This window comes from Type-F symbiont of Plautia stali (assembly GCF_059731105.1).
The window spans coordinates 2513827-2629169 of sequence record NZ_AP035909.1 but is presented as its reverse complement, the minus strand read 5'-3'; the positions used below and the strand labels follow the sequence as shown (position 1 = coordinate 2629169).

The window sequence follows — 115343 nt, the reverse complement described above, 5'->3', positions numbered from 1 at the left end:
CACTGATGTCCCGGTAATAAACACGATGGATGGTTTCGCCGCAGCCCGCACAACGGGCCGAAATATAGGTGGAAAGGTAATGTCGGCCATTAGGGGCGATGGCACCCTGACGTTCGATCTGAACATCCTGCCATCGATGGCGGTGAGGAATAAGCGCTGACAATCGCATCATACATCCTGAGTAGTATGAAGTTCCGCTTCAGGAGTCGATAACTCCATGAAATAAAGTGTTTTTTTACAACGGTGTTTCGCGCAGGTTAATTATTATGAAATGGTCAGAGTCCGAGCGATGGCCAGGGCTCATGAGGCCTGACAGCAGAAGTACCTCTTAAGAGGTATCCCTGAGGCCCGCAGCATTAAGCCTTTTTTTGCACCATGGGACGTTGATCGGGATCATGCGGAAGGTTCCGTTCCGGTCATTTCGCTGGCGGCTGTTGCCTGCTTTCAGAGAACGGCTTGCCTATGCTGCAAACCGTAATTCGACTCGGGGTTCCCTTCTTGTGAAGGCTAAGAAATACCCGTATTACCTGCTCTGGATAATGCCAGCGTAGGCATCTGTGTTCAGCCTGCTTATTATGAGATTGACTCTTTTATTGTCCGTACGTAATGCACTTACGGTACATAAAGGGTTTGTTCATGAGGTAAAATCACTTCTGCACACCTTAAAAAAGGCGCAGTAACGATTCATTCAGCGGTATATAAATCAGCCGTTGTGATTGCAATACATGCAGGGTCATAAGGATTGAGACATGGACACGGTTGAGGAAGTGAATGGAACATACTTTTATGCGGGGCGTTCAAACCTTACCGCCACCGAACTCTTTTTTATGGTGTTTGTTTTCAATACTGCTGATCAGTTCGGTATCAAGGATATCGCTGCTGTCTATGCGCTCTATGCTGGTATGAATGACCAGACTACACGGACTAAACCAGGAACGGCAATCCCTGGCACCTCCAGACTATCGAAAGGTGTACGGCGGGTATTTGGAAACAGAATGTTCCCGTTTGGTTTGGAGATGCCTACGTGGATTGGCGGTTATACTCCATGGACTGTAAAGCGAAGGATGGTGAGGAAGATTGGAACGTGGGTAGGGCGAACAATTCCTCTATTAGGTGAGGTGATTCTTGTAGCTGATATGTCGCAGATCATCTACTACTCGATCACTGAATACAACACCATTGCCCGAGGTGATGATAAGTTATGGTAGACGATATCGAGAAACGCGTGATCGAGATGTTCACTATCCGTAGTGGTACTTACCTGTTCAGAAAAAAGAAATACGATACTTACACGCCAGAATCGAATATTCATTTTGATGTGCAGCTTGATCTGGATGATGTTGAAGAGTTGGTAGAAGAGTATTCGAAAGAGTTTAACGTTGATATGTCGGATTTCCATCTCGAAGCCTACTACCCCGAGGTGAATTTCTCATGGAACCCGTTTAAAAAGCCTGAGCCTGTTGATGTACCAGACTTCACCATTAATATGTTTATCCAGTCAGCTAAAGCTGGAAGATGGTTGTACGAATAGGGGGATAAACCGCCTCCCTTTTCTTCACTTCAGCGCAGGTATAAGCAGAACACAAAAATGAATTCCGGTGGGCGTGGGGTATATCACAAAGGAGCTTAACGGCTCTTTTTTCTTTTCGGTGGTGGGGTAACGCTGGGGTACCGTGCGAAGAAGTGGTAACCGGAAGGGCGCGCTTGCGTCTGCGAGTAACTTCCCCTAATCTTGCAAAAAGTATAGAGATTCACTCTTCATGACTCGGGGTGCCCTTCTTTGTGAAGGCTGAGAAATACCCGTATTACCTGATCTGGATAATGCCAGCGTAGGGAAGTCTGATGCCTGACCGCATTCGCCTTCTTGTCCGCCGGTTGGGAGCTACGATGATACAGCCATCTCAACACCTTTCTGCCGCGCAGTTCGCGCCCCTCCTGCATACCTTTCGCCGTCAGTCACCGCTGGTGCACTGCATGACGAATGACGTGGTGCAGAACTTTACCGCCAACGTCCTGCTGGCACTCAATGCGTCACCCGCGATGGTGATCGATGCTGACGAAGCGGCACAGTTCAGCGGCTTTGCGGATGCCCTGCTGATTAACGTCGGGACGCTGACGCGTGAGCGTCAGCGGGCGATGCAGGCAGCGGTTAGCGCGGCGCGGGAGGCGGGCACGCCCTGGACGCTCGATCCGGTCGCTGTCGGTGCCCTGACGCTGCGCAGCGACTTCTGCCAGCAATTATTAAGTCAGCAACCGGCGGTGATACGCGGCAATGCGTCAGAGATTCTGGCGCTGGCGCAGCAGGCCAGTGGCGGACGCGGCGTGGATACGCTGCACCCGGCAGATGCGGCGCTCGACGCGGCGCGGCAGTTGGCGAAAGAGTGGAACACGCGGGTCATCGTTACCGGTGAAGTGGACTACGCAACCGATGGTCAGCGCACTTTTGCCATTCGTGGCGGCTCTCCCATGCTGACGCGGGTTGTGGGAACCGGCTGTGCGCTTTCGGCGGTCGTGGCCGGGTTCAGCGCACTGCCCGGCGATGGCCTGCTGAATATTGCTGCGGCCTGTCAGGTGATGGCGACAGCCGGTGAAAAGGCAGCGGGGCAGGCGAATGGGCCCGGCAGCTTTGCCACGGCGTTTCTGGATGCACTCTGGACCCTGGAGGGCGATCATGAAACGCATTAATGCCCTGACCATTGCCGGCACCGATCCCAGTGGTGGCGCAGGGATCCAGGCCGATCTGAAAACGTTCTCGGCGCTGGGCGCTTACGGCACCAGCGTCATCACTGCGCTGGTGGCACAAAATACGCAGGGCGTGCAGGCTGTTTATCGCATCGAACCGGACTTTGTCGCCGCCCAGCTCGATTCTGTGCTGAATGACGTGCGTATCGACAGCGCGAAAATCGGCATGCTGTCAGAAACGGCTATCGTGGAGCAGGTGGCGGCGCGGCTGAAGCAGGCGGCGATCCCTTTTGTGGTGCTGGATACCGTGATGGTGGCGAAAAGTGGTGATGCGCTGCTCTCACCGGACGCCGTCGCCAGCGTTCGTGAGCGGTTGCTGCCGCAGGTTTCGCTGATCACTCCGAACCTGCCAGAGGCGGCGGCCCTGCTGGGTTGCGCCATTGCCACCGATGAGACGGAGATGCGCGAACAGGGGCGGGCGTTGCTGGCGCTGGGCTGTCAGGCCGTGCTGATGAAAGGAGGGCATCTTACGGCAGCGGAGAGTCCCGACTGGCTGATTACACCATCGGCAGAGCAGCGGTTCAGTACACCGCGCGTGAAGACCCGTCATACGCATGGCACCGGCTGCACGCTGTCGGCGGCACTGGCCGCATTGCGTCCGCGTCATGACGGATGGGCGACGACGATTGAGGAAGCGAAAAACTGGCTGCAGCAGGCGCTGATGCAGGCGGATTCGCTGGAGGTCGGGAAGGGCATCGGGCCGGTTCACCATTTTCATCAATGGTGGTAAGAGAGACTGCCCGTCTCGCCCGGATAATCAGGCGAGGCGGGAACCCTCGGGAGGGATTCAGGGGGCTTCAAACCAGGCGCTGTTGCGCTCAGCAATCGGGGTTATGGAGAAGATCATCTCCTGCAGGTGATGACGCATGGCCGCTTCGGCGGCATCGGCATCGTGCTGTTTCAGCGCGGCATAAATCTCTTCATGCTGCTCAATGACCTTTTCCGGCGGTGAGACTTCACTCAGCGTCAGGAAGCGCACCCGATCCATCGTCGCTTTGATATTCTCGACCGTTTCCCAGGCCAGCTTGCAGTCAATGCTTTCCGCGATCAGACGATGAAACTCATCGTCAAGCGTGAGGAACGCCTGGCTGTCATGCCGCTCCGCCGCCATCCGCTGCAGTTGCAGATTGTGCTCCAGCGTCATCAGCGCCGAGTCACCAATCTCCAGCGCGGCACGACGAACCACCGACACTTCCACCGCCTCACGGATAAAGCGGCCATCCGCGACCCGCTTAGCGGAGATTTTACGCACGAACGTGCCGCGCTGCGGCAATACCTGTACCAGTCCGGCTTCCGCCAGCTTGATAAACGCTTCGCGCACCGGCTGACGTGAAACGCTGAAGCGTGCGGAGACCTCTTTTTCAGAGAGCAGCGAACCTGGCTGAATCGCGCAGGTGACAATATCTTTGCGCAGATAACGGTAAATCTGCTGATTGACCGGTTCGCTGGTGGTAATGGTATAGGCGCTCGACATGCAGCAATATCCCTATTACGGCTGGCATACGCCAGTGCGTTGGCAAAGTGTCAGTCTAATCAGCACGCTGCGTCTGCGCCAGCGCTTTATTGTCCCGCCTTCAGCCGCGATTCAGGCACTGATGCACTGTGGCACGCGCGCCCTGGCTGGTCAGTTGCTGATACCAGGCCGTCAGTCGGGCGACCACGTCGTCGTTCTGCAGCAAATCATCGCCAAACACTTCGCGGAGGGCGAGCAGCGCCCTCACGCGCGCTTCACCCTCTTCGCTGGCGGCAACGCACTCCGCCAGTTTTTTCTGCATCGGGTCACGGATCTCAATCGGCTGGCCCTGTTCATCAACGCCGCCCACATAGCGCATCCAGCCCGCGACGCCAAGCAGCAGCAGGTCGCAGCGGCTGCCACGCTGCAGGTGCCAGCGCAGACTGTCGAGCAGGCGCTGCGGCAGTTTTTGTGTGCCGTCAGTGGCGATCTGCCCTGTGCGATGCTTAATCGCACGGTTTTCATAGCGGGCGATCAGCGAATCGGCATAGGCATTCAGATCCACGCCCTGGGTGCGCAGCGTCGGGGCCTGTTCATCAATCATCAGTGAACGGGCGGCGGCGCGGAAATGGGGATCGGCCACACAGTCGCTGATGTACTCATACCCCGCCAGAAAGCCGAGGTAGGCCAGGAAAGAGTGACTGCCATTCAGCATGCGCAGTTTCATCTCTTCATAGGGCAGTACATCACTGACCAGTTCCGCACCCGCTTTCTCCCACGCCGGGCGACCATTAACGAAGTTATCTTCAATCACCCACTGAAAGAAGGGTTCTGCTTCAATCGCGACCGGATCTTCACATCCCAGACGCTTGTGCAGCGCGGCCAGTGCGGTGTCGGTCATGGCCGGAACGATGCGGTCCACCATGGTGGAGGGGAAGGTGATGTGTTGCTGAATGTACTCTGCCAGCGCAGGATCCTGACGCTCCGCCAGCTGGGTCACTACATTGCGGGTCACATGCCCATTCTCCGGCATGTTGTCGCAGGACATCACGGTGATGGGCGGTAATCCCAGCTCGCGGCGACGGCGGATCGCCGCCAGAATGACACCGGGCACCGTGCGGGGGGCTTGCGGATTCTGCAGGTCATGGACGATATCAGGATGATCGCTGTTTAAATTGCCGCTGGCGGGCAGATGGCAGTAACCCTTTTCGGTCACGGTCATGGAGACGATGGCGATATCCGGCTGGCTCATGGCGTTGATCACGGCTTCGATACCGTCTTTGTCGCCTTTCAGGGCGCTGGTGATGACGCCGATCACCCGGGTCTGCTGAGACCCATCCGCCAGCTCTGTGAGGGTGTAGAGCAGGTCCTGCTGGCGCAGCGCCGTAATCAGTCCGGTGCTGTTCATGAGATTGACCTCACAGTAGCCCCAGTCGCTGCCCTGTTCTTCGGCCAGCCTGTCGCTGCACATCGCCTGATGTGCGCGGTGAAAGGCACCAAAACCGATGTGTACCATGCGGGTCTTCAGTTTGCTGCGGTCGTAGGAGGGGCGTTTAACCTCAGCAGGCAGGCGATCAATCTGTAACATAATCCGTCCTTTTGAAAAGCGGGGCGCTCAGCGCCCCAGTCAGCGTTCTGTTAGCGGAACAACACTCAGACCGAAACCGGTTTGTCCTGGGTTTTCGGACTGCGAATCACAAACAAGACCAGGAAGGCGCCCAGCGCGGCGACACAACCGGCCAGCACGAAGGCGCTGTCGAATTTGCCGGTGTGCTGAACAATAAAGCCGGTGACAATCGGCCCGATGATGCCGGAGAGGCTGCCTGTCAGATGGATGAAGCCGCTGATGCTGCCGATGCGACTCTTATGTACCACATCCTGAATGATGGCCCAGTAGATCGCGCCGGTGATGTAGAGAAAGAAAATCGATACCGACATCATAATCACGGCAGGCACGACCTCTTTTATCGTACCCGCCAGCGCCACGCAAATTGCCGCGGCCAGCAGTGAGACCACCAGCACAATTTTGCGTGACAACAACAGCTTGCCGGTGATGTTAAAGATTTTATCGGAGATCCAGCCGCCCAGCGCCAGACCGACGAAACCGACGATCCACGGGATCATGGTGGTGATACTCATCGATTTAATATCCAGGCCGTGTGCCTGCACCAGATAGGCCGGGAACCAGCTCAGGAAGAAGAACAGGATGTAGTTGTAGCAGAAGAAGGCAAACGCCGTGACCAGGATAATCGGCTGGCGCAGGTAGTAACCAAACGGATGAGCCGTTTCTGACAGGTCAACCTCATCGTTCGGACTGGTCGCCTTGAGGCGTTCGATCAGCAGCCGCTCTTCTTCAGTGACGCGCTTGCTCTTCGCCGGATTGTCCGCCGCGAAGAAGAGCCAGAATGTCATCCAGACCAGCCCGATGCAGCAGACAATCACAAACGCCGGACGCCAGCCGTAAGCCAGGGCCAGATAGCCAATAATCGGACCGGCGACGGCACCGCCCAGCGGCGACCCGGCACTCAGTAAGCCCATGGCTGTCGCAGCCTGTTTTTTCGGGAACCAGCCGTTAATCGCTTTGTTAGCCGAGGAGCAGATGGGGCCTTCTGCCATGCCGAACAGCACGCGCAGGATCAGCAGCGACCAGAAGCCGGTGGCCAGCGCGGTCATACCACAGAAGATGGACCACGCGGCCACCGCTACGGCCAGCACAATCTTAGGGCCAAAGCGGTCGGTGGCGAGGCCGCCGACAAAGTTGAACAGGGCGTAGCCAAAGAAAAAGCTGCCGAAAATCATGCCGAACTGCTCTGCATTGATCGCCAGATCTTTTTCAACCAGCGGAACCGTCAGGGAGAGCGCGACACGATCGAGGTAATTGATCATGTAAACCAGAAACAGCAGTAAAACGAGGGTCCAGCGCAGATTCTTGAACATAAAAACTCCGTGATCTGTTTTCTCTTTTTAAGTGTGCCAGCGCGAACGCTGGCTCAGGACACCTGGTGTTCAGCAACGCATTACCCCATCTGCAGGATCACTTTGCAGCAGGTGCGCGGATCTTTTTCGAACAGGGTCATCGCGCGCTCAATCTCCTGCAGGGGGAAAGTGTGTGTGACCAGTTTTTCCGGCTGGATTAACCCTTTTTCTATCCAGTCGATCACCTGCGGAAAGCGGTTGCTGTTCAGACGTGAGGTAAACAGCGACAGCTCTTTACTGGTCAGGCTCTGCTGGGTCAGGCTGCAGGGTTCACCGGAGAAGCCGAGCAGGCCGATACGCGCCGCCGGTGAGGCGAGTGCGACGGCTTCCGCCAGAATGGCGGGATGGCAGGCCGCATCAATAATCAGCGTGGGCTGCACGCCCTCCAGCTGCGCTGCCAGCGGGATCGCGCTGTTGTCGAACAGCTGGTCGGCACCACTCTGTTCAGCCAGCGCCAGACGTTCCGGCAGCCGATCCACCACCATTACCTTTTTCACCTTATAGACGCCTTTCAGCACCTGAATCGCGGTCAGTCCCATCGGGCCAGCACCATAGATCAGCGCCACGTCGTCCGGCTGCGGCCTGAGAAAGGCCGTGATATTGGCCGCGATGGTAAACGGCTCGACCAGACTAGCGAGCTGGTCGGGAATGGTGTCCGGCAGGCGCCAGGCATTTTTAGCCGGCGTCAGCGCATACTCACTGAAGCCGCCGTCACGATGCACGCCCGTCACCTGCAGCGTGGTGCAGACGTTGGGGCGGCCCACCGAGCAGGGATAGCAGCTGCCGCAGCTCACCACCGGATCGACGGCAACGCGTTCCCCCAGACGGGCAGTATCAACACCGTCACCGACCGCATCGATCACGCCGAAAAATTCATGACCAATCACCCGTGGATATTTCGCAAAGGGATTATGGCCATGCCAGATATGCACATCTGAGCCGCAGATGCTGGCATAGGCCACCTTCACCCGGACTTCCCCTGGCGCAGGCTGCGGCAGGGGACGTTCAGCGACGACCAGCCTGCCCGGTTCTTCAATTACAACGCTTTTCATAACGGTCTCCTTACCAGTTCCAGAGGGTGCCATCTTCAAGACGGGCGACCGGCAGATAGGCGGGTTCATAGGGATATTTCGCCGCCAGTTTTTCGTTGAAGTCGATGCCGAGGCCCGGCTTGTCGCCAGGATGCATATAGCCCTGGTCAAAAGTCCAGCTGGCGTCAAACAGCTCCATCATCTGCTCAGAGAAGCCCATATACTCCTGCACGCCGAAATTGGGCACCCAGAGGTCGAAGTGCAGCGCCGCGGCCATGCAGATCGGGGAGAGGTCAGAGGGGCCGTGTGAGCCGGTGCGCACCTGATAGAGCGACGCAAAATCAGCGATGCGTCGCATGCCGGTAATGCCGCCCGCGTGGGTAATGGTCGTGCGGATATAGTCGATCAGCTGCTCTTCAATCAGCTGCTTACAATCCCAGATGCTGTTGAACACTTCGCCCACCGCAATCGGTGTGACGGTGTGCTGGCGAATCAGGCGGAAGCATTCCTGATTCTCAGCCGGCGTCGGATCTTCCATCCAGAACAGACGATAATCTTCCACGCTTTTGCCAAAGCGCGCCGCTTCAATCGGCGTCAGACGATGATGCATGTCATGCAGCAGATGCTCATCGAAACCGAACTTATCGCGGATCGCGGCGAACAGTTTCGGGGTGAAATCGAGGTATTTTTCCGTTGACCAGAGCTGCTCTTCCGGCCAGTTACCTTTGGTCGCCGGTTCATAGGCCAGTCCTTTCCTTTTCGCCATGCCGTAGGTGGTCTTCATGCCCGGCACGCCGCACTGGGCGCGAATCGCCTTAAAGCCCAGCGCTTTGTGCTTCGCGTAATCATCCATCACTTCATCGATGGAGTGACCGGTGGTGTGGCAATAGACCATCACGCCCGTGCGGGAGGCGCCGCCCAGCAGCTGATAAACCGGCATGTTGGCCGCTTTGCCTTTGATATCCCACAGCGCCATATCGACCGCCGAGATCGCAGACATGGTGACCGGGCCACGACGCCAGTAGGCCCCTTTGTAGAAGTATTGCCAGATGTCTTCGATCTGATGCGCATCGCGGCCGATCAGCTGAGGGCAGACATGATCTTTCAGGTAGGAGGCGACCGGCAGTTCCCGGCCATTGAGGGTCGCATCACCAATGCCGGTCAGACCCTGATCGGTGGTGATTTTGACGGTGACAAAGTTTCTGCCTGCGCAGGTTACAAATACTTCTGCTTTTACAATCTTCATCCTGTTTGCCTTGAGTCAGCCTTCGATGATGAAAACGTACGCGCATTAATACTACCATACAAGTTAAAAGGGCAGAGTTGTGAAGCCAGTCACATGCTGTTTTTATCGCCAGAAAAAGCGTGTGAAAACAGGGGCGTATGTTAATAAAGGTAACATCAGGAGGGGAGGGAGAAACAAAAAGGGGGCGCTGCCCCCTCAGCATCAGGAGAGTAAGGCACACTGCGGAGGCAGACGGCAGCTCAGCGCGCCTGCCATTACCTCAATCACAAATTCGCGTCCGGAGAGCGGTTCACCATCCAGGTTAAAGGTCATCTCATGAGGCGACCGGATCGTCAGTGATTCCAGCTGCGTGGTGACGATGCCGGGATTGTCATCATCGCCGGTCAGGGAATGGAACAGGGTCGGCAGCAGCTCCTGCGCGGTGACGATGCTGACATCAAGCCGCCCGTCGTCAATCAGGGCAGAGGGACACAGTCGCTGTCCGCCGCCTGCCTGACGCCCGTTTCCGATGCCGATCACCAGCGCATCACCCTGCCAGGCAAAATCGGGACCGCTGATCTCACAGGTGTCGGGTTTCAGCGTGTCCATGCGCATCAGGCCGTGAATAAAGTAGGAGACACCCCCCAGCGCCGATTTCAGCTTTTCCGGGGTTTCTGTGGTGATCCGGGTGCCGAAGCCGCCAGTCGCCATGTTAATGAAGTAGTGACTCTGGTTGACCCGGGCCAGATCGATGGCACTCGCTTTGCCCTGAATCGCCAGCCGCAGTGCCGGCTCCATCTCTTCCGGGATACCGACGCTGGTGGCAAAGTCGTTGGCGGTGCCCAGCGGCAGAATGCCCAGCACCGGGCGATGTTCCGCTTCCGAAGCCGCCAGCGCCGTCGCAACTTCGTTGATGGTGCCATCGCCGCCACCGGCAACCACGGTAGCAGCCCGCAGCGTAATCGCCTCTTTGACATAGCGATCGCCGTCGCCTTTCTCAAAGGTGACGCGCACCGCAATCTCAAAGCCTTCTTCCCGCAGGGTCGTGATAGCATCGCGCAGATCGTCATTACCGGCGCCTTTCCCATTCAGGATGAGCAGCGTAAGCGGTTTATTGTCCATTGTGCGTTCCTTGATGATCTACAGAGTAGGAGGGGGAAGGTATAACACAGCTTCCAGCACCAGATTATTGGCGAAAGCATGAAAAAAGAAAACCCGCACGGGGGAGCCGGGCGGGTAAATGAGGTGGTTCCTGGTAAATCTGCCGTTTGTTGTTACTCGTTAGCAGCAGGCGGGACTATAAAGCAGCCCGGCGCAGGGGTCTGTGATCCTGTTCTGATTTCATCAATTTGTTTCCGTTGGTAAACGATTATGAGGCGCCCGGGTATCTTCGCCGTGATCGAAGTTACGCAGCAGCAGCGCAAAGCGCAGATCCACCGCCTCAGGCACCCGCAGCCAGACGCGATGACCGTCACCCGGTGCCACGTCGGCGGGTTCGCCACGGCTGTCCTGCAGCGCATCGAGCTGGCACTGCAGGTTGCCGTCGGGCGTCATGATCTCCACGCTGTCGTGCAGCATGAACTTATTTTTTACCGCCACTTCGGCCCATTCGCCCCGGCGTTCGCCGGTAAACTCGCCCACAAACTGCTGACGATCGGAGACGGAAAAGCCCTGCTCATAGTTCTGGTAGCTGTCGTGAGTGTGACGACGCAGAAAGCCTTCGGTATAGCCGCGATGTGCCAGACCCTCCAGGGTGAGCAGCAGTGACGCATCAAAGGGTTTTCCCGCGGCGGCATCGTCAATCGCGCGGCGATACACCTGGGCGGTGCGCGCGCAGTAGTAGTAGGACTTGGTGCGCCCCTCAATCTTCAGCGAATGGACGCCCATCTCGCTGAGCCGCTCCACATGTGCCACCGCACGCAGATCCCGCGAGTTCATGATATAGGTGCCGTGCTCATCTTCGAACGCGCTCATCACTTCGCCGGGTTTCATCTTCTCTTCCAGCAGGAACACCTTGTCGGTCGGCTGACCGATGCCCAGCGCTGGCGTCACCTCCTGCACCGTCACCGGCTGGTGGATGCCGACAATGTTGCCCACCTCATCCTGCTGGCCTTCTGCCACTTTGTATTCCCAGCGGCAGGCGTTGGTGCAGGTGCCCTGGTTCGGATCGCGTTTGTTCATATAGCCGGAGAGCAGGCAGCGGCCGGAATAGGCCATACAGAGCGCACCATGAACAAAGACTTCCAGCTCCATCTCCGGCACCTGCTGACGGATTTCGGCGATCTCCTCCAGCGACAGCTCGCGCGACAGAATTACCCGGCTCAGCCCCATCTGCTGCCAGAACTTCACCGTGGCCCAGTTGACCGCATTGGCCTGCACCGAGAGGTGGATCGGCATCGCCGGAAAGGCCTCACGCACCAGCATAATCAGACCCGGATCGGACATAATCAGCGCATCAGGCTGCATCGCCACCACCGGCGTTAAGTCACGAATAAAGGTTTTCAGCTTGGCGTTGTGCGGCGCGATGTTGACCACCACGTAGAATTTTTTGCCCAGCGCGTGCGCTTCGTTGATGCCCAGCGCGAGATTTTCGTGGGTAAATTCATTATTACGCACCCGCAGGCTGTAGCGCGGCTGACCGGCATAGACGGCATCGGCACCATAGGCGAAGGCGTAACGCATGTTTTTCAGCGTCCCGGCGGGGGAGAGCAGTTCAGGTTTCATGGGATTCTCACTGATGTCAGGTCAGTATGCCGCCAGAGGCGGCAGCGGCAGGGCTGTGAAGCCCTGCAAAAGGTGCGGAATTGTAGGCAGTGAGAAAAGGGAAGTAAATTGATCGGGATCAAACTAGATCAAATGACAGGCATCCGCTTCCCAGCGATAGCCCATGCCGTAAACGGCACGGATAAAGGGTTGCTCGCTGTCGAGATTCTCCAGCTTGCGCCGCAGATTCTTGATATGGCTGTCGATGGTGCGATCGGTTACCACGCGGTAATCATCATAGAGATGGTTGAGCAGTTGCTCGCGCGAAAAGACCTTGCCCGGTTCCAGCGACAGGGTTTTCAGCAGACGAAACTCGGCCGGGGTTAAATCGAGCGGCTTATCACGCCAGCTGGCCGAAAAGCGGCTCTCATCGACTCTGAGCAGCGAACTGCTCTGCGGCTCTTCCGCCGAACGTTTTACCCGGCGCAGAATGGTCTTAACCCGCGCGACAACTTCCCGCGGGCTGAAGGGTTTACAGATATAGTCATCGGCACCCAGCTCCAGCCCCAGCAGCCGATCGATCTCCTCGGTGCGGGCGGTGACCATAATAATCGGCAGTTCCGAATGACGGCGGATTTCCCGGCACAGCGTTAAACCGTCGGTGCCCGGCAGCATCAGGTCCAGCAGCATCAGATCGGGTGGGGTCTGGCGCACATAATCCAGCACGCCGTTGCCGTCGGCGATGTGATGGGTGCGGTAATTAGAGGCGTGCAGATAGTCGATCATCAGCTGCGCCAGTTTGGGCTCATCTTCGACCACCAGAATCAGCGGGTCGTGGTTTTCCAGGCTCATAAGCGTCTACGCAAGGGGAACATAGCGCAAGTGTAGCGCGATTTTCAGTCCACCTAAATCAGAGTGCGACGCAGAGATATCGCCGCCGTGCGCGTCTGCAATGTTCTTACAGATGGCGAGGCCGAGTCCCGATCCGCCGCTGGCCCGATTACGGGAGCCTTCGGTGCGGAAGAAGCGTTCAAAAATCTGCGCCTGATGTTCCCGATCCACGCCCGGCGCGCTGTCATCAAACTCTACCCGCCAGTGCGGAGCCTGATACTTCAGCGTCACCTCAACCCGGCCACCACTGTCGGTGTAGCGCAGGCTGTTCTCCAGCAGGTTAGTGAAGAGCTGCATCAGGCGATCGGGATCGCCGAAGAAGGGAGCATCATCGGGCAGGTTCAGCTTTAACGTCAGGCCATGTGCGCGGTAGCGTTCGGCAAAGCTGCCCGCCGTGACTTCCAGCAGCTGCACCAGGTCGGTCGCCTGTTTGCGGTAGGCCAGGGCACCCTCATCCGACAGCGACAGCTGATGCAGGTCATCCACCAGCTTGGTCAGCACCACCACTTCACTCTGCAGCGAAGCGATCGCTTCCGGCGTCAGTTTGCGCACGCCATCCTGCATCGCTTCCAGTTCACCGCGCAGAATAGCCAGCGGCGTGCGTAACTCATGGGAGATATCCGCCATAAAGGCGCGGCGCATGCTTTCGTTTTTCTCCAGCGAGCTGGCAAGAAGGTTAAAGTCACCGGCCAGCTGGCCCAGTTCGTCCCGGCTGCTGACTTCGACGCGGGTGGCAAAGTTGCCCGCAGCCAGATGATGGGTGCCGTCGACCAGCCGTTTGACCGGGGCCAGCAGCCCGCGCGCCATCAGCCAGGTGGCCAGCGCCGCCAGCAGCGTCGAGAGGCCAACGATAATCCAGCTGGTGCGGCGCTGCTGCTGATCGAAGTTAATGTCGGTGCTGCGCGTCAGCCGCTCCGGCGGGGAGCCGATAACCCAGCCGACCACCTTACCGTTGCTGGTGGTGATGTTGCGTCGCGTGCCCTCGGGCGGCACCGGCGTGGGCGGCCCGACCAGCACCCTGTACTGCTGGTCGAGGATCCAGAACTGGGTGCGCCAGCCATGCGGCGGCAGCTGACTGTTGCCCGGATTCTGCTCCAGCGAACGCAGCATGGTGAACACCAGGCGGTCGTTGTGGCGCAGGAAATCCCAGTTGCCGTGCTGCTCATACTGATCGGCCAGCGCATCGCCGAGCAGGCTCAGGCGCTGCTGATTGCCGCGCTTGATATAGTCGACAAAGCCATGCTCAAAGCTGAGGCGGACTCCCCAGTGCATGGTAATCAGTACCAGCATGCAGGTGGCGAAAATCGCCATAAACAGTTTGGCCCCGATACCCAGGCGCAGGTTAACTCTCATTGTTTTCTCCGGCGTCGCAAATCGACGTTGCTACTCACCTGCGGCGGAACGCGCCAGAAGATCAGCGCGGGCAGGATAATAATCAGTGACATGCACAGGTAGGTGTAAATAAACATCTGATGTTCTGCTGCGCTGTTGGCTGCGCCCTCCTGAGCAAAGGCGCCCAGCAGCAGCCCGGCGACGGTGACGCCAATACTCATCGACAGCTGCATAATCATCGACAGCAGGCTGTTTCCGCTCGACGCCAGCGTGTCCGGTAGTTCTTTCAGCGTCAGCGTGTTCATCGAGGAGAAGCGAATGGCATTGACCATGCCCTGAAGAAACAGCACCAGCGGCAGCAGCCAGACCCAGCCCAGGATCGCCACCAGCGGAAACAGCAGCACCACCAGCGCCAGCGCCACGGTCGACATCACCAGCACGTTGCGGTAGCCATAGCGATTAACGATGCGCACCACAATACGCTTCATCCCCATGTTGCCCAGCACCATCGGGATCATCATCAGACCGGCGTGGAACGGGCTGTAGCCCATGCCGAGCTGCAGGAAGATGGGCGTCATAAAGGGCAGCATGCCGCTGCCGATACGGCCGGTAAAACTGCCCAGCAGGCCGATAGCGTAGAGGCGGTTATCAAACAGCTTCAGGCTGAACAGCGCGTTATCATTGCCGCGCGCGTGCATCAGGTAGAACAGCAGCGAGAACAGGCCCGCGAGGATCATCGCACCCAGCAGCAGGGCGGAGCCGCCGCTGCTGCGCTGACCGTCCAGCGCCAGCGTCAGGGTCGCCATACCGGCGGCCAGCAGAAAAAAACCGGCAAAATCGAAGCGGCGGGTCTGCATGCTGTAGTTGGGCATCAGCATCAGGGTGGCAATCGCGCCGGCGATGCCGACCGGGATATTAATCAGGAAGATCCAGTGCCAGCTGGCGTATTCGACCAGCACCCCGCCCAGCGCCGGGCCCAGCAGCGGGCCAATCTGGCCGGGCAGGGTGACAAAGGTCATGGCGGACATATACTGCTCACGTGGAACGATTTTCATCACCGTCAGTCGCCCCACCGGCACCATCATGGCACCACCAATCCCCTGAACCACCCGCGCCAGCACCAGCTGATCCAGCGTGCCGGAGAGGGCACACAGCAGCGATCCCAGACTGAACAGCAGGATCGCGCTGAAGAAGATGTTGCGCACGCCAAAGCGATCCGCCAGCCAGCCGCTGACCGGCAGCATCACCGCCACGGTGAGGACGTAATAGACGATCACCGCATGCATGTGCAGCGGGCTGACGCCCAGATCGTGCGCCATCGCCGGAATAGCCGTATTCACGATGGTGGTGTCCAGCGTCTGCATAAAAAAGCCGATGGCGACAATCCACAACTGCCAGCGGACGTTAGTGCTTTGCGTACTCATCCCTTCCCCCGATTCAGCCGATCTGCCCGGTGGCCTGCTGCAGCCTCAGGCGTTACGTCTGCGGTGCGGCTGACCGCGACCGCTTTCTGCGCCGCAGCTTATCCATCATCAGGTAGATCACCGGCGTGGTGTAGAGCGTCAGTAACTGACTCATCACCAGACCCCCTGCAATGGTAATCCCCAGCGGCTGACGCAGTTCCGCCCCGTCGCCACTGGATAACACCAGCGGCAGCGCGCCAAACAGCGCCGCCAGTGTGGTCATCATGATCGGCCGGAAGCGCAGCAGACACGCCTGGAAAATGGCATCCCGTGCGCTGAGCTGGCCGTTGCGCTCAGCTTCCAGCGCAAAATCGACCATCATGATGGCGTTCTTTTTCACGATACCGATCAGCAGCAGGATACCAATCAGGGCAATCAGGCTGAAGGGGGTATCAAACAGTTCCAGCGCCAGCAGCGCGCCCACGCCCGCCGAAGGCAGTGTGGAAAGGATCGTCAGCGGATGCACATAGCTCTCATAGAGGATCCCCAGCACGATATAGACCGCGGCAATCGCCGCCAGCATCAGCCACAGCTGGCTGCTTTGCGACTGCTGAAACACCTGCGCCGTGCCGGCAAAGCTGCCGCGTACGCTGGAAGGCACGCCCAGCGCGGTCATGGTGCGCTCAATCGCGTCAGAGGCCTGTGACAGCGAAACCCCTTCCGGCAGATTGAACGAGATGGTCGAGGCAGCCGACAGCCCTTCATGGTTCACCGACAGTGGGGCATTGGCGGGCTGCCAGTGGGCGAACCACGACAGCGGAATCGCTTTGCCTTCGCTGTTTATCACAAACATCTGTGACAGGGCACTGATATCCTGGGTATAGCGCGGATCCACCTCCATCACCACTTTGTACTGGTTAAGCGGCTGGTAGATGGTGGAGATCTGCCGCTGACCAAAGGCGTTATTTAACAGCGCATTGGCTCCGGAGACATCGATGCCCAGACGGGCCATGCTTTCTCGATCGTAGGTCAGCGCCATCTCGCTGCCTTTATCCTGCTGATCGGAGTTCACATCCGCCAGCTGCGGCAGGGCAGAGAACGCCTGACGGATTTTCGGCTCCCAGGTGCGCAGCGCATTGAGATCGTCCGACAGCAGCGAATACTGGTATCCGGCGTTCGACTCCCGGCCGCCGACGCGCAGATCCTGCACCGCATTCAGATAGAGGCTGGCACCCGGCTCTTTCGCCAGCTTGTCGCGCAGCCGGGCGATAACCGCCTGCGCGTTCTCTTTGCGCTCAGAGAGCGGTTTCAGGGAGATAAACATGGAGCCGCTGTTGGTGCGCATGCCACCGGTAAAGCCCACCACGCTGTCTACCGCCGGGTCGGCTCCGACGATCTCCATGAAATCCTGCAGCTTACTGCGCATCGCCTGAAACGAGATGCTCTGGTCCGCGGAGATAAACCCGGCGAGTCGCCCGGTATCCTGTTCCGGCATAAAGGTTTTCGGGATAGAGACAAACAGCCAGCCGGTCAGGGCAATCGTGGCGAAAAAGAGCAGCAGCACCCAGCGCGCATGATTCAGCACCACGCTTAACGATCGGCCATAGCCCTGCTGAATCGCCATCAGCAGCCGACCTGCACCGCGCCGGCGCGGCTGGCTGCGTGGCGCGTGAGGCTTCAGCAGATACGCGCACATCATCGGCGTCAGGGTGATCGAAATAACCAGCGAGATGGCGATCGCCACCGACAGGGTAATGGCAAATTCCGAGAAGAAACGGCCAATCAGCCCGCCGATCATCAGCAGCGGCAGGAAAACCGCAATCAGCGACAGGCTCATCGACAGCACGGTAAAGCCCACTTCGCGCACGCCCTTCAGCGCGGCGGCCAGCGGTTTCATACCCGCCTCCACATGGCGGGCAATGTTCTCCAGCACTACGATCGCATCGTCCACCACAAAGCCGGTGGCTATGGTCAGCGCCATCAGCGACAGGTTGTTGAGGCTGAAGCCGCACAGGTACATGGCCGCGAAGGTGCCAATCAGCGAGACCGGCACGGCGATGGCGGGGATCAGCGTGGCGCGCCCGGAGCGCAGGAACACGAACACCACCAGAATCACCAGCCCGACGGCGATTAACAGCGACTGCTCCACTTCATGCAGCGAGGCGCGGATGGTAGGGGAGCGATCCTGGGCAATCTGCAGGTCGATGGCGGCCGGGATCACCTCATGCAGCAGCGGCATCTCGGCACGGATGCGGTCAACCGTCTCAATGACGTTCGCGTCAGGGGTTTTGCGGATCAGCAGCAGCACGGCCGGTTTACCGCGTGACATCCCGGCGTTGCGTACGTCCTGAACCGAATCTTCCACGGTCGCCACATCAGACAGCTTCACCGCCGCGCCGTTTTTATAATGCACGATCAGCGGCTGATACTCGCGGGCGGTCTGCAGCGCGTCATTGGTGCGCAACTGCCAGCGCTGCTGTGAATCATCCACTGCGCCCTGCGGGCGGCGCTGGTTGGCGTCGGAAATGGCGGTGCGCACCGCATCCAGCGAGACACCCTGATTAAACAGCGCCTGCGGATTCAGCGCCACGCGCACGGCGGGCAGCGAACTGCCCCCCACGGTAACGTCGCCGACCCCCTGAATCTGTGACAGCTTCTGCGCCAGCTGCGTCGAGGCATAATCGTAGAGCTGGCCCGGATTGTAGGTATCCGAGGTCAGCGTCATGATCATAATTGGCGCATCAGAGGGGTTCACTTTGCGGTAGGTCGGACGTGAGGGCATGCCGGTCGGCAGCAGGCTTTGCGCCGCGTTGAGCGCAGCCTGCACGTCGCGCGCGGCACCGTTGATGTCGCGGTCGAAATCGAACACCAGAATGATGCGGGTACTGCCCAGCGAGCTCATGGAGGTCATTTCACTGACGCCCGCGATACGTCCCAGCGATCGCTCCAGCGGCGTGGCGACCGACGACGCCATGATCTCGGGTGAGGCCCCCGGCAGCGAGCCGGAGATGACGATCACCGGAAAATCGACCTGCGGCAGTGGGGCAACCGGCAGCAGCCGGAACCCCAGAATTCCGGCCAGCGCAATGGCCAGCGTCAGCAGGGTGGTGGCGACGGGCCGGTGAATAAACAGGGCAAAGAACTTCACTCTGCGGCCTCCGTGCGGCCGAAGCGGCGGCGGGTGGCGTGCGCCAGGCGATCAAACAGCAGGTAGATCACCGGCGTGGTGAACAGCGTCAGCACCTGACTCAGAATCAGGCCGCCGACCATCGCAATCCCCAGCGGATGACGCAGTTCCGCGCCGACGCCGGTGCTGAGCATCAGCGGCAGCGCACCCAGCAGGGCCGCCAGCGTGGTCATCAGAATCGGACGGAAGCGCAGCAGTGAGGCCTGATAGATGGCGTCATAGGGTTTCATCCCCTGTTCACGTTCGGCCGCCAGCGCAAAGTCGATCATCATGATGGCATTCTTTTTCACAATACCGATCAGCAGGATGATGCCGATGATCGCCACAATATCCAGCTCGTTACCGCTGAGCATCAGTGCCAGCAGCGCGCCGACACCGGCCGTGGGCAAGGTGGAGAGGATGGTGATGGGGTGGATGAAGCTCTCATAGAGCACGCCCAGCACGATATACATCGCGACAATCGCCGCCACAATCAGCCAGACGGTGCTGCTCAGCGCCGCTTCGAACGCCAGGGTGCTGCCCTGGAACTGGGTCATCATCTCCGCCGGCATCCCCAGCTCTGCTTCAGCCTGCGACACCGCTTTCACCGCATCTTCCAGCGAGTAGCCGTCAGCGACATTAAAAGAGAAGGTCGCTGAAGGAAACTGGTCGAGATGGCTGATACTGAGGGGCGCATGGCGCTGTTCGATGCGGGCAATGGCGCTCAGCGGCACGCTGCCGCCGTCGGTGCTGTTCAGGCGAATCGCGTCCAGGCTCTGCAGGCCCGGCGTGGCGTGATTGTCCTGCTCGAGCACCACGCGATACTGATTGGCCTGGGTGTAGATGGTAGAGATCAGCCGCTGGCCGAAGGCGTTATAGAGCGCATTATCGACATCCGCCATGCTGATGCCGAGGCGGCTGGCGCTGTCGCGATCGACATTGACGTAGGCTTCCAGCCCCTGATCCTGCCAGTCGCTGCTGACATCGCGCAGCTGCGGCAGGGTTCTGAGCCGGTTCAGCAGGGCGGGCACCCAGGTGCTGAGCGACGACAGGGAACCCGACTGCAGCGTGAACTGATAGGGGGTGCGGCTCGCCTGCGTATCGATAGTGAGATCCTGCACCGCCTGCAGCCACAGCTGGACGCCCGGCAGCTGACTGACCTGCTGTTGCAGGCGCTGCTCGATTTCAGGAATGCGGTCGTCACGCTCATCCAGCGGTTTCAGGTTGATCTGCAGCCGCGCGCTGTTCAGCGAGGCGTTGGTGCCATCCACGCCGACAAAGGAGGTCAGGCTCTGCACCGCCGGATCTTTCATGATGACCGAGGCGACGTCGCGGGTGCGCTGCGCCATGCTGGCGTAGGAAACGGACTGGGGAGCCTGCAGCGTGCCCTGAATAATGCTGTTGTCCTGCTGCGGGAAGAAGCCTTTGGGGATGATCATCCAGAGCACCAGTGTCAGAACCAGCGTTCCCAGCGCCACCGACAGCGTCAGCCAGGGATGATTCAGCACCCGGCTCAGGCCGCGACCGTAAACGGCCACGATGCGGTCAAACATCGCTTCACTGGCCCGGGAGAAACGGTTCTGTTTGCGCAGCGACTCTGCGCTCAGCATTCTGGCGCACATCATCGGCGTCAGCGTCAGCGAGACCACGGCAGAAATCAGAATCGCCACTGCCAGCGTCACGGCAAATTCGCGGAACAGGCGGCCAATCACATCCCCCATAAACAGCAGCGGGATAAGCACCGCAATCAGCGAGAAGGTGAGGGAGATGATGGTGAAACCGATCTCGCCAGCCCCTTTCAGCGCAGCGGTGAGCGGCTTTTCTCCTTTCTCGATATAGCGTGAGATGTTCTCAATCACCACGATGGCATCGTCGACCACAAAGCCGGTGGCGATGGTCAGCGCCATCAGCGTGAGGTTGTTGATCGAAAAGCCGAGGAAATACATCGCGGCAAAGGTGCCGATCAGCGACAGCGGCACGGCGACTGCCGGAATCAGGGTGGCCGGCACATTGCGCAGAAAGAGGTAGATAATCATCACCACCAGCGCCATCGCCAGCATCAGCTCATGCTGTGTGTCACTGACCGACGCGCGGATATTGGTGGTGCGGTCGGTGAGCAGTTTTACCTCCACCGATTTTGGCAGCGTCGCCGTCAGCGCAGGCAGCATGGCGCGAATGCTGTCGGCGGTGGCGATGATATTGGCTCCGGGCTGACGCTGGACGTTGAGCACAATCGCCGCATCGCGGTTGGCCCACGCACCCAGCCAGCTGTTTTCCGCGCCCTGTTCGATGGTCGCCACGTCGCCAAGCCGCACCGGTGCGCCATTTTTGTAGCTGATAATCAGCTGGCGGTAATCCTCAGCAGATTTCATCTGGTCATTGGCTGACAGGGTGACTGAGCGGGTCGGGCCATCCAGGCTCCCTTTGGCGGAGTTGACGTTGGCATTGCTGATCGCGGTACGCACGCTTTCGCTGGTCAGACCCAGCGCCGCCAGCGCCTGGGCATTCATTTTTACCCGCACGGCCGGACGCTGACCGCCCGACAGGGTGACGAGGCCGACGCCGCTGACCTGAGAAATCTTCTGCGCAACCCGCGTTTCCACCATGTCCTGAACCTGCGTCAGCGGCATGCTGCTGGTGGTGACCGCCAGCGTCATGATCGGCGGATCGGCCGGGTTCACTTTGCTGTAGACCGGTGGATTGGGCAGATCGTTGGGCAGCAGGTTGGTGGCGGAGTTAATGGCGGCCTGCACCTCCTGCTCCGCCACATCCAGCGGCAGGGACAGCTGGAACTGCAGGGTCACAACCGAGGCGCCCCCCGCGCTTTGCGACGCCATCTGTTTCAGGCCGGACATCTGGCCAAACTGGCGCTCCAGCGGGGCGGTAATGGAAGAGGTGACCACATCCGGGCTGGCGCCCGGATAGAGCGTGACCACCTGGATGGTCGGATAGTCTACTTCTGGCAGGGCCGACACCGGCAGGAAGCGATAACCCAGCACCCCGGCCAGTAAAATCGCAATCATCAACAGCGTGGTGGCAACCGGACGCAGAATAAACTGCCGTGACGGCCCGCCACTGTGATCGGGAGGCATGACCTGCATTACTCACGCTCTCCTTTTGACGGCAGGGTGGCCCGGCTGCTGCCCGGTGCACTGCTCTGGGCGGTCACGACCTCGACTTTCGCACCTTCAGTCAGGCGATCCAGACCGTCGGTGACGACACGCTCACCCGCTTCCAGACCGGCGCTGACCACCACCTTCTGACTGTCCTGCAGCCCGGCCATCACGCTTTTCTTACTGACCTTGTTGTCGCTGTTGACCACCCAGACAAAGTGGCCTTCGTTGCCCATCTGCAGTGCGGCAGGCGGGATCACAATCGCATCCTGCAGGGTGTTGACCTTGAGGCGTACATTGACGAACTGATTGGGAAAGAGCGTGTCATCCTGATTGTCAAAACGCGCTTTGATTTTGATGGTGCCGGTGGTGACATCAATCTGGTTGTCCAGGCTCAGCAGCTTACCGCTGGCAATCAGATTCTGGTTACTGCGATCCCAGGCTTCCACCAGCAGTGGCTCACCGCTTTTCTGCGCTTTCAGAATCGGCGTGATGCTGTTTTCTGCCAGGGTAAAGACCACATCGATCGGCTGCGTCTGGGTGATGATCACAATGCCGTTGGTGTCGCCGCTGGTCACGTAGTTGCCGACATCCACCTGTTTCAGACCAACCCGGCCGGCAATGGGGGCGGTAATCCGACTGTAGGTGAGGTTAAGCTGCGCACTGGCGACACTGCCCTCATCGGCTTTCAGGGTGCCGAGCGTTTCGCTGACCAGTGAGCGCTGGGTATCCAGATCCTGTTGCGAAACCAGCGACGTTTTCGCCAGCTTTTCATAGCGTGCCAGGTCCCGGCGGGCGTTAGCCAGCGTCGCCTGATCTTTCGCCAGCTGGCCCTGCGCCTGGGTGAGGGCTACCTGATAAGGTCGCGGATCGACTTCCGCCAGCAACTCGCCCGCTTTGACCTGCTGACCTTCGGTAAAATGAATCGCCAGCAGATCGCCATTCACCCGGCTGCGCACCGTGGCGGTATTGGCGGCGGTGACGGTGCCGAGACCGCTCAGATATTGCGGTACGCTCTGGCGGGTCGCTGTAGCGGCCTGAACCGGTGCCAGCGAACGGCGTGCGCCGTCATCGCCACCCTTACCGCGTGGGGCTGGCGAGCCACTCTGGCTGCTCTGCGGCTCAGCGGGGCGCTGCCAGACGTAATAGCCGCCAGCGGCCACGGCGATCAGGGCCAGCACGATCAGGGTTTTTTTCATAACAGGATGTCGGGTGCTCATGATTGTTGATGCTCTCCAGCAGTGACGTAGTCCCAGGCGCAGGCATCAAAGGGGGAGCCTGCAAACGACAGAGTGTAGTCGCCTCTGACAGGCAGAAATTGAAGGAATTAAGGATATCTGTCAGGACGGCGTAATTATGCCTGTTCTTTCATTAATCGCAGCACAATCGTCATTAAGCCATGAAAATCCCTTTGCTATGCTGAGATAAAGACCCTTTATCAGGCAAATAAGGAGCAGAGGATGAGTCAGAATCAAACCCGGCAGTTAGGTGACAGTGGTATCGCGGTGCCGTTGCTGACGTTTGGCGGCAATGTATTTGGCTGGACGGTGGATCAGCCGACCTCCTTTTCGCTGCTGGATGCGCTGGTAGAGAAAGGACTCTGGTTTATCGACACCGCCGACGTCTACTCCCGCTGGGCACCGGGCAACAAAGGGGGAGAATCGGAAACCATTATTGGTGAGTGGCTGAAAAAAAGCGGTAAACGTGACCAGATCGTACTGGCGACCAAGGTCGGCATGGAGCTGTCACCCGAGAAAACCGGGCTGAAGCCGCAATATATTCGCCAGGCGGTCGAAGATTCACTGCGGCGGTTACAGACTGACTATATCGATCTCTATCAGGCGCATCGCGACGACCAGGATACGCCGCTGGCCGACACCCTGAGTGCCTTCGACAGCCTGATCCGGGAAGGGAAAGTGCGCGCCATCGGGGCCTCTAACTACAGTGCGGCGCGGCTTGAGGAGGCATTGCAGGTGAGTGAGAGCCAGGGGCTGGCGCGTTATGAGACCTTACAACCTGAATATAACCTCTACGATCGTCAGCCCTATGAATCGGAGCTTGAGCCGGTGGTCATGGCGCACGGTCTGGGCGTCATCAACTACTACTCGCTGGCCAGCGGTTTTCTCAGTGGCAAATACCGTGATGCGGCTGATGCCGGAAAAAGCGCACGGGGGCAGGGCGTGGTAGAGAAATACCTCAATCCGCGCGGATTGCGGATTCTCGACGCGCTGGATGCCATCAGCGAGGCGCATCAGGTGACGCCGACGCAGGTCGCACTCGCCTGGCAGATCGCCCGTCCCGGGATTACCGCGCCGATCGTCAGCGCCACCTCGCTTCAGCAGATCGACGACCTGGTGGGGGCGACACAGCTGACCCTGACCCCAGAGCAGATTGCACAGCTGGACGAGGCCAGCCGCTGATTCAGGGGGCGCTAGCGCCCCTTTATCGATTACGCCTGTCAAAAAATGCGCATTCTGCCCGCAGAATAACCATTCAGCGATCCCGATCACAAATGCGTTAATAAACTGATGTTTCAGGAAATTATGCGCACGTATTTACAAAAACTGAAGCTTATCCAGCACTATCCTCTGCGCGTCACTTCCTGTCACTCACATAAGAAAACGCACCATGAAAAACAGACAAGCAGAGCACGCTTTTCCGCTGCGCCGTGTGGCAACCGGCACCCTGATCCTGGCCATCCTCTCCGCGCCCGCTATGGCGGCTGACGCTCTGAGCCCGGATTCCGAATGGATGTTTGGTGACTGGGACGGTTACCGAACGCAGCTGCAGGACGAAGGGATTAAGTTTGACGTTAACTACACCATGGAAAGTGCCGCCAATCTGGGTGGCGGCGCAGATACCAACACCACCATGCGCTACAGCGATCAGTGGACGTTTGGCACCAACTTCGATCTGGAAAAACTGCTGAACTGGCAGGATGCAGAGTTTCAGATGACCGTCACTAACCGCGACGGACAGAATCTCTCTGAGCAGGTGGCGGATAAACGCACCGGTATGCTCTCATCGGTTCAGGAGGTGTACGGTCGCGGTCAGACCTGGCGGCTGACGCAGTTCTGGTTGCGCAAAGGGCTGTTCAACGATGTGGTTGATCTGAAAGCCGGGCGGGTCACCGTGGGCGAGGACTTCGATAACTTCGATGGCAACCTGTTCCAGAACCTGGCGCTGGGCAGCGGCCAGGCGGGTAACTGGCGTGGCGACCGCTGGTTCAACTGGCCGGTCTCGCAGTGGGGCGGTCGGGTAAAAATCAATATGACGCCTGAGCTGTTCTTCCAGGTAGGTTTCTACAACCAGAACCGCGCCAACTACGATCGCGGCGATGGCTTCCGGCTGGATACCAGCAACTCTGAAGGCAATCTGGTGCCGGTCGAACTGGGCTGGAAACCGACGTTCGGGCCGGAGAAATTACCGGGTAACTACCGCATCGGCTACTACTACTCGTCAGTAGATGGCGATGTTTATGGCAGCTGGCGCAACGGCGGCTATCAGGACCAGGCTCACGCCTATGGCGGCTATCTGCTGTTACAACAGCAGCTGACCGCGCAGGATGGCGATGTGAATCGTGGTCTGGGCGTGCGGGTACAGGCTGTGATGAACGATCACAAGACCTCGAAAACCGATAACTACCAGTCTGTCGCCTTTACCTGGACCGGTCCGTTTGATGCCCGTCCGCAGGATGAGATTGGCGTCGGCGCATCACGCATTCATGTGAACAGCGACTATACCCGCTCACTGCGTCAGCAGAATCAGGCTAATGGTGAGAGCCGCTTTGACAGCCCGACCTATCTGCCGATTCAGGAAGGGTCAGAGTATAACTATGAGGTTTACTACAACGCCAAAGTGACGAACTGGATGTCACTGCGGCCTAACCTGCAGTATGTGGTAGCACCGGGTGCGGTGAGTGAAGTCAAAGATGCCTTTATCGGCGGTATCAGCGCCAATATTGCCTTCTGATCCTCAATAAAACCTGAACAGACGACTCTCAGACGTAAAGCGATGGGAGCCTGCTCTCAGTTATCCGCAAACAAAAACGGCACCCTAAGGTGCCGTTTTTAGTATTACAGTGCCAGCCTAGCGGAACAACACCTCTGCCCAGCGAGCCAGACCGGCCGTGACCGAGGCGAAATCATCGCCACCGGCAATCGGCGTGTCGGGCAGCGTTTGCTGCAGCGCCGCGCGCAGCAGAGGCGAACGCGCACTGCCGCCGGTCAGGTAAATGACATCAGGCTTAATCTGGCTGGTGGCTAAGGCGAGCTGCACCTGCTCCAGAATTTTCTCCAGCGGCTGACTGATCGCCTCCTGCAGCTGACCCACGCTCACGTCTGTCTGCAGCGCGGCGGCCACGAAGTCGAGTGAGGCGGTATGCACCGGGGCGTCTGACAGCGCAATCTTGCTCTCTTCCGCCGCGCGCACCAGGCGGTAACTCAGCTTCTGCTGCCACACTTTCAGCAGACGCGCCACGATGTCACCCTGTTCCGCGTCACGCACTAAATCCCGCAGCCATTTCCCGCAGGCGGCGCTGTAAAAGTCGCTCTGCGCCGGCACATCGTTGATGGCAATCGCGTTCCACCACGGCAGCGCGGGCAGGGCGGTGCCCTTCTGAGTGTTGCCACCCAGACCCAGCAGCGGCATCAGCGTCTTAAAGGCCAGCATGATATCGAGATCGTTACCCCCGACGCGACAGCCACTGTGGCCCAGCAGGCTTTCACGACGGTCGGCTCTGTTGCGCCATTGCGGGCCCATCAGCAACATCGAGCAGTCGGTGGTGCCGCCGCCGATATCCACCACCAGCACCCGCGTCTCCTGCTGCAGGGTCGCTTCGAAATCGAGTCCGGCGGCGACGGGTTCAAACTGAAACTCAACGTCACGGAATCCGGCGCGGTGGGCGGCACGCAGCAGGATACCCTCTGCCTGCTGGTTCGACTCATTGCTGCCCAGCCCCTGGAAGTTGACAGGGCGACCGATCACCGCCTGATCGAGGGTCTGCCCGAGCTGGCTTTCACCCTGCTGGCGGATGTGCAGCATCATGGCGCAGACCAGATCTTCAAACAGGGCGATCTGCTGTGGCTTCAGGCCACTGGCACCCAGAAAGGATTTGGGGGATTTAACGAACCAGACATCTTCGGGATCGACCATGTAGTGCTGCAGGGCGGTCAGACCAAACTGCACGCTGCCGGGCTGAACCTCGATATCCTCTTCGCGGTTGTAACGCAGCGCGCGCTGTAGCAGCGCGGTGGTTTCACTGTCAGGGGTGGCCACCTGATGATGGCGATAGAGCCATTCGCTGACCGACTCGCGGGTCGGTGCACAGATCATTGACGGCAGCAGACGCTGACCCTTTTCCAGCGTTAACAGACGCGGCGAGCCATTTTCGCTCACTGCAATGGAGCAGTTAGCCGTGCCGTAATCGAATCCTATGAACATTTTCGCCCCCATGCCGGAAAAAAGGGGGCGACTTTAGCGCAGCTTCAGCAGGGCGGCAAGCGGCAAGCGCGGGAATCAGCGGATAGCAAAGAGGCGATCTTCCGCCAGGGAACGGAGCGGCTGACGCTCGGTTACCGCGCTGCCCCAGACGCCATCGACGTCAAGATCAGCCAGCGTGCTAAGCACCGCCGGAACGGAAACCGGACCCGCCAGCACCGAAATATGGCGCTGCGTTGCCTGGCCCTGAATGATGGTCAGCAGCATCTCATCCATCAGGCTGGTGTGGGCGTTAGCGACCAGTTCCGGTGCCAGCACCAGGTAATCGACCACTTCGTCACTCAGCAGATTAAAGGCGTCCAGATTGCGGCCAAAGTGGTGCAGCGCGATGCGACAGCCACACTCACGCAGCTGCAGCAGCGCAGTATAGAACCGATCGCTCTTACTCAGTACGCTGGCGGCCGGGAAAGCAAAACCACAGCGGCTGCTGGCGAGACCTGCGGCGACAAAGCGCTGACAGAGTTGCTGCACAAAAGCGGCGTCACCGAGCAGCTCTTCACTCAGCGGCAGGATGACCGGGATCCCTTTTTTGTTGAGCGTCCCGACGTCCTGGCGGAAAAAGGCCTCGATGATATTGCTATCGAGCCGGCGACGCAGCGTTTCATCCGGCAGGTTATGACGCAGCAGGGTTTCATCCACCAGTATCCCCTCCGCAGTCAACAGCTGGACCTCCAGCAGCCAGATAAAGGCTGACTGAGGCGTTTTGGGCGGGGCGACAGCCCAGGCGGGCAGCTCAATTTGCAGCGCATCAATCATCGCAGCATCCACTCCCTGAGGGTTGCCCGGCAGCGGCAGGCGATGCTGCTCAAAGACGACCAGCCGTCCGCGCCCGCTGCGTTTGGCGTTGTAGCAGGCGATGTCTGCCTGCGACAGCACATCACCGCTGACGCAGTTGTCGGCGGAAATCTGTGTGACGCCCGCGCTCGCCCCCACCTGATAGCGGCGTTCCTGCCACTGGAAACGATAGTCGTTTACGGCGGCCACAATCCGCTGCACCACGTCACGCGCCTGGTCGACCTGACAGTCGGCCATCAGCAGGGCAAACTCATCGCCGCCCAGTCGGGCCAGGAAATCACTGCTGCGCAGATGGTGCTGCATCAGCTCTGAAAGTTCCCGCAGTAACGCATCGCCCGCAGCATGGCCAGCGCTGTCATTGACCGCTTTGAACTTATCCAGGTCGATGAACACCAGCACGTGCTGATGATGATGTTCAGCCGCGTCAAACAGCAGTCGCTTAAGCTGCAGCTCAAAACTGGCCCGGTTAGGCAGACGCGTCAGGGTGTCATGCAGCGCGCTGTAGCTCAGGCGCTTCATCAGTTTTCGCGACTCGCTCACATCCTGAATAACCATCACCGCGCCCTGTTCAAGACCCGCTTCGGAGCGCAGTGGCGTAATGCTGTAGTGAATATCGATATGGCCGCCATCCGGGGTGTGCAGCACCAGATCTTCATCCAGATCGGGGGTGATTTTTTCCGGCGGTAACTGGCACAGCAGCAGATTCTCCACCTCAGGGCCGGTCTGTCCCTGGGTGATGTGCAGCAGCTCGCTCAGCGGCTTGCCGGCGGCCTGCTCCTGAGACCAGCCGCTCATCTTCTCCGCCACCGGATTCATAAAGGCCACGCGCATCGCTTCATCGGTACTGATCACCGCCTCGCCGATCGAGTCCAGGGTGATCGCCATGCGCTCTTTCTCCTGAAACAGCGCTTCATTGAGATTACGCAGCGGCGTAATGTCCTGACAGATGCCGAGCATACGCTCGATACGGCCCTCTTTACTCAGCTGCCGGTTCGCCTGCGTGCGGATCCAGCGCTGACCCTGCGCGTCCACGATGCGGTACTCCATATGGAACGCGCTGCGCAGCTCTATCGCCTGCTGCACCGTCAATGCGGCATATTCGCGGTCGGCGGTATGCAGCAGATGGAGCCAGAGGTCATAGCTGGGCGACTCATGCGGAGCCAGACCAAACAGGGCGTACATGCGCTTGTCCCACAGCATCTCGCCGGTCAGCAGGTTCCACTCCCAGACGCCGATGCCGCCCGCCTCATTCGCCAGCGTGATGCGCTCCATCAGGCGTCGGTTTACCTGCTCGCTCTTTTTCAGCTCGGAGATGTCGATGATCTGCGCAATAAAATAGAGCGGTGCCGTGTCGCCGTCACGCACCAGCGACACTGTCAGCCGCGCCCAGACGATCTCGCCATCCTTGCGGAAATAGCGTTTTTCAAAGGTGTAGGTATCAATCTCACCTTCCAGTAGCTGGTTTACCTGCTGCAGGTCGAGGGCCAGATCGTCGGGATGGGTAATCTGCTGGAACGTCAGCAGCTTCAGCTCCTCCGCCGGGTAGCCCAGGATTTGGCAAAGCGACCGGTTCACCTGCAGCCAGTTACCCTGCGGCGCGACCAGCGCCATACCGATCGCGGAGTACTCCATCGCATGACGGAAACGGGTTTCACTGTCGGTGATATGCAGCTTTTCGCGCCGGAACGCATCCATCACCAGCGACATAATATGGCTGGGGATCAGGACCAGCAGGAAGGGTAACCAGCTGGAGACCGGGCCCAGCGCGGTGTTGTTATTCACCACGCTGACCAGGTTACAGGCCAGCAATAATGCGATAAAGCTGGCATTGAGGAAGAACAGCACAAACGCCTGCAGCTTAGGCAGGCGAACGGCGCACCAGAAGAGGATCACCACGATAAAGGTAAAGGGCCACGGCATAAAACGCAGTGCCAGGTAGCTGGCGCCTAAAGTGATAAGCAGCGTCAGCACACACTCCGCCGGACGCAGATCGCTGAAGTGCGCGCGCCGCAGCGGCCACGGCATCAGCAGTAACATCGGGCCTAACACCAGCATGCCGATGATTTCAGAGATCACCCAGGTATAGAAGAAGGGAAACGACGCGTGCCCGCTGACCCTGAGCATCCACAGCGCCAGCAGCCCGCCGAGCAGCGGGGTCACAATGCCCACCGACAGCACCAGCCGTGCCCAGTCGTGCAGCGAATTCAGCGGCGCGCGCCGATCGAGCAGGGCGCGCAGCAGCATCCCGCCCACGCCTGCCTGCACCAGGTTGAGCAGGGCGAATTTAATGTTAGAGAGGGCAGGGCCGATGACGATGGCATTAGCGGCTGCGGTGCCAAGCACGCAGGCCGTCAGCAGCAGCGGCAGCTGACGTAACGGGCAGCGAAACACCACAATGGTCATGAAGGTGGTCGGGAACCAGAGCGGTGAAATTTTCACGCTCACCACGATCAGTTCAAGACAGAACAGCGTCAGGACAAATACCGCACAGCCCAGGAGCAGGGCCGAGAGCCAGCGGCCAGGTGTGCTATTTTGCGGGGCAAAGATCTCAATCGTCATGCAGACTTCCGGCAGGGTGCAGGGCTCCGCAATGGCGAATCAGGCACCGGTCATTCTCTGACTGCATGCTAGCACATTCGGCAAAGAAAAAAGGGAGGAAATCGAGTTTGCCCGTTATTCAGCGAATTGACGGGCAGGGAAATATCGATGGGCAGCCTGTTGATTACTGGCGAAAAAGATCGGCCCGGGTGTAGGGTTTTTCCAGACCCGCCAGGCTGGCGGAGAAGCGCTCCAGAAACTGCTGGGTAGTGGCAACGCGACCGTGACTCATCAGGACAAACGGCACGAGCAGCGCGGCCCCGATTTGCGGCCAGCTGAAGCCCTTTAGCGCGGTACGGCGCTGGGAGATCAGAAACGCGGTGCTCAGCGTGAAGCCCAGCAGCAGACCGGTCGCCACCTCACTTTTCGAGTGTGCGTGGATAACGAGACGGGAGAAACCGACCATCAGCGGGATCAGATAGCCAACGCCAATCGCCGCGACGCGCAGCAGCGCAGGCCAGCGCCCGGAGATCAGCCACAGCATCACTGGCCACAGGGTGGCAGACATGGCGCTGTGACCGCTGAAGCCGGTAAAGTTGAAGCGGGCGCTGCCGATGCCAAAGCCCAGAAACAGAATTTTAGAGAGACTGACGGTCAGACCGGCCAGGCCAAATGCCACAATCCAGTAAAACACCGTAAGACGGTTATCACTCTTCCACGGCAGAATCAGCGCAATAATCACCGCTGTCGGAATCAACAGCATGCTGTCGCCAAAATAGGTCAAAGTCTTCCAGTGCATACAACTCCTGATGCATCATTCGGTCGTCACGTTCGCGACACGGGTTATCTGAACGGCCCGCTGCGCAGGCCATTTTTTTCTGAGTAGGGGGTGACACTAGTTTATCGGTGAAATGAGTGGCGTCCAAAGGAGAAAGTCTGAAAAGTCGCAGACGCCATTTCTCTGGCATCAAAAGGCCGAAATCCCTATACTTAGCGCGAACACACCCTCTCCATTTCGGCCCGTCAGCTGCCCGCGTAATGTGTGACCAGTGGCAGGCTCCAGTTATCAGGTCTTAAAAAAGTATGACTGACAAGTCCCATCAGTGCGTGATTGTAGGCATTGCCGGCGCTTCCGCATCCGGTAAAAGTTTAATTGCCAGCACGCTCTACCGTGAAATCCGTGATCAGGTTGGTGGCGAGCATATCGGGGTTATCCCGGAAGATGCGTATTACAAAGATCAAAGTCACCTCACCATGGAAGAGAGGGTTAAAACCAATTATGACCATCCGAGCGCGATGGATCATGATTTACTGCTGCAGCATCTGCAGGCCGTCAAAGCCGGGCAGGATATTGAGCTGCCGGTGTATAGCTATGTCGAGCACACCCGCACCCAGGAAACGCAGATCCTGAAGGCGAAGAAGGTGATTATCCTTGAGGGGATCCTGCTGCTGACCGACGCGCGCCTGCGCCAGGAGCTCAACTTCTCCATCTTCGTGGACACGCCGCTCGACATCTGTCTGATGCGCCGTATGAAGCGTGACGTCAATGAGCGTGGCCGCTCAATGGATTCGGTGATGAGCCAGTATCAGAAGACCGTGCGTCCGATGTTCCTGCAGTTTATCGAACCGTCTAAGCAGTACGCGGATATCATCGTGCCGCGCGGCGGCAAGAACCGTATTGCCATCGATATCCTCAAGGCGAAAATCAACCAGTTTTTTGAATAGTTCACGTCCCTGAGGACGTGAGGCAGACCGGCGGCAGGCACGCCTGCCGGTTTGCTACACTCATGTCATGGAGTTACCGCAATGAGATTATGCGATCGCGATATCGAAGCCTGGCTGGACAGTGGCAAGCTGGCGATTGAGCCGCGTCCGCCGGTCGAGCGCATCAACGGCGCCACGGTCGATGTGCGCCTGGGCAATCAGTTCCGTACCTTCAGCGGTCATACCGCAGCCTTTATCGATCTGAGTGGCCCGAAACAGGAAGTGAGCGCGGCACTGGATCGCGTGATGAGCGATGAGATCGTGCTGGCAGATGGCGAAGCCTTTTTCCTGCATCCGGGTGAGCTGGCCCTGGCGGTAACGCTGGAGTCGGTGACGCTGCCGGACAATCTGGTGGGCTGGCTGGATGGTCGCTCTTCGCTGGCCCGGCTCGGACTGATGGTGCATGTCACGGCGCACCGCATCGATCCCGGCTGGCAGGGCCGGATCGTGCTGGAGTTCTACAATTCCGGTAAACTGCCGCTGGCGCTGCGTCCCGGTATGCTTATCGGCGCGCTGAGTTTCGAGCCGCTTTCTGGCCCGGCTGCGCGCCCTTATAACCGTCGTGAAGATGCCAAATATCGGGGTCAGCAGGGCGCTGACGCCAGTCGTATCGACAAAGACTGATCTGAGGGTTTGATGAAAAGAGTGATAACCACGCTGGCCATCCTGTTAGTGGTGGTCGTAACGGGAATGAGCGCGCTGGTGCTGCTGGTCAATCCCAACGACTTCCGTGCCTATATGGTGCAGCAGGTCGAACAACGCAGTGGTTATCAGCTTCAGGTCAGCAGCGATCTGCGCTGGCACGTCTGGCCGCAGCTCAGCATTCTCTCCGGCCGGATGAGTCTGACCGCGCCGGGTGCCAGCCAGCCGCTGGTCTCGGCCGACAATATGCGGCTGGATGTGGATCTCTGGCCGCTGTTATCCCATCAGCTGAGCGTCAGCCAGGTGTTGCTGAAAAATGCGGTGGTGCGCGTCACGCCAGACAGCGCTGCCCGGCTGAGCAAAAATGCTCCCCAGGGACCCCGTGATGCCGATCCGGTTGCTCCCTCCGGCGGCTGGTCGTTTGACATCGCTAAACTGCAGGTGGCAGACAGCCTGCTGATCTGGCAGCAGCCAGGCGGCGACGAATACAATTTCCGCGACCTCAACATGAACATGGAGCAGGACGCGAACAAGCAGGCGACGCTGGCGCTGAGCACAACGCTGATGCGCAACCAGCGCAACGCCACCGTCACCCTCAAAGGTCAGCTGGATGCCGCCCAGTATCCTCATCGTCTTACCGGCCAGCTCCAGCAGTTTGATTACACCCTTTCCGGTGCCGATATCCCGCCTCAGGGCATTAAAGGTTCGCTGACCCTGCAGGGCGAATGGAATGGCGACCGCCAGCAGTTTGCCTTCAGCAACCTGCAACTCACGGCTAATGACACCACGCTGACCGGTCAGGGTGAGGGCCATATTGCGCCGCCGCAGCGGCTGGCGCTGGATCTGAAAGCGACCACGCTGAACCTCGATAATCTGCTGAACGGTGCCCCCGTTGCCGAGACGCCCGGCGTGCAGCGCGCGACCGTCGCACGGTCGCCGGTGATTGCTGCGCCGCGTGAAACCCGCAATGCCGATTCCCCGCTGAACGAGATGGATCTGGCCCTGAAATTACAGGCGGACAGTGCGGTCTGGCGCGGACTGTCGCTCACCGGCCTCACCGTCGATGCCAGCAACCAGCAGGGGCTGATGACCCTGAACACCCTGCGCGGCAAACTGGGCAATGGCAGCTTCTCGATCCCCGGCAGCATTGATATCCGTCAGCCGGAGACGCAGGTGGCCCTGAAGCCCCAGCTCCGGCTGATTGCCATTCAGCCGCTGCTGAAGGCATTTGCGCTGCCGGAGAGTCTGCAGGGCAATCTGAGTCTTGATGGCGAACTGGCCGGCGACACGCTGAATGTCGAGGCGGCCAAACGTCGCTGGCAGGGCAGGGCGACGATCAGCGCCAGTAACCTGAAGCTGGCTCAGATTAACCTTCAGCAGATGGTGCAGCGCGCCGTGGCGCGGGTGAGCGACAAAGTCAGCAATACAGAGAAGGCCGATGAAGGCATTGAGTCGATCAGTGCGCAGGTCGCCCTGAATAAAGGTGTGCTCAGCTTCAGCGACATCGAAGGCAATGGTCAGGATCTCGGCTTACAGGGCGCAGGCAGGGTGGATCTGGCGCAGCGTCAGCTGGACGTCACGCTGGGTCTGAAAATCAGCGGCTGGCAGGGCGACGACGCGCTGGTGAAGACGCTGTCTGCTCAGCCGATTCCGCTGCGTATGTATGGCGACTGGGACAGTCTGCAATATTCACTGCCGGTGGATGCCGTGCTGCGTGACCGGTTGCAGAGTGAAGCGAAATCCCGCCTCAATCAGTGGATCGATCGTCAGAAAGATGACGAGAACAAACAGAACCTGAAGAAAATCCTGCGCCCGTAACGGGCGCAGTGCCTTACACCTCATCATCAGCGGCGGGCTGGAAGAGGATCTCCACCTTCTGAACCCGGTGGTTTTCAACCTGTAGGGTTTTCAGCAGATAGTCGCCCAGCTGCAGCGCATCGCCGGCCTGCGGAATGTGCTGCAGCTTGTCCATCAGTAATCCTGCCAGCGTATGATAGTCGCGCTGCTCATCCAGCGGCAGCTTCACATAGAGCGCCAGATCTTCCAGTGGCATGTGGCCGTTAGCCACCCAGTGGCCTTCAGCCAGAATCTGAATATCGTAACGGGCGTCGATTTCACCGGCTTCGTTCGGCAGATTGCCGGCGATGGTTTCCATCACATCACTCAGGGTGACAACGCCCTCCACCGAACCAAACTCATCCACCACAAAGGCGAAGTGCGTGTGCGCCTGGCGAAACTGCTCCAGCGCCTGCAGCAGCGTCAGGCGTTCAGGAAACACCAGCGGCTGGCGGATCAGGGCGCGCAGGTCGAGCGACACGTTGTGCAGTGACTGATGCAGCAGATCGATGACGTGAACCACACCCAGCGGTTCGCTGGAGTGGTCGGTAATCAGGATTCGCGTGTGCTGGTTGCGGTCGAGGCGTGACATGATCTCTGCCGGGTCGTCACTGAGATCGATATGTTCGACGTCATGGCGCGAGGTCATGATGCTGTTGACGTGGCGCTGACCCAGACCCAGCACCCGGGCAATCATCACCCGTTCCTGCCGGTTAAACAGCATGCTGTCATCGCTGTCTGCAATCAGTGACGAGGTCTTTGCGTCCAGCTCCGCCGGTTCCGCCGCGCCACGCAGCAGTCGCAGCACCGCCTCCGCCGTTCGCTGACGCAGCGGGCGGCCCGCCGAGAGGACCCGCCTGCGGTTGAAGTGAGCCAGCTGGTTCAGCGCCTCAATAATTACCGAGAAGCCAATGGCGGCGTAGAGATACCCTTTCGGGATCACAAAGCCAAAGCCCTCCGCCACCAGACTGAAGCCAATCATCAGTAAAAAGCTTAAGCAGAGGATGACAATCGTCGGATGGCTGTTCACAAAGCGGGTTAAGGGCTTACTGGCCAGCAGCATCAGCAGAATGGCAATGGTGACCGCAATCATCATGACCGGCAGGTCGTTGACCATCCCGACGGCCGTAATCACGGCATCCAGTGAAAAGATGGCGTCCAGCACCACAATCTGCGCCACCACCGGCCAGAATTTAGCGCCGCCTTTTTGTTGACCGCTCTCTTCATCATGGCCTTCCAGCCGCGCATTCAACTCTGTTGTGGCCTTAAATAGCAGGAAAATCCCGCCTGACAGCAGCAGCAAATCGCGCGCACTGAAGGGATGGCCCGCCAGCGTAACCCAGGGTTCCTTCAGCGTAACCAGCCAGGAGAGCGAAGCCAGCAGCAGCAACCGGCACAGCAGCGCCAGCAGCAGCCCGATCACGCGTGCCCGGTCACGAAGGGGCCCGGGAAGCTTTTCAACCAGAATGGCGATGAAGATCAGATTGTCGATACCTAAAACCAGTTCCAGAACGATTAGCGTTACTAATCCTGCCCAGAGCGAGGGATCCGCCATTACGTCCAGCATCTCGTGTTCACCTGAATATTTTAAATTGCGTTTTCTCTGATGATAGTGGAGTGCGAAGCCCGGTACAAATGGCAGGGCAGGGGCGTTACAGCCGGATAGCCCGGATTTATCGTGCAAAAGATGAGCATAACGGTGTGACGGTTTGATTAACTCTGCAGAGGGGAGGGTAGATAATTCTTACTCATTCTGCACCGTGAAAACGATATTCACCTGCGGGGCTTATGCGATTTATCGCAGCGGGAGTATGGCATTAATCCGAATTATTACGAAAGGATTGCACTGCCTGTCTGGCTTCAATACTAATCGCTGGTAGTCTTTTTCCTAAAATAGTCCAGGGATAGCGGGACCTGCTTGTAAACAAGCCAGTAATAACTAGTATAGCAACAAGTTAGCAAACTCTTCCCCAGAGTCGTAATTTGCGTACCAATTCGACATTAATCGCAATGTCCGGATTGCGTAATTTGAGCGCGAACGTCTGTATGATGCGTTCCGGTAACGCTGACGCATTATGGGGAGCAATATGAATGATGACAGCGATATTGGCAGCGACAGCCAAGGGCGGTAGCGTGCCTGAATCGTGTTTTTCGTTGATAAAATGAGCAGCGCTGGCGGTGATTAAAGTCAGAGTAATCTGTTGGTATTCATCACAATATTATTGGATTTATGGTTAAGATCATGGGCGTAAACGCCGCAGGAGCTCCCCTTAGAAACGGCTCAGTCTGAAGAGGCTTCATCGTTCAGCGATTAAACAGGCGATAGCCGTTGCGGGTTAAAGGAAATAAAATAAAGAGTTAAATATGCGCGATACACAATTTACGTTTAAAAGTCTTATTACCAAATTAACGCTGGCCTGTTCAGATTTAATTTGTTTCAACGCAGCTTTATTTATAGCGATGATGCTAATTAATGTTCAGTCAGATTCGCCGCTGGCAGATATTTCTGAAAAAGAAATGAATCTACAAATTGCCACGCACATTTGTCTGTCAATTATTTGCATCGGCTGGTTCTGGGTAAGACTTCGTCACTACACATACCGCAAACCTTTCTGGTTCGAATTAAAAGAAGTTTTTCGTACCATTCTTATATTTTCTGTTATTGACCTGTCGATTACCGCGCTGTCGCAGTGGCAGATGTCGCGTTTCGTCTGGCTGCTGACCTGGGTACTGGCGCTGATTTTCATTCCAACCTGTCGCGCCCTGGCAAAACGTCTGCTTAATAAAAATGGCTTGTGGAAAAAACAGACCATTATTATTGGCAGCAGCAAAAATGCCCACGAAGCCTGGCAGGCGCTGCAAAGCGAAGAGGTGATGGGCTTTGACGTGGTGGCCTTCTATGACGTTGATGGAACCTGCCCGCAGGAGATCATGAATGGCGTGCCGGTGCTACGTGACGAGCAGGAACTCTGGCATCTGGCCAGCAGTGAAACCCAGTTCATCGTGGCGGTGGAGTTTGAGCAGAGTCAGTACCGCGATATGTGGCTGAAGTCGCTGGCGATGCACAACTGCCGTTCCGTCTCCGTTATCCCGACCCTGCGCGGTGTGCCGCTCTACGGGACCGACATGGCCTACATCTTCAGCCATGAAGTGATGATTCTGCGTGTTCAGAACAACCTGGCGAAACGCACGTCGCGCTTCCTTAAGCGGACATTCGATATTGTCGGTGCGCTGTCGATTATTCTGATGCTGATGCCTGCGCTGCTGGTGCTCGGCTTCCTGGTTGGCCGTGATGGTGGACCGCCGATTTATGGTCACGAACGTGTAGGAATGAATGGCCGTAAATTTAAATGCCTGAAGTTCCGCTCGATGGTGATTAATTCCAAAGAAGTGCTGGAAGAGGTCCTTCGTACTGACCCGATTGCACGTGCGGAATGGGATAAAGATTTCAAACTTAAAAATGATCCACGTATTACTAAAGTGGGCCACTTCATTCGTAAAACCAGTCTGGATGAGTTACCTCAACTCTGGAATGTGGTGCGCGGTGATATGAGCCTGGTCGGTCCTCGTCCGGTCATTGAAGATGAACTCTGCCGTTATGCTGGTGATGTTGATTATTACCTGATGGCTAAGCCAGGCATGACGGGATTGTGGCAGGTCAGCGGTCGTAATGATGTTGACTATGAAACCCGCGTCTATTTCGACTCGTGGTACGTAAAAAACTGGTCACTGTGGAATGACATCGCCATTCTGTTCAAAACAGTGGGTGTCGTCCTGAAACGTGACGGTGCGTATTAAGTGTGAGTCGAAAGGAGTGCGTTAACGCGCACTCAGAGGTGTTGTGCCGTTGTCAGGCGTGTCGTTGTTGGCGCCATCGTCAGGGATATCGTCGTGCATTATTAGTCTACTATGATGCACGGCACGCAGATTCGCCCTGACAGATGGCGACAACGTATAACAAGTGGAGCAAGGATAATGAACGACAGGTTCAGAGCTTAAGTCAGGCAGGATTTACTTTTTTTGTTGGACGCTTACACAGCGGCGGTTTCGCCTCTATCAATAAATAACTGATAGCGAAGATCTAAATGATTACAATCAAAATGAAATTGATACCCTTGCTGGTATCCGCCACATTCCTCAGCGGGTGTACGATCGAACCAGGTCAGCGCCTTTCTACGTCGGGAAAAGATGTCATTGAGCAGCAGGATAGCAACTTTGACATCGACAAATACGTCAACGTCTTTCCGTTAACCCCTTCACTGGTTGAGAAGATGCGTCCTAAGCCACTGGTGGCCCAGGCTAACCCGACTCTGCAGAACGAAATTCAGAACTACGAATACCGTATCGGTGTGGGCGATGTCCTGACCATCACGGTCTGGGATCACCCGGAGCTGACCACCCCAGCCGGTCAGTATCGTAGCGCCAGCGACACCGGCAACTGGGTACACTCAGACGGCACCATCTTCTATCCTTACATCGGTCGTGTGCGTGTCGCGGGCCGTACCGTCGGCGACGTTCGTAACGAAGTCGCCCGCCGCCTGGCACAGTACATCGAAAGTCCTCAGGTTGATGTCAGCATCGCCTCGTTCAAATCACAGAAAGCCTACGTGACCGGTTCTGTCACCACTTCAGGCCAGCAGCCGATTACCAACGTGCCGCTGACGATTCTGGATGCGATTAACGCCGCGGGCGGCCTGGCTGCCGATGCAGACTGGCGTAACGTCGTGCTGACGCACAACGGTCGTGAGCAGCGTGTCTCTCTGCAGGCGCTGATGCAGAATGGCGACCTGAGCCAGAACCATCTCCTCTATCCGGGCGATATCCTCTACGTTCCGCGTAATGACGATCTGAAAATCTTCGTCATGGGCGAAGTGAAGCAGCAGGCGACCCTGAAAATGGACCGCAGCGGCATGACGCTGGCGGAAGCGCTGGGTAATGCGGCCGGGATGGATCAGACCACCTCTGACGCCACCGGTGTCTTCGTTATCCGTCCACTGCACGGTACCGATCGCAGCAAGATTGCCAACATCTATCAGTTGAACACTAAAGATGCGGCATCCATGGTGATGGGCACCGATTTCCAGCTTCAGCCTTACGACATCGTTTATGTCACCTCTACACCGCTGACGCGCTGGAACCGTGTGATCTCGCAATTACTGCCAACCATTGCGGGTATCAACGATGTGAGCGAGAGCGCGCTGCGTATCCGCAACTGGTCGAACTAAGGTCTGACCATGATTACGTCCGTGTTAGTCGTTTGCGTCGGCAATATCTGCCGCTCTCCCACCGGAGAGCGCCTGTTTAAACGCGCGCTGCCCGATTTGGATGTTCGCTCTGCTGGCCTGGGGGCGCTGGTAGGCCACCCGGCCGACCAGACAGCCTCTGACGTCGCCGCTGCGCAGGGTCTGTCGCTGGACGGTCACCAGGCGCAGCAGCTGACGGCCGAGATGTGCCGTCAGGCCGATCTGATTCTGGTGATGGAAAAGCGACAGATTGAACAGGTGAATCGCATCGACCCCGCTGCGCGTGGCAAAACCATGCTGCTTGGGCACTGGCTCAATCAGAAAGAAATTGCGGATCCGTATCGAAAAAGCCGTGAGGCCTTTGAAGAGATTTACGGGTTACTGGAAAACGCTACCCAGAAGTGGGTCAACGTATTAAGCCGATAGTTGGGATTATCCATGAATATAAAAAATAAGGTCAGAACCGCGCCGGGAGAGGAGTCGAATGGATGGGATCTGGCGCATCTTGTGGGACAGCTAATTGATCATCGCTGGATCATTGTTGCCGTTACCGCTTTTTTCATGCTGGCGGGAACACTCTACACACTGTTTGCGACACCGATTTACAGCGCAGATGCGCTGGTTCAGGTTGAGCAGAAGAACGCCAGCACCGTTCTGAACGAAATTGACAGCATTCTGCCACCGACCCCGGCGTCTGATACGGAAATCGAGATCCTCGAATCCCGTATGGTCATCGGCAAAACGGTTGACGATCTGGGTCTGGATACCGTGGTTGAGCAGAACTACTTCCCGGTTATCGGTAAGGGTCTGTCGCGCCTGATGGGGAATAAACCTGCCAGCATCGCGATTTCCCGCCTGGAAATCCCACGCACCATCGACAAGCGTAACGTGGAACTGGAAGTGACCGGCCCGCAGAGCTACACCGTTTCTAAAGATGGTGATGAGCTGTTCAAGGGTAAAGTCGGTCAGCTGGAGTCGCACGGCGACGTCACCATGCTGGTCAGCGAGATCCACGCTGACGAAGGCACCAGCTTCACCGTTACCAAGCTGAACGACCTGCAGGCGATCCGTTCGGTTCTCTCCAACCTGACCGTGGCTGACAAAGGTAAAGATACCGGCGTGCTGGGTCTGGAGTACCTGGGTGAAGATCCGGAGCAGATCAGCAAAGTCCTGAATCAGATCGTGAACAACTATCTGCTGCAGAACGTTGAGCGCAAGTCTGAGCAGGCCGAGAAAAGTCTGGAGTTCCTGCGCACTCAGCTGCCTGCCGTTCGCAGCAAGCTGGATGATGCGGAAAACAAACTGAACGCCTTCCGTCGTCAGAACGAATCGGTTGACCTGTCACTGGAAGCGAAATCTGCCCTGGACTCCTCTGTCAGCGTGCAGAGCCAGCTGAACGAACTGACCTTCCGTGAAGCGGAAGTCTCTCAGCTGTTCACCAAAGATCACCCGACCTACCGTGCGCTGCTGGAAAAACGTAAAACGCTGGAGAATGAGCAGGCTCAGCTGAACAAGAAAATCTCTGGCATGCCTCAGACTCAGCAGGAAATCCTGCGTCTGACCCGTGACGTTCAGTCTGGTCAGGAGATCTACATGCAGCTGCTGAACCGTCAGCAGGAGCTGGGCATCAGTAAAGCGAGCACCGTGGGTGATGTCCGCATCATCGACAGCGCGCAGACAGCAAACGCGCCGGTCGCACCGAAGAAGATGCTGATCATCGCCGCAAGCCTGATTCTGGGTCTGTTCGTGTCGGTCGGTCTGGTTCTGCTGAAAGCGCTGCTGCATCACGGCATCGAGAACCCGGATCAGCTGGAAGAGCTGGGCATGAATGTCTATGCCAGCGTGCCTCTGTCAGACTGGCAGCGTAAGAAGGATACCGAAGCCCTGGCGCGTCGCGGCAGCAAGGTGAAAACCGATCCGCACGAAACGCTGCTGGCGCTGGGTAACCCGACTGACCTCTCTATCGAAGCGATTCGTAGTCTGCGTACCAGCCTGCACTTCGCCATGATGGAAGCGAAAAACAACATCCTGATGATCACCGGCGCCAGCCCGGGTATTGGTAAAACCTTTATCTGTGCCAACCTGGCGACCCTGGTCGCGAAAGCGGGTCAGCGTGTCCTGTTCATCGATGGCGACATGCGTCGTGGCTACACCCACGAGCTGCTGGGCGCGGATAACAAATCAGGCCTGTCCAACGTCCTGTCCGGTAAAACGGAGTTCAGCCCGGCGCTGATTCAGCAGGGTGTATACGGTTTCGACTTCCTGCCTCGTGGTCAGGTGCCGCCGAACCCGTCTGAGCTGCTGATGCATCGTCGCATGGGTGAGCTGCTGGACTGGGCGAGCAAGAACTACGACCTGGTATTAATCGATACGCCACCTATCCTGGCCGTTACCGATGCGTCAATTATCGGTAAGCTGGCAGGCACCTCGCTGATGGTGGCGCGTTTCGAAGCCAACACCACGAAAGAAGTGGACGTCAGCTTCAAACGCTTTGCCCAGAACGGTATTGAGATTAAAGGTGTGATCCTCAACGCCGTGGTGCGTAAAGCGGCCAACGCGTATGGCTATGGTTATGACTACTACGCCTACGACTACGGCAAGACCAACAAAAGCTGATCATTGAGTAAGCAACAGGGGGCGGTCTGACCGCCCCTTTTTATCGTCCCTTTGAATGACGACACGCATCAATTGACACAGGTTATTCTGTCCGGACCCGGAAAAGCGATAAAACGATAAATCGCATGGCGAGCGTCACTCAACAGAATTCATCTCCAGCAGGGCATCGCCCGCACGTCATTTATGATCGTGCTCTCTGGCTCGCGGAAAAGCCGGCCGGGAAGGCGAAGCAGGATGGTTGCTGGCATGAGAACTTGTGGAATTAAGGAATCACACCATGGCTCCCTATTGGTATGTATCAGGCTTTTTACTGCTGCTTGCGCTGTTTGAAATCGCGCTAAAAAAAGACGAACGCACAAATCATATTCTGACCTGGCTGCTCTGTGTGGCCGCCATACTGTTGATTGTTTTCGGGGGGATTCGCGGTCTCGGCACCGGCATGGATGATTTCCAGTACCGCAGTTTCTTTGAAGACTTTGTCAGACGTATCGAGATTAACGGCTTCTTTAAAACCGTTGCATTTTTCCGTTATGAACCGCTGATTTTTGCGATCGCCTGGCTGACCAGCCTGTTTTCGCACAACGCCAGCATCTTTCTGTTTGTCTTCTGTGCCATTGCCGTTTTCATTAACACTTACTTTTTCCGGAAGATGTCACCCTATCCGGTGCTGGCGCTGATGCTCTATTCGGCGCACATCTTTATCAACAAAGACATCAACCAGATTCGCTTTGGCCTGAGCTCGGCGCTGTTCCTTGGCGTTCTGTGGTCGATCTATCTCAAGCGCTACTGGTGGGCGTTTGCCTTCTTCGTGCTGTCATTCACCAGTCACAACACGGGGATCATGGTCGTGACGCTGGTGCCGTTCCTGTTTATTCGTGACTGGCGCTGGTGGCCGGTGATCATCATCGTGGCCAGCCTGCCGCTCTCCGTCGTGGGCGGTTCCAGCTTTATTGCCCTGATTGCCGGACATCTGGGATCGCTGGGTGAGAGGGCGTCGGGCTATAACAATGACCCCTCTTATGCGATGGGTGGCAGTATCCTGGCGGTGTCGAACCTGAAAAACATCATGCTGGTGTTTGTGTTTTTCTATTTCATGCTGACCGATGAGCTGAAGCGCGAAAATTACGCCCAGTATCGTCTTAACTATCTGCTGATTTTAAGTTTTGCCATCGGCGGCGCGATCAGGATCTTCCTGTACAACTTCCCATCCGGTTCGCGTCTGTCTAACTATCTGCAGCAGGTTGAACCGATCATCCTGACCTCGCTGATTTATCAGGCCAGACGGTCATGGAAACCCGCGCTGTTTGGCATGCTGGTGTTCTTCCTGCTCTATTACCTCTACTACAACACCATTTCAACCAAGCAGGCGGTGACCGGCTATGAAGTGGCGCGGGAGTTTTGGTTGATTCACTGATTACCGGGCGGCTGGACTCTCCAGAGAGGCAGCCGCCTGTCAGATCCCCGGTTTTTCTTCGACGGTTGTCGACTGAACTGTTTATTTTTGAATTATTTTGATGAGGTGCTGGCCATGAAGGACATTCGTTTCTCTATCGTAATTCCGGCTTATAACGCGTCAGAATCGATTGTCACGACGCTGGATTGCGTTAAAGCTCAAACGTATCGCAATTTTGAGGTCATCATCGTTGATGATAAGTCGGCGGATGCCGCAGCGCTGGCGGACGTTGTTCGCAGCGAACGCTATCAGGAGCTGGATATCAATCTGGTGCTCTCTGAGGTGAAACTTAACGGCGCCGGTGCGCGCAACAAAGGCATTGAGCTGGCCACCGGCGACTATGTCAGCTTCCTGGACGCCGATGATGAGTGGGCCGCTGACAAACTGCAGCAGGTGAGCGAGAAAATCGCGCAGCTGGAGGGGCAGGGCAGACAGAAATTTGTCATCTTCAGTCAGGTCAATATCTATCAGGATGGATCGTTCCTGAAAGTGATGCCGATGCAGCCACCAGGCAAAAACGAAACCGTCGCCGAGTATCTGTTCGGCTGCTACGGCTTTATCCAGACCAGCACCATCGTGCTGAAGCGGGAAGACGCGGCAAAAATTCAGTTCGATACCCGCTATATCCGCCATCAGGATTATGATTTCTGCATTCGTGCCGACCGCATGGGCTATGACTTCGTGATGATTGCCGCGCCGCTGGCGAACTATCATCTGGTCACCAAATTTGGATCGAAGCACAAAGGCGAATCGGTGAAATATTCGATGTTCTGGCTTGATACCATGAAGCCGCATCTGACCCCGCGTGATATCCACACTTACAAAGCCTTTAAGCTGCCGCTGCGCTACAAGATGGATGGCAAGTCGCTGATGGCAAGCCTGAGCTTTGCCCGCTACTTCTTCCTCACTAACAAAGATAACCGTGCCTATTTCATGAACCGGGTCAAAGACAAAGTCAGAGCACGTTTCGGTGGTGAGAAAGCGATCTCCTGACGCGCGGCGCGTCCCGCTCTGCTCCTGATATCAGGAGCCACTCTCTTTTCATTTAATTCAGGGTTGAAGATGAAGACTTCTGTTGGAACCGTTGGCATTGTGATGCCTATGTATAATGCCCGTCAGACGGTATTACGCGCCGTGCAATCGGTGATCAACCAGCACTATACCGACTGGCACCTCTATCTGGTCAACGATAAATCCACTGACGACTCGCTGGCGTTTGTGCGTGAGCACTGCCAGGACCCGCGCATCACCATTCTGGACAACGCGGTCAACATGGGCGCAGCAGAGACCCGCAACGTCGGGCTGCGTGCGGCCACGGAAGAGATCATTGCCTTCCTCGACAGCGATGATGAATGGCATGCGGATAAGCTGACTCAGCAGGTGGCCGCCATTGAGGCCGGTGATGATTTTGTCATTACCGAGTATCACTACAAAACCCGCAAGGCTGAGCACGACATCACCTACGGCAAACCTTATCTGCAGCAGGAAAACTTCGTGAAAAAGCAGTATCGCGTCTGCTTCTCTTCCGTCTGCTTCCGCCGCCCGCCTCAGGGACTCTTCTTCCAGCGCAAAGGGCACGAAGATTTCCTGTTTCTCTATGAGTTGTTCACCCGCTACAAGCAGGCACGCGTAATTCAGACGATTCTGGTCAACTATTACGAGTTAGGGGATTCCCTTTCACGTAATAAGAATAAAGCGGCCCAGTGGCACCTCGAATTATTAAGAATTATCTATAAAAACAATCCTTTAAAAATCTATTACTATTACGCCTGGTATATGGTGAATGGTGTGCTGTTTACCCTTAAGCATCGTTAAGCCCGTCGGCAGGATTGTCTTTAAAATTTGAGGTGGATAGCGTTTCATGAAAAAAATTGTCCTGGTGATCAAAGATGCTTACTCCTATGCGGGCACCGAGAACATCTGTAACTTTATGTCAGAATGTCTTGGCGAAACGCATGACGTCACCATCTACTCGCTGGAAGGCAGCGGAAAAACCTTCTACCCGTTTGAGCATGTCAAAGAGATTGTCAGCTTTGAAGGGCAGAGCAACCCCATCAAAAGCGCGGTTGCCCGAATCCATGAAGAGGGTTTCGACACCGTCTTCCTGATCAGCATGGGCCGCCTGAGCGTGATGTTCGCCTTCTGGAATCTGCTGCTGATGAAGAAGAAGCGTGGCAAAGCCTACGCCTGCGAACACATCGCCATTAACTCCTTCAGCAAACCGATTAAGTTCCTCAAGTTCCTGCTGCTGCGCTACTACGACCGCGTGATTGTTCTGACCGACAAAGATCATCAGGTGTTCAGCCGCTGGCGCATTCCCAGCATGCAAATCCCCAATCCGGTGGTTTACAAAGGCTATCAGCGCCAGACCCGCTCCCGTCAGGCGCTGGCCGTCGGACGTCTGGATAACCAGAAGGGGTTTGACCTGATGCTGGATATCTGGCGCGACTTTGCCAGAAAACACCCGGACTGGACGCTGGTGATTGCCGGTGACGGTGAACTGCGTCAGCAGCTGCACGATCAGGCGGCAGTGCTGGGGATCACGGACAGCGTGAAGTTTGTCGGCAAGGTCAGCAACATCAATGACTACTATCGCGACAGCGACATGGCGCTGATGACCTCCCGCTATGAAGGATTACCGCTGGTGCTGCTGGAAGCGAAATCCTGGTCACTGCCGGTCGTCGCCTACGACTGCCCGACCGGGCCTCAGGAGATCATCAACCACGGCGAAGATGGTTTCCTGGTGCCCATGAATGACAAAGCCACGTTTCTGGCGCGAATGGAGCAGCTGGCGACAGATGATGCGCTGCTCTATGCCATGAGCGAAAAAACGAAACAGACCGCGCTGAAATTCGACGGTAATCAGATCAAAAAAAGCTGGCTGTCATTGGTTTAACCGGAGCTGGAAACGCTCACTTGCGACGTGCCTCAGGGACACCGCCATGGCCAATGGCCTTATTGACTACGGGAATTGATGCATGAAAAGAAGAGAAGTGTTACAGACCGCCGCCTCCGCTCTGGTGGGGGCTCTCTCCGTGAGCACCTTTTCCAGCTACGCTGCTAAAAGTAACGGCATTGCCCTGAAACCGGTTGATGCCACCGCCGTGCCGAAAGGAGATGTGCCGATCCTGACGCCGGAAAATGTCTACGCGATGCCACCGCAGTTCTGGCAGAGCTTTGAGGGTAAGCTCTGGATTGGTAAAGCCGGTGTGGATGCCAGCAAGCCTGGCAACCAGATTCCGGTCTTCCTGCGTGACGCCAGCGGTAAGGTCTCCGAGATTGCTCAGCCTATCGCGCTGAACAAGGGCAACTTTGCGCAGTTTATTCAGGATAATGCTGCGCTGATTGCCGATCCTTCGCATTCGATGACGGTAGAAGATAATAACGGGCAGACCCTGTTTAACATCGCTGATGTCAGTCGCCCGGGCGCCGCTGATTTCAGTCAGCGCCTGTCACAGCCAGCGGGTTATCAGCTGATTGGCGAGATCCCGTCCGTGGCGGAGTTACGCAAGACCCGTCCGCTGTTTGAAGGGGCTAAGATCAAACTCAAAAGCTGGCACGAGGGACGGGAAGTGGGCGGCGGCGAGTTCGTCGGCAGCTTCCAGCCCGCGCAGAATGATGGCGGCGTCAACTTTGCCGGTGACGGCTTTCACTGGCGTCGTGTGGTAGACGATTTCAACCGCCTGACGCTGTTTGATTTCGGTGCCATCGCCGATGGGAAAACTGATACGGCACCCGCCATTATGGCGATGTTCCAGTGGTCGCAGCAGGCGAACCAGCAGATCTGCGTTCAGTTCCCGGCCGGGACCTTTATGGTCTCCGCCTGCAACCTGGGCGACAAGTATCTCAACTTCTTCCGCATGTCCGGTGCGATGGTCAACTTTGGTTACTTCCCGGCGACTACCCTCGTTTCCGATGGTAAGTCAGAGTTCGTCTTCCAGATGAATGCCCGCCGGGTTGAGCTTTCCAACCTGATCTTCAACGGCAACAGCGATAAGAGTCCGAACCAGCAGGGCTTTTTCCATAACATCTGTCCGGGCGGACAATATTTCCGGGGTGCCTGCCTGCGCTTTAACGCCGTCGGCGGTACCGCGATCAGCCTGCAGGATACCCTCGATTGTAAAATCGACCAGTGGTACGCCTCCCGCTGCAGCGGCGACGTCATCAAATCGGGCTGGTCAGGACAGAAGCAGGGCAAATGGGACCACAGCACCGCTATCGAGCTGTCGAACTTCAACGCGCAATACTGCCGTGGGGGCAAAGTCCTCAACCTGCCGCGCTGCGGTCAGTCGATTATCCACAACGGCTGGATTGAGCACTGTGACAACCCGGGCGATCTCTCCAACGGTCAGTGGATCGTTGATGCGCTGAGCCTGGAGGATTGTAAGAACCCGCTGATTGCCCATAACACCCGTCTGAATATGCGCCAGACCAGCCTGCAGTCGGGCAGCTGGATCGATAACTCGATGCAGGGCGATCGTCTGCTCAGCATCTGGGAGATGGGGTCGACACGCGTTGAATCTTACGGCGTCGCGCTGGATGGCAGCCTGAAATACAACTACATCACCTCGCGCTGGCGTCTGGAGAACAACACCAATCAGGAGACCTGGTTTGATCTCGGCAGCCTCTACTCACCCACGGTGGGCGACTCCTGGGAGATCGAAATCTTTGGTCAGGCGCAGTTCAGCAACGGCAGCGGCGACAAGCCCCTGATGAACCTGATCAGCGACAAAACCACCGGTGGCCGCGCCGTGATCCACGTGCAGCGCAAGAAAGATCTCTCTGAAGCGAGCTGGTCAGCCGAAGGCAGCAGCCCGGTCCTCGATGTGCGCTATGTCGCTGAACATGACACCGACGTTCGCCTCTTCGTCAAACTGGCGGGCTGGACGCCGTCGGCCGCCGTGCTGGTGAAAACCACCGGCAAGGATCGCTTTGTTACCGGTCGCTGCGCGCGCGTTAACGCGCGGATGGAGCCAGGCAATCCGCCGGCGGGCGATAAGACCAAACGCGCGCCGCAGCGCTTCAGTCTGCACAACGGCAAAGCGGGTGTCGGGGCCAACGAGCAGGGCGACCTGCTGATGGCATCGCGTCCGCTCTCTGCCGACCAGGTCGATACCAGCAAGCCGGAAGGCTTTGTTTCCGTGGTCATCAACGGGAAACAGGTTGCCCTGCCTTACTTTGCCATTAAGTCATAACCCTTGCATGACGGCCGCCACAACGGAGGCGGCCGGTTTTAACAGGAGCGGTACCTTTGGGTGCGTTATCCCGTAAGCATTATTTTGAACAGAGCTCATTTTGCCCATGACGGATCCGGGCGGCTTACAGAATTAAAAAAATTTATTCGGAGTTGTTATGAAAATTTTATTGGTGGGTAACCATACGTGTGGGAATCGTGGGGATGGCGCGATTCTTCGTGGACTGATTGATTCAATGAAGTCTGCACGCAGTGATTTAGACATTGATGTGATTAGCCGTTATCCAACCAGCTCCGGTTATCTGCTCCAGCAGGATATTCAGCAGGATGCGCTGTTTCTGCATAACAGCAAGTCAGGCAAAGGTCTGGTCGGTTCGTTTAAGCGTAAAGTCGCGAACCGTCTGATGCCCGACATCATGATGGCGCACCTGGGCAAGGGCGGCGTCTTTAAGTCGTTTGCCGTGCCACCCCACCTCAAAGCCTTTACCGAAAGCCTGGCGAAATATGACGCCATTATTCAGGTTGGCGGGTCATTCTTCGTCGATCTCTATGGCGTCACCCAGTTTGACCACGCGCTTTGTGCGCTGATGGCGAAAAAGCCTATTTACCTGATTGGTCACTCGGTGGGTCCGTTCCAGAACCCGCGCGTCAATGCGCTGGCGAACTTTGTTTTTGATCGCGTTAACAGCCTGGTTCTGCGTGAGTCGGTCAGCCTCGATCTGATGAAACGTGATGGCGTGACCAGCTCGAAAGTCGCAGCCGGCGTCGACACCGCTTTCCTGGTGCGCGCGCGTGAAGTGGAAAATCCGAGCCATAACCTGCTTCACTGGCAGGGGATTATCAGCAGCCGTAAAACCATCGCCATCACCGTGCGCGAACTGGCGCCGTTTGATAAACGTCTGGGCGTCACACAGAAAGAGTATGAAGCAGCCTTTGGTCGGGTGATCAATGCGATGATCGCAGAAGGTTACCAGGTCGTGGCGTTCTCCACCTGTACCGGCATCGACAGCTATGCCAAAGATGACCGCATGGTGGCACTGACCCTGCGCGATCACGTGGAGCAGCCTGAGCATTACCATGTCATCATGGATGAGTTTAATGACCTGGAGCTGGGCATCCTGCTGAGCCACTGCCATCTGACCATCGGTACCCGCCTGCACTCGGCGATTATCTCCATGAACTTTGGCACCCCGGCCGTGGCGATCAACTATGAGCACAAATCGATGGGTGTGATGAACCAGCTGGGTCTGCCGCAGATGGCAACCGATGTGAAAAGCCTGATGGATGGCTCGCTGATCGACAAGGTGAAGAGTGTGCTTGCCGACTACGACAACATTAAGCTGAAGGTCAATACGGCCGTTGCGAATGAAAGGGAAATTGGCAACCGGATCACTGAAGAGATTCTCAAAGTATTAGGGTAATGTGATGAAACTGACTTTTTTCACCATGCGTTTCCCGGTTGCCTCTGAGACATTCGTTCTGAATCAGGTAACCCATTTTATTGATGCCGGTTACGAGGTGGAGATTATTTCAGTCTTTCCCGGCGATTTAGTGAACCGGCACGCCGCGTTTGATGAATATGGTCTGGCGGCGAAGACGCATTATCTGCTGCCGGAAGAGAAGATCTCAATTGTCGATAAGCTCAACCAGCGCATCAGGCTGGTGCTGCCGAACGTGACCAAACCGTCGCTGCTGCGTTCGCTGAACATGCGTCGTTATGGCGCGCAGTCCAGCAAGCTGCTGCTGCCGTCGATCGTGGCCAATGCGAAGCAGACGTTCACCGCGGATGTTTTCCTGGTGCATTTCGGCTATGCCGGTGCGCTGGCGAACAAGCTGCGTGAGCTGGGCGTACTGAAGGGCAAGCAGGCGACCGTGTTCCACGGTGCCGATATTTCCCGTCGTCACATTCTGGAAGAGCACAAGCTCGACTACGTCAACCTGTTCCGTCAGAGCGAACTGATGCTGCCAATCAGCCACCTGTGGGAAAACAAGTTGATTGAGATGGGCTGCCCGCCGGAAAAAATTCATGTGACACGCATGGGGATTGAGCCAGAGAAGTTTAACTTCCAGCCGCGTCAGGCATTTCACAAGCCGCTGCGTATCGTCTCGGTGGCGCGTCTGACCGAGAAGAAAGGACTGGATGTGGCGGTGAAAGCCAGCGCCATCCTGAAGCAGCGGGGCGGTCAGTTCCAGTACACCATCATCGGCAATGGCGATCAGGATGAGATGATGCGTGATTTCATCGCCCGCGAGGGAATGGAAGATTGCGTCAGTATGCCGGGCTTCAAACCGCAGGAGGAGATTCGTCGTGCGCTGAGCGAAGCGGACATCTTCCTGCTGCCCTCCAAAACTGCCGCCGATGGCGACATGGAAGGGATTCCGGTTGCGCTGATGGAGGCGATGGCGGTCGGCCTGCCGGTGGTCTCTACCTTCCACAGCGGTATTCCCGAACTGATTGAGAACAATGTCTCCGGCTGGCTGGTGGAAGAGGACGATCCCGAGGCGCTGGCAGAGACGCTGCTTAAGCTCTCTGAGGGCGAAGTGGATGTGGCCCCGGTGGTCGCTGCTGCGCGGCATAAAGTTGAGACGGAGTTCAATCAGCATATCGCCTATGGCGAACTGGCACAGATTCTGGAGCGACTGGTGTGAGTGGATTTAAGTCACAGGCGATTTGGCTGTTTGGCAGCACCTGCTTTTCTGCGGTGCTGCAGGTTGCACAGCTGAGCTTTCTCGCCCGCAAACTGGAAACCCACGAGCTGGGACTGCTGGCCATCATCAACGCCATTCTGGCGGTGGCGGGTGTCCTGCAGGATATGGGGATGAGCAGTTATCTGGTGCATCGCCAGAACATCACCCGCCGTGAGCAGAGCACCATCTACTGGGTTAACGTATCACTCAGTCTCTGCACCGGCCTGATCATGCTGCTGATCGCTTTCCCGGTGGCCTGGTTCTATCACCTGCCGGAGCTGACGGGGCTGATCATGCTGACCAGTCTCAACTTCCTCGTGCTGGGACATCTGTCGCAGTATCAGGCGCACTACATCAAGACCAAGCGGATGGTGTCGCTGGCGAAGATTGAGATGGGCACCAAGCTGTTTGCCTTCCTCTGTGTGGTGGCAATGCTGGAGTTCACTTCACTGACCGTAGCGGCAGCGATTCTCGGCCTGTTCATCAATGCCTTTACCCGTATCCTCTGCATGATTGCACTGGGTGAGAAGTCATGGCGCCCGACCTGGGAGTTCGACAAAGCGACCTTCTTCGGGGCGATTCGCTACGGCAGCTACCAGCTTGGCTCCCAGACCATTAACCAGTTGCGCACCCAGGCGGATGCGCTGGTGGTCGGTAAGGTGATGGGCGCTGAGATGCTGGGTGTCTACTCGCTGGCAAAAGAGCTGGTGCTGCAACCGCTGAAGCTGGTGACGCCGGTCATCAACCGTCTGGCGCTGCCGCGCTTTGCTGAGAAACAGCACGATGCCGAGCAGCTGAAAAAGCTGTTCCTCAAGGGCACGCTGGGGATCATGCTGTTCAGCAGTGCCATGTATCTGGTCATTGGCATCTTCTCGCCGGTGATCGTCCGTATACTTTATGGCGCATCTCACGAGCAGGTTTATCATCTGATCCCGCTGATGCTGCTGTTCGGTATGCTGCGGCCGATGGGGGGACTGACCGGTGCCATTTCGCAGGCTAACGGACGCACCAACGTCGAGTTCTACTGGAACATCGTGGCGAGTATCGTGGTGCTGGGCGTGCTGGCGACCACCTTTATCTGGCCTAATGTGCTCTATGTGGCGCTGACACTCTCCATCTCGCAGATCCTGATCTCGGCGCTGGCCCACCCGTTCTTTATCAAACCGGTGATTGGCATTCGCTTTATGCCCTATGCCCGCCAGTGGGTGGCGGTGTCGGTGGTCTTTGTCGGCCTGATGGTGCTGGTGAACCACTTCAATCTGTTCATCATGCCGGAGTGGTTTGAAGGCTGGCTGTAATCATCACACAGCGATATCAACGGGTGACCTAAGGGTCGCCCGTTTTCATTTATGGCTGGTCTCAGCCATGCAACGAACAGTGCTGCAGATCACAGTAGCAATCTGCGATTACTGATTGTCTTTACTCAGTTTATGGTATCGCGTGCAATGGGCAAAATGCCGAATTTCTAAGTTATGACAGAGAGTTACTGTCCGCTTTTCAGATAAAGATTATACTTGCTCTTCCGGCCGATCCTGCATAATCGACCCACATCTTCATTTTATTAAACGGAATAAATATGACCAAGCTTAAAGCAGTAATCCCGGTTGCGGGCCTCGGTATGCATATGCTCCCTGCGACTAAAGCCATTCCGAAAGAGATGCTGCCTGTCGTCGACAAACCGATGATCCAGTACATCGTTGACGAATGTGTTGCCGCAGGTATTAAAGAGATCGTGCTGGTCACGCATGCATCGAAAAATGCGGTCGAGAACCACTTCGATACCACTTATGAACTGGAAGCGCTGCTGGAAGCGCGTGTGAAGCGTCAGCTGTTGAGCGAAGTGCAGTCTATCTGTCCGCCAGGCGTAACTATCATGAACGTGCGTCAGGCACAGCCGCTGGGTCTGGGCCACTCGATTCTCTGCGCCCGTCCGATGATCGGTGATAATCCGTTTGTCGTGGTGCTGCCGGATGTGCTGCTGGATGATTCCACTGCTGACCACCTGCGTTATAATCTCGCGGCGATGGTTGCCCGTTTTGAAGAGACCGGCCACAGTCAGGTTCTGGCACAGCATATGCCTGCCTCCGACCTCTCTGAGTACTCTGTGATCACCACCGAAGAGCCGATCAACAACCCAGGTGATATCAGCCGTATCACCAACTTTGTTGAGAAGCCAGAGCATCCGGCTGAGCTGAACTCTGACCTGGCTGCGGTAGGACGCTATGTGCTTTCTGCTGACATCTGGGCTGAACTGGAGCGCACTGAACCTGGCGCCTGGGGCCGTATCCAGCTGACCGATGCGATCGCCAGCCTGAGCAAAAACAAACCTGTTGATGTTTCACTGCTGACCGGTCACAGCTTTGACTGCGGTCGCAAACTGGGTTACATGCAGGCGTTCGTCTCTTACGGACTGCGTAACAACGCCCAGGGCCGCGATTTCCGCGAAGCGATTCAGAACATCCTGGCAAAACAACAGTAATTATTTTGCCGCGCACTGCGCGGCAGCTTACAAGGAGTGCACATGGCTATTTTGGTAACGGGCGGGGCAGGCTATATCGGTTCCCATACCGTACTGGCGCTGCTGCAGCGCGGTGATGATGTAGTGGTGCTGGATAACCTCTGCAATGCCTCACGCGAAGCGATCAACCGCGTTGAAAAGCTGGCGGGGAAGAAAGCGACCTTCGTCGAAGGCGACATCCGTGACCGCGCCTGCCTGCGCGACCTGTTTGCCTCAAACAGCATTTCCGCCGTCATCCACTTCGCCGCGCTGAAAGCGGTCGGAGAGTCGACGCGTATGCCTCTGGAGTATTACGAGAACAACGTCGCGGGTACGGTAGTGCTGCTGGAAGAGATGCGTAACGCGGGCGTGTGGAACTTCATCTTCAGTTCGTCGGCCACCGTTTATGGCGCGGATGCACCGGTTCCCTATGTGGAAACGACCCCGATTGGCGGCACTACCAGTCCTTACGGCACTTCTAAGCTGATGATCGAGTTCGTCATGCGCGACTTTGCTAAGGCAGAGCCGAAGTTTAAGGCGATTGCGCTGCGCTACTTCAACCCGGTTGGCGCGCATGAGTCAGGCGAAATCGGCGAAGACCCGACCGGCATCCCGAATAACCTGCTGCCATACATCGCACAGGTCGCGATTGGTCGTCTGGAGAAGCTGGGTGTGTTTGGCGGTGACTACGATACGCCTGACGGCACCTGCCTGCGTGACTACATCCATGTGGTCGACCTGGCTGAAGGACACCTGAAGGCGCTGGACCATCTGAGCAAAGTTGAGGGCTACACCGCCTTTAACCTCGGCGGCGGCAAAGGCTTCTCGGTACTGGAGATGATCAAGGCGTTTGAGCAAGCCTCCGGCAAAGCGATTCCGTTTGAAATCAAACCGCGTCGTGACGGCGACCTGCCTGCCTTCTGGGCAGATGCGTCCCTGGCGAACCGTGAGCTCGACTGGCGCGTAACACGCGGCATCGATGAAATGATGCGCGATACGTGGAACTGGCAGAGTAAGAACCCGGATGGGTTTCGGTAGTTGAAAAAAGGCGAACTGAGGTTCGCCTTTTTTAATGTTTACATTGAAATATCTTATCAACCCTTTCTCACTATTCTGATTGCCTCGTCCTGGCACATCAGTAACCATCCCCTGCGTCAGTTAAGCGCTCATAAGTTGAACTAACACCTGTTAAACAAACGCATTTTATTCGTAATACCTATACCTGAGTGATAGAATTTGCGATTGTTGAATGATAAACCCACTTAAACAGTTTCATTAATAAAGTGATATCAATCAATGAAATGCTGATAGTGAAGCGAGTGCTCAGTATCAGCATAATCATTCGTCTGAAGACAATCAGCATTGTGGGAGCTGTAACCCAGGGGCGGTAGCGTGCTCTGGACGCATATGATTGTCTGCATTTTATACAGGCACCCATGCCTCAGATAGCTTGTCAGGAATAAACACGTTATGAAGATACTTATCACTGGTGGTGCAGGTTTTATCGGTTCGGCAGTTGTCCGTCATGTTATTAACAATACGAATGATGAAGTTATAAACGTTGATAAACTGACTTATGCAGGCAACCTGGAGTCATTGAAAGACGTCAGCGACAGCTCCCGCTACACGTTCAGACAGGTTGATATCTGTGATGGACAGGCTGTCACTGACGTACTGAATGAATTTCAGCCAGATGCGATCATGCACCTGGCTGCGGAAAGCCATGTTGACCGTTCAATTACCGGACCGGCAGAGTTTGTTCAGACGAACGTGGTAGGCACCTATGCTCTGTTAGAGGCGGCACGTCATTACTGGAGTGTATTACCTGAAGCACGTAAAAGTGCCTTCCGTTTTCACCATATCTCTACGGATGAAGTTTATGGCGATCTGCCGCATCCGGATGAAATGGATGGTGAGCTGCCATTGTTTACCGAAGAGACACCTTATGCGCCGAGCAGCCCTTACTCCTCGACTAAAGCTGCCAGCGATCATCTGGTTCGCGCATGGGGCCGCACCTACAAGTTGCCGGTGATTGTCACTAACTGCTCAAACAACTATGGTCCTTATCACTTTCCGGAAAAACTGATCCCACTGATCATCAGCAATGCGCTTGAAGGCAAACCACTGCCAATCTACGGTAAAGGCGATCAGATCCGTGACTGGCTCTATGTTGAAGACCACGCGCGCGCACTCTATACCGTGGTGAAAAATGCAAAAACCGGGACTACTTACAACATCGGTGGCCATAACGAAAAGAAAAACATTGATGTAGTGCTGAAGGTCTGCGAATTGCTGGATCAACTGCGTCCAAAAGCGACCCCGTACAGTGATCAAATCACCTACGTTCAGGATCGTCCGGGACACGATCGTCGTTACGCAATCGATGCTGCTAAGATTGAAAAAGATCTGGGCTGGAAACCGGAAGAGACCTTTGAAACAGGTCTGAAGAAAACTGTCGAATGGTACCTGAACAATTCACAATGGGTTGAGCATGTGAAGAGTGGTGCCTATCAGAACTGGATCGAACAAAACTACGAGAAACGTAGCTAATGGATATTCTGCTTTTTGGTAAGAACGGTCAGGTTGGCTGGGAGTTACAGCGTGCACTGGCACCGCTGGGTAATCTGATTGTCGTAGATCGTCACTCTACTGACTTCTGTGGCGATTTTGAAAATCCTGAGGGGATTGCAGAGACAGTTCGCAGAATCAGGCCAGCCGTTATCGTCAATGCTACTGCCTATACGGCAGTGGATAAGGCTGAGTCTGAAGAGGACAAAGCCCGTCTGGTCAATGCGACCTCAATTGATGCGCTGGCCAGAGCGGCCGAAGAAACTGGCGCGTGGTTGATTCATTACTCAACCGACTATGTGTTTGATGGATCAGGTGAGAAACCCTGGCGTGAAGACGATGCAACAGCTCCGCTGAATGTCTATGGTCAGACCAAGCTGGAAGGGGAGCAGGCCATCGTCAGTAACATGACGAAATACCTCATCTTCCGCACCAGCTGGGTGTATGCCGCAAAAGGAAATAACTTCGCCAAAACTATGCTTAAGCTGGCAAAAGATCGCGATGCATTGTCTGTGATTAACGATCAGTATGGCGCGCCAACAGGGGCAGAACTTATTGCTGATAGTACTGCTCACGCCATCAGAGTGGCGCTGGGTAACAGTGGCGTTGCTGGCATTTACCATCTTATTGCAGCAGGTGAGACCACCTGGCATGCCTATGCCACTAAAGTGATTGAGTTTGCGAAAGCACAGGGTGTTGAGCTTCAGGTTCAGACAATTAATGCGGTGCCCACCAGTGCATTCCCGACACCGGCTAAACGCCCGGCTAACTCAAGACTTAGCACAGAGAAGTTCCAGCAGGGCTTTGGTCTGACACTGCCCGACTGGACTGTGGGCGTCGAACGTATGTTGCTTGAAACTCTTATTTAATAGCAGCAGGCCGCATAAGCGGCCTGTCCAATTAAGGTGATATTGTGAAAAAGAATAAAGGTATTATTCTCGCTGGTGGCTCAGGAACACGCCTCTACCCGGTAACGATGGCAGTCAGCAAGCAATTGCTTCCGGTCTATGATAAGCCGATGATTTACTACCCACTCAGCACGCTGATGCTGGCAGGGATCAACGACATTCTGATTATCAGTACGCCGCAGGATACGCCACGCTTTGAAAGTCTGTTAGGTGATGGTTCCCAATGGGGCATTTCGATTCAGTATAAAGTACAGCCAAGCCCGGATGGACTAGCTCAGGCATTCATCATTGGTGAAGAGTTCATTGGTGACGACTCAGTCGCGCTCATTCTTGGCGACAATATTTTCTATGGTCACGACCTCTACAAGCAACTTGAAGCCGCATCTACTAAAGAAGATGGAGCTACTGTTTTTGCGTATCATGTTACCGATCCTGAGCGCTACGGTGTCGTGGAATTTGATAGCGAAGGTAAAGCGATTTCTCTGGTAGAAAAACCTGAACATCCACGTAGCAACTACGCGGTCACCGGTCTTTATTTTTATGATAACAGCGTAGTGGAAATGGCAAAAAACCTTGCGCCATCCCCGCGTGGTGAACTTGAGATCACCGACATCAACCGTATCTATATGGAACAAGGCAAGCTTTCTGTCTCGATTATGGGACGTGGTCATGCATGGCTGGATACCGGAACGCATCAGAGCCTGATGGAAGCCAATAACTTCATTCAGACTATTGAATCACGACAGGGCTTAAAAGTTGCCTGCCCGGAAGAAATCGCATTCAGAATGGGTTTTATCGATAAAGCGCAATTGCAGGAGCTGGCCAAGCCCTATCTAAAAAATGAATATGGCAAATATCTGATGGCTTTGGTTGAAGGACGTTTATAATGAATATCATTGATACTAAAATTGCTGACGTGAAAATCATTGAGCCGAGAGTTTTTGGTGACGAACGTGGTTTTTTTATGGAGACGTGGAATCAGCAAAAATTTGAAGAGTTAGTTTGTCCCCGACAGTTTGTTCAGGATAATCACTCTAAATCTCTCAAAGGAATATTGCGCGGCCTGCATTATCAGACAGAAAACACGCAAGGTAAATTGGTAAGAGTGGTTGAAGGGGAGGTATATGATGTTGCAGTAGATATGCGTCAATCATCACCAACCTTTGGACAGTGGGTAGGTGTTATACTTTCTGCTGAAAATAAAAGACAATTATGGGTGCCTGAAGGATTCGCACATGGTTTTTATGTGACATCGGATAGCGCTGAATTTGTATACAAATGCACAGACTACTATACGCCATCTGCAGAACATTCACTTTTATGGAATGACCCATCTTTAGGGATTGAATGGCCAATTTTTGAAAACTCTGAGCCATTACTTTCTGCAAAAGACAAAGATGGATTACCTTTTGATAAAGCTGTGTATTTCGATTGATTAACAGGTGCGCAAATAATAGTAAAGTTCTAATGCTATAGCGTTGAGCATGAATCTATGAATTTAAGCACTTATTAGGTCTTGCAGATATTGCTCATGTCAAATTTTTGCATTTGAATACACATTATTTTGAAGAGAAAACAAATGGATCCTCATTCAAGTAAACCTAGTTCGCTTATAACAATAATAAAAAGTTGCTTTATGAACCGTAATCTTATTTACCAGATGACAAAGAGAGAGGTTACTGGTAGATACCGTGGTTCCGTTATGGGTATTCTCTGGACATTTATTAACCCGATATTAATGCTTTCAGTATACACATTCGTATTTTCGGTAGTATTCAAAGCGCGCTGGGGTACTGGAACATTAAGTTAATCTAAAAGTGATTTTGCGGTAATTTTGTTTGCTGGTCTTCTGGTACATACATTGTTCGCAGAGGCATTAAGCAGGGCGCCATCGTTAATAATAGGCAATGCAAACTATGTAAAGAAAGTGGTTTTTCCTTTAGAAATATTATCAATCAGTAATTTACTAAGTGTTCTGTTTCATACCTTTATTAGCATAATTGTATTGTTGGTTGCTTTTGCTATATTTAATGGATATCTGCATTGGACAGTTATTCTTATGCCGCTGGTTCTTTTTCCATTAGTTATTTTTACGTTAGGGTTATCCTGGTTTTTATCATCGCTAGGCGTTTGCCTGAGGGATGTTGGCCAGACAATTTCAATTATAGTTACTATATTAATGTTTTTATCACCAATATTTTACCCTATCAGCGCGCTACCAAAAGAATTTCAATCTTTAATAATGTTAAATCCGTTAACATTTATCATCGAGCAATCTCGTGATGTTTTAATTTGGGGCAAAATGCCCGACTTTTACGGTTTAGCAATTTATTCTGTCATTTCGATAGTAATAATGTGGTTATGCTTTGTCTGGTTCCAAAAAACGCGAAAAGGCTTTGCTGATGTCCTCTAAAGATAATGCAATTGAAATTCATGGCGTGGGCAAGTGTTATCAGGTTTATGAAAACCCGGTGCACCGTTTAAAACAATTTATTGTTCCTCGTATTGATAGAGCATTCGGCAGGGTAGGACGAACCTACCACGAAGATTTTTGGGCTCTCAAAGATATTTCTTTTGAGTTACCTAAAGGTCAGACGATGGGTATAGTCGGTCGAAATGGATCTGGTAAGTCAACATTGCTTCAGATTATCGCAGGAACTCTCACTCCTTCAACTGGCCATGTGAATGTGAAAGGACGAGTGGCTGCGCTACTGGAATTAGGTGCAGGATTTAACAGTGACTTTACTGGTAGAGAAAATATCTATTTAAATGCTTCTCTTCTGGGATTAACAAAAGAAGAAACCGACAGCAAACTGGATGACATCTTAGGATTTGCTGACATAGGTCGCTTTATCGATTCTCCTGTACGTTCTTATTCAAGTGGGATGTTGGTCAGATTAGCTTTTTCAGTGCAAGCTCAAATCGATCCTGAAATTTTGATTGTTGATGAGGCATTAGCTGTTGGAGATGCAAAGTTTCAAGCCAAGTGTTTCAGCCGCCTCAAACGTTTGAAAGAAAATGGAACCTCGATACTCTTCGTCTCACACGCCACAGAACAGATTGTTACGCATTGTGACCTTGCCGTTCTGCTTGACGGCGGTGAATTAAAAGCCTCCGGCAAACCAAAAATAGTTGTTAATCAGTATCTCGATGTACTCTTTGGCAAAAAAGGCAAAGATAATCAAAGAGAGGCGGTCGCAAAACAGATAAAAGATGCAGCTGTTGGTGAAAAGGAACGATTAGACAGAATCGAACATCCTTCTAAAGAAATGAATGACTTGAAAAACTCATTACTGGATGGCGTTTTTGAAAGTAGGATGAATTATAACCCTAACGAGTTCAGATGGGGTGATAAGGCGGCAGAAATTGTCGATTTTTATTTGGAGCAAAGTAATACCGCTTATCCATCTTCTTTTGAACATAATGAAAATATAAAATTAATGATTAAAGTGGTCTTCAATGAACTTGTTGTGAGGCCAATTTTTGGTTTTGCAATAAAAACTAAAGAAGGCGTTACTATTTATAATACCAATAGTGAATGGCAGGAGATAACGCCTTTAACGGAAGGCAAGGTCGGTGATGCCGCTACTATTAAGATTGATTTCCCGAATATATTATACGAAGGTGACTACTTCCTGTCTCTGGGGGTTGCTAGCAGTGATACCAACGGGGAAGTCATACCACATGATCGCCGTTATGACTCCATTCACATTTCTGTAGCACCAGTAAAAACTTTTACGGGGTTTGCAGACCTAAGCGCTAAAATCGAGATTGACCATGAATAGCTTATTGCAAATACTTTCAAATTCAGATTTTGTTCAAAATGAAGATAAAGTCTGGCATGCAAAAGAGATTGGTGAATTTGCTTATAACGATGGTGATGAAGCTGAGCTCTACCTTCTTAATGTCATCAAAAATGCGGAAGATAAAAGCTGCCGTTCAACTGAACTGGCAAGTAAGATGATCGATTGGCCTTCAACCTATCATCTTACTTCACGCAGAGCCAATCTACTGCGGCCATTTGAAGCCAAATTTAAAAATAAACGCGTTCTTGAGATTGGCTGCGGTTGTGGCGCCATTACGCGTTTTTTAGGTGAAGCTGGCGCTGAAGTAGTTTCTGTTGAAGGTAGTTTTCGCAGGGCGTCGATTGCAAGAGCAAGATGTGAAGATTTGAACAACGTAGAAGTTATCTGTTCATCAAGCGATAAGCTTCCTGACCTGGGGAAATTTGATTACGTTCTGCTGATCGGCGTCCTGGAATACGCAAGGATGTTTCTAGGTGAAAATGGTCAGGCCATTTTACTTGATAGCTGCCGCTCAAAATTAGATGATGATGGAAAATTATTTGTTGCCATTGAAAACAAAGTGGGTATCAAATATTTTGCCGGTGCTTTCGAAGACCATGTTGGGCAGCAGATGTATGGCATTAACAACAGTTATGAACGTAATGGCGTTGTGACTTTTGGACGTGAAGAGTTAAAATCCCTGGTCAGTGATGCTGGTTTCAACCATGTCGAAGAATACCTTCCACTGCCTGATTATAAATTACCAACCGATGTTGTAACTCCTCTGGGCTGGAAGAAGTATTCTAAACAGTTAAGCCAGATAGCTGTTGAAAGTGCACATAAAGATATTCAGGGAATCGCTGAACCTGTATTCTCTATTGAGCAGGCTTTAAAGTCTGTATGGAGAAATGAACTTAGTGCTGATTTATCAAATTCATTTTTATTTGTCGCTTCACCAAATCAATTTAGCTATGAAGACAATACCCTACTGCATCATTATTCAGACGGTCGTTTACCAGAATATAATAAAAATCTAATTATAATTGAAAACGGCTCTAACGGCCTGGAAGTGCTTACGTCGAGCGCGAATAAAAATTTCGTCAAGCCTGATGAAAATCATAATTTTTTCCATGAAAGTGTCGAAAGAACACCTTTCTTCCCAGGTGAAAGCTTATGGCTGAATTTAATTGATATATTAAATAAGCCTGGCTGGAAAAAAACTGATATCCAGGCCTGGCTTGATGCCTGGATCAGGGTTATTGTTCGCGAAGAAAATATTGAAACCAGCATTGATAAAGATACTTTGTTGCCTGGAAAGTACAACGATGCAATGCCATTCAATATCCTGGTTGATGGCAAGAATAATGTAAAGTTTATCGATCTTGAATGGATAGCTCAGGAGAGCATTTCATTAGGCTATATAGTATTCAGGGGTGTTCTGCATTCATTATTACGAGTAACATCTGTATCAAACTCGATCGATGGAGAGAACCTGAATTTGCAGCAGTTACTTGAAGATATTCTTTTATCTTCAACGTTAAACATTGAGCATGGAGATGTAGAATCATACTGGGAACGCGAGTTTGTTTTTATGGAACAAACGCAAATTGGTGATGTAGCTAATATCAGAAATGCCTTTTCTAAGGCGGTACTTAAAACCAGAGTTTCTTTGATTGATTACGCTGTAAGAAACTCAGCGCTTCAATCAAAAATCACAGAATACGAGACTATAGTGAAAGATTCAATTAACAAGGAACGTGTTGAACTGTCAGAGGTTTACGACAAAAAAATCGCCTCTTTAACTGACATTCACGACGAAAATGTAGCCTCTTTAAAGGCTATCGTGCAGGCTTTTGAACAACAAAATGCAGAGTTGTCAGAAACTAACGAACTTCTCCATAAAAGTATCCTTGAGCAAAAAGAGATGCTCGAAAGATTGGAGCAAGAGAATAGCAAACTACACCAGGATGTTAATAACAACATAAATTCTGCGTCCTCAGATAAAAGCAGATTGTTGCAGCTGGAAAAACAAAATCATAATAATATTCTTAAAATTAATGAGCTGAATGCTGAAGTTAATAGGCTGATTTCTACTAACTCCTGGAAGATTACTAAGCCCCTTAGATTTTCCATGAGATTATTACGCGGACAACATCAAATCGCATTACAACCTTTAAAAAGCAACTTGCGTAATAAGCTGAAAGGACTTTATTATCAAGCACCTGTTCAGTATCGTCGACAGTTATTAGAGATTGCGTTCAAAGTCAGACCAACATGGTTTGTAAATCATCCTGAGTATCAAAAGAGAAACGGCAGTTTCTCTAATATTGATTCTAATACTCAACAGTTGTTAGTTGATATTAACTCATTACCTGCGACGCTCTCTGCCAAGCCACAAAATGTGGCGTTGCATTGCCATATATTTTATCATGATTTAATTTCTGAATTTTCTCATCATATATCGCAGGTTCCCTTTGAACTGGATGTTTTTGTTTCAGTCACTACCCAGGAAGGTCTGACAATCTGTAAAAGTGAACTAGAAAAACTTTCTAATATCAGGAAACTTGTTGTCGAGATCGTGCCTAACAGAGGTCGGGATATTGGACCTATGTTTGCTCACTTCGGTAGTCGGCTAAAAGTTTACGATTATGTGGGGCACATTCAGAGTAAAAAATCGCTCTATAATGCGGGTGCAACGTTAGGATGGCGTGAATACTTGTTTAATGCACTTCTCGGTTCCAGAGAAAATGTTGAACGTATATTCCACCAGTTTGAAACTAATCCAGCGTTAGGTATTGTCTATCCTCAGGCGTTTGTGCAAGTACCTTATGCGGCATTTACATGGCTTGCTAACAAAGCAGATGGTCATCGCCTATGTAACATGATGGGCATCGAAATGCCTGAAGCATATTTTAACTTTCCCGCAGGTTCAATGTTTTGGGCGCGCATGAGTGCTATGCGACCGCTTTTTGATTTAAATCTTAAGTGGGAAGATTTCCCTGAAGAGCTAGCTCAGAATGACGGTACTGTTGCGCATGCTATCGAGCGCCTTCTTGGTATAGTTCCAACCGCACTAAATTATGATTCTTTAATTATTAAAGATAAACAGTCACCATCATGGTCAACATTTAGATTTGATCAGCAGTATTTTGGTCGTACATTTGATATGTATCAATATCTCTTTAACGATCATGATACTCATCTGGTTGCATTTGATATTTTTGACACCATTTTAACACGACCACTATTAAATCCTGATCATACTAAAAAAATTGTTGTTCAATATCTGGAAGAGCACGAAAAAGAAGCATTTATAAAGCATCGCGCCAATGCTGAAGCTCAGGCAAGGAACAATGCTGGCAAAGACGTAGATATATATAACATATACAAAGTTTTTGGGACATTAACGGGATATTCAGAAGAGAGATGTAAACAGATTGCTGATTTAGAATCTAAAGTAGAATACTCTTCTGTTTATCTCAGGCCTGATGCTAAAGAGCTCATGTTACGTGCTAAAAATGCAGGTAAGAAAGTCGTATTAGTAAGCGATATGTTCTTAAGCAAAAGTACGATTGTCGATATGCTTAATAAGTTCGATATAAGTTGTTGGGATGAGCTCTATTTGTCTTCAGATATAGGTTACAGAAAAGATACAGGTAAACTTTACGAATACGTTTTCGATAATGAAGGCATCAAAGGTGAAAATCTGGTTATGATTGGCGACAATGAGAGATCTGATCTCCAGTTGCCTGCTGATTTCTTTAAAACCAGATGTCTTCATTTATTAAGAGCCAATGATATTGCGAAATCTTTGACTGATTATAAGCCTCTTATCGGAGATCTATCGATTTCTAATGATTTGAATAATGAAATCACGCTAGGTTTGATTATCCAGAAAAATCTCAATAAGGTTGCTTCGATTGAGCCAGATGATTTGAGGCTTTACAGTGAAAGACCATATCAACTCGGTTATAACTTAGTCGGACCTTTATTGGTTTCATTCTGTGACTGGCTTTATAATAAGTCTAATGATACCAAAACTCAGCATTTATTCTTCCTTGCAAGGGAAGGTAAAATAATTAAAGAAGTATTCGACAAGTGGAATGCCACATATGAAAAACCAATTCCAGGTTCATCGTACCTGCAACTTTCACGCCGCTCAGTAAACGTTCCTAAAATTAAGAACTTCGAACATGTTAAAGAGATTGCAGCAATTGATTTTTATCCGAATGAATTAGCGACATTCCTTTTTGAGCGATATGGTCTCGAGCTAAATAACGAAAAGTGGCAAGAGATCTTTGATAAAGGATTATGGAATAATTCAAGAAAAGTTGAAGTCAGGAATAAAGATATTTCAAACATTGAACCTGTTCTTCAGTACTTGCTACCCGAAATTATGGAGTGCGCGAGTAATGAGAATAAAGCAATGAGCCATTATCTTGAAAGTACTGGGATCACTCACAAACAAGATGTGGCAATTGTCGACGTCGGCTATTCAGGAACGATTCAGAAATCTTTGATACAACTGTTAGATAAGCCAGTTAACGGTTTCTATATGGCGACATCTAATCTGATTCGTAATGATTTAAATCCTCAGGCTCTTGCTGAGGGGTGCTTTGTTAGCAACTCTTTGGAAAATTTTGCAGATTCCAGAATTTTCAGTAAAAGCTTTGCTCTTGAGCAGTTATTAAGTGCCAATGATGCTCAAATTGCCAAATATGTTCTTTCTGAAAATGGTGAGCTTGAAAAAGTATTTAAACCTTTACGCGACGAAGAGTTAGCTACTCAACCAATTCGTAATGAGCTGCAGAGAGGTATTATGGACTTTGTTGCAGCTGCAATTGAAATCAAGTCTGACTTTTACCCTCTGTTTACTCCATCGCTTTATGTGGCGGACAAATTATATACTGGGTTCGTAGATTCCGGAAAAGACAAGCAAAATAGCGTATTGCAACAATTGGTTCTTGATGATGATTATTGCGGTCGTGGTTTGGTGAGTTAAAAGCACGTTAATATCTGATATGGATGCCTTAGGGCATCCATATCATGTTGGTGAAATAAATGAATACTTCAAGAGTTGCTATTATAATGGGTTCATATAATGGCGAGGATTTTATTAAGCAGCAGCTGAATTCAATACAAGAACAAAGTTTTGAAGATTGGTTCCTATGGATTTCAGATGATAATTCCACTGATTTAACTATTGATTATGTAACTGATTTCCTCAATAAAAATAAAGGTGCAGGAAAGCTTTTAACCGGCCCTGGAAAAGGATTTAATGAAAATTTTAAATCTTTAATCATGAATGAAGCGATACATTCTGAGTATTACGCTTTCTCAGATCAAGACGATATTTGGGCAAAATCAAAGCTTGCGAGAGCTGTTGAATGGCTTGATACTGTCCCCTATGAGATCCCAGCTTTTTTTTGTAGTCGAACAGAGCTTATTGATCAGAATAATAAATTTATTGGTTTCTCACCGGATTTTAAAAAAAAGCCCGACTTCAAAAATGCGCTAATTCAAAATATTGCCAGTGGTAATACAATGGTGTTTAACCATGCTGCCCGTGAATTACTTAAACTTTCACTTAGCGGTCCGGTTGTAATTCATGACTGGAGCCTGTATTTAGTTGTTACTGCATGCGGTGGGCAAGTGTTCTACGATAGTTCCCCGTCTGTTTTTTATCGCCAGCACACAGCAAATGTTATTGGCAATAGCATGGGATTAAAGCAACGTTTCAGAAACTACAAACTTGCGTCTCAGGGCAGAAGGCAAATCTGGAATGATACAAACATTTCTATGCTTGAAAGGATCCATCCGCATCTGACATTTGAAGCAAAAAAGACACTTCATCTATTTCGTGCAATTCGACAAAGGTCTTTATTCAAAAGAGTATTAAGCTTAAAAGAATCAGGTGTTTATCATCAACAACTGATAGGGACACTGACTACTTTTGTTCACACATTAATGAATCGTATGTAAAATTGGTGTTTTAGTGAAAATAATTGCCTCGTTAGTTCTCTACAAGCATACTTACTCTGATATAGAGAAAACCCTAAGTTCACTCATTTCAGAAAAGAGTGTCGATAAAATATGTATAGTCGACAACGGATCTCATTGTGAATGGTTAAATAAGTTTGCTCACCCTAAAGTCAATATTATAAAGTTGCCCGTGAACAGAGGATTTGGCAGTGGCCATAATGCCACTTTTAAACATTTCTGGAAAAGTTCTGATTTTTTCTTGATCTGCAATCCTGATATTTCTTTTACTCCAGGTCAGGTAGATAATCTTTACGAATTTAGTATTCAGCAAAAAAGTGGTCTTGCAATCCCTAAAGTTATTTATCCCGATGGAAGTTTACAGCATGGATGTAAACTCCTTCCTGAACCACATCAACTATTTCTTCGTCGTTTTTGGCCCGCATTGGCTGAACGTATAAATATTAAATATGAACTTCGTGAAGCTGATTACGAAAAAGTTTTCTTTGCACCCTCGCTCTCTGGATGCTTCATTCTCGTCAGTCAATTTGCACTAGAGAGCGTCAGGAATTTTGACGAGAGATTCTTTCTGTATTTAGAAGATGTCGATTTTAGCCGGAGAGTTTGTGCTTCTGGCTATCCTGTCCTTTACTGTCCGTACTCAACAGTGGTTCATGAATCTCAGCGTCGCTCTTATAAAGATGTTAAATTTCTTTTTTATCATATTTCTTCGGCAGTGCGATACTTCAATAAGTGGGGCTGGTTTAAGGATGAAGAGAGAGATAAATTAAATAGTCGTTGTCTTTCATCTCTTAATGGAAATAAATAATTTCCGGCTTGTAACAGACTGATACTTTCTCTTTTGAAAGGTCGGTTTACAGCTTTGGTTTTTTTATATACGGACCAGGCTACTTTGCTTGTTATTTAGTGCTTCTGGCGTTTGATGTTAAAATGTCAATGCACATATTGTGCGAATGAACTCTATTAATTAATGTTATATAACGTTTCAGATTAATCAAATCTACCGAATTTTATCTATCTGAGTTATATTGAAGTGTTATTTTCGCTAGGCCTATACGGCACAGTTAGTGACTTTCAGACAGGAGTATGTAATGTCCAAGCAACAGATCGGCGTTGTAGGTATGGCAGTGATGGGCCGCAACCTGGCTCTTAACATTGAGAGCCGCGGTTACACTGTTTCAATCTTCAACCGTTCACGCGAAAAGACTGATGAAGTCATCGCTGAGAACCCGGGCAAGAAACTTGCTCCTTTTTACACCGTTGAAGAGTTTGTCGAATCGCTGGAAAAACCTCGTCGTATCCTGCTGATGGTTCAGGCGGGTGAAGCGACCGATAAGACTATCGCCTCTCTGACTCCACACCTGGATAAAGGCGACATTCTGATTGATGGTGGTAACACCTTCTACAAAGACACTATCCGTCGTAACAAAGAGCTGTCTGACCAGGGCTTCAACTTCATCGGTACCGGTGTTTCCGGTGGGGAAGAGGGCGCACTGAAAGGCCCATCTATTATGCCTGGTGGCCAGAAAGAAGCGTATGAGCTGGTTGCGCCAATCCTGGATAAGATCGCAGCACGTGCCGAAGATGGTGAAGCCTGTGTGGCTTACATCGGTCCTAATGGCGCGGGTCACTATGTGAAGATGGTTCACAACGGCATCGAATATGGCGACATGCAGCTGATTGCTGAAGCTTACGCACTGCTGAAAGGTGCGCTGGGTCTTAGCAATGAAGAGCTGGCTGAAACCTTCACCGACTGGAACAACGGCGAGCTGAGCAGCTACCTGATCGACATCACCAAAGATATCTTTACCAAGAAAGATGAAGACGGTAAATATCTGGTTGATGTGATTCTGGATGAAGCAGCGAACAAAGGCACCGGTAAGTGGACCAGCCAGAGCTCGCTGGATCTGGGCGAACCTCTGTCCCTGATCACCGAATCTGTCTTCGCGCGTTATCTTTCTTCGCTGAAAACCCAGCGTGTCGCGGCGTCTAAAGTCCTGAGCGGTCCACAGGCGCAGGCCTTCACCGGCGACAAAGCTGAGTTTATCGAGAAAGTTCGTCGTGCTCTTTACCTGGGTAAAATCGTCTCTTATGCGCAGGGCTTCTCACAGCTGCGTGCGGCATCAGAAGAGAACAACTGGGATCTGCACTACGGCGAAATCGCGAAGATTTTCCGTGCCGGCTGCATCATCCGTGCCCAGTTCCTGCAGAAGATCACTGATGCTTATGAAGCAGATGCGGGTATTGCTAACCTGCTGCTGGCGCCTTACTTCAAAGATATCGCGGATCAGTATCAGCAGGCGCTGCGTGATGTCGTTTCTTACGCCATCCAGAACGGTATCCCGACGCCGACCTTCTCGGCAGCGATTGCTTACTACGACAGCTATCGTTCAGAAGTCCTGCCTGCTAACCTGATTCAGGCGCAGCGTGACTACTTCGGTGCCCATACTTACAAGCGCATTGATAAAGACGGTGTGTTCCACACCGAGTGGTTAGATTAATCACTAAAAAGGGCTTCCTTCGGGAAGCCCTTTTTTTATCCCACCAGCAAATCCCCGCTGCGAATCTCTTTCTCTCCCGCCAGCCTCACCACCAGCATACCTGCCGTGGCAAACCTCACCCAGTGCCGTGCATACAGAATACCGCCATGCTCCGCCACCAGCGGGGTGATGTGGTCCGTCAGTGGATCGACAATCTCAGCCACCACTTCTCCCGGACGAATCTCTGCGCCCAGCGGTTTACGATGCAGAATCAATCCTGACACCGGCGAGTGAATATATTCACAGCCAGCCAGAGGTGTCGGCGGGTTTTTCAGGGCTGGGGAGGAGGCCGCGGAACCCTCACTATGGCGTTCTTTGATCACGCCTGCTTCTCCCGGCGCTTCAGCCGCATCGGGTACGGTTAAACCGATGGGGCCGTCATTGATGGCCACCACATCATCTCCGCCTGCGCTCGCCGGGACCAGCTCATCACCGCCAATAACGGGTGCGGCCACTTCCACCGAAATCGAAGGTTCGCTGTAGCCGATATAGCCCCCCTCCTGCAACGCTGAAATAATGGCATCCGCATCCTTTTCCGCCTGCTCAGGCGAGACATCACGAACGCCTCTCAACTCCAGCGTCGCCGGCAGCAGCCCGCGTGGCATCGGATACGCTTTGCCAAACCGCTCCGCCAGCGTCAGCCAGGGTTCGCAGCAGGCTTCATCAAAGGGTTCGCCGCCGGAGATTTGCGCCAGCAACTGCACTTCACTGCCCAGCCAGCGTGCCAGCGGCTCAATATCCGGCCACGCATGCGGGGTGGTGTAGAGATGCGGTACGGCTTCCCAGTCGCAGTGCAGGTCAATCATCAGATCGGCCTGGCTGGCCATTCGCATCAGCGTGTAGCGCTGTGCATCCAGTTCGGTCTTAGGGACGGTATCGCGGTAATGGCGATCGATCGCCTCGCGGATCAGGCTTCTGTTCTGCGATTCACTCTGGGTCAGGCTCTCAGCCAGCCCGGCCGCCAGGGTGGTGCCCAGTGAGGGGAAACGGCGATTAAAATCCTGACCGGAGAGGGTATGAAAACGTCCGAGGTGAGTACCGTGCCAGTGCTGGCCCAGTGCCAGAGGATTGGCAACCGGCACCAGCGTAAAGGCGGCTTTGAGTTGCCCGGCGGATTCCAGCGCCTGCAGCCGCTGCTTCAGGAACCACGCTACCGCCATCCCCGGCAGTTCATCGCCGTGTAATGCCGCCTGGATATAGACCTGACGCTCATGCTCCTGAGCAAAGTGAAAGCTGATGATTTCACGCTGGGTGCCTAAAGAGGCGCTTAACAGTGGATGATGTTGTTGATGCATACCGTGTTAATGTCCTTTAATCGGCAAAGGACGACAGCGCGCCGTCCCGAAAAGGTTAGAGTATAGTGCCGGATCGCGGTGAGGACGAAAATGGGGCCCGCGACACTACTGCTGAATAGAGATATCCGTGGCGAAGTAGCGCTTCTGAATCTCATCAAAGGTGCCGTTCTTTTTGATGTCGGCAAAGGCGTTATCCAGCGCGGTTTTCAGCTCACTGTCGCCTTTACGCAGGCCAATCGCCGTGCCGGGGCCGATGATCGGATCCTGAATAATCGGGCCGGCCAGCTCAAACTCTTTGCCCTGTGGCTGTTTCAGGAACCCGATAGCCGCCTGTGCCGCATCGGTAAAGACCGCGTCCAGCCTGCCTGAAACCAGATCGCTTTCTACCTGTGCCTGATCGCCATAAGGGACGACGGTCACACCATGAGGCTGCCATTTCGCCAGGGCATAGCGCTCCTGAACCGTTCCCTGTTCCACGCCAACCGTTTTTCCTTTCAGAGATTCGACGGTGGGCAGGATGCCTGCGCCTTTACGGGCAATCAGTTGCGTATGGGTGTCGTAGAGCGGGACGGTGAAGTCAATCTGCTTCAGGCGCTCTTCCGTAATGCCCATATCTGACAGGATGGCATCAAACTTACGTGCTTTCAGCGCGGGGATCATGCCGTCAAACTGGCTTTCGACCCAGACGCATTTCGCCTGCATCTGTTTGCAGAGTGCGTTGCCCAGATCAATGTCAAAGCCGACCAGCTTGCCCTGGGGCGTTTTCGATTCAAATGGCGGATAGGTCGGGTCGACCGCGAAACGCACCTGTTCAATTTTTGCCTGCGCGCCAAATGCACAGCCTGCCAGAAGGGTGAGAGCCAGCGTCTGACGCAGGCGTTGAGTGAAAATGTTCATGATTTTGCTCTTATTCTGTCGTGATGAGTGATTATGCAGAGTATCGCCGGGCTGCCGGGATGGCAATTATTGCGTTATCTCTATCACGTCAGCCTTGCACAGCGCCCGGTAGTCTTCGGTGTTCAGGATCACTGAGCGCTCCAGCAGACCGGCGTTAAATGCGATCTCCGGATAACGTTCAAACAGCGCGGGGTCCACAATCAGTCGGAGGTCGGGATGAAAGCTGAACGGCGGTATCGCCCCGAATACGCAGCCGGTCAGTTGGTCGGTTTCTGCCGGACTGGCCAGTGACGCGCGTCGTCCGCCCACCGCGTCGGCAACCTTATTCAGATCGGCCTGCCGATCGGCGGGTAACACGGCCAGCACATGCTGTTTAACGCCGTTGCCTTTGACATGACAGACCAGCGCTTTCGCGCCCTGACCGATTTCGGTGCCGCGTATTGCCGCGACGGCTTCACATTTACCGGTCGCCTCATGCTCCATCAGGCGATAGCGCGCCTGATGCTGGTCGAGAAGGGCGATTAACTTTTCATGGGTGGTCATGGTCTTCTCCTGTGGCCAGGTTCAGCATCAGTGTCTTTAGCATATGCGATTGACGCGGCACGATGCCGGTTTTCAGACCCAGCGGCTTAAGCGCCCGGTTGAGGGTAGCCAGCGTGGTATTCTCCCTGTCCTGCTCAATATCTGACAGTGTCCGGCGACTGATCCCTGCCAGCGCGGCGTAACGTTCCTGAGAGAATCCCAGCACGTTTTTGCGAAGCTTCATCAGAAGCTCACCCTGTGACAGTTTCTCTTCAAGAAATTCCTGAACAAGGTTCAGCAACATCGCTTCGCGTTCAAAAGGTGACAGCGTTTTTTTCATAGTTGCCAGCCTTCAATACGCTGATCCAGATAATCAAATCCCATTGCGGGCAGAGTCAGTATCGATTCCGGCACGCCTCGCTGCATCAGGCGCTCTTTCAATCCGGTAAGCTGGCGAGCCAGCGCGGCCAGTTCGGCCAGTAATCTGTCAGATGGGACCAGATCATCTAAAGCCTCAGCAATCTGCTGCCATTGATAATAACCTCCCTCTTCAAAAGGTGACCCCCATTGCGTCGTTCGTACCACGCCTTCAGGATCGGCTTTCATCGGGGCAAAATCATAGATGGGTGCCAGCCACATACCGGTACTTTTTTTCAGAATCGCGCTGTTACGACCATGATTATCAGAATTGCCAAACGCAATATTCAGCATGTCGCGTTTTACCCACTCAATGATGAATGCCTCCTGCGCGGCCCTTTCAGGATTAAGTCGTTTAATCAGCGTGCGGATCACCTCGAAATGATTGAGGTAGCTGCCTGGCGGCTTTTGCAGTATCGAATAAACAGACTCCAGGCCATACATCACTTTTTCGCCTTCAATGTAACTCACATCAAAGCGAGGTAACCATAAAGAGGGATAGCGGCTACCTTCGCGCAACTTCATGTGCTCACAAGGAATCGTATCAAAACCCATTGCCGCAAGTTCATGATAGTAGTGGTATTCGGCGCGAAGTATGTCGCAGTCGATTGCGCTGCGGCTACCGCGCGGATACTTCACCAGATAATGGGCATCCTGATTGTGTACGTCATCCTGCCAGGTATCTATCCACACCTCATCCTGCGGCGTACAGCGTAATAAAAGTTTGGGTGCTTCGCCGCCGGCCCCGGTCGCTCCGCCGCTGGCCGCCCCCATTTGCTGTGCGTACGCCAGAAAATCAGCGTCACGCTCGATAACCCAATCAGACGGGAAGCGTCGATCGCGTAACTGACTCTGAGCGGGCAATGCCGGGACTGACTCTTTAATACGCAGGTTTCCCACTGGCGCAATCGTGCCTGACTTCAACAGCCAGTAATCCTGTTCAGCCGCAGATTTTCCCTGCAATCCCAGTTGCTGAACCCAGTAACGTCGGCTGGCACCGGCAGGCATGATGTCATCAAGGAAGGTAAACCACGGACGTGCGGCATAACTGCCAATGAGCATAACCGGATAATTCAGACTGCAGCTGGCGTAATCATTACGATCAAGATACTCAACAGCGAAGTCAAAGTCGTACGCAAGTAAGGCGGCGCTTTCACGGCCCCGAAGAGGATGCTGAATATTGAGTTGGGCGGCATCATACCAGCGGCCCTTTATAAATAGCTGGAGTGTAAGCATGGCAACACCTGTTGAGCAATATTATGCTCAACAATAGCGTTTAATTTAATTTTTGAGAAGAATCCTGCTCAGAATCCGCATAAAAACGGTATTCTGAGCAGTATGTTGCACATTTACTGATGGCGGTCGCGCAGGTTATTGATCACCGTGCTGAAGTCGAGATCCTGATCCTGCAACAGCACCATCAGATGATAGACCAGGTCTGAGGCTTCATTGGTGAGCTCATGCCGGTCGTTGACGGTTGCCGCCAGCGCGGTTTCCACCCCTTCTTCACCCACTTTCTGCGCGATACGCTTGGTGCCGCTGGCGTAGAGACGGGCGGTGTAAGAGCTCTCCGGATCGGCTGTTTTGCGCGAAGCGAGCAGCTGCTCCAGCTGGTAAAGGAAGGTCCACTCCGGTGCCGCGGGGGAGAAGCAGCTGCTGGTGCCCAGATGGCAGGTCGGGCCAATCGGATTGGCCAGGATCAGCAGCGTGTCGTTGTCGCAGTCTGGCGTAATGCTGACCACCTGCAGAAAGTTGCCGGAGGTTTCACCTTTGGTCCACAAACGGTTTTTGGTACGGGAGAAAAAGGTGACGTTGCCTTCAGCCAGCGTTTTTTCCAGTGCCGCCGGATTCATGTAGCCATGCATCAGGACTTCGCCTGAGACATTGTGCTGGACGATGACCGGCATCATGCCTTCTGTTTTGTCCCAGTCGAGCTGAGCCTGTTGTTGTTCGGTTAGCACGCGCGAATCTCCACTCCGTTGTCGATCAGGAAGCTCTTCAGCTCACCGATATTAATAATCTGCTTATGGAATACCGAGGCGGCCAGCGCCCCATCAACATTGGCTTCGGTAAAGGCTTCCAGGAAGTGCTGCATCGTACCTGCGCCGCCAGAGGCGATCAGCGGCACCTTGCAGACATCACGCATTTTCTTCAGCTGCACCAGGTCATAGCCATTACGCACGCCATCCTGATTCATCATGTTCAGCACGATTTCACCCGCGCCCAGCTTCTGCACTTCCTGCACCCACTCCAGCGTTTCCCACTGGGTCACGCGGGTGCGCGCTTCGTCACCGGTGTACTGATTAACCTGATATTTGCCGCTGCTCTCATCGAACCAGGTGTCGATGCCGACCACAATACACTGCACGCCGAAACGATCCGCGAGGCGGGTAATCAGCGTCGGGTCAGCCAGCGCCGGTGAGTTGATCGAAATCTTATCCGCACCAAATTCCAGGATACGCGCCGCGTCTTCGGGGGTTTTGATACCGCCCGCTACGCAGAACGGAATATCAATGACTTCCGCTACCCGCGACACCCAGCTCTTGTCTACGACCCGGCCATCGGAGGAGGCGGTGATGTCGTAGAACACCAGTTCGTCGGCCCCTTCGGCGGCGTAGCGCTGGGCCAGCGGCACGATGTCACCGATGATCTCGTGATTACGAAACTGTACGCCTTTGACCACCTGGCCGTCACGCACATCAAGGCAGGGAATTATCCGTTTTGCCAGCATGAGATCGCCTCCGAAACAGTGAATTTATCTTCCAGCAGCGCACGACCGACAATGACGCCCTGAACACCGCTGCCGCGCAGGGCGGCGATATCATTAAGTTCGCCAATGCCGCCAGAGGACTGGAAGGCGACGGACGGGAAGCGTGCGGTCACTTCCTGATAGAGGGCGACGTTGGAGCCACTGAGGGTGCCGTCACGGGAGATATCCGTGCAGAGCACGTGCTTCAGGCCCACCTGCTGAAAATCGGTAATCACCTCTTCCAGCGTCACGCCGGCCGCTTCCTGCCAGCCGCTGATGGCCACTTCTTTACGGTTACTGGCGTCGATACGCACATCCAGCGCCAGCACGATCGCCTCAGCGCCAAACTCGGCAAACCACCGTTTGACCTCTTCCGGCTGTTTGATGGCGGTGGAACCCACCACCACACGACTGGCACCGGCTTCCAGCAGGGCGTGCACATCGTCTCGGCTGCGGATGCCTCCACCGACCTGCACCGTCACATCCACCCCTTCCAGCAGGGTTTTCAGCAGGGGGATCTGACGCTTCGCCGGATCTTTCGCGCCGGTCAAATCCACCAGATGCAGAACGGTTGCGCCCTGACGAACGTAATCCTGCAGACGCGGCAGCGGGTCACTGCCGTAATCGCGCTGCTGCCCATAATCGCCCTGATGCAGACGAACGACTTTGCCGTCGATTAAATCTAACGCGGGGATAATCATTACATCTCCAGGAAATTTTTCAGCAACTGTGCGCCCGCTTTGCCCGAACGCTCCGGGTGGAACTGGACGCCGAAGAAGTTATCCTTCTGCACCGCTGCGGTGAAGGCTTCGCCGTAGTGACACTGTGCGATGGTGCAGGCATTGACCGGCATGGCGTAGCTGTGAACAAAGTAGAAATAGCTGCCATCGTCGATGCCACGGAACAGGTGATTGCCCGCCTGCGCGGTAATCTGGTTCCAGCCCATGTGCGGCAGCGGCAGACCCTGCGTGTCCATTAACGAAACCGGTTCATCAATAATGCCCAGTGTCGGCACGCCGCCGTTTTCATCGCTGCCGCGTCCCAGCAGCTGCATCCCCAGACAGATCCCCAGCACCGGCTGGGTACAGGCTTTCACCAGATCGATCAGGTCACGCTCTTCCAGCTGCGTCATCGCCGCTTGCGCGGTGCCGACGCCCGGCAGAAACAGTTTGTCAGCGCGCAGGACCACATCAGGATCGCGGCTGACTTCCGGGCGGTAGCCCAGACGTTCAATCGCCCATTTCACTGAGGAGAGGTTGGCGCACCCGGTATCCATGATCACCACGTTCATCACAGCACTCCTTTCGAGCTCGGCAGGGTATTACCCTCTACGCGAATCGCCTGGCGCAGCGTACGACCAAAGGCTTTGAACAGGCTCTCGACACGGTGATGGTCGTTCTTGCCTTTGGTTTTGAGATGCAGGGTGCTCATCATGGCGTAAGAGAGCGAGCTGAAGAAGTGCTCGACCATCTCGGTGCTGAGGTCACCCACACGCTGGTAGTTGAACTCGGCTTTGAACTCGATGTGCGGACGGCCGGAGATATCGAGTGCACAGCGCGCCAGGCATTCGTCCATCGGCAACACGAAGCCAAAACGGCCAATACCGCGTTTGTCGCCCAGTGCTTTCAGCAGCGCTTCCCCCAGGGCCAGACCGGTATCTTCCACCGTGTGGTGATCGTCAATGTAGAGATCGCCTTTCACTTCAATGTGCATGCGAAAACCGCCGTGCACCGCAATCTGATCCAGCATGTGGTCGAAGAAGCCCACACCGGTATTGATCTTACTGCCGCCTTCGCGGTCCAGCCACAGTTCAACCCGAACCTGCGTCTCTTTGGTGTTGCGCTGCACCAGCGCATGGCGATCGCGCTGGGTCAGACGCTGCTGGATGGTCTGCCAGCTCTGGCCATCAGCGCCATAGCGGATAGCCTGAATGCCCATATTCTCCGCCAGCTGAACGTCGGTCAGGCGATCGCCGATGACGTAGCTGTTGGCGGTATCGAGCGCGCCCTCCGCCAGCCAGGCTTCCACCATTCTGGTTTTCGGCTTGCGGCAGTCGCAGTGATCGTCCGGCATATGCGGGCAGATCAGCACATCATCAAACGCGATACCCTGTGAGGTCAGTACCTGCATCATCAGATTGTGCGGTCCATCGAAGTCCGCCTGCGGGAAACTGGCGGTGCCGAGACCATCCTGATTGGTGATCATCACCAGCCGATAACCGGCGGCCTGCAGCGCCAGCAGCGCCGGGATAACGTCTGGCTCAAACGCCAGCTTATCCAGTCGGTCAACCTGATAATCTTCAGGCGGCTCAGAGATGAGGGTGCCATCGCGGTCAATAAAAAGGGTCTTCTGGCTCATGCTTGCTCCACAGAAAAGGCTTGCAGCGCGGCGATCACTCGTTCGCACTCTTCACGCGTGCCGATGGAGATGCGCAGGCATCCCGACAGGCCTGGGTTTTTGTTTTGATCACGCAGGATAATGCCCTGATCCCATAAGGTTTTGAAGACTTTAGGCGAATCGGTAAAGCGCGCCAGCACATAGTTGGTTTCACTGGGGAAAACCTGCTCCACGCAGCTCAGCTGAGCCAGTGCATCCAGCAGCCAGCCGCGGCTGGCATTCAGCTGCGCCACATGTTCACGCATCAGGGCGATACCCTGCTCGCTGAGTGCCTGACCCGCAACGTCGGCCACGGGCGTCGCCAGCGGGTAGGGGGCAATGACCTTCATCAGCAGGTCGATCACCGGCTTATTCGCCAGCGCAAAGCCACAACGCAGGCCTGCCAGCGCAAAGGCTTTCGAGAGCGTACGCAGGATCACCAGATGCGGATAATCCTTAAGCCATCCGGTCAGGGTCGCCTGCGGGCAGAACTCAATATAGGCCTCATCGGCCACGACCAGCGCTTTTCCGGCGGTCATCGCCAGCAGCTGACGGATATCCTCCTGATTGATCAGGTTACCGGTCGGGTTGTTGGGGCTGCAGAGATAAACGACTTTAACGCCTTCCAGCTGCTCTGCAATCGCGGGCAGGTTCAGCTGCCAGCCGTCCAGCGCGGGAGCGGTGCGGTATTCGATGCCGATGGTTTCGGCGCTGACGCTGTACATGCCATAGGTCGGTGGACAGAACAGAATCGCATCCTGACCCGGCTCACAGAAGGCGCGCATGATCAGTTCAATGGCTTCATCCGCGCCGCGGCTCACCAGCACCTGCTCGGGGGTTAAGCCTGCGTAGGCGGCGTAGCGCTCAATCACGATTTTCGGCTGACACTCGGGATAGCGGTTCAGCGTCTGCTGCGACAGCTCAAACGGCACCGGCAGCGGAAACTCGTTGGCGTTAAGCCAGACATCGCCGTTACCACCCAGACGACGCGCCGACATATAGGGGGTCAGCGCGCGCACATTGGCGCGCGCCAGCTGCTCAATATCCTGACTCATGCTTGCTCCTTCAATGCGGCAACGCGCAGGGTGACGGCATTCCTGTGGGCATCCAGCTGCTCAGCGGCGGCCAGGGTTTCAATCGTCGCGGCCAGGTTCAGGAAACCCTGCGGCGTCAGCTCCTGCACCGTCATGCGTTTCTGAAAATCGGCCAGTCCAAGGCTGGAACAGGTCGCGGTGTAACCGTAAGTTGGCAGGACGTGGTTAGTGCCTGACGCGTAATCCCCCGCCGACTCCGGCGACCAGTCGCCCAGGAAGACGGAACCGGCGCTGGTGATGGTGTCCACCAGTTCGCGCGGCTGACGCGTCTGCAGAATCAGGTGCTCCGGGCCGTAGAGGTTAGAAATCGCCACGCACTCTTCAAGGTCACGCGCCACGATCAGTCGACTGCTCTCCAGCGCCTGACGGGCGGTGGCCGCACGCGGAAGCTGTGCCAGCTGCTGTTCAACCGCCTCCGCAACTGCCTCAGCCAGCTTCAGGGAAGGCGTCAGCAGAATCACCTGTGAATCGGGGCCGTGCTCCGCCTGCGAAAGCAGATCAGAGGCGACAAACGCGGGCGTCGCCCCCTCATCGGCGATCACCAGCACTTCAGAGGGACCCGCCGGCATATCGATCGCTGCGCCATCCAGGCGCTGACTCACCTGACGTTTTGCCTCAGTGACCCATGCGTTGCCCGGACCAAAAATCTTGTCCACGCGCGGCACTGTTTCCGTGCCGAAAGCAATGGCGGCGATAGCCTGCGCGCCGCCCACCTGAAAGACCTCTTCAACACCACACAGCTGCGCGGCATAAAGGATCTCATCGGCAATCGGCGGAGGTGAACAGAGCACCACGCGCCCGCATCCGGCGATGCGTGCCGGTGTTGCCAGCATCAGCACGGTTGAGAAGAGCGGGGCGGAACCGCCGGGGATATAGAGCCCGACCGATTTCACCGGACGGGTAATCTGCTGGCAGCGCACGCCAGGCTGTGTTTCCACATCCACGGGCGGCAGGATCTGGGCATTGTGGAAGGTTTCGATATTCTTCACCGCCACAGCCATCGCCTGCTTCAGCGCGTCACTCAGACGGGCGCTGGCTTCTGCGATTTGCTGCGGGGTCACGCGCAGATGGTCAACCTGCGCCTTGTCGAACCGGGCACTGAACTGGCGCAGCGCCTCATCACCACCAGACTTTACCTGCTCCAGGACGTCGCGCACCGTCTGTGTGACGTTGTCAGAGGCGGCAATCGCAGGACGTAACAGCAGCGCCTGCTGCTGTTCCGGGGTGCACTGCTGCCATTCAATCGGGGTAGAAAAGGCCATGGCTTACTCCATCATCTTCTCAATTGGCAGCACCAGAATCGAACTGGCACCCAGTGACTTCAGTTTTTCCATCGTTTCCCAGAACAGGGTTTCGCTGCTGACCATGTGCATCGCCACGCGGCTGACATCTCCCGCCAGCGGCAGCACGGTCGGGCGCTCTGCGCCAGGCAGCAGGCTGATCACCTCTTCCAGGCGCTCACTCGGCGCGTGCAGCATGATGTACTTCGATTCGCGCGCTTTGATCACGCCCTGAATACGGGTCATCATCTTGTCAATCAGCTCCTGCTTGGCGGCAGGCATCTCGCCGTCGCGCTGAATCAGGACGGCTTTTGAACGATAGATCACTTCCACTTCACGCAGGCCATTGGCCTCCAGCGTGGCCCCGGTGGAGACCAGGTCGCAGATGGCGTCAGCCAGACCGGCGCGGGTCGCAACTTCAACGGAACCGTTCAGCATACAGGTTTTGAAGCTGACACCTTTTTTGTCGAGGTACTGCTTTAACAGGTGCGGATAGGAGGTGGCGATACGGGCGTTGTCGAGGCACTGCGGGCCGGTGTACTCGTCATCGGTTCCCATCGCCAGCGACAGGCGGCAGCCGCCGAAGTCGAGGCGGCGCAGGGTGAAATAGCGCGGGTCTTCACCCTGCGCCCGGCGTGAGAGTAACTCCTCTTCCAGCACGTTCTCACCGATGATGCCTAAATCGACCACGCCATCCATGACCAGGCCAGGAATATCGTCATCGCGCACGCGCAGGATGTCGATGGGCATGTTCTCCGCAAACGCAATCAGGCGCTGTTGCTGAAGGTTGATTTTAACGCCGCAGCGCGCCAGCAGTTCGCGTGAATCATCACTTAAACGGCCAGATTTCTGCATAGCTATGCGTAAACGGGTGTTATCTAACATGGTTCCTGTCCTCTTAATCCTGTCCTGAATGTGTGATTACGTCAGCCCATAAAAAAACCCCCGGAAGACGATCTTCCGGGGGTTCTCTTGCGTTCGCACCACTGGAAGATCTTGAAAGTCTTCCAGCACCAATCGCCTGAAAGACTAGTCAGGATGATGGTGGTGGTGATGATTAAACTGAACGCGTGTCATAATAATCTCGTCGATGAATGAGTATTCATTTGTGGGGTTTAACCTAGCGAAGATGCGTGCCGTTGGCAACACTTTTTTATAGACCCGGTTCGGAAAGCACTGAAACAGGTTGTCCTGGTTTGCAATCCGGGGGCAAACTACGGTGAAGTCAGGGTGGATGTTTTACGTCAGGAGTCAATATGAAGAAGGTCGCGATTGTGGGACTGGGCTGGTTGGGCATGCCGCTGGCCACGGCGTTAACGGCGCGGAGCTGGCAGGTGACAGGCAGTAAAACCACGCCGGACGGTGTTGAGACGGCCCGCCACTGCGGCATTGAGGCCTTTCAGCTGGAGCTGACGCCTGAGCTGGTGTGTGATGCCGCCGATATCGAACCGCTGTTCAATGTTGATGCGCTGATCGTGACGCTGCCCGCCAGCCGCACCGCAGAAGGGGGCGAGGCCTATCTGCAGGCGGTGCAGAATGTGGTCGACACCGCGCTGGTTTACAGGGTGCCACGCATTATCTTTACCAGCTCCACCTCTGTGTATGGCAGCAGCTCCGGGCCTAAGCGGGAAAACAGCCCGCTGACCGCTGAAACCGTCGCCGGAAAGACGCTGGTGAAACTGGAAAACTGGCTGCACGATCTGCCTGGCACCAGCGTCGATGTTGTGCGTCTGGCGGGGCTGGTCGGGCCAAAACGCCATCCGGGACGCTTCCTGGCGGGAAAACAGGATGTGGCTAATGGTTCGCAGGGCGTCAATCTGGTGCATCTCGATGATGTGGTTGAGGCGATTACGCTGCTGCTGCAGTCGCCCAAAGGGGGCCGGACCTATAACCTCTGTGCGCCGAAGCACCCCTCCCGCGACACCTTCTATCCGGCGGTGACGCGCCAGCTTGGCCTGCAGCCGCCTCAGTTCGCGCCAGAGGCAGTGAAAGAGAGCGGTAAGCTGATTGACGGGTCGCGTATCTGCAGCGAGCTGGGGTTTGAGTATCGCTATGACGATCCGGTGAAGATGCCGCTGGAGTAAGGCGCTGAATACCGTTTTGCGGGAGCCGGCTGCTCCCGCTGCATGTTTCCCTGTTCTGCCTGTTTTGTAGTTACAACATACTTTTAGCAAGATACCAGGGCTAACCGTGCCCGTCTGAAATCCGGTAGTTCAGTCGGGCAGGCAGCGGTGACCATCACTTACCTCACACCCCCAGCCGATCCCGCAGCGCATACCACACCGCGCCCATCGCCGTCAGTGGCACCTTAAAGCGTCTGCCGCCGGGGAAGGGCAGATGGGGCAGACGGGCAAAGGCGTCAAAACGCTCAGCATCGCCGCGTAAAACTTCACTGATCAGCTTGCCGGAGAGATGGGTGCAGGTCACGCCATGACCGCTGTCACCCTGCATGAAATAGACATTGTTCTCCAGCCGGCCAAACTGCGGCATGCGCGAGAGCGTCAGCAGGAAATTGCCGCTCCAGCTAAAGTCCAGCCTGACGTTCTGCAACTGGGGGAAGGTTCGACGCAGTTTGGGACGAATCAACGCTTCAATGTCTGCCGGTTCCCGTGCCCCATAGACCACGCCGCCGCCATAGAGCAGCCGGTTATCCGCCGTCAGACGAAAATAATCCAGCAGGTAGTTACAATCTTCCACGCAGTAGTTGTTAGGCAGCAGCGACAACGCCTGATCGGGTGAAAGCGGCTCGGTAACCACAATCTGTGAACCACACGGCATGCTTTTCCTGCTCAGTCGCGGCTCAAGCTGCGGCGAGAGATAGGCATTACCGGCGAAGATGACAAAGGTGGCGCTGACCTCACCCTGGGCGGTTTTTACCCGATTCGGTGAGCCATAAATCACCTTCAGGGCCGCAGACTGTTCGTAGATACGTCCGCCATGTCGCCGTATCGCTTCCGCTTCGCCCAGCGCCAGATTCAGGGGGTGCAGATGGCCGCCGCGCCGGTCCAGCAGCCCGCCGACATAACGTTCGGTCGCCACTTCGCGGCGGATCCCCCGTTCATCGAGCAGCTCCAGATCGTGATTGCCATACTGCTGCCACAGGATTTTCTGCTTCTGCAGATGTGCCATCTGGCGTGCATTCAGGGCGGCAAAGATGCCGCCGGGCCGGTAATCGCAGTCAATCGCGTAACGATCAATGCGATCGCGGATGATCGCCGCACCCTCAAACATCATGCTGCCCAGCATGCGGGCGCTCTCTTTGCCGTAGCGCTGCTCAATTACATCCACGTCGCGGCTGTAGGAGTTGACCACCTGGCCGCCGTTACGTCCGCTGGCACCAAAGCCGATGCGTGCGGCTTCCAGCACGACCACGTCATAGCCAACTTCGGTCAGATGCAGCGCCGCAGAGAGGCCGGTAAAGCCGCCGCCAATAATGCAGACGTCACACTGGATGCTCTCCTGCAACGTCGGCCAGGGTTCATGGGCATTGGCGGTTGCCGCGTAATAACTCTCCACATAATTCATAACAACCTCCTGAATGCGCCTAAAAGTTAGCGGGCGTGTGGGCACTGACGATGCGACAGGGGATATCGGCACTGTTGGTGAAGCTGTGCGGTAAGCCGGTATCAATCACATAACTCTCTCCGGCGGAGAGATGAAAGCGCTGCCCGTTGATCATCAGGATAATTTCACCCTCCAGCAGCGTACCGGTCTCTTCACCAGGATGACGCAGCTTCTCACCGGTACTGGCACCGGGCTGGTAAGTTTCCAGCAGCATCCCCAGCGAACGCTGGGCTTTACCGTTGTCGATCAGTTTCAGCGAGACCCCCTGACTGCCAATCTCCAGCAGTTCGCCGGGCCGGACGATAATTTTCGGCTCTGCATCCGGCCTGGGATCGGAGAAAAACTCCGACAGGGAGAGGCCATAGACCTTCAGCAGTTTCTGCAGGGTACTGACCGCCGGGCTGACCTTATCCTGTTCGATGGTGCTGATGGCGCTGTGGGTCAATCCGGCCAGCTCAGCCACGCGGCGCTGCGACAGCCCCAGCGTCTGCCGGATCTCCGCCAGCCGCCGTCCCGGTGCCAGCGTGGCATCACTCATCGTCTTTTCCCCTGTGATAACGAATGGCAGCCTGTATAAATCCGCTGAACAGCGCCTGCGATCCCGGCGTCGTTTCCGGCTGCCATTCGGGATGCCACTGCACCGCCAGGGCGAAAGGGTGATGACGCAGGCTCACGGCTTCGACCAGACCATCGGCTGCGCGTGCTTCGATGCGCAGCTGCGGTCCCGGCTCGCGGATGCCCTGATGATGCAGAGAATTGACCTCCAGGGTGCTGTCGGCAAACAGCGTCGCCAGCATGCCGTCCGGTTCGACGGTCACCTGATGCACCGGCGCATACTGCTCAGCCAGGGGGCGCGTCTCATCTTCATGATGACGCTGAACGTCAGGCCGGGCGCAGAGATCCCGCCACAGGCTGCCGCCATTCGCCACCACCAGCTCCTGCAGTCCCCGGCAGATGCCAAACATCGGCATTTTGTGGCTGGTGGCCCAGGTGATCAGCTGAAAGGCGAGGCGGTCACGACCCGGATCGGCGTGCGGCTCCTCACCGGCCTCGCCATAGTGCCAGGGTTCGATATTGCTGGGACTGCCGGTCAGCAGCAGACCATCCAGCACAGCCATAGCGTTTTCTAATAGATGAGGGGCGTTAATCAGACTGTGGGGCAGGGCGAGCGGTACACCTCCCGCCTGAACGAGTGCATCGCAATATTTGTTATGCACCGTCTGAGTCGGATGACCGCCGGTATCCTTCTGGCACATCACTACGCCAATCAACGGCTTGTCAAAAATAATGCCCATCTCACGTCCTCGCTTAGGTGTTCGAAATATCTACCGAAAGGGCACGTCTGGCGGTTATGTGTTCAATATTTTTTCAATCTAGCAATCTGCTGTTTGTTCTTCAAACAGATTTGTTACATTTGCACACTTTTTATGTTGGCGCTATGTTAGTGGTGTGGCCGTTATTTTGAGCATTACGCAAACCTTATAGGGGCGGGTGAGATCATGACTAACCTGGTAGAAGTGGAAGACTTCACGCTTCACAGTGAAGAGAAACGAACCAGCGCGTTCCAGCTTGAGGTGAAAACCTGGCTGGAGCGCCATCCTGAAACGCAGTATGTCGACATCCTGTTAAATGATTTAAATGGTGTGTTTCGCGGCAAGCGCATTCCGGTCTCCGCGCTGCCCAAGCTGGAAAAAGGGTGTTATTTCCCCGCCTCGGTATTCGCCATGGATATCCTCGGCAATACGGTGGAAGAAGCGGGACTTGGCCAGTCACTGGGCGAACCCGACAATCTCTGCCTGCCGGTCAGCGGCACCTTAGTTCCCTCCGCCTCCGATCCTCAACACATTGCGCAGCTGCTGTTAACTATGTGCAACCAAGATGGCACTCCCTTTGACGTTGAACCCCGAAATGTCCTCAACCGGCTGTGGCAACAGCTGCGCAACCGAGGCCTTTTTCCGGTGGTAGCGGTAGAGCTGGAGTTCTATCTGGTTGACAAAAAGCGCGATGCTGAAGGGTTTATCCAGCCGCCCTGTGCGCCGGGCAGTGATGAACGCAACATGCAGAGCCAGGTTTATTCGGTCGATAATCTCGACCACTTTGCGGATGTGCTGCGTGATATTGACGATCTGGCGCGTCAGCAGGGGATACCGGCCGATGGCGCACTGGCGGAAGCCTCGCCCGGACAGTTTGAAATCAACCTGCATCATACCCGCGACGTGCTGCGCGCCTGCGACCATGCGGTGCAGCTTAAGCGGCTGATCCGGCAGGTGGCGGAGAACCACGGTATGACCGCCACCTTTATGGCTAAGCCCTATGAAGAGTATGCGGGTAGCGGGATGCATGTGCACATCAGCATGCTGGATGCCGCCGATCATAACGCCTTCGCCTGTGACGACGGCAGTGATTCGCCGCTGATGAAGCGGGCGCTGGCTGGCATGATCGACCTGATGCCGGCGTCGATGGCACTGCTGGCGCCCAACGTGAATGCCTATCGCCGCTTTGTGCCGGATGCGTATGTGCCGTTACAGGCCTCATGGGGCCATAACAATCGTACCGTTGCGCTGCGTGTGCCGTGCGGGGATATCGACAACCATCGCATTGAGTATCGGGTCGCGGGGGCGGATGCCAACCCCTATCTGGTGGTTTCTGCTATTCTTGCCGGTATGCTGCACGGACTGGATACGCAACTGCCGCTACCGCAGCCGGTGACCGGTAACGGGCATCATGCGGAAGGTCTGGCCCTGCCGATCCGGCAGAGCGATGCCCTGTATGAGTTTGACAGCAGTTATCCGCTGCAGAAGTTACTTGGCGAACGCTTTGCCAGCGTCTGGCACAGCTGCAAGCACCATGAGCTGATGCAGTTTGAACGGCTGATCACCGCCACGGAAATTGACTGGATGCTGAAAAATGCCTGACCGGGGCGTTAATCGCTAATCTGAATTGCTTTTTTTGCTTATGATGCCCCGACGGCTTGAATTTCTGCCCGTGGTTGGGCAGAATACGCGGCCTGCAAAATCAGACGATAACCGACGCTTTAAGCGCCGGTTATTTTTTTGCATTCAGTTTTAACAGAGCATTTTTGCTGACTTAACCGAGGCCGGGCACGCACCCGGATAGATAAACACTGAAAACACGCACACGCGTGAGATTGAGGATTACAAAGATGGGGATGTTTACCACACTGCCAGTCAATGCTGGCACGCGTTTTCGTGATGATTACGGCGCCGCGTTAACCGCTAACCCTACTCCCTGTCGCTTAATGCGCAGTTGCCCTGTGACCCAGCCCAGCCAGGTTGTCGCACATGGGGGACTGAAGCATGTCGCTTAATACCTCCGCCGCACCGCAGCGTGCGCAACTCAAAAAGACGCTAACGTTACTTCCGGTCGTCATGATGGGCTTAGCCTACATGCAGCCTATGACCCTGTTCGATACCTTTGGTATTGTTTCTGGTCTGACCGATGGTCACGTTGCCACTGCTTATGCTTTCGCGCTGATTGCGATTCTGTTCACTGCCGTAAGCTACGGTAAGCTGGTACGCCGCTTCCCCTCTGCGGGCTCCGCTTATACCTACGCTCAGAAGGCAATCAGTCCGCACGTCGGCTTTATGGTTGGCTGGTCATCCCTGCTGGACTACCTGTTCATGCCGATGATCAACATCCTGCTGGCAAAAAACTACTTTGAGTCGCTGGTGCCCGGCATCCCGTCGTGGATTTTTGTGGTACTGCTGGTCGGTTTCATGACGCTCTCTAACCTCAAGGGCATCAAAACTGTCGCCAACTTCAACAGCGTCATTGTGGTGCTGCAGGTTGTTGTCATGCTCGGTATCACCGGCATGGTGATCTACGGTGTGGCAAGCGGCGTGGGTTCGGGCACTCTGGTGAGCAGCAGACCGTTCTGGTCTGAGAATGCGCACGTGGTGCCGATGATTACCGGTGCGACGATCCTCTGCTTCTCGTTCCTCGGCTTTGACGGTATCAGTTCGCTGTCGGAAGAGACCAAAGATGCAGAACGCACCATTCCGCGCGCAATTTTCCTGACGGCGCTGATCGGTGGTGTGATCTTTATCGCGGCATCCTATTTCCTGCAGCTCTACTTCCCGGACATCAGCCGTTTCCAGGACCCGGACTCGTCACAGCCTGAAATCATGCTGTTCGTCGCCGGTAAAGCGCTGCAGGTCGGCATCCTGATCTTCTCGGTGGTCACGGTGCTGGCATCCGGTATGGCGGCGCATGCGGGCGTTTCGCGCCTGATGTATGTCATGGGTCGTGATGGCGTGTTCCCGGAGCGTTTCTTCGGTTACATCCATCCAAAATGGCGTACCCCTTCGCTCAACGTGCTGCTGGTGGGCGCGATTGCGCTGATGGCGATTAACTTCGACCTGGTCACGGCGACGGCGCTGATCAACTTCGGTGCGCTGGTGGCGTTTACCTTTGTGAACCTGTCGGTGATCGCGCAGTTCTGGATCCGTGAGAAGCGTAACCGCACGCTGAAAGATCACGTTCAGTATCTGCTGCTGCCGCTGCTCGGTGCGCTGACGGTCGGTGCGCTGTGGGTGAACCTGGAAGAGAGTTCTATGGTGCTGGGCCTGATCTGGGCCGCCATCGGGATTATCTACCTGGCCTTCGTGACCCGCAGCTTCCGTAATCCGGTGCCGCAGTTCAGCGAAGAGATTTAATCGCGACGACGTTGCCGCCTTTCCGGCTCTTCCGGGAAGGCGGCAATAACCTAGCCTGCCAGTACCAGTTCCCAGCTCCCCGCATTTAACTGTTCCAGCGCCGCTTCACTCAACTTTTTGTCGGTAATGATCTGATCAAACCTCTCCAGCGGCAACGCCAGAAAAGTCGCTATCCGGCTGTACTTCGAACTGTCACTGAGCAGCACGCGCTTACTGCTCACCTCGCTGACCGCCTGCTTCACGGTGACCTTATCTTCATCGGGCGTAAACAGGCCTCGCGGCCCCCAGCAGGAGGCGGAGATAAACGCGATATCAATCGCCAGATGACGCAGGCTTCTTGCTGCCGATTCGCCGACGCAGGAGCGGTTTTCCCGGCAGACCGTTCCGCCGGTGTGAATCACTCTGCACTGACTGCCCTCCATCAACAGATTCGCGACCATGAAATCGTTGGTCACCACCAGTAAATCATCACGATCCACTACCTCTCTCGCCAGGGCCAGCATGGTGGTGCCGGCATCCAGATAGATGCAGCTATTGCGGGGAATGTGCCGGGCGGCGGCGCGGCCAATGGCATATTTCTCATCGTTAAACAGGGTACTTTTGGTGAGATGTGAAGGCTCAGCCGCCAGCCGATCGGCAGTGCGTACGCCGCCGGAGACTGACAGCACCGCACCCTGTTCCTCCAGTTTCTGCACATCACGACGTATCGTCATGTGTGAGACCCCCAGCCGCTCCGTCAGCTCGGCGATGCTCACCACGCCACGATCGGCCACCAAGGCAAGGATCTGTTGATGACGTTCAACCGGAATCATACCTGCTCCTGCTATTTACCATTTTTTCACATTGTAGAGTATTTCACGGTTTATCAGAACAGATAATCACAGGGTCAGGGCTGAGAGTATGTTCAGATTCCCAGACAGAACAGGGAAGCCCGACCGTGTTAAAAATTGTTCTCTAACGAAGCTGTGATGTTTTTTGTGAGACGTGACACATTTTCAGCCGCCGGATGCTGGCACGATTAACAGTAACAAACAAATAATCACTTAATTTAACAGGGGGCGTAACGTGCCAGCGAAGAACATCTGTGTTATCGGGTTAGGATCCATGGGCATGGGGGCTGCACAATCCTGCCTGCGCGCCGGTCTCAACACCTGGGGCGTCGATTTAAATCCGGCCGCGCTTGAGACGTTGCGCCGGGCAGGTGCGCGCGATGCGCAGCCCTCGGCATCTGGCTTTGCTGACCAGCTCGATGCTGTTTTGCTGCTGGTGGTCAATGCGCAGCAGGTGAACGCGGTTCTGTTTGGTGAAAATGGCCTGGCGGCAAAGCTGCGTCCGGGGACCGTGGTGATGGTCTCATCCACGCTGTCAGCCAGCGACGCGCAGCAGATTGAGCAGCAGCTGGCGCAATATCAGCTGCTGATGCTCGATGCACCGGTCTCCGGCGGGGCTGCCAAAGCGGCCAGTGGTGAGATGACGGTCATGGCGTCCGGCAGTGAGGCGGCGTTTAGCCAGCTGCAGCCGGTACTGGATGCGGTCGCGGCCAAAGTTTATCGCGTGGGCAGAGAGATCGGGGCGGGCTCCACCGTCAAAATTATCCATCAGCTGCTGGCGGGCGTTCACATCGCGGTGGGAGCAGAAGCGATGGCGCTGGCGGCACGAGCCGGTATTCCGCTGGAAACGATGTATGAAGTGGTCACCAACGCTGCGGGTAATTCATGGATGTTCGAGAACCGTATGAAGCATGTGGTAGACGGTGACTACAGCCCGAAATCGGCTGTCGATATCTTTGTGAAAGATCTTAACCTGGTGGCCGACACCGCCAAAGCACTGCATTTTCCGCTGCCGCTGGCCTCCACCGCGCTTACTATGTTCACCGAAGCCAGCAACGCCGGTTATGGTCGTGAGGATGACAGCGCCGTGATCAAGATCTTCAGCGGCATAACGCTGCCGCAGGCGAAGGAGGAGGGATGATGCGTCTTGGTGTAATCGCAGATGATTTTACCGGTGCCACCGACATCGCCAGCTTTCTGGTGCAGAACGGGCTGAGCACCATTCAGTTCAACGGCATTCCCGGCGGTGAAATCGCCACCGATGCTCAGGCGATGGTGATCAGCCTGAAGAGTCGCTCCTGTCCGGCAGAGCAGGCGGTTGCTCAGTCGCTGGCTGCGCTGGCATGGTTACAGCAGCAGGGCTGCCAGCGCTTCTATTTTAAATATTGCTCCACCTTCGACAGCACCGCCCAGGGCAATATTGGTCCGGTGACCGATGCCCTGATGAAGGCGCTGGGTGAGACGCAGACCGTTATCTGTCCGGCTCTGCCGGTCAATGGCCGCACGGTCTATCAGGGCCATCTGTTTGTTGGTGACCAGCTGCTGTCGGAGTCGGGGATGCGTCATCATCCGGTTACGCCCATGCGCGAGAGCAACCTGCTGCGTCTGATGGCATCACAGGCGACGGGCAAAGCCGGACTGATCGCGGCGGCACAGGTCGACCAGGGCGCCGACTCCGTCCGGCAGGCGATGCATCAGCTGGCAGAGCAGGGCGTCAGCTACGTGGTGATCGACACGCTGCATCACCAGCATCTGCTGACTCTGGGCGCGGCCCTCAGCGATCTGCGGCTGGTGACCGGCGGTTCCGGGCTGGCTATCGGTCTGGCGCGGCAGTGGGCGAGAGCCGGGGCGGATGCTCAGGCAGAGCAGGCAGGGCGTCCGCAGGGTGGGCGCGCCGTGGTGTTGTCCGGCTCCTGTTCGCAGATGACCTGCCGGCAGGTCAGCCTCTATCGCCAGCAGGCACCGGCCTGCGAAGTGCAGGTCGAACCCTGCATGCAGAATTCAGATGACTATGCCCGCCAGCTCTGTGACTGGACGGAAGCCAATAGCCAGCACTCTCTGGCTCCGCTGCTTTATGCCACCACCGACGCACAGCAGCTGCAGGCGATCCAGCAGCGCTATGGTGCGCAGCGCAGCAGTGAGGCCGTTGAGCAGCTGTTTGCCGCCGTGACGCGGGAGCTGAAACGGCGCGGCTGGCAGCGCTTTATTGTGGCCGGGGGAGAAACCTCCGGTGTGGTAGCCCAGACGCTGGGCGTGACCGCCTTTCACATCGGCCCGACAATTTCGCCGGGCGTGCCCTGGGTGCGTGATATCCACCAGCCGCTCTCTCTGGCACTGAAGTCGGGGAATTTTGGCGACGAAGACTTTTTCCGCCGCGCGCAAACGGAGTTTACCTATGACTGAATCTTTCTCTTTAATTGAGCAGCAGGCGCGTGATGAGATGGTGCGGCTGGGGGCCTCATTTTTTCAGCGCGGCTATGCCACCGGTTCGGCGGGCAACCTCTCCCTGCTGCTTGAAGACGGTAATCTGCTGGCGACGCCGACCGGCTCCTGCCTCGGCGAGTTACAGGCTGATCGGCTGGCAAAAGTGACGCCGGAGGGGGAGTGGCTCTCTGGCGACAAACCCTCCAAAGAGATCGCTTTCCACCGCGCGCTCTACCTGAATAATCCCGACTGCCGGGCGGTGGTGCATCTGCACAGCCACTACCTGACGGCGCTCTCCTGTCTGCAGGGGCTGGACACGGACAACTGTATCCGGCCGTTCACCCCCTATGTGGTGATGCGTGTCGGGGATGTGCCGGTCGTGCCCTACTATAAGCCCGGCGATGGGCGACTGGCGGAGGATCTGTCGCGGCTGGCCCCCCGCTATCGCGCCTTTTTGCTGGCGAATCATGGCCCGGTGGTGGTGGGAAAATCACTGCAGGAAGCCGCCGATAACACGGAAGAACTGGAAGAGACGGCCCGGTTAATCTTTACGCTGGGTGACCGGCCCATTCGTTATCTCAATGCTGCCGAAGTGGCGGAATTAAGGAGCCGATAATGCCAAAGTTTGCTGCTAACCTGACCACCCTGTTTACGGAACTGCCGTTCGCGGAGCGCTTCGCGGCGGCGGCTGATGCGGGCTTCCGCGCCGTAGAGTTTATGTTTCCCTATGACTATCCCGCCAGCCAGATCAAAACGTGGCTGGATGAGCATCAGCTACAGCTCGTGCTCTTCAATACTGCTCCCGGCAACGTCGCAGCGGGAGAGTGGGGCGTCACCGCTATTCCTGGCCGGGAAGCGGATGCCAGAGCAGACATCGATCGCGCCCTGAGCTATGCGCTGGCGCTGAACTGCCCGCAGGTGCATGTCATGGCGGCCACCGTGCCGCCGGGGGCCGACCGTCAGCGCTATGCCGACACCTTCATTCACAACATGCGTTATGCCGCGGAGCGCTTCGCGCCACACGGCATCAACCTGCTGATTGAAGCCCTGAATCCGACCACCAAACCGGGGTATCTCTACGCCAGCCAGTATCAGACGCTGGAGATGGCAGAACAGATCGATCGCCCTAACGTCTTTACTCAGCTCGACCTTTTCCACGCACAACGTGTGGATGGCAATCTCACGCACCTGATTCGTCACTATGCCGGGCGCTATGCCCACGTGCAGATCGCCTCAGCACCGGACCGTCATGAGCCGGATGAGGGTGAAATCTATTATCCGTATCTCTTCTCGCTGCTGGATGAAGTCGGCTATAGCGGCTGGGTGGGCTGCGAGTATATCCCGCGCGGTCGCACTAACGAGGGGCTGGGCTGGTTTGCGCCCTGGAAGATAAAAGCCTGATTTAACGCGCTGTAAAAAACCGGTGTTCCGGCACCGGCAGGGAGCGGCTTGCCCTTTTTCCGGCCCTGCACCTGCTCTCCCTGTACCCCGATAACCTAAAAATATAACCATTTCTGAGGCTTACTATGTCCACCGCACTGCTGTTAGCCATAGCGACCGCCAGCATTGTGATCCTGCTGCTGCTGGTGATCAAAGCTAAAGTCCATCCGTTTGTCGCCCTGTTAATTGTCAGTCTGCTGGTGGCGATCGCCACGGGCATCCCGGCCGAAAAAATCATGGAGACGATTGTTACCGGTATGGGCGGGCTGCTCGGTCACATCACCATTATTATCGTTCTCGGTGCCATGCTCGGCGCGATCATCGAAGCCTCGGGGGGCGCCGAGTCGCTGGCGCAGCGTTTCAGTAAGACGCTGGGGTTAAAACGGACCGTGGCGGCCCTGACCATGGCGGCTTTTATCCTCGGAATCCCGGTCTTTTTTGAAGTAGGCTTCATCATTGTTATCCCGCTGATCTATGGATTTACCAAAGTGGCGCGGGTCTCACCCCTGAAGTTTGGCCTGCCGATGGCGGGCGTGATGCTGACGGTGCACGTGGCGCTGCCGACCCATCCCGGTGCCGCCGCCGCCGCGGGGATCCTGCACACCGACATGGGCTGGCTGATGATGCTGGGTATCGCCATTTCGATTCCGGTCGGGATCATCGGCTACTACGTGGCGAAGGTGATGAACCGTCGCCACTATCATCTTTCAGTGGACGTGCTCGAACAGCTGCAGATGGCAAAACCCGAGGGACAGGAAAAGAAGAATGAGCCCGCACCGCCTGGCGCGCTGACCATCAGCGGGCTGATTGTGGTGCCGATTGTCCTGATTGTGCTGGGCACGCTGTCCCACACCCTGATGGATGAGGGCAATCTGCTGCGGAGCGTGATGACCGTCATCGGCACCCCGCCCATTGCTCTGCTGATTGCCCTGGGGCTGGCGGCCTGGCTGCTGGGGGTACGACGTGGCTGGAGCAAAGATAAGCTGGAAGACCTGACCGGCCGGGCGATCCCCACGTCTGCCAGTGTGATACTGGTGGCGGGTGCCGGTGGCGCTTTCGGCAAAGTGCTGGTGGAGTCGGGCGTCGGCAAAGCGCTGGCGGTCACGCTTGAAACGCTGCATCTGCCGCTGGTGCCTGCGGCGTTCATCCTGTCGCTGGCGCTGCGTGCGTCACAGGGCTCCGCCACCGTGGCGATCCTGACAACCAGCGGATTGCTGACGCAGGCGGTGACCGGCGTAACGGACATGCAGCGGGTACTGGTGACGCTGGCGGCCTGCTTTGGCGGGCTGGGACTGTCACATGTCAATGACGCAGGTTTCTGGGTGGTGACGCGCTATCTCGGGCTGTCAGTGGCTGACGGTCTGCGCACCTGGACGGTACTGACCACCTTAATGGGGCTGAGCGGTTTCGCCCTGACCTGGCTGGCGTGGACACTGCTGTAATCCACGACACAGTCCGATGCCGGACCCGGCTGAGGATGCCGGGCGGCATTCAGGATTCAGGAGACCAGATCCTGCGCGTAAAGATAGAGCGCTTTCAGCTGTCCGAGTTTTTCCGCATCGGCTTCATGCAGACTGGCGAGCGACTCCAGCTCCTGCATAAACGCCTGCACCCGATCGCTGTTAAGCACTTCACGCCGATGCTGCAGCCAGCGCTGCTGCTCGGCATCATCCAGCGTGCCGGGGAAGTTACGCGCCCGGTAGCGGAACAGCAGTTTCGCCACCCGCGCACTCTCGAAGGTCAGGTCCAGCGCAGGCAGATTCGCCGGGGCGGTCTGGCGGATGATGTTCATCCCCGCGCGATCCGCATTACTGAAGAAGCCATCATAGAGTTGCGCGTCTACGTCGTCTGATGGCGTAAACGGCTCGGCTTCGGCAAACAGCGTCACCAGTTTCTCCCGCACGTCGGGCTGCTGGCGCAGCAGGGCCAGATTCGCCAGGCAGTGCTGACGATCGATGCCCAGCCGGGCAGCATCTTCCGGGCGCAGCGTGCTGGCCGGGGCCAGAACCGGACACTTATTGATATGCACCAGTTTAACCGGCACGGCCGGCAGATCGCCGAGATCGTTTTTCGCCGTATAGAGACGCTCACGCAGTGCAGCGGCATCCAGTTCCAGCAGCGGCGACATATCACCCGCCAGATCCACCACGATCAGCGCATTCCGGTTATCGGGATGCCAGGCCAGCGGCACAATCCAGCTGGTATTCCCGCGCGCGGCACCGAACATACCTGAGACATGCACCAGCGGCTTCATCTGCGGGATGTCGATCAGCGTCATCAGCTTGTTCTTGTTACGATGGGTGAACAAAAACTCAAACAGCTTTGGCTGCTTCTCTTTCACCAGCTTCGCCATCGCCAGCGTGGCGTACACATCGGACATCGCATCATGCGCATTTTCATGCGCCACACCGTTGGCTTTGGTCAGATGCTCCAGCCGGAAGCTGGGAAAGCCTTCCTCATTCTCCGGCCAGTTGATGCCATCCGGCCGCAGCGCATAGCAGGCACGCATCACGTCGAGCAGGTCCCAGCGGGAATTGCCATTCTGCCAGCTCCAGCCATAGGGATCGTAGAAGTTGCGATAGAAGATATTGCGCGTGACTTCGTCGTCGAAGCGCACGTTGTTGTAGCCCACCACACAGGTTTGTTCCGTGGTAAACAGGGAATGGATACGTTCAGCAAACTCCGCTTCATTCACGCCGCGCGTCATCGCCACCTGAGGCGTGATACCGGTAATCATCACCGCTTCGGGCTGCGGCAGATAGTCATCAGGCAGACGGCAGTAGAAGACTTCGGGTTCACCCACCGGATTAAAGTCACTGTCAGTGCGCAGCCCGGCAAACTGAGCAGGCCGGTCGCGCGACGGGCTGGTGCCGAAGGTCTCGTAATCGTGAAAGAGGAAGGTAGGTTGTCCGGGGTCGTTTTTCAATGTGCGTTACCGTTCGTCATTTTTCATTAACTTGCTGAGTTAAAACAATTTTCATCATTTTATTGTCTGGCTTTGTTCACATTTGCCTTTGGTTGCTGTTCGCTGTTATACCGGCAACATCGTGTTCCGGATGCGTACCAGAAGCACATTTTGCTGTGTACCAGAAATTATTAAGGCGCTGAGTGACCCTTAATTACGCTCCCTACATGGTAAACCATAATCCGGTTCGGCTGAAATTTCAGATCCTGATGAGCTGGGCGTTCGCATATCGCCAAAGGGCGTGATCCTGTTTCAGTATCGCTACAGGTGGAATGGTAAACCACAGCGGTTGAGTTCAGGCTGGTTCCCAACGCCTAAAATCACGTCCGGGCAGTACAGGCGTGACCAGCTTTGTACAGCCAGATACGCCAACTGCTGACGTATCTGGCCCATAACAGGAAGTTGCGCACCTGGTGACGGGAGGCGCAGTGGTCGTATCCTGGGCCGTGCAGCCTATGGCACCCGCCGCGACGTATTTATCGTGTTGTGATGGATATACGTCGCTGGGTGCAGGCGCAGCGCGAACGCGCGGCCATGACGCTGGAAGTTGCTGAAAATACCGTTGCTGATGGGATAGCAGACCGGGGAATTGTTTATAAAACCATTAATAATATTGTCAATGATAGTTTTATCGCGTGATTATTTGGTTTCCTTTGTCCGATACCAGCCCGGCGTTCACCGGGCTTTTTTTATTTTAATATGTGGCTAGCTGATTCCATGTATCGCGGTAAATAATATTGCCGTCAATGTATTTCCATGTGATTGCCTCATAGCGCAATTCCAGCGTTTCAGGATGCGTGCTGCTCAACCCATTGGGGGAAAGGTAGGGTGCGACTGTCGTAAATTTGACATTTTCAAGAATGATATTGAAATATTCGGCTTCGATCCCGGATTCAAGAATGCGATACATTCTGATAGTGCCTTTCTTCATTGTCCGGCCTTCACAGACTGCCCTGTAGAGCAGCGGAGTTGTTTGATCAAATTCTTTGACTATTGTGATGGGACTGTGCACACGCGTACCTGTTAATTTTCCCCAGTTGGGCTCTACAGGGATAGTTACGCCGTGTGAGAATGATTTTAACTCGATTGAGCCTGACCTTAATGGCATTGGGCAACTACCTGCGGTTGGTGAACCATTTTCATCTTCAAGCCATAAATGCGCTGGGGTCATTTTAGTTCCTTCTAAATATTGATTTATAATTTACCATTTAACGAAGATTATTATCAATGCGATAAATACTGGTATGGGCCATAATGGGCCGTCGGGGAAAAAATGTAGAAATGTGAATGAAAAAATTATTGTTAATGCGGCTGGGCCATAATATGTGAGTGAGGTTTTGAAAATTCTCTTTATAAGTAATTTAATTATATTTTTCATTTTTATAATCACCCGATCATCTTTCTGACGATGTTGATTATATCCTTATCTGATGTTCCTTTATTAAAAACCTGCGCTCTATCAAATAAAGGCTCGATCAGGAAAAACATCATTTCCAGTTCTTGGGTATATAGCGCGGCATAATAATCAGGTGCAGTATAATGCAGGCGGCGTGCGCTATCTGCAGCTTTTTGGACTACTCCATAAATACCCGCAATTCCAATGAGGCCGGCAGTTTTCCCACCAATTAACGCGCTCATATTTAGGCTTAAATTCAATCCAACAGCAACGGTAGTAGCTGCAGCTAATGCCATTCCTGCACTTGTCAGATGGCTGGCGGCGATATGAACGTTAACCGCCATCAAGCCTTTTTTAATATATTCCAATTGATCATTTGTTTTATGACGGAATATTTCTTCAAAATATAATTTCAGCATGTCATATGCTAAGTTGCCATGTTCGAAAAGATGCTCTACGCCTCGCTTGAATCTTAAATCTTCTGTTTTCTGTTGTCGGCAAACGTCCTGGTAATCCTGGGTAAAACACGACGAATAATATAATGCGCGCTGCGCACCTGATCCTATCAAATGGAATTGGTTGGCAACCGCGTTTCTAACGCCGATAAATGCGTGATCAAGTTTTGACGCGAGGATGTTATTTGACTGTAAATAAGACACAATTTCTTTACTATAGTGCATAGCCCATTCCTTTTGGTTAAATTCCGCTCTATATCCCTATAAATTAAAGGGGGAAACCCAATCAGTAAAGAATTAATTGTCGTGTTACATGGCAGCCTGTAAACGTCACGGCCAGGATTTGGGCGCTTATGAGCCATTAAGGCCCATCATTTAAAAATGAGGCGGGTTGGTCTACCGATCAAACACACTATAATGTGTACCAATATGCGTACCAGGTTTTATTTTATCGAAAAATTATGATTTAAAATCAGTGTGATGTGGTCACTGTCTCGTAATCGTGAAAGAGGAAGGTAGGCTGTACGCTATCGTTTTTCAAATTTCATATCCGTTCATTGCGTTCATTGCGTTCACTGGGTGAAAAAACAGAAAGCGATAAACCTGCTCTCTGTCCGCTCTCTGCGCCTCTGCACGCAGCAGGGTGAGTGAAGATCGTTGTCTGTTACACGCCTCAATGATTCAGCGTGACCGAACCACTTTAGCGGTTCCGGGCCTGTCTCTATGGCAAACCCTATTGTCACGCGTCAGAAGTTAAGGGCTGTCCCGAATAACGCATAGGCACGCCGGTTCATACTTTTTTTCAATTTATTCAAACCTTCACAACGCTTTTGCCGTAAAACGTGCGGCTGTTTCCGTTTCGTTTTAGAAATTTTCTCTCCCGTGTAATTAAGGATGAAGTGTTGAAAAGGCGTCTGCTGTTCACTGTTACCGCTACTGTTTTTTGGGCCTCGCTGGCACAGGCCGATGCGATCCCGTTTCCTGTGACGCCGCCGGCAATTGATGCCGCTTCCTGGGTGCTGATGGATGCCATGACCGGGCAGGTTCTGACTGCCGGTAATCCCGATGAGCGCCGCAATCCCGCCAGCCTGACCAAACTGATGACCGGCTATGTGGTCGACCGCGCCATTGACCAGAAGAAAATCAGCCGTGACGACATGGTTACGGTGGGAAAAGATGCGTGGGCGGCGGGAAATCCGGTGTTCAAAGGCTCCTCGCTGATGTTCCTGAAGCCCGGCGATAAGCTGAGCGTCCGGGATTTAAGCCGCGGGGTCATCATTGATTCCGGGAATGACGCCTGCGTGGCCCTGGCAGACTATGTCGCAGGCAGCGAAGCAAATTTCGTTGGTATGATGAATCACTACGTTGAGAAACTCGGCCTGCAGAATACCCATTTTGAAACGGTGCACGGTCTGGATGCGCCAGGTCAGTACTCCAGCGCACTGGATATGGCGAAACTCTCCCGCGCGATTATTGACGGTGAGCCTGACTTCTACGCGATGTACAGTGAGAAGACCCTGACCTGGAATGGCATCACCCAGAACAACCGTAATGGTCTGCTGTGGGACAATAACCTGCATGTCGACGGGCTGAAAACCGGCCACACCGAAACGGCCGGGTTTAACATCATCGCCTCCAACGTGGTGGGTAAGCATCGCCTGATTGCTGTCGTGATGGGCGGGAAAAGCGCGAAAGGGCGTGAAGAGCAGGCGCGTAAACTGCTGGTCTGGGGCCAGAACACCTTCGATACCGTTCAGCTGTTCCACGCCGGTAAGAAGATTGGCAGCGAAAACGTCTGGTACGGCAATCCGCATCAGGTCGAGGTCGGCACTGCAGAGGATATCTATCTGTCGCTGCCGCGCAGTGAAGTCCAGAACGTGAAAGCGAAATATGTCATCGACCGCAAAGATCTGGAGGCGCCGCTGAAAGCCAATGAGGTGATCGGTGAAATTCAGGTGATGGATAAAGATCAGGAGATCGCCCATTATCCGCTGGTGGCGCTGAGTGCGGTTGAACCCGCCGGTGTCATTACCCGACTGACCGACTATCTCAAACAGAAGTTCTGATCGGTCAATGGGTCACCACTGAAACGGGCAGCCTCTGAGCTGCCCGTTTTTACAGGGGAGCAACTTCCCGTCTGATCCGGCGTCCGTCAAAGTTAACGAACAGTAATAAATTGTTTTTAATTTACGGGCGGCAATGTGAGCCGGATGTTGATATTTGTAAGATAACGTCAAAATGGTCTGGAAATAGCGGGCGCAGGCTAAGCCTGAACCCCGTTCGGGGTTAAGATAGCGGCAACATAATCCCGCAACCGGAAAGTCACTTTGCGTTCTGATAAACCCATTTCAAAACTGGAATTCTGGTTTTACCGTCACTATCGCGCCGTTCATGGCGTGCGCATTGCCATCGCCTTTTTGCTCTGCTTTATCTTTGTCCGGGCCACTCATATCCCTGAAGGCACCTGGCCCCTGATCACGCTGGTGGTGGTGATGGGGCCCATCTCTACGTGGGGAAACGTCTTCCCACGCGCCCTGCAGCGCATCAGCGGCACCGTAGCCGGCTCGATTTCCGGTCTGATTGCGCTGAAGCTGGAGCTGATCTCCATGCCGATGATGCTGGCCTGGTGCGGCATGATCATGTTCATCAGTGGCTTCCTGACGCTGGGCAAGCACCCTTATATGGCGTTGCTGATCGGGATTACGCTCAGCGTCGTCGTCGGTGCACCGACCGGTGACTTCACGATGGCGCTGTGGCGCGGCGGGGATGTGATTCTGGGGTCGCTGATGGCGCTGCTGTTCACCGCTATCTGGGCGCAGCGCGCCTATACCCACTGGCGCATCCAGCTCTCTGACACGCTGGCGGAGATGGCAAAAATTTACCACGCCGGTTTCTCACCCAATCTGGTCGAAAAGCCGCGCCTTAACAAGCCGCTGGGCAAATTGCTGAGCAGCGTCATCAAAATGCGGTCGCTGCTGGAGCCGTCCAGCAAAGAGACGCGCATCCCGAAGTCGGTGCTTGAAGCCATTCAGACCATTAACCGTAATATGGTTTACACCATTGAGATGCAGATTAATGCCTGGTGGGCGTCGCGTGAAAGCCACCTGATTATGCTCAACGCACCCGCCTTACGCCGCACCCAGCAGATGACCGAGAACACCCTGCGGGCGCTGTCCGTCATGGCAATCGAGGGGGAAACGGAAGAGGTGGTCGCCAACAGTCATGAACTCACCGAAATCAGTGATGAATTGCGGCGTCTGATTGCGGAGGCGGGCAGCGACGCGCTGGAGGAGACGCCGATCTACGGCTACGTCTGGCTGACGCTGGAACTGGCGAAACAGCTGGAGCGGATGACCGATCTGATGCGGATGGCGCTTCGCAAATAATCACCTCAGACAATGACTTAATGTGAAACGGGGTTTCTTTGCGCTAAGATAAGAGCCAGTCTGAATTTAGCTGTGAAAATTGCTTACCTGGCGGGCTAGCCGCTAAGCTGATCGTTTTGACTCTCTCCCTGCGTCAGCAGGCTTAAAGAAAGGTGCCATCATGGAAAATGCCAAGCAGTCATTTCAGGACGTACTGGAGTTCGTGCGTATGTTCCGCCGCAAAAACAAACTGCAGCGTGAAATTGTCGACAACGAGAAGAAAATTCGTGACAACCAGAAGCGCGTTCTGCTGCTCGACAACCTGAGCGAATACATCAAGCCGGGCATGAGCGTTGAGGCTATTCAGGAGATCATTGCCAGCATGCGCGTGGATTATGAAGATCGCGTGGATGAGTACATCATCAAAAACGCCGACCTCTCGAAAGAGCGTCGCGAGCTGTCGAAAAAGATCAAAGCTATGGGCGTGGGTGAACATCCTAAAGCCTGATAGCCGATAACGGAGCGCAGCGGCTCCGGTTACTGAAGATGACCCGCATCCACCCCGGTGGCGCGGGTTTTTTATGGCAGCGGGAAAGCCTGGTGCTACTGGCCGGACAGCCGACGGGCGATCGCCTGAAGCTGCTGGGACAGCGCAGCTAAATCGAGCGGGTTATCGGCTGGCGGGGCGGTGGTTTCCCGGATAACCAGCGTGGTTTCCAGCGCAGCGTCAGAAACCTCTTCGCCGCGCAGCCGGGCCAGCATCCGCTCAACGCTCTGCGCGCCCAGATAATGCAAATCCTGGCGCACCGTGGTCAGCGGCGGCTGATACCAGGCACTTTCCGCGGTATCATCATAACCAATCACCGAGATCTCGCCCGGAATCGCCACGCCATACTGATGCAACGCCCGCATGGCACCCAGCGCCATCTGATCGTTCGCCACCAGCAGTGCCTGGGGCAGGGCGTCCGGCAGCTGCGACATCAGCGCCTGATAGCCCGACTGCGCGCTCCAGTCGCCGCGCAGAGAGCAGTGCGGGGTGAGCTGATGGTCTGCCAGCGCCTGAAGCCAGGCCGCTTCACGCTGACGCGCCGAGACCGACCGCAGCGGCCCGTTGAGCAGGCCAATCCGGCGATGACCCAGCGCCACCAGATGTTCAACCGCGGCACGCGCGCCGGAGGCGTTCGGATACTGACACTGCGCCACCGCGGCATGCGGTTCGACATCCAGAAACAGCACCGGCTTACTGCCACACAACAGCTGAATCTGCTGCGCCTCATCCGCCGCCAGTGGCAGGTTGATCAGCAGTCCGTCGACCCGCTGCGCCAGCAGTTCATTCACGGTAGCGGCCGCATCATGACCGCTCTCCATCGCAATCACCAGATGATACCCCGCGGCGGCGGCCCGTTGCTGGATCGCCGAGGCGATCTGAGCCGGTGCCATCAGCGCCAGGTCGCTGGTAGCCAGACCCAGCGTGCGCGTCGCCTTGCCTGCCAGCTGCTGTGCCACGCGATTAGGCACATAATTGAGCTGCTGCATCGCCGCCTCAACCCTTTCCCGCGTGCGGGCTGACACCTGTTCAGAACGGTTTAAAACACGTGAAACGGTTTGGTATGAGACGCCGGCCAGTTGCGCGACATCATCAAGGGTCACGGAGCGGGAAGTCATTGCACTCTCCAAAAGATGAAGCGTCGAGTGTAACAAAATTTCCTGCCACACTGTTGCTGCTCATTACACATTCACTCTTTTGCCAGCCGGGACCCATGCGGCCCCGGTCAGAACGGATTACCGCTATCCGGCTTAGCGCTGCTGCAGATAGACCTGCAGATTCACATCGACCGCGTTAAGCAGCGGAGATATCAGACCTTTTCGTTTTGCCCGCAGCAGCAGGTCACCGATCACCTGATCGGCTTCGATATCAAATCCCTGAGTCAGGTCACGATACATCGAGGAGGTCATCGGGGTCTCCGGGTTATTCAGCAGTTCAAAAATGCGGGCGGTGACGGCCGGACGCGGCTGATACCCCTCGGCGGAAATCACCGCCAGAATCTCGCTGAAGATCCCCTGCAGCAGCGCTTCGCCCCCGCGGGTGGTCAGGATCTGCTGAGTATCGCCACGCGCCAGGCAGCAGACCGCCCCGAGCGTACTCAGCAGCAGCCACTTCTCCCACAGCTCATCTAGAATGTTTTCGCTGAAGCGGTTATCGACCTGACTGGTGCGCAGGGCGGCGTCAACCCGCTGCAGGCGCGCATCGTTATTACCATCCAGCGCACCGTAGTAAAGCTGATGCAGTGGTGTCATCTGGATCACTTCACCGCTGTCACCCAGCGTGGCGTTGATTTTGCACAGGCCGCCTATCACCTTATCGTCACCGAAACGCTGCTGCAGTGTCGCGATGTGTCGCATCCCGTTGAGAATCGGCATGATCAGCGTGTCAGGGCCGACCGCAGGCGCGATATCCTCCATGAGCTGTTCAAGCGCAAAACTCTTTACGGTAATTATGATCAGGTCATAGTGGCCGCTCAGCGAGCCGGCCTGAATCAGCTGCGGCTCCAGCTTTTCCGTTCCCTGCGGCGTCTGTAACACCAGTCCATTCATCTGTAGCTGCTGAAAACGGCGTTCGCGCACCAGAAACGTGACGTCCTGACCCGCCTGAGCCAGTCGGGCACCAAAATATCCGCCGGTCGCGCCGGCTCCTGCCATCAGAATGCGCATCTGCATCTCCCGTTGCTGAAAACCTCTACCTTAAAGCGGTGTGAGCGGGCTTACCAGTGCTGACGTCAGCAGAAAAGGATCGATGCGGGTCGTCACCGACGGGCAGAGCAGGGCTTTCGTTGACGGATCGGCGGGCCGGAAGGGCGTAAAACGTTAAAGCCGGGGGAGGCCCTGCGCAGCCGCGTCGTGCTCCCATTCCAGCACAATCTGATAATCGTCCCGCTCTGCCGGGCTGAATCCGCCGATCAGATTGTCGTCGCAGACGCCACGCCAGGCCGTCTCCTGCACCAGCTGATGCAGCGCCATCCGGAGATGTGCCAGCCGGGTGGAGGAGGTTGACGCTGCCGTGATCAGCGGCAGTCCGGGTGCCAGGGGTGTTTCACCGATTATATGCAGGCCATTCAGTGCTTCCGGTTCATAACGCGCCAGCAGCGCCCAGCTGACGCAGTCGATCGCAGCAATATCGGCATCGCCTTGCTGCAACGCGGCCAGCGACCGGCGATGCCCCCCGCTCAGGATGAGCTGAGAAAAGGTGACGCCCTGACGCGCCGCGACAAACCGCAGTGCGTTATAGCCGGAGTGAGAGTCCAGGCTGTTCGCCACCGCCCGCTGGCCAGTGAAATCGGCCAGCGTCGCCTGTTTATCCCGCGCCACCAGCCAGCTGCGATAGTCGCGACCGCTGCAGCCGGGCGCCCGATAGTGAAAGGTGCCGACAGGCTGGACCGCGGTAAGCCGGGTGACCAGTGGATAGCCACAGGTCTGACTCAGCAGCAGATGCGCATCCTGCCAGTGTGCCTGCAGGTCGTCAGGCCAGACCGGCTGCGCTTCGATGCCGCGCCGCGCCAGCAGCGTCTTAATGGCCTGCATCAGCGCCCGGGTGGCGGGCGGGTGAATCGCGTACATGGGCAGCGCGAGCCGGTTAGTCATCAGGTTTCTCCCGGTCAGGATAGGGTAGCTCCCCCGCGCGAAGATCGGGCTGCATCAGGGGATAAATAAGCAAAGCAGATAATCAGCCTGGCTATGTCGAAATTCCTGAATATAGCGCTGAAAGATATTGACTATCAGTTGCAGCGCGGAGGGCGTAACCTTTGCCTATCAGAAATTGCCTTACATCCACGGGCGTTTACCCCGTCAGGAGAATGACAGATGAAAAATATCGGCTTCTTATCTTTTGGTCACTGGACCCCCTCTTCACAGTCTGCCACCCGCACGGCGCAGGATGTATTACTGCAGTCGATCGACTTAGCGGTTGCCGCGGAAGAGCTGGGTGCCGATGGCGCTTACTTCCGTGTCCACCACTTTGCCCGTCAGCTCAGCTCACCGTTTCCGCTGCTGGCGGCGGTCGCGGCACGCACCAGCCGGATTGAGATCGGCACTGGCGTAATCGACATGCGTTACGAAAACCCGCTCTATATGGTGGAAGATGCCAGCGCGGCCGATCTGATCTCCAACGGTCGTCTGCAGCTCGGTCTGAGCCGCGGCTCACCGGAGCAGGTGATTGATGGCTGGCGCTACTTTGGTTTTGAACCTAAACCAGGGGAAAGCGATGCCGATATGGGCCGTCGTCACACCGAGGAGTTTCTGGAGGTGCTGCGCGGAGAAGGCTTTGCTAAGCCGAACCCTCAGCCGATGTTCCCGAACCCGCCAGGACTGCTGCGACCAGAGCCGCTGTCTGAAGGGTTACGCGACCGTATCTGGTGGGGCTCCGGCTCCAACGCAACGGCGGAGTGGGCGGCGAAAATGGGCATGAACCTGCAGAGCTCGACCCTGAAAGATGATGAAACGGGCGAGCCGTTCCACATTCAGCAGGCGAAGCAGATCCGCGCCTACCGTGAAGCCTGGAAAGCGGCGGGGCATCAGCATACTCCTCGTGTCTCTGTCAGCCGCAGCATCTTTGCGCTGGTCAACGACATGGACCGCGCTTACTTTGGCCGTAGCGGCAACGACCGTGACTCTGTCGGTTTTCTCGATGAGAAAACCCGCGCCATCTTTGGTCGCAGCTATGCCGCTGAGCCAGAGGTATTGATTAAGCAACTGGCGCAGGATGAGGCGATTGCTGAAGCCGATACGCTGCTGCTTACCGTGCCAAATCAACTGGGTGTGGCTTATAACGCCCATGTGATTGAAGCGATTCTGAAGTACGTCGCCCCGGAGCTGGGCTGGCGTTAATGACCGGCAGCGCTCTCCTGCGGAGGGCGCTGCGGTTTTATTCCTGATCCGATCCCCTCGTCAGCCCCACCTCTTTTCTCTTCCGCTCTGCCTGTTCTTTTTTCTCTGTATTCGCGACGCTTTTTCCAGGCTGTTCTGGCAACAGATCACGCACGCTTTATGCACCGGATTGCGTCACCGATCAGCAACTCTTTCATCAGCCGGTTGTTAAACGTGGTTTGTCAGAATAGTCTGATGAAGAACGATGTCGTTTCGCTGAAGCTGATGTGGATAACAGCCGTTTGCCATCGTTGGGAGCTGTTAAATAAGACCTTATTCAAAGGGATAAGCTATCAATCATATAGGATAAGACAGGTGTGCCTGCCTGAAAATCCTCTATAGAGTAGCGATGAAAATACAAAAAGAGGTGTGACCATGAGCAATTCCATTGATGAAGATGCAAAAGATGCAAAGCCAATCGTCGAAGCCGACCGTGAAGCTGACCGCGAAGCACCAGCGGGCAAATGCCCCTTTCATGCAGGGAAGTCAGCGCAGCCAAATCAGGCGCCGGGCGGCGGAACAACGAACCGTGACTGGTGGCCTAATCAGCTGCGCGTTGACCTGCTGAATCAGCACTCATCCCGTTCAAACCCCCTTGATGAATCCTTCGATTACCGCAAAGAATTTGCAAAATTAGATTACTCAGCGCTGAAAGCGGACATCAAAGGGTTGCTCACTGAGTCACAGGCCTGGTGGCCCGCTGACTGGGGCAGCTATATCGGTCTCTTTATTCGTATGGCCTGGCACAGCGCCGGAACCTATCGCTCCGTAGACGGACGTGGTGGTTCAGGTCGTGGTCAGCAACGTTTCGCCCCGTTAAACTCCTGGCCGGACAACGTCAGCCTGGATAAAGCCCGCCGCCTGCTGTGGCCGGTAAAACAGAAATATGGCCAGAAGATCTCCTGGGCCGACCTCTACATCCTGGCGGGTAACGTCGCGCTGGAAAATTCCGGCTTCCGCACCTTTGGCTTTGGTGCCGGACGTGAAGATGTCTGGGAACCGGATATGGATGTGAACTGGGGCGAAGAAGCGACCTGGCTGGAACACCGTCATCCGGAATCGCTGGCGCAGTCACCGCTTGGCGCGACCGAGATGGGTCTGATCTACGTGAACCCGGAAGGCCCGGAACACAGTGGCGATCCCGCTTCTGCCGCCCCGGCTATTCGTGCCACCTTTGGCAACATGGGCATGAACGACGAAGAGATCGTGGCACTAATTGCGGGTGGCCATACGCTGGGTAAAACCCACGGTGCCGCTCCGGCCAGCCATGTCGGTGTCGATCCGGAAACCGCCCCGATTGAAGCGCAGGGTCTGGGCTGGGTCAACAGCCACGGCAGCGGCGTAGGTGCCGATGCGATTACCTCTGGCCTGGAAGTGATCTGGTCGCAGACGCCTACTCAGTGGAGCAACTATTTCTTCGAGAACCTGTTCAAATATGAGTGGGTGCAGACGCGCAGCCCGGCAGGCGCTATCCAGTTTGAAGCGGTCAATGCGCCGGAAATTATCCCGGACGCCTTTGACACGGCGAAAAAACACAAGCCGACCATGCTGGTGACCGACCTGACGCTGCGTTTTGATCCGGAATTTGAAAAAATTTCGCGTCGCTTCCTTAACGACCCGCAGGCGTTCAACGAAGCGTTTGCCCGTGCATGGTTTAAGCTGACGCACCGCGATATGGGGCCGAAAGCGCGCTACATCGGACCTGAAGTACCACAGGAAGATCTGATCTGGCAGGATCCGCTACCTGCACCGGTTTATCATCCGACCGTCGCGGATATCGCGCAGCTGAAAGAGAAGATTGCCGCATCCGGCCTCAGCGTCAGCGAGCTGGTTTCCGTTGCCTGGGCCTCGGCGTCAACCTTCCGCGGTGGCGACAAACGGGGTGGTGCCAACGGTGCCCGACTGGCACTGCTGCCGCAGCGCGAGTGGGACGTTAACGCCGTTGCGGCGCGCGTGCTGCCGACGCTGGAAGCGGTTCAGCGTGAAGTGAACAAGGCTTCGCTGGCGGATGTGATTGTGCTGGCCGGTGTGGTCGGGGTTGAGCAGGCGGCGAAAGCGGCAGGCGTGACCGTTGATGTACCCTTTACGCCAGGACGTGTCGATGCGCGTCAGGATCAGACCGACATTGAGTCGTTCAACCTGCTGAAACCGCGTGCCGATGGTTTCCGTAACTACGGCACCGGCTTCGGCAAAACCACCACCGAAAACCTGCTGATCGACAAGGCGCAGCAGCTGACCCTGACCGTGCCGGAGTTAACGGTACTGGTGGGCGGGATGCGTGCTCTGGGCGCTAACTTCGATGGCAGCCAGCACGGCATCTTCACGGACAAAGTGGGTTCGCTGAACACGGACTTCTTTGTCAATCTGCTGGATATGCGCACCGAGTGGAAGGCTGCCGATGCGAGCAACGAGTCCTTTATCGGACGCGATCGCGTCAGCGGTGAAACCCGCTACACCGCGACCCGCGCCGATCTGGTGTTCGGCTCCAACGCGGTGTTACGCGCCTCGGCGGAAGTTTACGCAAGCAGCGACGCCCGTGAGAAATTCGTCAAAGACTTTGTGGCCGCCTGGACCAAAGTGATGAATCTGGATCGCTTTGATATCTGATATCTGATATCTGATATCTGATATTTGATAGCTGTAAAAGCTGAAACGTAGCTGCACCCCAAAAGTCGGAGACCCGACTGAGTAGGGTGCAGTTTTTTTTTGCCGCGCTTCATCTGATTACGGCTCCTGTTATCTCTGTATGGAATCCTCGCCGCAAAATTTTTATCGGATTTGGCGTAATCCTTTGCCCCCCTCGAAACATTTTTTACTCTCATCCTGACGAAGACAGGCAATCCCCGCGCAGGTCCGCTTCAGGAGAATAGCACAATGGAACTGATTAATAATTGCTCGCTATCGCCCGCCGGTGTTATATTAAAATATAACATCAGGAGGAGATTTATGTTTATCACGCGTCTTAAAAAGGTAGGCGGATCGGTCATGCTGGCGGTTCCTCCCGCCGTTCTGAAAACGCTGTCGTTGTCGGCAAACAGCGAAGTCGGAATGACCATCGATAATGGTTTTCTGATCGTCAAACCCCGGACCCGACCGCGCTATTCACTTGAGGAACTGCTTGCGCAATGCGATCCGCATGCGGAAATCAGTAAAGAAGATCGAGACTGGATTGATGCACCTGCAGCAGGTAAGGAGAACCTGTAAATGGAGAGAGGAGAAATCTGGCTGGTGACCCTCGATCCTACAGCAGGTCATGAACAAAGCGGGAAGCGTCCGGTAGTTATCGTTTCTCCGGCTTCATTTAACGCATTTACCCGATTACCGATTGTGGTGCCGGTGACCCGCGGCGGGAATTTTGCCCGCGCAGCAGGTTTTGCTGTTTCACTGGATGGAGCAGGGTGCAGAACAAAGGGTGTCGTTCGCTGCGATCAGCCGAGAACGCTCGATATGGAAGCCCGCGAAGGCAGGCGGCTTGAGAGACTTCCTGACGCTATCGTGAACGAAGTGCTGGCACGGCTGGAAGCCATTCTGAACTGAACCGCCGATATGACTGAAAGCCAATAAAAAACCCGCTCAGGTTTCCCTGAGCGGGTTTCTCGAATCTGGCTCCTCTGACTGGACTCGAACCAGTGACATACGGATTAACAGTCCGCCGTTCTACCGACTGAACTACAGAGGAATCGTTTGAACGGGGCGCATAGTAACGGCCACGCTGAGCCATGTCAAAGCTCTTTTTCATAAATCTGCGCGACTGCTGAAATAGTCGCCAGTACGGCGTTTAATACACCAGAAGAAGTCCGTCAGACGCTGAACGGGGTGTCACAGCCCGTGCGGCAGACTGAGGTATTTATGAGGTGTTTTACCGCTCTGCCTCCCTTGCCAGGCGGCACGAGGCGTGGTTTGCCCGGATAGTTTTTTACTGCCGTCACAAAGTTTTCATTACGCCTTTGTCAGCAGATAAAACGAAACGTAGATTTCATTTCAACCCTGAAATGAATATCCGGAGCTGAAATGAAACAAGTCCGAATCGGCATGATCGGCAGTGGTTATATCGGGCGCTGCCACGCGATTGCTTATGCTCAGGCCCCGACCGTGTTTGCGCTGAAAGGTGAGATCGTGCGGGAGATGCTGGCCGAGGTAAATCCAGAGCTGGCGGCCCGTCAGGCAGCCACCTTTGGCTTTGCGCGTTCTACGGGAGACTGGCGCGAGCTGGTCAGCGATCCCGCCATTGATGTGGTGGATATCTGTGCGCCCAATTTTCTGCACAAAGAGATGGCGCTGGCGGCGATACGCCACGGCAAGCATGTCTACTCAGAAAAACCGCTGTCCTTAAGCGTGGCGGATGCGCAGGAGATGGTAAGCGCTGCGCAGGCGGCGGGGGTGAAAACGCTGGTTGGCTTTAACTACATGAAGAACCCGACCAGCCAGCTGGCGAAAGAGATCATTGCCCGCGGAGAAATTGGCGAGGTGGTCCATTTTTACGGCACGCATAACGAGGATTATCTTGCCAGACCGGAGACACCGCTCGACTGGCACTGTCAGAAAGCGCTGGCAGGGCTGGGTGCGCTGGGCGATCTGGCGGCGCATATCGTCAATATGGCGCACTATCTGGTCGGTGATATTGCCGAAGTCAGCGGCGACATGATGACGGTCATCACCGCACGACCCGACCCGAAAGCGCCCGGACGTCAGTTACCGGTGGAAAACGAAGATCAGGCCAGTGCGCTGCTGCGCTTCCGCAATGGCGCGCATGGCGTCATTGAAACCTCGCGTATCGCCTGCGGCGCGAAAATGGGCCTGACCTATGTTGTGACCGGAACCAAAGGCACGCTGCGTTACACCCAGGAGCGCATGGCTGAACTTGAGCTTTATCTGCATGACGAGCCCGCCGGGCGACAGGGATTTAAAACGATCCTGACAGGACCCGCCCATCCCGACTATGCGAACTTCTGTGTTTCAGCCGGACATGGCATCGGCTTTAACGACCAGAAAACGGTGGAGGTCCGCGATCTGATTAACGGTATCGCGGCGGACGACCGCATGTGGCCCGATTTTGCCGAGGGGTTACAGGTGCAGAAGGTGCTGGAAGCGATCGCGCACTCTGCTGAGCAGCGACGCTGGATGAAAGTGTAACGGCAGATCAGGAAGGGTGTCAGATAAGAAGGGGACAGGGCGGGAAGAAAGCTTCCCGCCCTTTAAAATCAGATCAGGCCGCTTTTCTCCCACCACAGCTTATCCAGCGCATAGAAGCGATCGCGCTGGCTCTCAGGCTGGTTAAGATCGCGCTTCCACGGCTTGGCCAGTATGTAGTGCAGGTTTTTCACCTCATCGTCCTGCCAGAGCCCGCGGTGCTGGAAGGGCAGCGTTTTCAGCGCATTGTAGATATAAGAGAGCGGCTTCCAGCGGTCGGCAAAGATTTCATTCAGCAAGTCCTGCTCCGAGAAAGGATAGGCGCTCAGGTCATCAATGGCGGCAATACGTTTTTCCATCGCCTCAAACACCGCATTATCGGGCTTGAGCACCAGAAAACCACCGTTTAGGTAGAGATCCACACTCTGTGGCGCAGCTTCGCCGCGTGCCTGCCAGGTGTAGTGGCACTGCTCCGGCTGCCATTCCGGCGGATAGGAGGCGATCTGGTTGGGATTGCAGCGGCAGGCGTGGCAGGCCGCCAGCAGATTATCACCCAGATCCAGGGTAAACAGCTCATCCATGTTCTGCAGCACGAGCATGTCCGCATCCAGAAAAACGACGCGCTCATAGTCCGTCAGTTGCCAGGCGCGCAGCTTGGTCCAGACTTCGCCGAACTGCGCCGAGGCGTAGTGCTGATCCAGATCTTCACGCGGATAGAGTGGCTCAACCGGCTCAATCACGCAGCCTGCATCCTGCAGACGCTGACAGTCCGCCTCAGAAATGGCGGGAGTCGTCATCACCACCAGTGGCCACTGGCTGTGGCTCTGTTGCAGCGAACGGTGCAGCGCTTGGACGCCCACCAGATAATCGGGTTGTGTTAACAGCGTTACCCAGGCAAACATGGCTTTCCTCAGTCAAAAAGTGGCGTGATGTAGTCGTTACCCAGTCGTCCCTGTGGATCGAGCTGGCTGCGCAGGGCGCGGAAGGCGTCCCATTGCGGATAGATCTCACGCCAGTTGTAGCGTTCTTCATCGTAATATTTGCCCCAGTGCGGGCGTCCTCCCTCTTCGGCCAGCAGTTTCTCCACTTCCGTCAGGAAGTGCAGTCCCTCCTGCGACAGCGAACCATCGTCGGCGTAATAGACGACAAAGCCGAAAAAGCAGGTGGGCTGATCGGCGGCCGGGCTAAGCCAGGCCGAGGAGGCGCCAGTGCAGCGCAGGATAATCGGGTAGTGCATATGCGGCCGGTTCTCTGCATACCACTGCTTTATCCGGCGGATGATGGCTGGCGTTTTTGCCAGCGGGACGCCGATCTCCACGTTGATCTGTGGCACCGCAATGCCCCGGCAGAAGAGCTGATAGATGTCACCGGTAACATCCGTGAAGTCGCGAAAACGGGTCACGGTGCGAAACTGCTTGCCGCCTTTCCCCTGAATCTGGGTATCGCGGTGCATGTGCGCCAGGGTCTGATCGATCGTCTCGTTCAGACTGTCATCCGCTTCGCCCTCATGCTCGACCACTTTGCGCCCCTGCTGCTCATAGCGCTGGCGCTCCTCCTCGCTGGCTTCATGGGCGTTCCAGACATGCATCAGATTGTCGTCAACGAACCACCAGGCTTTGCTGAGAGGGTAGTCGTTGTTCCAGCGCAGCAGATCCTCTTCCAGCGTATCAGCAGAGACCGCGTTCTTATGGCAGGTGAAGATGCGGTATGGCCCGGTGCGCAGCGTCACGGCGGTGACAATACCCAGCGCCCCCAGAGAGACCTGAGCTGCCGGGAAATCCGCGTCGCCCCGGACAAACTCGCGCATGCTGCCGTCGGCCAGCACCATGCGGATGGCCAGTGCTTCATCGGCAATCGAACTCTGCTGCAATCCCTGGCCGTGCGTGCCGGTGGCCATCGCCCCTGCCAGGGTCTGAATGGCAATCACACCCGGCGACGACGCCAGCATGCGGTTCATGCGGGTCAGGGTGCGATAAACCTGATCCAGCGGGGTGGCTCCCCCGAAGGTCACGCTATCCTCATCGCTGGCGAGCTGACCGCTGAGCGCGCTGAGGTCGAGCAGTAAATCATCTTCACTGACGTGCAGCATCCGTCCGGGGGAGAGCTTGCTGCCGATGACCCGAATCTGGCCGCGTGACTCCCGGATAAGCGTCTGTAACTCCTCTTCGCTGGCGGGGCGCTGAACCTGATGACGGCTGCCGATTTTAGCGTTCTGCGCCCAGTTCCAGAGCGCATCATCATCGGGTTCAACATGAGTCTGGCGAAGCGGATAGAGGCGTGCGTCTCTGCTCACAACGGCGTTCCTTTTATGGCAATTTAATGACGAATGTTTACTAAGCGTAGACCATGAGTAAGCGGAGCCAGAGCGGTGAGCAATTATTTGCTGATATAGCGTAGTGTGGCGGTGACAGCGAGCTGACGATTGCGCCGGATACTCTCTTCTTCGCTGTTATCCGGACTGAAGAGGGCATTGAAGGTGTAGCGGTTTGAGACGTGATGAACACAGATACTGCTGATCAGACGATGAACGTCGATGGTCTGCACATCGGCGATAAACACGCCCTCCTGCTGACCGCGGGCCAGGATGTCATCCAGCAGATCCAGCGCGCTGCGGTTAAGCGCTTTAATCTGCGGTGACTGCGTGATGTAGCGACCGCGTAGCAGGTTCTCACTGCAGACCAGCCGCATAAAGTCGGGATGGGCAACGTGGTAATCGAAGCTCGCTTCCACCAGGCGGGTCATGGCCAGCTCCGGCGTCATGGCGGCCAGGTTCAGGTCGGTTTCATGCGCGCGAATCTGCTGATAGACCTGCTCCAGCACTTCGATGTAGAGCTGCTCCTTGCTGCCAAAGTGATAGACCACCATGCGTTTGGTGGTCTGAGCGTGTTCGGCGATCTGCTCCAGTCTGGCACCCTGCATACCAAACTCTGCGAAGGTTTTCAGTGCG

Annotated in this window: 93 protein-coding genes, 1 tRNA gene, 3 pseudogenes, 1 riboswitch and 1 other annotated feature (2 of these 99 only partly in view); of the genes and pseudogenes, 51 read left to right on the top strand and 46 right to left on the bottom strand. The window is 55.2% G+C overall.

The annotated features are described in order from the left end of the window. Positions 1-169, bottom strand: partial view of a hypothetical protein gene (locus AC6I7A_RS12415; RefSeq protein ID WP_072052741.1) — the 5' portion only. Its footprint begins 29 nt before the window's first position; the window shows 169 of its 198 coding nt (coding positions 1-169); it begins with the start codon at positions 167-169; its stop codon lies off the left edge, out of view. 580 nt (positions 170-749) lie between these two features. On the opposite strand from AC6I7A_RS12415, the gene AC6I7A_RS12410 reads away from it, so the two are divergent. The 4 genes from AC6I7A_RS12410 to thiD all read left to right on the top strand — a co-directional run bounded on the left by AC6I7A_RS12410 (position 750) and on the right by thiD (position 3472). Beyond that, positions 750-1208, top strand: coding sequence for an STM2901 family protein (locus tag AC6I7A_RS12410; protein ID WP_140922984.1), 459 nt, complete (start codon positions 750-752; stop codon positions 1206-1208). Beyond that, entirely contained in the window at positions 1202-1531 is a 330-nt protein-coding gene (locus AC6I7A_RS12405; RefSeq protein WP_058956700.1) for a DUF1493 family protein, read from the top strand. Before AC6I7A_RS12410 ends, AC6I7A_RS12405 begins: the two co-directional genes overlap by 7 nt. A 225-nt stretch (positions 1532-1756) precedes the next feature. Then, positions 1757-1853, top strand: a riboswitch (TPP riboswitch). Between the two features lie 34 nt (positions 1854-1887). Then, a complete protein-coding gene (thiM, locus tag AC6I7A_RS12400; RefSeq protein WP_082668170.1) occupies positions 1888-2685 on the top strand; it encodes a hydroxyethylthiazole kinase in 798 nt (265 codons plus the stop codon). Next, complete coding sequence (thiD, locus tag AC6I7A_RS12395; protein WP_058956698.1) at positions 2672-3472, top strand: bifunctional hydroxymethylpyrimidine kinase/phosphomethylpyrimidine kinase; 801 nt, start codon at positions 2672-2674, stop codon at positions 3470-3472. The genes thiM and thiD overlap by 14 nt, the downstream gene beginning before the upstream one ends. 57 nt (positions 3473-3529) lie before the next feature. Here the strand turns inward: thiD and AC6I7A_RS12390 are convergent, their stop codons facing one another. The 13 genes and pseudogenes from AC6I7A_RS12390 to AC6I7A_RS12330 all read right to left on the bottom strand — a co-directional run bounded on the left by AC6I7A_RS12390 (position 3530) and on the right by AC6I7A_RS12330 (position 23255). Then, positions 3530-4216 carry a GntR family transcriptional regulator gene (locus AC6I7A_RS12390; protein WP_046102212.1) on the bottom strand — a complete coding sequence of 229 codons (687 nt, stop codon included), beginning with the start codon at positions 4214-4216 and terminating at the stop codon, positions 3530-3532. A 100-nt stretch (positions 4217-4316) separates the two neighbouring features. Next, the gene (locus AC6I7A_RS12385; protein ID WP_498003695.1) at positions 4317-5783 is read right to left on the bottom strand and encodes a mannitol dehydrogenase family protein; all 1467 of its coding nucleotides are present in this window, start codon (positions 5781-5783) and stop codon (positions 4317-4319) included. Positions 5784-5848: 65 nt separating this feature from the next. Further along, the gene (locus AC6I7A_RS12380) at positions 5849-7132 is read right to left on the bottom strand and encodes an MFS transporter (RefSeq protein WP_058956697.1); all 1284 of its coding nucleotides are present in this window, start codon (positions 7130-7132) and stop codon (positions 5849-5851) included. Between the two features lie 80 nt (positions 7133-7212). Next, positions 7213-8223 (bottom strand): Zn-dependent oxidoreductase, encoded by a 1011-nt coding sequence (locus AC6I7A_RS12375; protein ID WP_058956696.1) that lies wholly within the window; start codon positions 8221-8223, stop codon positions 7213-7215. 10 nt (positions 8224-8233) lie between these two features. Beyond that, positions 8234-9448: a D-mannonate dehydratase ManD gene (gene manD, locus AC6I7A_RS12370; RefSeq protein ID WP_058956695.1), complete on the bottom strand. Its 1215-nt coding sequence runs from the start codon at positions 9446-9448 to the stop codon at positions 8234-8236. A 201-nt stretch (positions 9449-9649) separates the two neighbouring features. Then, the gene (gene yegS / locus AC6I7A_RS12365) at positions 9650-10549 is read right to left on the bottom strand and encodes a lipid kinase YegS (RefSeq protein WP_046102207.1); all 900 of its coding nucleotides are present in this window, start codon (positions 10547-10549) and stop codon (positions 9650-9652) included. 222 nt (positions 10550-10771) lie between these two features. Next, the gene (gene trhP / locus AC6I7A_RS12360; protein WP_058956694.1) at positions 10772-12151 is read right to left on the bottom strand and encodes a prephenate-dependent tRNA uridine(34) hydroxylase TrhP; all 1380 of its coding nucleotides are present in this window, start codon (positions 12149-12151) and stop codon (positions 10772-10774) included. A 123-nt stretch (positions 12152-12274) separates the two neighbouring features. After that, a complete protein-coding gene (gene baeR, locus AC6I7A_RS12355) occupies positions 12275-12982 on the bottom strand; it encodes an envelope stress response regulator BaeR (protein ID WP_009089220.1) in 708 nt (235 codons plus the stop codon). A 6-nt stretch (positions 12983-12988) separates the two neighbouring features. Beyond that, positions 12989-14374 (bottom strand): envelope stress sensor histidine kinase BaeS, encoded by a 1386-nt coding sequence (gene baeS, locus AC6I7A_RS12350; protein ID WP_058956693.1) that lies wholly within the window; start codon positions 14372-14374, stop codon positions 12989-12991. Continuing rightward, a pseudogene (locus tag AC6I7A_RS12345) lies at positions 14371-15789 on the bottom strand (MFS transporter); the annotation flags it as partial. The gene baeS and the pseudogene AC6I7A_RS12345, both read right to left, overlap by 4 nt. A 40-nt stretch (positions 15790-15829) precedes the next feature. Next, positions 15830-18904, bottom strand: coding sequence for a multidrug efflux RND transporter permease subunit MdtC (gene mdtC / locus AC6I7A_RS12340; protein ID WP_058956691.1), 3075 nt, complete (start codon positions 18902-18904; stop codon positions 15830-15832). Further along, a complete protein-coding gene (locus tag AC6I7A_RS12335; protein ID WP_046102202.1) occupies positions 18901-22023 on the bottom strand; it encodes an MdtB/MuxB family multidrug efflux RND transporter permease subunit in 3123 nt (1040 codons plus the stop codon). The genes mdtC and AC6I7A_RS12335 overlap by 4 nt, the downstream gene beginning before the upstream one ends. After that, positions 22023-23255 (bottom strand): MdtA/MuxA family multidrug efflux RND transporter periplasmic adaptor subunit, encoded by a 1233-nt coding sequence (locus tag AC6I7A_RS12330; protein WP_058956690.1) that lies wholly within the window; start codon positions 23253-23255, stop codon positions 22023-22025. The genes AC6I7A_RS12335 and AC6I7A_RS12330 overlap by 1 nt, the downstream gene beginning before the upstream one ends. Positions 23256-23495: 240 nt before the next feature. On the opposite strand from AC6I7A_RS12330, the gene AC6I7A_RS12325 reads away from it, so the two are divergent. After that, complete coding sequence (locus tag AC6I7A_RS12325) at positions 23496-24455, top strand: aldo/keto reductase (protein WP_167431445.1); 960 nt, start codon at positions 23496-23498, stop codon at positions 24453-24455. 208 nt (positions 24456-24663) lie between these two features. Beyond that, the gene (locus AC6I7A_RS12320; protein WP_009089231.1) at positions 24664-26007 is read left to right on the top strand and encodes a carbohydrate porin; all 1344 of its coding nucleotides are present in this window, start codon (positions 24664-24666) and stop codon (positions 26005-26007) included. Positions 26008-26124: 117 nt separating this feature from the next. Here AC6I7A_RS12320 and yegD read toward each other — a convergent pair whose 3' ends face one another. The 3 genes from yegD to AC6I7A_RS12305 all read right to left on the bottom strand — a co-directional run bounded on the left by yegD (position 26125) and on the right by AC6I7A_RS12305 (position 31666). Then, positions 26125-27477: a molecular chaperone gene (yegD, locus tag AC6I7A_RS12315; RefSeq protein ID WP_058956733.1), complete on the bottom strand. Its 1353-nt coding sequence runs from the start codon at positions 27475-27477 to the stop codon at positions 26125-26127. Positions 27478-27552: 75 nt separating this feature from the next. Next, on the bottom strand, positions 27553-30888 hold the full coding sequence (locus tag AC6I7A_RS12310; protein WP_058956689.1) for a diguanylate cyclase: 3336 nt from the start codon (positions 30886-30888) through the stop codon (positions 27553-27555). 163 nt (positions 30889-31051) lie between these two features. After that, positions 31052-31666, bottom strand: a complete 615-nt coding sequence (locus AC6I7A_RS12305; RefSeq protein WP_009089238.1) for a phosphatase PAP2 family protein — start codon at positions 31664-31666, stop codon at positions 31052-31054. Positions 31667-31950: 284 nt separating this feature from the next. Between AC6I7A_RS12305 and udk the strand changes: the two genes are divergently transcribed. The 3 genes from udk (at position 31951) to asmA (ending at position 35091) form a co-directional block, all read left to right on the top strand. After that, positions 31951-32592, top strand: coding sequence for a uridine kinase (udk, locus tag AC6I7A_RS12300; RefSeq protein WP_009089240.1), 642 nt, complete (start codon positions 31951-31953; stop codon positions 32590-32592). Between the two features lie 81 nt (positions 32593-32673). Continuing rightward, complete coding sequence (gene dcd / locus AC6I7A_RS12295) at positions 32674-33255, top strand: dCTP deaminase (RefSeq protein ID WP_058956688.1); 582 nt, start codon at positions 32674-32676, stop codon at positions 33253-33255. Between the two features lie 12 nt (positions 33256-33267). Further along, positions 33268-35091, top strand: a complete 1824-nt coding sequence (gene asmA, locus AC6I7A_RS12290; protein ID WP_058956687.1) for an outer membrane assembly protein AsmA — start codon at positions 33268-33270, stop codon at positions 35089-35091. Positions 35092-35104: 13 nt separating this feature from the next. On the opposite strand, the gene AC6I7A_RS12285 is transcribed toward asmA, so the two are convergent. Continuing rightward, on the bottom strand, positions 35105-36676 hold the full coding sequence (locus AC6I7A_RS12285) for a TerC family protein (protein ID WP_058956686.1): 1572 nt from the start codon (positions 36674-36676) through the stop codon (positions 35105-35107). 797 nt (positions 36677-37473) lie between these two features. Between AC6I7A_RS12285 and wbaP the strand changes: the two genes are divergently transcribed. The 24 genes and pseudogenes from wbaP (at position 37474) to gnd (ending at position 70562) form a co-directional block, all read left to right on the top strand. Further along, on the top strand, positions 37474-38907 hold the full coding sequence (gene wbaP / locus AC6I7A_RS12280; protein WP_009089249.1) for an undecaprenyl-phosphate galactose phosphotransferase WbaP: 1434 nt from the start codon (positions 37474-37476) through the stop codon (positions 38905-38907). A 287-nt stretch (positions 38908-39194) separates the two neighbouring features. Then, positions 39195-40334, top strand: a complete 1140-nt coding sequence (locus tag AC6I7A_RS12275) for a polysaccharide export protein (RefSeq protein WP_009089251.1) — start codon at positions 39195-39197, stop codon at positions 40332-40334. Positions 40335-40343: 9 nt separating this feature from the next. Next, complete coding sequence (locus AC6I7A_RS12270) at positions 40344-40778, top strand: arsenate reductase/protein-tyrosine-phosphatase family protein (RefSeq protein ID WP_009089253.1); 435 nt, start codon at positions 40344-40346, stop codon at positions 40776-40778. A 12-nt stretch (positions 40779-40790) separates the two neighbouring features. Further along, on the top strand, positions 40791-42968 hold the full coding sequence (wzc, locus tag AC6I7A_RS12265; protein WP_009089255.1) for a tyrosine-protein kinase Wzc: 2178 nt from the start codon (positions 40791-40793) through the stop codon (positions 42966-42968). A 277-nt stretch (positions 42969-43245) separates the two neighbouring features. Next, positions 43246-44382 carry an EpsG family protein gene (locus AC6I7A_RS12260; protein WP_009089257.1) on the top strand — a complete coding sequence of 379 codons (1137 nt, stop codon included), beginning with the start codon at positions 43246-43248 and terminating at the stop codon, positions 44380-44382. A 114-nt stretch (positions 44383-44496) separates the two neighbouring features. After that, positions 44497-45414 carry a glycosyltransferase family 2 protein gene (locus AC6I7A_RS12255; RefSeq protein ID WP_009089259.1) on the top strand — a complete coding sequence of 306 codons (918 nt, stop codon included), beginning with the start codon at positions 44497-44499 and terminating at the stop codon, positions 45412-45414. A gap of 69 nt (positions 45415-45483) precedes the next feature. After that, positions 45484-46236: a glycosyltransferase family 2 protein gene (locus tag AC6I7A_RS12250; RefSeq protein WP_046102193.1), complete on the top strand. Its 753-nt coding sequence runs from the start codon at positions 45484-45486 to the stop codon at positions 46234-46236. A 46-nt stretch (positions 46237-46282) separates the two neighbouring features. Then, positions 46283-47317 carry a glycosyltransferase gene (locus AC6I7A_RS12245; RefSeq protein ID WP_009089262.1) on the top strand — a complete coding sequence of 345 codons (1035 nt, stop codon included), beginning with the start codon at positions 46283-46285 and terminating at the stop codon, positions 47315-47317. A gap of 82 nt (positions 47318-47399) precedes the next feature. Beyond that, the gene (locus AC6I7A_RS12240; protein ID WP_009089264.1) at positions 47400-49616 is read left to right on the top strand and encodes a phage tailspike protein; all 2217 of its coding nucleotides are present in this window, start codon (positions 47400-47402) and stop codon (positions 49614-49616) included. Between the two features lie 157 nt (positions 49617-49773). Beyond that, positions 49774-51036 carry a colanic acid biosynthesis pyruvyl transferase WcaK gene (wcaK, locus tag AC6I7A_RS12235; protein WP_033736181.1) on the top strand — a complete coding sequence of 421 codons (1263 nt, stop codon included), beginning with the start codon at positions 49774-49776 and terminating at the stop codon, positions 51034-51036. Positions 51037-51040: 4 nt separating this feature from the next. After that, the gene (locus tag AC6I7A_RS12230; RefSeq protein WP_009089267.1) at positions 51041-52264 is read left to right on the top strand and encodes a glycosyltransferase; all 1224 of its coding nucleotides are present in this window, start codon (positions 51041-51043) and stop codon (positions 52262-52264) included. After that, positions 52261-53601 (top strand): lipopolysaccharide biosynthesis protein, encoded by a 1341-nt coding sequence (locus AC6I7A_RS12225; RefSeq protein ID WP_009089269.1) that lies wholly within the window; start codon positions 52261-52263, stop codon positions 53599-53601. The genes AC6I7A_RS12230 and AC6I7A_RS12225 overlap by 4 nt, the downstream gene beginning before the upstream one ends. A gap of 278 nt (positions 53602-53879) precedes the next feature. After that, positions 53880-54782 carry a UTP--glucose-1-phosphate uridylyltransferase GalF gene (galF, locus tag AC6I7A_RS12220; RefSeq protein ID WP_009089271.1) on the top strand — a complete coding sequence of 301 codons (903 nt, stop codon included), beginning with the start codon at positions 53880-53882 and terminating at the stop codon, positions 54780-54782. A gap of 42 nt (positions 54783-54824) precedes the next feature. Beyond that, positions 54825-55838: a UDP-glucose 4-epimerase GalE gene (galE, locus tag AC6I7A_RS12215; protein WP_009089272.1), complete on the top strand. Its 1014-nt coding sequence runs from the start codon at positions 54825-54827 to the stop codon at positions 55836-55838. Between the two features lie 432 nt (positions 55839-56270). Continuing rightward, positions 56271-57350 (top strand): dTDP-glucose 4,6-dehydratase, encoded by a 1080-nt coding sequence (rfbB, locus tag AC6I7A_RS12210; protein ID WP_058956685.1) that lies wholly within the window; start codon positions 56271-56273, stop codon positions 57348-57350. Next, entirely contained in the window at positions 57350-58237 is an 888-nt protein-coding gene (gene rfbD / locus AC6I7A_RS12205) for a dTDP-4-dehydrorhamnose reductase (protein ID WP_058956684.1), read from the top strand. The genes rfbB and rfbD overlap by 1 nt, the downstream gene beginning before the upstream one ends. Before the next feature lie 44 nt (positions 58238-58281). Then, positions 58282-59163: a glucose-1-phosphate thymidylyltransferase RfbA gene (gene rfbA / locus AC6I7A_RS12200; protein ID WP_058956683.1), complete on the top strand. Its 882-nt coding sequence runs from the start codon at positions 58282-58284 to the stop codon at positions 59161-59163. Then, complete coding sequence (gene rfbC / locus AC6I7A_RS12195; protein WP_072215463.1) at positions 59163-59711, top strand: dTDP-4-dehydrorhamnose 3,5-epimerase; 549 nt, start codon at positions 59163-59165, stop codon at positions 59709-59711. The genes rfbA and rfbC overlap by 1 nt, the downstream gene beginning before the upstream one ends. Before the next feature lie 144 nt (positions 59712-59855). Next, positions 59856-60689, top strand: a pseudogene (locus AC6I7A_RS12190) (ABC transporter permease). Next, complete coding sequence (locus AC6I7A_RS12185; protein ID WP_058956681.1) at positions 60679-62061, top strand: ABC transporter ATP-binding protein; 1383 nt, start codon at positions 60679-60681, stop codon at positions 62059-62061. The pseudogene AC6I7A_RS12190 and the gene AC6I7A_RS12185 overlap by 11 nt, the downstream one beginning before the upstream one ends. Beyond that, positions 62054-67063, top strand: coding sequence for a rhamnan synthesis F family protein (locus AC6I7A_RS12180; protein ID WP_498003684.1), 5010 nt, complete (start codon positions 62054-62056; stop codon positions 67061-67063). Before AC6I7A_RS12185 ends, AC6I7A_RS12180 begins: the two co-directional genes overlap by 8 nt. Before the next feature lie 59 nt (positions 67064-67122). Further along, on the top strand, positions 67123-68043 hold the full coding sequence (locus AC6I7A_RS12175; RefSeq protein WP_064484499.1) for a glycosyltransferase family 2 protein: 921 nt from the start codon (positions 67123-67125) through the stop codon (positions 68041-68043). Positions 68044-68056: 13 nt separating this feature from the next. Then, on the top strand, positions 68057-68869 hold the full coding sequence (locus AC6I7A_RS12170) for a glycosyltransferase (protein WP_072215462.1): 813 nt from the start codon (positions 68057-68059) through the stop codon (positions 68867-68869). 283 nt (positions 68870-69152) lie between these two features. Continuing rightward, complete coding sequence (gene gnd, locus AC6I7A_RS12165) at positions 69153-70562, top strand: NADP-dependent phosphogluconate dehydrogenase (RefSeq protein ID WP_009089298.1); 1410 nt, start codon at positions 69153-69155, stop codon at positions 70560-70562. A gap of 35 nt (positions 70563-70597) precedes the next feature. Here gnd and AC6I7A_RS12160 read toward each other — a convergent pair whose 3' ends face one another. From AC6I7A_RS12160 to hisL, 14 genes are all read right to left on the bottom strand, one after another. Next, positions 70598-71896, bottom strand: coding sequence for a M14 family metallopeptidase (locus AC6I7A_RS12160; RefSeq protein WP_058956677.1), 1299 nt, complete (start codon positions 71894-71896; stop codon positions 70598-70600). A gap of 105 nt (positions 71897-72001) precedes the next feature. Next, positions 72002-72793, bottom strand: a complete 792-nt coding sequence (locus tag AC6I7A_RS12155; RefSeq protein WP_058956676.1) for an ABC transporter substrate-binding protein — start codon at positions 72791-72793, stop codon at positions 72002-72004. 66 nt (positions 72794-72859) lie between these two features. Continuing rightward, the gene (locus AC6I7A_RS12150) at positions 72860-73336 is read right to left on the bottom strand and encodes a YbaK/prolyl-tRNA synthetase associated domain-containing protein (RefSeq protein WP_058956675.1); all 477 of its coding nucleotides are present in this window, start codon (positions 73334-73336) and stop codon (positions 72860-72862) included. After that, positions 73323-73655 carry a helix-turn-helix domain-containing protein gene (locus AC6I7A_RS12145; RefSeq protein ID WP_058956674.1) on the bottom strand — a complete coding sequence of 111 codons (333 nt, stop codon included), beginning with the start codon at positions 73653-73655 and terminating at the stop codon, positions 73323-73325. The genes AC6I7A_RS12150 and AC6I7A_RS12145 overlap by 14 nt, the downstream gene beginning before the upstream one ends. Then, complete coding sequence (locus tag AC6I7A_RS12140; RefSeq protein WP_058956673.1) at positions 73652-74968, bottom strand: type II toxin-antitoxin system HipA family toxin; 1317 nt, start codon at positions 74966-74968, stop codon at positions 73652-73654. The genes AC6I7A_RS12145 and AC6I7A_RS12140 overlap by 4 nt, the downstream gene beginning before the upstream one ends. Positions 74969-75081: 113 nt before the next feature. After that, positions 75082-75693, bottom strand: a complete 612-nt coding sequence (gene hisIE, locus AC6I7A_RS12135) for a bifunctional phosphoribosyl-AMP cyclohydrolase/phosphoribosyl-ATP diphosphatase HisIE (RefSeq protein WP_009089305.1) — start codon at positions 75691-75693, stop codon at positions 75082-75084. Further along, positions 75687-76463, bottom strand: coding sequence for an imidazole glycerol phosphate synthase subunit HisF (hisF, locus tag AC6I7A_RS12130; RefSeq protein ID WP_009089307.1), 777 nt, complete (start codon positions 76461-76463; stop codon positions 75687-75689). The genes hisIE and hisF overlap by 7 nt, the downstream gene beginning before the upstream one ends. Further along, a complete protein-coding gene (gene hisA / locus AC6I7A_RS12125; protein ID WP_009089309.1) occupies positions 76445-77182 on the bottom strand; it encodes a 1-(5-phosphoribosyl)-5-[(5-phosphoribosylamino)methylideneamino]imidazole-4-carboxamide isomerase in 738 nt (245 codons plus the stop codon). The genes hisF and hisA overlap by 19 nt, the downstream gene beginning before the upstream one ends. Further along, on the bottom strand, positions 77182-77772 hold the full coding sequence (hisH, locus tag AC6I7A_RS12120) for an imidazole glycerol phosphate synthase subunit HisH (RefSeq protein WP_058956672.1): 591 nt from the start codon (positions 77770-77772) through the stop codon (positions 77182-77184). The genes hisA and hisH overlap by 1 nt, the downstream gene beginning before the upstream one ends. Continuing rightward, entirely contained in the window at positions 77772-78839 is a 1068-nt protein-coding gene (hisB, locus tag AC6I7A_RS12115; RefSeq protein ID WP_009089312.1) for a bifunctional histidinol-phosphatase/imidazoleglycerol-phosphate dehydratase HisB, read from the bottom strand. Before hisB ends, hisH begins: the two co-directional genes overlap by 1 nt. Next, complete coding sequence (gene hisC, locus AC6I7A_RS12110; RefSeq protein ID WP_058956671.1) at positions 78836-79912, bottom strand: histidinol-phosphate transaminase; 1077 nt, start codon at positions 79910-79912, stop codon at positions 78836-78838. The genes hisB and hisC overlap by 4 nt, the downstream gene beginning before the upstream one ends. Continuing rightward, entirely contained in the window at positions 79909-81213 is a 1305-nt protein-coding gene (gene hisD, locus AC6I7A_RS12105; protein WP_058956670.1) for a histidinol dehydrogenase, read from the bottom strand. Before hisD ends, hisC begins: the two co-directional genes overlap by 4 nt. A gap of 3 nt (positions 81214-81216) precedes the next feature. After that, entirely contained in the window at positions 81217-82116 is a 900-nt protein-coding gene (gene hisG / locus AC6I7A_RS12100; protein ID WP_009089318.1) for an ATP phosphoribosyltransferase, read from the bottom strand. Positions 82117-82164: 48 nt separating this feature from the next. Beyond that, positions 82165-82285 (bottom strand) — a sequence feature (His leader region). Beyond that, complete coding sequence (gene hisL / locus AC6I7A_RS12095) at positions 82261-82308, bottom strand: his operon leader peptide (RefSeq protein ID WP_100396937.1); 48 nt, start codon at positions 82306-82308, stop codon at positions 82261-82263. Its footprint overlaps the feature before it by 25 nt. A gap of 179 nt (positions 82309-82487) precedes the next feature. On the opposite strand from hisL, the gene AC6I7A_RS12090 reads away from it, so the two are divergent. Then, positions 82488-83315, top strand: a complete 828-nt coding sequence (locus AC6I7A_RS12090; RefSeq protein WP_058956669.1) for an NAD-dependent epimerase/dehydratase family protein — start codon at positions 82488-82490, stop codon at positions 83313-83315. A 163-nt stretch (positions 83316-83478) separates the two neighbouring features. Here AC6I7A_RS12090 and AC6I7A_RS12085 read toward each other — a convergent pair whose 3' ends face one another. Genes AC6I7A_RS12085 through puuD form a run of 3 tightly spaced genes read right to left on the bottom strand, consistent with a single transcriptional unit; the run spans position 83479 to position 86090 of the window. Beyond that, positions 83479-84756, bottom strand: a complete 1278-nt coding sequence (locus tag AC6I7A_RS12085; protein ID WP_058956668.1) for an NAD(P)/FAD-dependent oxidoreductase — start codon at positions 84754-84756, stop codon at positions 83479-83481. 19 nt (positions 84757-84775) lie between these two features. After that, positions 84776-85333, bottom strand: a complete 558-nt coding sequence (gene puuR, locus AC6I7A_RS12080; RefSeq protein WP_009089325.1) for an HTH-type transcriptional regulator PuuR — start codon at positions 85331-85333, stop codon at positions 84776-84778. Continuing rightward, on the bottom strand, positions 85326-86090 hold the full coding sequence (puuD, locus tag AC6I7A_RS12075; RefSeq protein WP_058956667.1) for a gamma-glutamyl-gamma-aminobutyrate hydrolase: 765 nt from the start codon (positions 86088-86090) through the stop codon (positions 85326-85328). Before puuD ends, puuR begins: the two co-directional genes overlap by 8 nt. Before the next feature lie 204 nt (positions 86091-86294). Between puuD and AC6I7A_RS12070 the strand changes: the two genes are divergently transcribed. Both AC6I7A_RS12070 and AC6I7A_RS12065 read left to right on the top strand, forming a co-directional pair. Beyond that, on the top strand, positions 86295-87710 hold the full coding sequence (locus AC6I7A_RS12070; RefSeq protein WP_009089328.1) for a glutamine synthetase family protein: 1416 nt from the start codon (positions 86295-86297) through the stop codon (positions 87708-87710). Positions 87711-88112: 402 nt separating this feature from the next. After that, positions 88113-89471, top strand: coding sequence for an APC family permease (locus AC6I7A_RS12065; RefSeq protein WP_009089331.1), 1359 nt, complete (start codon positions 88113-88115; stop codon positions 89469-89471). A gap of 50 nt (positions 89472-89521) precedes the next feature. Here the strand turns inward: AC6I7A_RS12065 and ygbI are convergent, their stop codons facing one another. Further along, positions 89522-90283: a DNA-binding transcriptional repressor YgbI gene (gene ygbI, locus AC6I7A_RS12060; RefSeq protein ID WP_046102172.1), complete on the bottom strand. Its 762-nt coding sequence runs from the start codon at positions 90281-90283 to the stop codon at positions 89522-89524. A 253-nt stretch (positions 90284-90536) separates the two neighbouring features. On the opposite strand from ygbI, the gene ltnD reads away from it, so the two are divergent. The 5 genes from ltnD (at position 90537) to AC6I7A_RS12035 (ending at position 95607) form a co-directional block, all read left to right on the top strand. Further along, on the top strand, positions 90537-91442 hold the full coding sequence (gene ltnD / locus AC6I7A_RS12055; protein ID WP_058956666.1) for an L-threonate dehydrogenase: 906 nt from the start codon (positions 90537-90539) through the stop codon (positions 91440-91442). Next, positions 91442-92704: a 3-oxo-tetronate kinase gene (gene otnK, locus AC6I7A_RS12050; RefSeq protein WP_058956732.1), complete on the top strand. Its 1263-nt coding sequence runs from the start codon at positions 91442-91444 to the stop codon at positions 92702-92704. Before ltnD ends, otnK begins: the two co-directional genes overlap by 1 nt. Next, on the top strand, positions 92697-93341 hold the full coding sequence (otnC, locus tag AC6I7A_RS12045) for a 3-oxo-tetronate 4-phosphate decarboxylase (protein ID WP_058956665.1): 645 nt from the start codon (positions 92697-92699) through the stop codon (positions 93339-93341). The genes otnK and otnC overlap by 8 nt, the downstream gene beginning before the upstream one ends. Further along, positions 93341-94126, top strand: a complete 786-nt coding sequence (locus AC6I7A_RS12040; protein ID WP_058956664.1) for an HPr family phosphocarrier protein — start codon at positions 93341-93343, stop codon at positions 94124-94126. The genes otnC and AC6I7A_RS12040 overlap by 1 nt, the downstream gene beginning before the upstream one ends. Before the next feature lie 125 nt (positions 94127-94251). Further along, the gene (locus AC6I7A_RS12035) at positions 94252-95607 is read left to right on the top strand and encodes a GntP family transporter (RefSeq protein ID WP_009089343.1); all 1356 of its coding nucleotides are present in this window, start codon (positions 94252-94254) and stop codon (positions 95605-95607) included. A gap of 56 nt (positions 95608-95663) precedes the next feature. On the opposite strand, the gene sbcB is transcribed toward AC6I7A_RS12035, so the two are convergent. Then, on the bottom strand, positions 95664-97091 hold the full coding sequence (sbcB, locus tag AC6I7A_RS12030) for an exodeoxyribonuclease I (protein ID WP_058956663.1): 1428 nt from the start codon (positions 97089-97091) through the stop codon (positions 95664-95666). 193 nt (positions 97092-97284) lie between these two features. On the opposite strand from sbcB, the pseudogene AC6I7A_RS12025 reads away from it, so the two are divergent. Both AC6I7A_RS12025 and AC6I7A_RS12020 read left to right on the top strand, forming a co-directional pair. Beyond that, positions 97285-97443, top strand: a pseudogene (locus AC6I7A_RS12025) (Arm DNA-binding domain-containing protein); the annotation flags it as partial. Between the two features lie 176 nt (positions 97444-97619). Beyond that, a complete protein-coding gene (locus AC6I7A_RS12020; protein WP_195910796.1) occupies positions 97620-97769 on the top strand; it encodes a hypothetical protein in 150 nt (49 codons plus the stop codon). 55 nt (positions 97770-97824) lie between these two features. Here the strand turns inward: AC6I7A_RS12020 and AC6I7A_RS12015 are convergent, their stop codons facing one another. Together AC6I7A_RS12015 and AC6I7A_RS12010 are read right to left on the bottom strand one after the other, a co-directional pair. Next, the gene (locus AC6I7A_RS12015) at positions 97825-98301 is read right to left on the bottom strand and encodes a type VI secretion system tube protein TssD (protein WP_058956662.1); all 477 of its coding nucleotides are present in this window, start codon (positions 98299-98301) and stop codon (positions 97825-97827) included. Positions 98302-98516: 215 nt separating this feature from the next. Further along, a complete protein-coding gene (locus AC6I7A_RS12010) occupies positions 98517-99206 on the bottom strand; it encodes a hypothetical protein (protein ID WP_058956661.1) in 690 nt (229 codons plus the stop codon). 677 nt (positions 99207-99883) lie between these two features. On the opposite strand from AC6I7A_RS12010, the gene dacD reads away from it, so the two are divergent. The 3 genes from dacD (at position 99884) to tmaR (ending at position 102854) form a co-directional block, all read left to right on the top strand. Further along, on the top strand, positions 99884-101047 hold the full coding sequence (gene dacD / locus AC6I7A_RS12005; RefSeq protein ID WP_009089351.1) for a serine-type D-Ala-D-Ala carboxypeptidase DacD: 1164 nt from the start codon (positions 99884-99886) through the stop codon (positions 101045-101047). A gap of 261 nt (positions 101048-101308) precedes the next feature. Beyond that, positions 101309-102367 carry an FUSC family protein gene (locus AC6I7A_RS12000; protein WP_058956660.1) on the top strand — a complete coding sequence of 353 codons (1059 nt, stop codon included), beginning with the start codon at positions 101309-101311 and terminating at the stop codon, positions 102365-102367. 160 nt (positions 102368-102527) lie between these two features. Then, on the top strand, positions 102528-102854 hold the full coding sequence (tmaR, locus tag AC6I7A_RS11995) for a PTS system regulator TmaR (RefSeq protein ID WP_004571340.1): 327 nt from the start codon (positions 102528-102530) through the stop codon (positions 102852-102854). Positions 102855-102949: 95 nt separating this feature from the next. Here tmaR and AC6I7A_RS11990 read toward each other — a convergent pair whose 3' ends face one another. The 3 genes from AC6I7A_RS11990 to AC6I7A_RS11980 all read right to left on the bottom strand — a co-directional run bounded on the left by AC6I7A_RS11990 (position 102950) and on the right by AC6I7A_RS11980 (position 105985). Beyond that, positions 102950-104011: a LacI family DNA-binding transcriptional regulator gene (locus AC6I7A_RS11990; RefSeq protein WP_058956731.1), complete on the bottom strand. Its 1062-nt coding sequence runs from the start codon at positions 104009-104011 to the stop codon at positions 102950-102952. A 132-nt stretch (positions 104012-104143) separates the two neighbouring features. Further along, entirely contained in the window at positions 104144-105058 is a 915-nt protein-coding gene (locus AC6I7A_RS11985) for a ketopantoate reductase family protein (RefSeq protein ID WP_058956730.1), read from the bottom strand. Between the two features lie 153 nt (positions 105059-105211). Next, positions 105212-105985, bottom strand: coding sequence for a phosphate/phosphite/phosphonate ABC transporter substrate-binding protein (locus tag AC6I7A_RS11980; RefSeq protein WP_058956659.1), 774 nt, complete (start codon positions 105983-105985; stop codon positions 105212-105214). A 219-nt stretch (positions 105986-106204) separates the two neighbouring features. Here AC6I7A_RS11980 and AC6I7A_RS11975 point away from each other — a divergent pair, with 219 nt between their 5' ends. From AC6I7A_RS11975 to AC6I7A_RS11960, 4 genes are all read left to right on the top strand, one after another. Beyond that, complete coding sequence (locus tag AC6I7A_RS11975) at positions 106205-107227, top strand: LLM class flavin-dependent oxidoreductase (protein WP_046102167.1); 1023 nt, start codon at positions 106205-106207, stop codon at positions 107225-107227. A 414-nt stretch (positions 107228-107641) separates the two neighbouring features. Then, entirely contained in the window at positions 107642-109873 is a 2232-nt protein-coding gene (gene katG, locus AC6I7A_RS11970) for a catalase/peroxidase HPI (protein ID WP_058956658.1), read from the top strand. Positions 109874-110212: 339 nt separating this feature from the next. Further along, positions 110213-110470: an AbrB/MazE/SpoVT family DNA-binding domain-containing protein gene (locus tag AC6I7A_RS11965; RefSeq protein WP_058956657.1), complete on the top strand. Its 258-nt coding sequence runs from the start codon at positions 110213-110215 to the stop codon at positions 110468-110470. Continuing rightward, positions 110471-110803 (top strand): type II toxin-antitoxin system PemK/MazF family toxin, encoded by a 333-nt coding sequence (locus AC6I7A_RS11960; RefSeq protein ID WP_058956656.1) that lies wholly within the window; start codon positions 110471-110473, stop codon positions 110801-110803. A gap of 66 nt (positions 110804-110869) precedes the next feature. Here the strand turns inward: AC6I7A_RS11960 and AC6I7A_RS11955 are convergent. Continuing rightward, positions 110870-110945 (bottom strand) — tRNA-Asn (locus AC6I7A_RS11955). A 332-nt stretch (positions 110946-111277) separates the two neighbouring features. Here AC6I7A_RS11955 and AC6I7A_RS11950 point away from each other — a divergent pair. Then, a complete protein-coding gene (locus AC6I7A_RS11950; protein WP_058956655.1) occupies positions 111278-112399 on the top strand; it encodes a Gfo/Idh/MocA family protein in 1122 nt (373 codons plus the stop codon). Positions 112400-112467: 68 nt separating this feature from the next. On the opposite strand, the gene AC6I7A_RS11945 is transcribed toward AC6I7A_RS11950, so the two are convergent. The 3 genes from AC6I7A_RS11945 to AC6I7A_RS11935 form a co-directional block, all read right to left on the bottom strand. Beyond that, positions 112468-113298, bottom strand: coding sequence for a glycosyltransferase family 8 protein (locus AC6I7A_RS11945; RefSeq protein ID WP_058956654.1), 831 nt, complete (start codon positions 113296-113298; stop codon positions 112468-112470). An 8-nt stretch (positions 113299-113306) separates the two neighbouring features. Further along, a complete protein-coding gene (locus AC6I7A_RS11940; RefSeq protein WP_058956653.1) occupies positions 113307-114689 on the bottom strand; it encodes a D-arabinono-1,4-lactone oxidase in 1383 nt (460 codons plus the stop codon). Positions 114690-114772: 83 nt separating this feature from the next. Beyond that, on the bottom strand, positions 114773-115343 hold the 3' portion of the coding sequence (locus AC6I7A_RS11935; protein ID WP_058956729.1) for a TetR/AcrR family transcriptional regulator. It continues 62 nt past the right edge of the window; 571 of the gene's 633 nt are visible here — the last part of the coding sequence; its start codon lies beyond the right edge, outside the window; it ends in the stop codon at positions 114773-114775.

Bases quoted from the DNA above. Each gene is read 5' to 3' on its own strand.
- AC6I7A_RS12275 (WP_009089251.1), top strand. From the start codon at position 39,195: ATGATTACAATCAAAATGAAATTGATACCCTTGCTGGTATCCGCCACA.
- AC6I7A_RS12375 (WP_058956696.1), bottom strand. From the start codon at position 8,223: ATGAAAAGCGTTGTAATTGAAGAACCGGGCAGGCTGGTCGTCGCTGAA.
- AC6I7A_RS12260 (WP_009089257.1), top strand. From the start codon at position 43,246: ATGGCTCCCTATTGGTATGTATCAGGCTTTTTACTGCTGCTTGCGCTG.
- hisD (WP_058956670.1), bottom strand. From the start codon at position 81,213: ATGGCCTTTTCTACCCCGATTGAATGGCAGCAGTGCACCCCGGAACAG.
- rfbC (WP_072215463.1), top strand. From the start codon at position 59,163: ATGAATATCATTGATACTAAAATTGCTGACGTGAAAATCATTGAGCCG.
- AC6I7A_RS12150 (WP_058956675.1), bottom strand. From the start codon at position 73,336: ATGACCACCCATGAAAAGTTAATCGCCCTTCTCGACCAGCATCAGGCG.
- AC6I7A_RS12160 (WP_058956677.1), bottom strand. From the start codon at position 71,896: ATGCATCAACAACATCATCCACTGTTAAGCGCCTCTTTAGGCACCCAG.
- hisA (WP_009089309.1), bottom strand. From the start codon at position 77,182: ATGATTATCCCCGCGTTAGATTTAATCGACGGCAAAGTCGTTCGTCTG.
- AC6I7A_RS12035 (WP_009089343.1), top strand. From the start codon at position 94,252: ATGTCCACCGCACTGCTGTTAGCCATAGCGACCGCCAGCATTGTGATC.
- AC6I7A_RS12405 (WP_058956700.1), top strand. From the start codon at position 1,202: ATGGTAGACGATATCGAGAAACGCGTGATCGAGATGTTCACTATCCGT.
- wzc (WP_009089255.1), top strand. From the start codon at position 40,791: ATGAATATAAAAAATAAGGTCAGAACCGCGCCGGGAGAGGAGTCGAAT.
- dcd (WP_058956688.1), top strand. From the start codon at position 32,674: ATGAGATTATGCGATCGCGATATCGAAGCCTGGCTGGACAGTGGCAAG.
- AC6I7A_RS12145 (WP_058956674.1), bottom strand. From the start codon at position 73,655: ATGAAAAAAACGCTGTCACCTTTTGAACGCGAAGCGATGTTGCTGAAC.
- AC6I7A_RS12305 (WP_009089238.1), bottom strand. From the start codon at position 31,666: ATGCACTGGAAGACTTTGACCTATTTTGGCGACAGCATGCTGTTGATT.
- AC6I7A_RS12230 (WP_009089267.1), top strand. From the start codon at position 51,041: ATGAAACTGACTTTTTTCACCATGCGTTTCCCGGTTGCCTCTGAGACA.
- katG (WP_058956658.1), top strand. From the start codon at position 107,642: ATGAGCAATTCCATTGATGAAGATGCAAAAGATGCAAAGCCAATCGTC.
- AC6I7A_RS11975 (WP_046102167.1), top strand. From the start codon at position 106,205: ATGAAAAATATCGGCTTCTTATCTTTTGGTCACTGGACCCCCTCTTCA.
- yegS (WP_046102207.1), bottom strand. From the start codon at position 10,549: ATGGACAATAAACCGCTTACGCTGCTCATCCTGAATGGGAAAGGCGCC.
- AC6I7A_RS11945 (WP_058956654.1), bottom strand. From the start codon at position 113,298: ATGTTTGCCTGGGTAACGCTGTTAACACAACCCGATTATCTGGTGGGC.
- AC6I7A_RS12185 (WP_058956681.1), top strand. From the start codon at position 60,679: ATGTCCTCTAAAGATAATGCAATTGAAATTCATGGCGTGGGCAAGTGT.
- ygbI (WP_046102172.1), bottom strand. From the start codon at position 90,283: ATGATTCCGGTTGAACGTCATCAACAGATCCTTGCCTTGGTGGCCGAT.
- hisG (WP_009089318.1), bottom strand. From the start codon at position 82,116: ATGTTAGATAACACCCGTTTACGCATAGCTATGCAGAAATCTGGCCGT.
- AC6I7A_RS12325 (WP_167431445.1), top strand. From the start codon at position 23,496: ATGAGTCAGAATCAAACCCGGCAGTTAGGTGACAGTGGTATCGCGGTG.
- AC6I7A_RS12085 (WP_058956668.1), bottom strand. From the start codon at position 84,756: ATGAATTATGTGGAGAGTTATTACGCGGCAACCGCCAATGCCCATGAA.
- AC6I7A_RS12270 (WP_009089253.1), top strand. From the start codon at position 40,344: ATGATTACGTCCGTGTTAGTCGTTTGCGTCGGCAATATCTGCCGCTCT.
- tmaR (WP_004571340.1), top strand. From the start codon at position 102,528: ATGGAAAATGCCAAGCAGTCATTTCAGGACGTACTGGAGTTCGTGCGT.
- AC6I7A_RS12040 (WP_058956664.1), top strand. From the start codon at position 93,341: ATGCCAAAGTTTGCTGCTAACCTGACCACCCTGTTTACGGAACTGCCG.
- AC6I7A_RS12410 (WP_140922984.1), top strand. From the start codon at position 750: ATGGACACGGTTGAGGAAGTGAATGGAACATACTTTTATGCGGGGCGT.
- udk (WP_009089240.1), top strand. From the start codon at position 31,951: ATGACTGACAAGTCCCATCAGTGCGTGATTGTAGGCATTGCCGGCGCT.
- AC6I7A_RS11985 (WP_058956730.1), bottom strand. From the start codon at position 105,058: ATGCGCATTCTGATGGCAGGAGCCGGCGCGACCGGCGGATATTTTGGT.
- AC6I7A_RS12390 (WP_046102212.1), bottom strand. From the start codon at position 4,216: ATGTCGAGCGCCTATACCATTACCACCAGCGAACCGGTCAATCAGCAG.
- otnC (WP_058956665.1), top strand. From the start codon at position 92,697: ATGACTGAATCTTTCTCTTTAATTGAGCAGCAGGCGCGTGATGAGATG.
- AC6I7A_RS11980 (WP_058956659.1), bottom strand. From the start codon at position 105,985: ATGACTAACCGGCTCGCGCTGCCCATGTACGCGATTCACCCGCCCGCC.
- wcaK (WP_033736181.1), top strand. From the start codon at position 49,774: ATGAAAATTTTATTGGTGGGTAACCATACGTGTGGGAATCGTGGGGAT.
- AC6I7A_RS11965 (WP_058956657.1), top strand. From the start codon at position 110,213: ATGTTTATCACGCGTCTTAAAAAGGTAGGCGGATCGGTCATGCTGGCG.
- thiD (WP_058956698.1), top strand. From the start codon at position 2,672: ATGAAACGCATTAATGCCCTGACCATTGCCGGCACCGATCCCAGTGGT.
- galE (WP_009089272.1), top strand. From the start codon at position 54,825: ATGGCTATTTTGGTAACGGGCGGGGCAGGCTATATCGGTTCCCATACC.
- AC6I7A_RS12090 (WP_058956669.1), top strand. From the start codon at position 82,488: ATGAAGAAGGTCGCGATTGTGGGACTGGGCTGGTTGGGCATGCCGCTG.
- asmA (WP_058956687.1), top strand. From the start codon at position 33,268: ATGAAAAGAGTGATAACCACGCTGGCCATCCTGTTAGTGGTGGTCGTA.
- baeS (WP_058956693.1), bottom strand. From the start codon at position 14,374: ATGAGAGTTAACCTGCGCCTGGGTATCGGGGCCAAACTGTTTATGGCG.
- AC6I7A_RS12310 (WP_058956689.1), bottom strand. From the start codon at position 30,888: ATGACGATTGAGATCTTTGCCCCGCAAAATAGCACACCTGGCCGCTGG.
- AC6I7A_RS12285 (WP_058956686.1), bottom strand. From the start codon at position 36,676: ATGCTGGACGTAATGGCGGATCCCTCGCTCTGGGCAGGATTAGTAACG.
- wbaP (WP_009089249.1), top strand. From the start codon at position 37,474: ATGCGCGATACACAATTTACGTTTAAAAGTCTTATTACCAAATTAACG.
- puuD (WP_058956667.1), bottom strand. From the start codon at position 86,090: ATGGGCATTATTTTTGACAAGCCGTTGATTGGCGTAGTGATGTGCCAG.
- otnK (WP_058956732.1), top strand. From the start codon at position 91,442: ATGCGTCTTGGTGTAATCGCAGATGATTTTACCGGTGCCACCGACATC.
- trhP (WP_058956694.1), bottom strand. From the start codon at position 12,151: ATGAAACCTGAACTGCTCTCCCCCGCCGGGACGCTGAAAAACATGCGT.
- galF (WP_009089271.1), top strand. From the start codon at position 53,880: ATGACCAAGCTTAAAGCAGTAATCCCGGTTGCGGGCCTCGGTATGCAT.
- rfbD (WP_058956684.1), top strand. From the start codon at position 57,350: ATGGATATTCTGCTTTTTGGTAAGAACGGTCAGGTTGGCTGGGAGTTA.
- AC6I7A_RS12320 (WP_009089231.1), top strand. From the start codon at position 24,664: ATGAAAAACAGACAAGCAGAGCACGCTTTTCCGCTGCGCCGTGTGGCA.
- AC6I7A_RS12250 (WP_046102193.1), top strand. From the start codon at position 45,484: ATGAAGACTTCTGTTGGAACCGTTGGCATTGTGATGCCTATGTATAAT.
- hisC (WP_058956671.1), bottom strand. From the start codon at position 79,912: ATGAGTCAGGATATTGAGCAGCTGGCGCGCGCCAATGTGCGCGCGCTG.
- AC6I7A_RS11990 (WP_058956731.1), bottom strand. From the start codon at position 104,011: ATGACTTCCCGCTCCGTGACCCTTGATGATGTCGCGCAACTGGCCGGC.
- gnd (WP_009089298.1), top strand. From the start codon at position 69,153: ATGTCCAAGCAACAGATCGGCGTTGTAGGTATGGCAGTGATGGGCCGC.
- hisB (WP_009089312.1), bottom strand. From the start codon at position 78,839: ATGAGCCAGAAGACCCTTTTTATTGACCGCGATGGCACCCTCATCTCT.
- AC6I7A_RS12010 (WP_058956661.1), bottom strand. From the start codon at position 99,206: ATGCACTATAGTAAAGAAATTGTGTCTTATTTACAGTCAAATAACATC.
- AC6I7A_RS12175 (WP_064484499.1), top strand. From the start codon at position 67,123: ATGAATACTTCAAGAGTTGCTATTATAATGGGTTCATATAATGGCGAG.
- AC6I7A_RS12020 (WP_195910796.1), top strand. From the start codon at position 97,620: ATGGATATACGTCGCTGGGTGCAGGCGCAGCGCGAACGCGCGGCCATG.
- AC6I7A_RS11950 (WP_058956655.1), top strand. From the start codon at position 111,278: ATGAAACAAGTCCGAATCGGCATGATCGGCAGTGGTTATATCGGGCGC.
- rfbB (WP_058956685.1), top strand. From the start codon at position 56,271: ATGAAGATACTTATCACTGGTGGTGCAGGTTTTATCGGTTCGGCAGTT.
- AC6I7A_RS12180 (WP_498003684.1), top strand. From the start codon at position 62,054: ATGAATAGCTTATTGCAAATACTTTCAAATTCAGATTTTGTTCAAAAT.
- AC6I7A_RS12065 (WP_009089331.1), top strand. From the start codon at position 88,113: ATGTCGCTTAATACCTCCGCCGCACCGCAGCGTGCGCAACTCAAAAAG.
- baeR (WP_009089220.1), bottom strand. From the start codon at position 12,982: ATGAGCCTGGAAAACCACGACCCGCTGATTCTGGTGGTCGAAGATGAG.
- thiM (WP_082668170.1), top strand. From the start codon at position 1,888: ATGATACAGCCATCTCAACACCTTTCTGCCGCGCAGTTCGCGCCCCTC.
- puuR (WP_009089325.1), bottom strand. From the start codon at position 85,333: ATGAGTGATGCCACGCTGGCACCGGGACGGCGGCTGGCGGAGATCCGG.
- AC6I7A_RS12240 (WP_009089264.1), top strand. From the start codon at position 47,400: ATGAAAAGAAGAGAAGTGTTACAGACCGCCGCCTCCGCTCTGGTGGGG.
- yegD (WP_058956733.1), bottom strand. From the start codon at position 27,477: ATGTTCATAGGATTCGATTACGGCACGGCTAACTGCTCCATTGCAGTG.
- AC6I7A_RS12380 (WP_058956697.1), bottom strand. From the start codon at position 7,132: ATGTTCAAGAATCTGCGCTGGACCCTCGTTTTACTGCTGTTTCTGGTT.
- AC6I7A_RS12015 (WP_058956662.1), bottom strand. From the start codon at position 98,301: ATGACCCCAGCGCATTTATGGCTTGAAGATGAAAATGGTTCACCAACC.
- AC6I7A_RS12245 (WP_009089262.1), top strand. From the start codon at position 46,283: ATGAAAAAAATTGTCCTGGTGATCAAAGATGCTTACTCCTATGCGGGC.
- AC6I7A_RS12335 (WP_046102202.1), bottom strand. From the start codon at position 22,023: ATGCAGGTCATGCCTCCCGATCACAGTGGCGGGCCGTCACGGCAGTTT.
- AC6I7A_RS11960 (WP_058956656.1), top strand. From the start codon at position 110,471: ATGGAGAGAGGAGAAATCTGGCTGGTGACCCTCGATCCTACAGCAGGT.
- hisH (WP_058956672.1), bottom strand. From the start codon at position 77,772: ATGAACGTGGTGATCATGGATACCGGGTGCGCCAACCTCTCCTCAGTG.
- AC6I7A_RS12070 (WP_009089328.1), top strand. From the start codon at position 86,295: ATGACTAACCTGGTAGAAGTGGAAGACTTCACGCTTCACAGTGAAGAG.
- AC6I7A_RS12155 (WP_058956676.1), bottom strand. From the start codon at position 72,793: ATGAACATTTTCACTCAACGCCTGCGTCAGACGCTGGCTCTCACCCTT.
- AC6I7A_RS12385 (WP_498003695.1), bottom strand. From the start codon at position 5,783: ATGTTACAGATTGATCGCCTGCCTGCTGAGGTTAAACGCCCCTCCTAC.
- hisF (WP_009089307.1), bottom strand. From the start codon at position 76,463: ATGCTGGCAAAACGGATAATTCCCTGCCTTGATGTGCGTGACGGCCAG.
- AC6I7A_RS12140 (WP_058956673.1), bottom strand. From the start codon at position 74,968: ATGCTTACACTCCAGCTATTTATAAAGGGCCGCTGGTATGATGCCGCC.
- AC6I7A_RS12255 (WP_009089259.1), top strand. From the start codon at position 44,497: ATGAAGGACATTCGTTTCTCTATCGTAATTCCGGCTTATAACGCGTCA.
- manD (WP_058956695.1), bottom strand. From the start codon at position 9,448: ATGAAGATTGTAAAAGCAGAAGTATTTGTAACCTGCGCAGGCAGAAAC.
- AC6I7A_RS12330 (WP_058956690.1), bottom strand. From the start codon at position 23,255: ATGAGCACCCGACATCCTGTTATGAAAAAAACCCTGATCGTGCTGGCC.